This window comes from Brachybacterium nesterenkovii, from assembly GCF_900163655.1.
GTDB classification, from domain to species: domain Bacteria; phylum Actinomycetota; class Actinomycetes; order Actinomycetales; family Dermabacteraceae; genus Brachybacterium; species Brachybacterium nesterenkovii.
Map to the genome: position 1 here is coordinate 57,672 of NZ_FWFG01000068.1, position 112,337 is coordinate 170,008.

A 112,337-nucleotide genomic window follows, 5' to 3' on the forward strand; every position below is an offset into this window, starting at 1 on the left:
ATCCCCACTTCGAGGCGGTCGCGGCGATCGAGCCGAGGACGGCGGCGGCGGCGAGGGCGCCGGCGGTGGCCATCAGGCCGATCAGCAGCGAGGCGCGGGCACCGCGGAGGACGCGGGCCAGGATGTCGCGCCCGTTGGCGTCCGTGCCGAACGGGTGGTCCGCGCTCGGCGGGCCGACAGGGGTGCCGGTGGTGAACGCGTCGTGGGGCACGAGGAAGGGGCCGATGGCGGCGGCCAGCACGAGCAGGGCGAGGAAGGCGATCGCGATGCGCGAGGGCCAGGGGAGAGAGCGGAACCCTCCGAGGCGGCCGCCGCTGGTGGCGCGGAGCCGGGAGCCGAGTGCGGGGCGCATGTCAGATGCTCCTGATCCGGGGGTTGACGAGGACGTAGAGGAGGTCGACGACGATGTTGACGACGATGAAGGCGATCGCCACGGTGAGCGTCACGCCCTGCACGAGGGCGACGTCGTTGCGGGTCACGCCGTCGAGGATCAGCTGGCCCATCGCCTGGATGTTGAAGATGATCTCGATGATCACAGCGCCGCCCATGAGGTAGCCGACGCGCAGTCCGAGCACGGTGATCGGGGTGATCAGGGCGTTGCGCAGCACGTTGCGGGAGACGACGACCGGATAGGGGACGCCCGCTCCGACGGCCGTGCGCACGTAGTCGCGGTCGAGCTCCTCGACCATGGCGGTGCGCACCACGCGGGTGAGCGAGCCGGCGACGGGGACGCCGAGGGCCAGGGCCGGAAGGGCGATGTTGCGCAGGTATGTGCCGGGGTCCTCGAGGAACGGGACCCACGACGTCACGAGCGCGGGGAAGGCGTACCAGCCGCCGGGGACCTCGCCGAGCCACTGGATCAGCAGGATCGCCAGCCAGAACGACGGCGTCGCCAGCGCCGCGATGGACAGCACGCGGATGACCTGGTCGACCCAGCGATCGCGGAACAGGGCCGCGAGGACGCCGAGGACGGCGGCGAGCACGACGGCGATCGCCAGGCCGAGGAAGGTCAGCTGCAGCGTGATGGGGAACGCGCGTGCCACCACCTCCGTCACCGGGGTGTTCCCGCTGGTGGTTCCCAGATCGCCGTGGAGCATCCCGCCCAGGTAGGCGAGGAAACGCATCCAGATCGGGTCGTCGAGCCCGTGGGCGTCGCGGTAGTTCGCGAGGGCCTCGGCCGACGCGGACTCGCCGAGGGCGAGGCGCGCCGGGTCGGCCGGCGAGAACGACATGACGACGAACACGAGCAGGGTGACGCCGAGGATCATCAGCGGCAGCGCGACGAGACGCCGGCCGATGAGGCGGATCAGCTGGGACACGGGATGCTCCTGGGGGAGACGAAGGGGCGGCGCGGGGTCACTTCGTGGTGCCGACGTTCAGGAAGCTGAGGCCGGTCACGGAGATGGGCTTGAAGTCGACCAGCGAGGTCGAGTCGAAGGCCGTGGGCGACTTGCGATGGAACAGCGGGTACAGCGGCACGGTCTCGGAGGCGAGGTCGAACAGCTTCTTCCACGCGGCCTTCTGGTCGGCCTCCTCGACGGCGGACTGCGATGTCGCCAGCAGCTCCTGCATCTGGTCGTAGGAGTCCTGGCCCTTCCAGTGCATGCGCTTGTCCGTCCAGGTATCGGTCGCGTACCACCAGCGCAGCAGCAGGTCGGGGTCGTTGCCGAACACTGACGGATCGCCGGGCGCGATGACGACGTCGAAGGCCTCGGGCTTGCCGTCGATCGTGTTGTAGACGTCCGCGGACTTCTTCTGCTCGAAGGCGACCTCGATGCCTGCGGCCTGGAGGGACTCCTGGATCACCGGGGTGACCTTCTGGACCCAGTCGTGGTCGGTGCACAGCAGGCGGAAGGAGGTCAGCCCGGTCTCGCCGAACAGCGACGTGGCCTTCTCGACGTCGTGCGCGTACACGGTCGAGGCCTTCTGGTAGTCCGGGTGGTCCTTCTGGACGAAGCTCGTGGCGGCCTCGGCCTGGCCGAGCATGCCGGTCTCGATGACCTTGTCCATGTCGATCGCGTAGAGGAACGCCTGACGGTTGCGGACGTCGGAGAACGGGTTGCCGTCGGCGCAGTTGAACATCGAGAACAGCAGACCGAAGCCCTGGACGGACTCGACGGTGCCGCCGCTCTTGAGCTGGTCGATCGAGAGGTAGGGCACCGAGTCGATGGCCTGGACGGTCTTGGACTGCAGCGCGTTGGTGCGAGTCGAGGCGTCGGGGATGATCTGCCAGGTCATCGTCTTGGCCTTGGCGGGGATGGGGCCGGTGTAGTCGTCGAAGCGCTCGAAGACGATCTGCTTGGAGGCCGCGCCGGAGTCGGTCATCCTCCACGGGCCGGAGCCGATGGGGGCGGCGTCGAAGGCCTTGGCGTCTTTCTCGACGGCGGCCTTCGGGACGATCTTGACGGTGGCCAGGCGCTCGGCGAGCACGCCGGTGGGGGTCGAGAGCGTGAGGGTGACGGTGGTGTCGTCCTTCTTCGCGACCTCCGAGATGAACGGGATGAACGAGGCGTAGAGCGATGCGTTGGCCGGGTCCATGACGCGCTGGAAGGAGAAGACGACGTCGTCGGCGGTGACGGGGGAGCCGTCGTGGAAGACGGCGCCGTCGCGCAGGGCGACGTCGACGCTCGTGGAGTCTCCTGTCGGGAGCTCCTTCGCGAGCGCCGCGTACACCTGGCGGGTGGCCGGGTCGATCTCGGTCAGGCCCTCCATGGTGTGCCAGTTCGCGGCGACCGTGAGGGCGGCGCTCGTGGTCATGGGGTCGTAGCCGTTGGTGCCGAGCTCGTACGAGATGGCGGCGGTGATGGTGCCGTCCTTCTTGGCGTCGCCGCTCGGCGCGGGGGTGGAGCCGTCGGAGCCCGGGCTCTTGGGGGCGCAGGCGGAGACGGCGGTGATGATGCCGGCCGCGCTCGCGCTCAGCAGGAGGGTTCGACGGGAGAGGCGGGAAGCGTTGCTGGTCACCGGAGTGGTCCCTTCGTGGTCGCCGATCTGCGTTGATCGAGTGGACGAGCCGGGCCGGATCCACCGGCGCACGGCATCAGACGTCAGACGTCTGATGTCCTGTATGCTACACGAAGATCGAGGGTCGTCAAAAGGCACGGCTCGTCATCGGAGGGAGATCCGCATGAACGCGGAGCGCATCTCGGGCCCGCGCGGCGGCGCGGCCGCCCGATCCATCCAGGAGCTGATCCTGGCCGAGGACCTCCGGCCGGGCGATCCGCTCCCCACCGAGAGCGAGCTGTGCGAGCGCCTCGGGGTCTCGCGCTCCTCGGTGCGCGAGGCCGTGCGCACGCTGTCCTCCCTCGACATCGTCGAGGTGCGCCACGGGCACGGGACGTTCGTCGGTCGCCTGTCCCTCGCCCCGCTCGTCGACGGCCTGCTGTTCCGCGCCCGCCTCGGTGCGGCCGACGACACGCGGGTGCTGCGCGAGGTGGTGCAGATGCGCATCGGCCTGGACCTGTCGGTCGCCGAGGAGCTCGTCGCTGCCTACCGCGGCACCGACAACCCCGATCTGCGCAGCCTCGTCGAGGACATGCGCACCTGCGCGGCCCGCGGCGAGTCCTTCGCCGTCGCCGACCGCGCCTTCCACGAGTCCCTGCTCCGGCCGGTCGACAACGAGCTCATCCGCGAGCTCGTCTCCGCCTTCTGGGAGGTCCACACCGGGGCGCTGCCGCTGCTGGGCATCGCCCCCGATGCGGACATCCTCGACACCGTCGACGCGCACCAGGCGATGGTCGACGCCCTCGAGGCGGGGGACGTCGCCGGGTATCGCGAGGCCGTGATGGAGCACTATGCGCCGCTGCTGCGCGTGCTCGCGCGCGGGGCGGCCGCGGGCGCCGACGCAGGTGCTGGCACGGGCGTCGACGCCGACGCAGGCGCGGCGGAGCTGCGGGCCCGCTGACTCGTTGCGCTGACCCGCCGTCAGCGCAGATCCACCAGCAGCTTCCCGCGGGTGTGGCCCGTCTCGAGCTGCTCGTGGCCGCGGGCGACGTCGTCCAGCGGGAGGATCTCCCCGACCTCGAGCGGGAGGGTGCCGTCGGCCCAGGCCGCTGCGAGGCGGTCCAGGCGCTCCCGGCTCGGCGCCAGAGAGGGGATGCGCGCGTCGATGCCGCGCGCGGTCGCGGGGGAGAGGTCCGCCAGCGACGGCAGGACGACGATGCGCCCGCCCTCGGCCAGGTGGTCCAGGCTGGGCGCGAAGGTCGTGAAGTAGTGGGTGTCGAGGATGACGTCGACGCCGCGGCCCTCGGTCGCCTCATCGATCGCCGCCTCCCAGTCGGTCTCGTCGTAGGCGATCGGCGCACCGCCCAGCTCGGCGATGCGCCCCGCATTGGCGGCGCGGCCCGTCGCCCACACGCGCGAGGCCCCGGCCTGCAGGGCGAGCGGGATCAGCAGCTGGCCGACGCCGCCGGTGCCGCCGTGGATCAGCACCGTGTCGCCCTCGCCGATCCGGGCGTCCTCGATGGTCACGAGCGCCGTCACCCCGGCCAGGGCGAGGCCGCCGGCGGCCAGGGGATCGGCCGTCGAGCTCTCCGGGACGGGAGCGAGCGCCGCGGCCGGCATCGCGATCACCTCGGCGTACGTGCCGCGCGGGTCGTCGAGGCCGCGGACGCCGAACACCTGCGCCCCGATCGGCATGCCGAGGGCATCGAGGTCGACGTCCTCAGCCGCGCCCAGGACCGTCCCGGTCATCTCGCGGCCCAGCACGGCGGGCAGCGTCAGGAGCTTCGCCTTGCCGGACGATCCGTCGCGCATCTTGTAGTCCAGCGGGTTCAGGCCCGCGGCGAGCACGCGCACGAGCACCTCACCGGGTCCGGCCGTCGGCGCGGGGATCTCCTCGACGCGCAGCTCCTCGGGGCCGCCGAAGGCGTGGATGCGGGCAGCGCGGATGGTGGTGGGAACAGACATGGCAGGAACCTCCGTCGACGGGTGGTGCCAGCGTAACCAGGGGACAATGGACGGATGAACCGCTCCCACGACGACGCCGCGACGGCCGCTGTCGCGCCCGATCCCGACGTCGCGACCTGGCGCGAGCACGTCCGCTGCGTGGTCGCCGCCTGCGCGGACGTCGCGACCGAGACGCTCTCGCCCTCGCTCGCGCTCGGGCGCCGCCTCGCCGCCCCCGTCATCGCCGCCGAGGACCTCCCGCCCGGACCCGTGAGCGCGATGGACGGCTTCGCCCTGCGCCTCGCGGATCTGCCGGAGGATGCCGACTCCCCGCTTCCCGTCGTGACGGACCTTCCGGCGGCGCGCGGAGGCGTCCCGGAGCTCGCCGTCGGGACCGCCGCGCGCATCATGACCGGCGCGCCCGTCCCCGCGGGCGCGGACACCGTGATCGAGGTCGAACGCACCGACGCCGACCCCCACGCGCGGGCGCCCCGCTCGGTCCGCGTGCTCGACCGCGAGCGCCTCGCGGCAGGCCGCCACATCCGGCCCGCCGGGGACGAGGTTCCCCGTGGGAGCGTTCTCGCTGAGCCCGATGACGTGATCGGCCCCGGCCTGCTCGCCCTGCTGACCACCCTCGGGGTGCGCGCCGTCGACGTGCGCCGCCCCCTGCGCGCGGGCGTCCTGGTGACCGGGGACGAGCTCGTCGACCACGACGATGCGGAGGCCGCCGCCGAGGTCGGGGCCGTCCGCGAGTCCAACGGGACGATGCTCGCGGCCGCCCTCGCCGACCACGGCGCCGCGACCGAGGTGATCCGCTGCGGGGATGATCCCGCGGCCTTCTGCGCCCAGCTCGACGCCCTCGCCGCGCGCTGCGATCTGGTGCTCACCAGCGGCGGTATCGGCCACGGCGCCTACGACGTCGTCAAGGCGGCGCTCGGCCCGCGGGGCCGCGGCACCTCGGACTTCGCGCACGTGCATCTGCGCCCCGGCGGGCCCCAAGGGGTGGGGCTCGTCGACGTCGAGGGCCGCGGCGTCCCCGTCATCCACCTGCCCGGCACCCCGGTCGGCGCGCTCGTCGGCTTCCACCTGTTCGTGCGCCCGCTGCTGACGGGCGGGGACGCGACGGCCGCCGCGCCGGTGCGCGCGATGATCGTCGCCGCCCCCGCGGACTTGGTCGCGGGGACCGCGCGCTCCTCGGGGCGCGGGCACGGCGCCCTGCGCGTCGGCCCCGGGCGCCTGACGCGCACCGCCGACGGGGACCTCGCCGTGGAGATCGTGCCCGGGCACCGACTGGCGCCCTACGGCCGTGCCGACTGCCTCGTGCTCATGGAGGGGCCCCGCGCGGGCGTCGGAGATGCGGTGCGGGTCCTCCCGTTGTGAACGGGTCCTCCCGGTATGAACCGGTGCCGTGCGGGAATGCGGCCTCGGACCGGCCCGCGCCGGATAGCCTGGACCCATGCCCCGCAAAGACGATCCGGTCACGATGGCCACGCTGCGCTCGTTCAACGCCGCCATGAGCGCGCACCTGGGGATGCCCCAGGAGGTCGACGACGAGGTCACGGAGATGTACCTCGCGCTGACCGGGGCCGTCGCCAGCGAGATCGTCCGTCCCGCCGCACCGTTCGCGGGCCTCTTCGCCGGCTGGCTCGTGGGCAGCGGGAAGGCCGAGTCCCTCGAAGATGCCGCCGTGATGGTCGCCGAGGCCATGCGGAGCGTGGAGTTCGAGCGGCCTGCGGAGGGCGAAGGCCCAGCGGAGAATGAAGGGCCTGCGGAGGGCGAGGAGCGCTAGATGTACTGCCCGGAGACGTTGATCGAGCCGCCACGGCCCTGGCGGTCGTGTAGCGACACCACAGTGGTCGTCAGACAAGTGACTGTTTCTGGGCCGGGGCTTCCCTAGGGTGGGTGCATGCCCGTCTGGCAGCCAGCTATCCCGCAAGGGTTGCGCCCCCATCTCCTTTCCTGGGTGGGGTACGAATTCACCAGTACCGACACCGTCCACCACGGGGTTCCCTCGATGGGCGTCACGGTGGTGCTGTCGCTCGCAGAGCCCATCGACTGTGGCTGGCTTCATGGCGACGCGCGGCATCTCTGTGACCTACTAGTCTCCGGCCTGCACACCACTCCGGCTCTGATCCAGTCGAGGGGACGCCAGCAGGGCCTCGAATTGTCGCTCCACCCGCTCTCGACCCGTCGGCTTCTCGGGCTGCCGGCCGGGGAACTGGCCGGCTCGATGGTTGATGTGAATGATCTCTCGTGGCCCAGGCGCCTGCTCGACCAGCTGCGGCAGTCAACGTGGCCACGACGGTTCCACCTCTTGGCGGCATTCCTCACCAAGAGGCTGGAGCAGCATCCTCATGCACCGCGCGCAGACCTGGTCGAGGCACTCGCGCGGATCCATCGGACCCGAGGCACGATCCCCATCTCCGGCCTGGCTCAGGACGTTGGCCTGTCCAGACGGCGGCTCTCAAGCCTGTTCGACCTCGAGACCGGTCTCTCGCCCAAGCAGGTGGCGCGCATCGCTCGCTTCACCCACGCCAAAGACTTGGTCCAGCGTGGCGCCCAGCCCTCGGACGTCGCGGCGATGGCCGGCTACAGCGACCAACCGCACCTGTGCCGGGAATGGAAGTCGATGACTGGATGGACGCTGCGCCAGTCGAAGGGCGATTTCCCATTGCTTCAAGACACCGACATGCTTCCGGCGTGAGGCTAGAGCCATGACGACACCACAGCTGTTCCACTGCCTGCGCTATACAGACGCCGATCGAGGCATCGACTTTCTCCAAGCCATCGGCTTCACCACCGCCATGATCGTGCGGGATCCTGATGACGCGACCTTGGTGGCCCATGCGCAACTTGCCTGGCGCGACAACGGGGGCATCATGCTCGGCTCTGTTCGGGACGATGACCCGCATTACGGGCCGGGGATCTGCAACCTGGTGGTCGCCAGTGATGAGGACGTGGACAGCCTCTTCGCCGCAGCCCTGGCACACGGCGCGACCACCGTCACGGAGCCCAACGACGCCCCCCACGGAGGGCGCAACGCATGTGTCGCTGACTTCGATGGCCACTGGTGGAACCTCGACTCCTACCCGGGAGCCTGAGCCGGGGAACACCCCTCGACACCGTCGTGTGCCACGGCTCACGAGTTCGTGCACATCTCAATGAGCCCTGACCCACACAATCTCGCCGCCCGCGGCGGCAACTGGCCTTCCTGGGCGGCGCATGCCCACAGGAAGGCCTTGTCATGTCCCACGCGAACGCCGCTCTCACCCCTCGCCACCGCCTGATCGTCGGCCGCTTGGTCGTCGATGACGGCTGGCCGATCAGCGAGGTCGCCGCCAGGTTCCAGGTCTCCTGGCCCACGGTGAAGCGCTGGGCCGACCGCTACCGCACCGGCGAGCCAATGCAGGACAGGTCATCCAGGCCGCATCACTCACCGAACAAGACCAACCAGCAGACTGCCAGGCGCTGCGTCCGTCTTCGCCTGCGACTACGGGAGGGGCCGGTGCAGTTGGCCAGCCGACTTGGGATAGCCCCGTCCACGGTCCACCGCATCCTTACAGACGTGCACTTGAACCGGCTGTCGCACGTCGACCGCGCCACGGGAGAACCGGTGCGCCGTTACGAGCACGATCACCCAGGGTCGATGCTGCACGTCGACGTGAAGAAGCTCGGCAACATTCCCGACGGCGGAGGATGGCGCTACGTCGGGCGGCGACAGGGCGACAAGAACCGGGCCGCTACACCCGACAAGCCGAAGAACAAGCACTACGACCCGTTGATGGGCAAGGCTTACGTCCATACCGTCATCGACGACCACTCCCGCGTCGCCTATGCCGAGATCCACGACGACGAAACCGCCCGCACTGCCACCGCCGTGCTGGTCCGAGCCGTCGAGTGGTTCAACGCCCGCGGCGTCACCGTCGAGCGGGTCCTGTCCGACAACGGCGGCGCGTACCGCTCACACCTGTGGCGCGACACCTGCGCCGAACTCGGTATCCGGCACAAGCGCACCCGGCCCTACAGGCCGCAGACCAACGGGAAAATCGAGCGCTTCCACCGCACCCTGGCCGACGGATGGGCTTACGCCCGCTGCTACACCTCCGAAGCCGAACGACGGGGCGAGCTGGACGACTGGCTGCACTACTACAACCATCACCGGCCGCACACGGCCTGCGGGAACCTCCCGCCCTTCTCGCGATTGATCAACGTCTCCGGGCAGTACAGCTAGAGCCCCTCGCGGCCCTGCGCCGACTGCTCGAGCCGTCGCGTCTGCTCGCGGCGCGCTCGCGTCGCCTCGCGGTACGTCTGCCGAGTGCGCAGCAGATCCCGTGCGCGCTCGACGCCGAACAGCAGACAGGCCCCGATCGCCGTCCCCAGGGCGAAGGCCGACAGTGATGCGCTGTAGCTCCAGCCGCCCGCGATGACGAGGGCGAGCGCCGCCACGACGACGGGCCAGCGGCCGATGCCGCGATGCCCCAGGAGGTCTGACGCCGCGACGGCCGCGAGCACGCCGAGGGCCACGAGCGCCAGATGCAGGAAGGTCACGATTTGATGTTATCTGGGGCCCGCGGGCCCATGTGGCCGATCTCGCTCCCGACCGCGGGCTAGAGTTGCCGCAACGCGAGAGATCCTCGCCGCACACCTCAATGGCCTGCACGGATGCGCATCCGCCCAGGCACGAGCGCCCCACCGGGCGCCTACGATCCGCCCCGCGCGGCGGTCGGACGGAAGGATAAACGGAATGACGCGACGGGGCCGCCGTGCTTAGGTTCACCCTCCTCCGGATCCTGAACTACGTGCTCCTGGCCTTCGTCGCCACGAGCATCACGTATCTCCTGGCGGCCTCGCTGATGCACCCGCAGGAGGTGCTGTACCCGCCGATCGCGACCAAGCCCGTCCCGCCCGCGACGGCGCACGCGTACCTCGAGGCCCGCAACATCAACCCGGACACGCCGCTGTTCGCCCGCTACGCCCGCTGGCTCGGCGACCTGCTCCATGGGAACCTCGGCGTGACGTCGGGCACCGATCGTGCGATGACCCCGGTCCTCGACGTCCTCGCCGCCCGGGTCCCGCTCAGCCTCCGCCTCGTCGTCCTCGGGACGCTGCTGGGCGTCGTCCTCGGGATCGTCGTCGGCATGATCAGCGCCGTGCGCCGCAACTCCATCGGGGACGTGGCCGCGACCGGCTCCTCCTTCGTGCTGCTCTCCCTGCCCACCGTCGTCGTGGTCCTGCTGGTCCAGCAGATCAACCAGATCGTCATCAACACGACGGGGTTCGGCCTGCCGCCCACGGGGGCGACCAACCCTGCGCTCCCCGACGGGTCCACGGAGCAGCTCGTGTACCACCTGCAGGCGCTCGTGATGCCCACGATCGTGCTCGCGCTGTTCGGCATGGCGTCCTACTCGCGCTACATGAAGGTCACCACGCTGGACGTGCTGGGCAGCGACTACCTCCGCACCGCCCGCGCCAAGGGCCTCACCCGGCAGCTGGCGATGCGCCGCCACGGCCTGCGCATGGCGCTCATCCCGATGGGCCAGTACTTCGCCTTCGCCGTCGGCGCCGCGTTCACCGGCTCGCTGTTCGTCGAGCTGATGTTCAACTGGCACGGGATCGGCAAGTTCACGGTCCACGCGCTCAACAGCGCCGACGTCAACGGCACCGCCGGTGTCGTGCTCTACGCGGCCATCCTGACCCTGCTCTCGGCCACCTTCGCCGACATCCTGCAGGGCATCCTCGACCCCAGGATCCGGTGACCCCATGACCACCCCCGGAGATCTTCGCGGCGTCACCGAGGCCGCCGCCACCGCCGAGCCGCTCGTGGCCGACGATCCCGTCCCGGAGCTCGACGCGAGTACCGAGGCGGCGCTGCAGGCGGGCATCGACCCCGCCGAGCGCATCGCGTCCATGAGCCGGACGGAGCTGCTGCGGCGGCGCTTCCTGCGCAATCCCATGGCCTGGGCCGGTATGGTCATCTTCGGCATCCTCGTGGTCCTCGCGATCGTGATGCCGATGATCTACCCGCACGAGCCCTACTCGCTCGACCTGCGGGCGGATGTGAACACGCCGACGGCGGATCATTGGTTCGGCCTGACCAACAACGGCTGGGACACCTTCTCCCGGTGCATGCACGGTCTGCGCGTTTCCCTCGTGATCGGCATCGGCACCGCGGTCCTCACCTCGATCATCGCGATCCTGGTGGGCACGGTCGCGGGCTATGTCGGCGGCAAGGGGAAGCTCGGCGCCCTCGTCGACTCCGGCCTCGTGAACCTCATCAACCTGTTCCTGGTGATCCCGTCGCTGCTGCTGCTCATGCTGTTCGGACCGATCCTGCAGCAGGCCAGCTGGCTGTGGATGATCCCCCTGCTCGCGATCTTCTCGTGGATGCTGACCGCCCGCGTCCTGCGCGCGATGACCCAGCAGCTCGTGCGCACCGAGTACGTCGAGGCCGCGCGCTTCATGGGCGTGAACCCCGTCGTGATCGTGGTGCGGCATATCATCCCGAACATCGCCTCGTGGATCATCATCGACACCACCCTCGGCGTCTCCGCCGCGGTGCTCGGGGAGACAGGGCTGTCCTTCATCGGCTTCGGCATCGAGCGCCCGCAGGTCTCGCTGGGGACCGTGCTGAGCAACTACGAGCTCGCGAACCCGTGGACCTGGGTCCCGGCGGCCGTGATCCTCGCGGCGCTCGTCATCTCGATCAACCTGATGGGCGAAGCGCTGCGCGATGCCCTCGATCCGACCAGCGGCTCGAGCCGTGTCTGAGGTGCCACAGATGACGCAGAACCACCTGAGCGCGACGGCGTCGCCCGCACCCCTGCTGTCGGTCCGCGACCTCTCGGTCACGTTCCCGTCGGAGGCCGGCATCGTCCGCGCCGTCCAGAACCTCTCCTACGACGTCCACCCGGGCGAGGCGCTCGCCATCGTCGGCGAGTCCGGCTCGGGCAAGTCCGTCAGCTCGCTGGCCGTCATGGGCCTGCTGCCGCGCAGCGCGAGCATCTCGGGCGCCGTCACGTTCGCCGGGGAGGACATGCTGCACCGCTCGGACAGGGAGCTGTCGGCCCTGCGCGGGGAGCGGATCTCGATGATCTTCCAGGACCCGCTGTCGGCGCTGACCCCCGTGTTCACCGTGGGCGACCAGGTGGGCGAGGTGATCCGCATCCACCATCCCGAGATCCCGCAGGATAAGGTCCGCGCCCGCACCCTCGAGCTGCTCGAGGCCGTCGGGATCCCCGAGCCGCAGCGTCGCGCCAAGCAGTACCCGCACGAGTTCTCCGGCGGCATGCGCCAAAGGGCCGTGATCGCCATGGCGATCGCCAACGAGCCCGAGCTGATCATCGCCGACGAGCCCACCACGGCCCTCGACGTGACGATCCAGGCCCAGGTCATGGAGCTGCTGAAGGTGGCCCAGGACATGCTCTCGGCCGCGACGATCCTCATCACCCATGACCTCGGCGTGGTCGCGGGCTTCGCGGACCGCGTCCTCGTGATGCAGAACGCCCGCGAGGTCGAGTCCGGCCCGGTCGACGACGTCTTCTACCGCCCGCAGCAGGACTACACGAAGCGGCTCCTCGCGGCGATCCCGCGGATCGACGCCCCTGAGGTCCCGCCGGAGGACCTGCTCGATGAGGGCGTCGACATCCCGGCCCCGCCGGAGGACTCGGAGTTGGCCGCCGAGCCGATCACCGCGATCCCCGTCGACGAGCGGCCCGTCGTGCTCGAGGTCCGCGACCTCGAGCGCGTGTACCCGATCGTCAAGGGCGCCGTGGTGCGGCGCAAGGTGGGCGAGCAGCGCGCGGTCGACGGCCTGTCGATGACGATCCGCCAGGGGGAGTGCGTGGCGCTCGTCGGCGAGTCCGGGTGCGGCAAGACCACGACGCTCATGGAGATCATGCAGCTGCGGCGACCCCAGGGCGGCAGCATCGGCATCGGCGGCAAGGACACCTCGACGCTCACGCGCGCCGAGCGGGCCGCGATGCGCTCCGACGTGACCATGGTCTTCCAGGACCCGATGGCCTCCCTCGACCCGCGCATGCCGATCGGCGACATCCTGCGCGAGCCCATGCGCGTGCAGAAGTACACGGCGGACCGGATGGACGAGCGCGTCGACTGGCTGCTGCGGACCGTCGGTCTGCTGCCCGAGCACGCGATGCGCTACCCGACGGAGTTCTCCGGCGGGCAGCGCCAGCGCATCGGCGTGGCCCGCGCGCTGGCGTGCGACCCCAAGCTGATCGTCCTCGACGAGCCCACTTCGGCGCTCGACGTGACGATCCAGGCGGGCGTGCTGACCCTGTTGCAGGAGCTCAAGGAGACCCTCGGCGTCAGCTACCTGTTCGTGTCCCACGACCTCTCGGTGGTCCACCACATCTCCGACCGCATCAACGTGATGCACAAGGGGAGGATCGTCGAGTCCGGCCCCACGGCGGAGGTCTTCGCCGATCCGCAGCACGAGTACACCAGGCAGCTGCTCCAGGCCGTCCCCATCCCCGACCCCGAGGTGGAGCGCACGCGCCGCCGGGTGAAGCTCGAGGAGAGCTCGCTCGCGGCGCTGGCCGACTCCGCCTGACCGTTACCCCCTCCCCGCGGTCGGATGCCGCGCGGAGGCACACCCCCAGGTGCCGCCGAAGACGAGCTCGTCGGCACCACGATGAAGGAGAACACCATGAGGATCACTCGACGCACCGTCCTCGGCGCCTCGGCCGCCGGCGCCGTCTCGGCGCTGGCCCTGTCCGCCTGCTCGAAGCAGGGCACCGGAACCGGCGGTGCCGGTGGCTCCGGTGCCTCCGACGACGGCGGCGCGATCGACGCGAGCAAGAACCAGGTCAACGCCAAGGAGCGCTCCGAGCTCGGCGAGGGCGGCGTGCTGCGCCTCACGAACAATGCCTTCCCGGCCAACTGGAATGTCATGCACACCGATGGCAACGTGGAGAACACGATCAACATCATGGAGGCCGTGTCCCCCGGGATGTACTCGCTGAACCTCTACACGCCCGAGGGCGAGATCGTGCTCAACGAGTCGTTCGCCAAGCGCATCGAGCTGGTCTCCGAGGACCCGCAGGTCATGGAGATCGAGCTCAATGAGGGCATGAAGTGGTCCGACGGCACGCCGATCGACTACAAGTCGATCGCCAACACCTTCAACACCCTCAACGGCTCCAACGAGGAGTTCCAGGTCGCCTCCTCCGAGGGCTTCAACAAGGTCGAGAAGGTCGAGCCGGGAGCCAATGACCTCACCGCGAAGATCACCTTCAAGGAGAAGTACGCCGACTACAAGGGACTCGCTGCAGTCATGCCCGATGCTCTCGTGGCCTCGCCGGACGCGTTCAACACGAGCTTCGTCGACGGTCCGATGATCACCGCCGGCCCGTACAAGATCGAGAATATCGACGCGACCAACAAGACGGTCTCGATCGTCCCCGACGAGAACTGGTGGGGCGAGAAGGCCCTGTTCAAGCAGGTCATCTGGACCACCATCGAGGAGCCCGACGCCGTCGCCACCGCCTACCAGGCCGGCCAGCTGGACTCGGTCGAGGCCAACGTCCCGGCCATCTACGAGCCGCTGAAGGACTCCGTGGGCAACGGCACCTCGCTGCTCAAGGCCGCGGCCCCGAGCTGGACGCACATCACCCTCAACGGCGCCGAGGGCCGCCCGCTCGCGGACGTCAAGGTGCGCCAGGCCGTCGCGCTCGCGATCAGCCGCGAGGACTGCTTCCTCTCGGTCAACAAGGCGATGCCCTACCCCAAGGATCGCAAGGACCAGAACAACCACATCCTGATGACCACCCAGAAGGGGTACAAGGACAACGCGGGCAAGTTCGCCAAGCAGGATCCTGATGCGGCCAAGAAGCTGCTCGAGGAGGCCGGCTACACGATCGAGGGCGAGCAGGCCATGAAGGACGGCAAGCAGCTCGAGGTCACCTACGTCTACAACGACGGCTCCAAGATCAACGAGGCCGTCGTGGCCGTCGTCGAGGAGAACCTCAAGGCCGTGGGCATCAAGCTCAACGTGCAGAAGGTGCCGCCGACGGACCTGTTCTCCAAGTACGTCATCCCCGGTCAGTTCGACCTCACCCTGTTCGGCTGGAACGGCAACCCGTTCCTGTCCTCGGGCGACGCGATCTGGAAGAGCGACGGCGAGCAGAACTTCGGCAAGGTCGGCGACCCCGAGGTCGACAAGCTGGTCGACGCCGCGGCCGTCGAGCTCGACGAGGCCAAGCGCATCGACCTCATCAACCAGTACGACGCGAAGCTGTGGGAGCTCGCCGGGACCATCCCGCTGTGGCAGGCCTACGACTTCTACATCCAGACGGACGACCTCGCCAACCTCGGCGCCAACGGCATGGCGACCATCGCCGACTGGACCAAGATCGGCTACGTGAAGGGCTCCAAGAAGCTCGAGGGCTGATCCGTACCGGTCCGGCCAGGACCGAGTCCTAGAGTGGACGGGGCGGGAGGAGACTCCCGCCCCGTTCCGCGTCCGCGCGGCCGACGCGCAGGACCTCCGTCGTATCCCCAGCCAGGAGCCGCCCGATGTCCGATCGCTACGCCCGCCAGCTGCGCCTGCCCGGTTTCGGCCCCGAGCAGCAGCGGCGCCTCGGCGGCGCCCGCATCGCCGTGATCGGCGCCGGTGCCCTGGGCTCGCCCGCGCTCGAGTACCTCACGGCCGCGGGCGCCGGGCGCGCCGAGCTCGGCGGGTGCATCACGGTCATCGACCCCGACGTCGTGGACCGCACCAATCTGCAGCGCCAGGTGATCCACTCCGATGCCGCCGTGGGCACGCTGAAGGTGGAGTCGGCGGCCGCGCGGATGCGGGCCATCGACCCGGACGTCGAGGTGCGCCCCATCGCCGGGGCCCTCACGGTGGACACCGCGCTCGACCTGCTGACCGGCCACGACATCGTGCTCGACGGCACCGACAACTTCCCCGCCCGCTACCTCGCCTCCGACGCCTGCGAGATCCTCGGCCTGCCCGTCGTGTGGGGCTCGATCCTGTCGTACGCCGGGCAGGTGTCCCTGTTCGATGCCGACGGCGGGTATGGCGTCACCTACCGCGACGTGCATCCGGTGCCGCCGCGCCCCGGGGAGGTGCCCAACTGCGCCGAGGCCGGGGTGCTGGGCATGCTGCCCGGGATCATCGGCTCGACCATGGCGCTCGAGGCCGTCAAGCACCTCTGCGGCCTGGGCCGCACCCTGCAGGGGCGGGTGCTGCTGCTCGACGCGCTCGAGATGCGCTGGTCCGAGCTGCCCGTGGCCCGCGACCCGCGCCGCGCGCCCGTCACCGAGCTCGAGAACCTGACGATCACCTGCGGCCTGCCCGGGGTGGAGCTCGCCTCGGCGGGTGGCGCCGATGCCGAGAGCGCGGCCATGGACGGGGGAGCGGACGTGACCATCGACCAGCTCCCCGCGCTGCGCGAGCGCGGCGTGCGCCTCATCGACATCCGCGAGGACCAGGAGGTCGCCGACGGCATGCTCGCGGGCGCCGAGCACATCCCCACCGGCACCCTGCTGGCCGACCCGGACGCCGCCGGGGACCTCGAGGGCGCGGTGCTCTACTGCGCGGCCGGGCGGCGCTCCGACGCGGCGCGCACGGCGCTCGCGGCGCGCGGCATCAGCCGCCCGCGAAGGGCGGCAGCACGTCCAGGCGGTCGCCGTGGCCCAGCTCGCGCTCGCGGTCGGGGGTCGCGACCGAGTTCACCAGCACGCTCGAACGGGCCAGCACGCGCCGGCCCTCCTCGTCCGTGCGCTCGCCGAGCGCCGTGATCGCCTCGGCCACCGTGCGCGCGGGCACCGCGGTCTCCTCCTCGCCGATCGCCGCGGCCGCCGCGGCGAACAGCCGCACCGGGATCAGCGGGGCGCCGGCCTCGTCCTGCATCATCGTCATCCTCCGATCGCGCTCATGGGGCGCTCGGGCGGCGTGAAAACCGCCGTGTCCATGCCGTGCCCGGCGGGCTTGCCCCACTGGGCGGCCCGCCAGATATCGGCGATCTCCTCATCGCTCGCGCCGCCCCGCAGGGCGGTGCGCAGATCCGTCTCCTCATGGCTGAACAGGCACGTGCGCACGCGGCCCTCGGCGGTCAGGCGGGTGCGGCGGCAGTCCGCGCAGAACGGCTCGGTGACCGAGGCGATCGTGCCCACGCGCCCCCGGTGCTCGCCGCTGGCGCGATCGGCCACGTCGAACAGCTCGGCCGGGGCTCCGGCCCTCTCGACCGCAGCGGGCGTCAGCACGAAGCGCTCGGAGAGGATCTCCCGCATCCCGGCGGCCGTGACCATATGGTCGCGGTCCCAGATGCGGTCGGCGTCCAGCGGCATCTGCTCGATCACGCGCAGCTCGAGACCGCGGTCCAGGCACCAGGACAGGAGGTCCGGCAGCTCGTGGTCGTTGACGCCCGGCAGCAGCACCGCGTTGATCTTCACCGGGGAGAGCCCTGCCGCGAGGGCGCCGTCGATGCCCGCGAGCACGCGGTGCAGCAGCGGGCGGCGGGTCATGGTCTCGAAGGTCTCGGCCACCACGGTGTCGAGTGAGACGTTGATGCGGTCCAGGCCGGCCTCGGCCAGTGCGGCGGCGCGGGCGTCCAGGCCGATCGCGTTGGTGGTCAGGGCGATGTTCGGGCGCGGGTCCAGGGCCGCGACGCCCGCGATGATCTCCGCGAGGTCCGGGCGGGTCAGCGGCTCGCCGCCGGTGAAGCGCACCTGGTCCACGCCGAAGGACTCGACGCCGATGCGCACCAGGCGCACGATCTCCTCGCGGCTCAGCAGCTGCTCGCCCCGCAGGAACGTCATCCCCGAGGCCGGCATGCAGTAGGTGCAGCGGAGGTTGCAGAAGTCCGTGAGGGAGATGCGCAGGTCCGTGGCGCTGCGGCCGTAGCGGTCGATGAGGCCGGGTGCGTCGGGGCGGTCGGAGGTGTCCGGCAGCTGAGGAGCGGCCGGATCGGTGCGGCGGGGCACGGGCATGCCCAGCGACACGGAGCGCGGTGCCATGCGGTCCCCTTCAGGTCGGAGGCGGGGTCTCGCAGGGTCCCGGTGCCGCAGGCGGCGGTGCGGCCGTGAGCCCGGCGATGCCGACCCAGGATAGTCGGCGCGTCTGACAGCGGGAGCACCGCGACGACGGCCGCGTACTGGCGGCGGCGAGCGGGAGGCGCGGGATACTGGACGCTCAGCCCGCCCGCCCGTCGTCCTTCGGAGGAGCCCCGCATGGCCCACGATCACGCCTCCTCGCCGTCGACGCGCGTGCCGCTGGCCGATCACCAGGCCGACGTCGCCGCCCTGCTCACGCCCCTGCTGCGCAGCGAGCGACGGGCCCTGGGTCCCGAGCTCGTCGGGCGCATCGCCGCCGCCGAGCGCCGCGCCGTGATCGACGTGCCCAGCGCTGACAACTCGCAGATGGACGGCTTCGCCCTCGCGTGCGCGGATCTCGGCGCGGCAGGAGAGGAGCGGACCCTGCCCGTCGGCACCGCGATCCCCGCCGGGGCGGCGCCGTCGCCGCATGAGCCGGGCACGGCGCAGCCGATCATGACGGGCGCCCCGCTGCCGGACGGGGCCGACCTCGTCGTCCCCGTCGAGGAGGCCGTGACCGGCGGCTTCGACACGGCTGAGGTGACCTTGCGCCCCGTTGACGTCGCCGCCGGACGGTTCGTGCGCCCCCGCGGCTCCGACACCCGGGAGGGCGATACGGTCCTGCGAGCGGGGGACCGCCTCACCCCGGCCCGCATCGCCCACCTCGCCTCCGTCGGCGTCCGCGACGTCGAGGTGCTCGCGCCCGTCCGCACCGCCGTGCTGTCCACCGGCAGCGAGGTCGCCGGCTGTGACGAGACCCTTCCCGACGGCGGCGCCTTCGACGCCAACGGGCCCGGTCTGGCCGCCGCGCTCGCCGACGCCGGGGCCGACGTCGTGGCCGTCGGCCGCGTCCCCGACGACCCCGCCGCCCTCCATGCGCGCCTGGCGGAGCTGGCCGCGGACGGCATCGAGCTGCTCGTGACCAGCGGCGGCGTCAGCAAGGGCGCCTATGAGGTGGTCAAGCTCGCCGCCGAGCTCCCGGGCATCGAGCTCACGTTCCTGAGCGTCGCGATGCAGCCCGGCGGCCCCCAGGGCATCGGCACCGCGACCGTCGACGGGCACCGCATCGCCTGGGTCGCCCTGCCCGGCAACCCCGTATCGTCCCTGCTGTCGTGCGAGCTGCTGCTACGGCCCGCGCTCGGCGCCCCCGCCCGCACCCGTCTGCGCCTGCCCGTCCGCGTCGAGTCCGATGAGCCCTCGCCCGTCGCCCTCGAGCAGTTCCGGCGCGCGCGCCTGCTGCCCGGCGGCGAGGTGCGCCTCGCGGGCGGGCCCTCGTCCCACCTGCTCGGCGCGCTCGCCGTCGCCGACGCCCTCGTGATCGTCCCCGTCGGCGTCGACGCCGTCCGCGACGGCGACACGCTGACGACCATCGTCCTGAGCTGAGGAGCCCATGCCCGAGATGACCCCCGCCGAGAACGCGCCTGTCCCCGACACGCTCACCCACGTGCGCGCCGACGGCAGCGCCCACATGGTCGACGTGACCGACAAGCCCGTGACCTCCCGCAGCGCGAGCGCCCGCGCCGTGCTGCGCACCCGCGAGGACGTGATCGCGCGCCTCGTGGCCGATGACCTGCCCAAGGGCGAGGCCCTCGCCGTCTCCCGGCTCGCCGGGATCATGGGGGCCAAGCGCACGAGCGACCTCATCCCGCTGTGCCATCCGCTGCCGCTGACCGGGGTCGAGCTCGACCTCGACGCCCACGACGACGTCGTCGAGATCACCGCCCGGGTGCGGACCGCCGGCCTCACGGGCGTCGAGATGGAGGCCCTCACCGCTGCGACGGTGTGCGCGCTGACCGTGTTCGACATGATCAAGGCCGTGGACCACCTGGCCGTGATCGAGGACGTGCGCGTGCTCGCGAAGTCCGGCGGCAAGAGCGGCGACTGGGACCGCGACGTCGCCGCGGGCGCGAAGGGCGCCGCCAGCGCGAACGGCGCCGCGGGGGAGCCGTCCTGATGCTCACCGCCCGCATCCTCATCGCCTCCACCCGCGCCGCCCGCGGCGAGTACGCCGACCGCACGGGACCCGTCCTGCGCGACTGGCTCGCCTCCCGCGGCTTCGACGTGCCGGCCCCGATCGTCGTCGCCGACGGGCACGAGGTCGGGCGAGCGCTGCGCCGGGCGCTGGGGGAGGAGCCCGATGTGCTCATCACCTCCGGCGGCACCGGCATCACGCCCACGGACTCGACGCCCGAGCAGACCGCGCCCCACCTCACGTGCGAGCTGCCCGGGATCATCGACGCGATCCGCCGTCGCGGTGAGGCCGCCGCGCCCTCGGCGATCCTCTCGCGCGGTGTCGCCGGGATGGCCGGACGCACCTTCGTGGTGAACCTCCCCGGCTCGACGGGCGGCGTGCGCGACGGCATCGCCGTGCTCGACCCGGTCCTCGACCACGTCCTCGATCAGCGCGACGGCGGCGGCCACGCGGCCGACCCGCACCCGACACCCGACACCCCTCACGACCCGCAGGAGCCCACCGCATGACCCGGCCCGAACCCGCCGACCTCCGCGTCCCCGGCGACCCCGCGATGGGCGCGGCCGTCGACCGCGTCGCCTACGCCGCCGTCACCACCGATGAGGTGTCCGTGCAGCGCATGTCCTCCCTCGTGCAGGATCCCCGCTGCGGCGCCCTCGTCACCTTCGACGGCGTCGTGCGCGACCACGACGAGGGCAAGGGCGTGCTGCTGCTCGACTACTCCGCGCACCCCAGCGCCCAGGCCGTGATCGAGGAGGTCGCCGCCGAGATCGCCGAGCGCTACGCCGACGCGATCCTCGCGCTGGCCCACCGGTACGGCCCCCTCACGGTCGGCGAGAGCGCGCTCGTGTGCGCCGTCGCCGCCCCGCACCGCAAGCTCGCCTTCGCCGCCTGCGACGACCTCGTCGACACCGTCAAGAAGCGCCTGCCGATCTGGAAGCACCAGCGCTTCGACGACGGCACCGACGAATGGGTCGGGGCGCTCGGGTGACCGATGCCCTCCGCCTGGGCGGCGCCTGCCTGAGCCTGCTGGGTCTCGGGCTCGCGATGGGCACGAGCCCGTCGACCTACGCGATCGTCCTGCGCCTGCTCGAGTCCGCACGACGCCCCGCGGCCTCCGTGCGCCTTCTCCTGCTGGGCGTGGCGCTCGGCGCCGTCGCGCTCCTCCTCGTCTTCCGCGTCGTCGACCCGGCGACCATCACCGCGCCGATCGAGGATCGGGCCGTCGCCCTCCTCGTGCGCCGCGGTGTCGACCTGCTCGCCGGCCTCGTGCTCCTCGTCGCCGCCGCGGTCGAGCTGCGACGCTCCCGCGGGCCCCGCCGTCCGCCGCAGCCTCCGGCGGACGCCCACCGACGCTCCCCGCGGCGCCTCGTCGCCCTCGGCTTCGCCGATTCCGTGATCGGCGTGAGCGGCATGGCCATGATGTACGTGACGGGTCGGGTCATCGCCTCGACCAGCCGCGACCCGCTCGTCGACGCAGGGCTGCTCGCCGTCTTCCTCGCGGCCGTCGTCGGCCCCTACCTGCTGCTGTCCTGGGCCTGGGAGAGGTTCCCCGGATTCGCCCGCGCCATGACCCGGCTGCTCGACCGCCTCGCCGCGATCGATCTGCGCCCCGTGCTGGTGCTCGCCCTGGCGATCGCCGGGATCGTTTTTTTCGCCCTGGGGGTCTGGGGCCACGGCGCCCTCGGGGAGCTGCCGCGACGCTAGGTTGGATCGCATGCGGATCCTGCATCTGACCGACACGCACCTGTTCGCCGATCCCGCCGCCCGCCACTACGACCGCATCGACACCGCCGCCGCGCTCGAGCGCGTGCTGGAGCGCCTCGCCGACATCGCCGCCGATCGTCCCGTCGACCTCGTCCTGCACACCGGGGACGCCTCCGAGGACGCGAGCGAGGACAGCTACCGGCGCCTGCACGCGATGCTCGATCCCGTCGCCGCCGCGCTCGGCGCCGAGCTGCTCGTGGTGATGGGCAACCACGACTCCTCGGCCGCGTACGCCACGGTCGCGGGTCCGGGGGACCACGGCGGCCCGTGGCAGGACCGCGCCCGCATGCTGGCCAACGCCTGGCGCGCCGTCGTCCTCGACTCCTCCGTGCCCGGTGCCGGATACGGGCGCCTGGATGCCGCACAGCTCGCCTGGCTGCGCGAGGTGCTCGCCGAGCCCGCCGAGCACGGCACCGTCCTGGCGATCCATCATCCGCCGCTCACCGCCGCGACACCCCTGCTGCGGGCCCTCGACCTCCAGGACCGCGACGCGCTCGCCGACGCGATCGTGGGCACCGACGTCCGCCTGATCTGCTCCGGGCACTACCACCACCCGATGACCGGAGCGCTCGCGGGCGTGCCCGTGCACGTCGCCCCGGGCGTCACCAACGTCATGGACCCGCTGTGCGGCGGCGGCCGTGAGCAGGCGCGGGCGCTGTCGGGCGCGAGCGTCATCGACCTGAGCGATACCGGTGATGATGCCGATGCATCCGCGGTGCCCGTCATCACCACCGCCGTCTGGCCCAACGCCGGAGACGTGCTCGGCGACGGGGAGGTGCCCGTCTACGACTTCTCGCCGCAGCAGGTGGCCGCGATCATCGCCGCCAGCGTCCCCGACGGGGCCGTATGAGGCTCGGCCTCTTGGGACGGCGTGCGGGGTCGGAGGACGAGGACGGGGAGGAAGCGCTCTGGACCGCGTTCGTGGAGCAGAGCGACAGCGTCGTCGCGGGGCTCTCCTGGATCGAGGACCCGACGTTCGTCTGGGTGGCCGCCGGGCAGCTGCTGAACGCTCTCGGCGTGCTCCCCGAGACCATCCGGCCGCTCGGCCAGCTGCGACCGCTCCTGGACGAGGTGAGGGCCCTCGAGGGCGGAGAGGATCCGGACGGCGAGCTCATCCCGCTCGCACCGGAGCGCGTGCAGGACATGGTCGATCGGGCGGTGCCGATCGTCGTGCCGCTGCTCCGGGAGGTCCTCGAGAGCCTGCGCGCCCGGCGCATCCGCACGGAACTCGTGGGCCTGGATGCCGAGAAGCTCAGGCGGTCGCTCGATCGGCTCGAGGCGTTCTACCGCGACGGGGCCTGGCGCACGATGGACGCTGACGAGATCGCGGCCCAGCTCGAGCTGCTCCTGGCGGACCCCGCCGTCGAGCCCGCGGCGCCGAGCACCGGCGAGCTGAGGCGGATCGTCGGCGTGCTCCGGGACATGCCCCGCCCCACCCTCCAGCGGATCACGAAGGTCACGAGCGCCCCCGCGCTCATGGCCCTCGTGGGCGGGGGTCTCGCGATGCTGCGCGACGGCGAGGGGAGCTCGGACGGGAGCGGGTCGGAGGACCCGGACTCGGGAGAGGGGTCGACCGAGCCGCGGCCGACGGGATGGCGCTCGTGGAAGAAGTCCTGGGGGCACGGGCGCTTCCTCATCGAGCGGTCGGGCGGCCTCGGCCCGCTGCCCGTGATCCGCCTCGTGCCCGACGGCGTCGAGATCGATCTGATGGGGTTGAGCACGAGCGAGCGCGATCACCTGGCGCGCGAGGTGGAGCGCGACGCGGTGGGCGAGACGGCCCGTGCGGACGAACCCGTCGCCGGACCCCCGCGGCACGGGGCGACCGATGCCCCGGCGCGCCTCCAGGTCGACGACCTCGGGATCCTGGTATCCGCACTGCTCGTGCTCGGCGTCGTCGCCCGCCTGGTCGTCACCTTCGTCCCGTCGCTCGGCGGCCTCTCGGACGTGGTGCGCGACGCCCTTCCCGTCCCGGCGTCATGGATCTTCCCGTGGGCGCCGCCCGCGGCGCTGGCGGTGTCGATCGTGCGCGCCCGCTGCGCGGCGCTCCCGCGCCCCGAGGCCCGGCGCAGGCCGAGCCTCGCCATCCTCGCCCTGCTCCTGCTGGCCGGCGGGACGCTCGGTGCCCTGGCGACCGACCTCAGCCATGTGTGGTGGAGGACCTACCTGCCGTCCGAGTCCGCCCCGATCGCCCGCGCAGCCCTCGTCCTCGTCTGCCTGCTGCTCGCGGGCCTCGCCCATGCGATCGGCGTCGCGATCGGTCGCCGCGCGGATCGGCGCGCGGATCGCCGCGGCCAGCGGGGCGGGGAGCGCGGCAGGGGTCCGGATCAGCCCTCGGTGAACGGCGTGACGGTCGATTAGCACTCGCCTTGCACGAGTGCCAGAGACGGTCCTACAGTGGCCCGTGTTGGCAGTCGACGGCACAGAGTGCCAGATGCTGCCGCGCAGGACCCCACCGGTCGGCACCGCGACGACGATCGGCATCCGGTCCGCCCCACCGAACTCAATCGAGTCCACCGAACACGAAGGAGTGAGCCGCATGTCGGTCTCCATCAAGCCCCTCGAGGATCGCGTCGTCATCCAGGTCGTCGAGGCGGAGCAGACCACCGCCTCCGGCCTGGTCATCCCGGACACCGCCAAGGAGAAGCCCCAGGAGGGCGAGGTCGTCGCCGTCGGCGAGGGCCGCTTCGACGACAAGGGCCAGCGCATCCCCATGGACGTCAAGCTCGGCGACAAGGTCGTGTTCTCCAAGTATGGCGGCACCGAGCTGTCCTACGGCGGCCAGGACTACCTGATCCTCGGCTCGCGCGACATCCTCGCCGTCATCGAGAAGTGACGGACTGATACCTATGGCCAAAGAGATCATCTACGACGAGGACGCGCGCCGCGCCCTCGAGCGGGGCGTCGACCGCCTTGCGAACACCGTGAAGGTGACGCTCGGCCCCATGGGCCGCAACGTCGTCCTCGACAAGAAGTGGGGCGCCCCCACCATCACCAACGACGGCGTGACCATCGCGCGCGAGATCGAGCTCGAGGACTCCTACGAGAACCTCGGCGCCCAGCTCGCCAAGGAGGTCGCGACCAAGACCAACGACGTCGCGGGCGACGGCACCACCACCGCCACCGTCCTGGCCCAGGCCCTCGTCCACGAGGGGCTGCGCAACGTCGCCTCGGGCGCGGCCCCGGTCGGCCTCAAGCGCGGCATGGAGGCGGCCGTCGAGGCCGTGTCCGAGAAGCTCGGCGAGATCGCAATCGACATCGACACCAAGGAGCAGATCGCGGCCGTCGCCGCCGTCTCCTCCCAGGACCGCGAGATCGGCGAGCTGCTGGCCGAGGCCTTCGACAAGGTCGGCAAGGACGGCGTCATCACCGTCGAGGACTCCTCGACGGCCGACACCTCTCTCGACTTCACCGAGGGCATGCAGTTCGACAAGGGCTTCATCTCGCCCTACTTCGTGACCGACGCGGACCGCCAGGAGGCCGTCCTCGAGGACACGTACGTGCTGCTCAACCAGGGCAAGATCTCGTCCGTCCAGGACCTGCTGCCGATCCTCGAGAAGGTCATCGAGTCCGGCAAGCCGCTCATGATCATCGCCGAGGACATCGACGGCGAGGCCCTGTCGACCCTCGTGGTCAACAAGATCCGCGGCACCTTCAAGGGCGCGGCCGTCAAGGCTCCCGCCTTCGGCGACCGCCGCAAGGCCATGCTGCAGGACATCGCGGTGCTCACCGGCGCCCAGGTCGTCACCCCCGACCTCGGCCTGGACCTCAAGACCGTGGGCCTCGAGGTCCTCGGCACCGCGCACCGCATCGTCGTCACCAAGGACTCGACCACCATCGTGGGCGGCGCCGGCGACGACGAGGCCGTGTCCGACCGCGTCGCGCAGATCCGCTCCGAGATCGCGGCGACCGACTCCGACTGGGACCGCGAGAAGCTCCAGGAGCGCCTCGCGAAGCTGTCGGGCGGCGTCTCCGTGATCAAGGTCGGCGCGCACACCGAGGTCGAGGCCAAGGAGAAGAAGATGCGCATCGAGGACGCGGTCTCCGCGACCCGTGCAGCCATCGAGGAGGGCATCGTGGCCGGTGGCGGCTCCGCCATCGTCCAGGCGGCCTCCGTGCTCTCCGACGACCTCGGCAGGTCCGGCGACGAGGCCATCGGCGTGCGCGCCGTGGCCAAGGCCGTCGTCGAGCCGCTGCGCTGGATCGCCGAGAACGCGGGCTACGAGGGCTACGTCGTGGTCGAGAAGGTCAAGGAGGCACAGGTCGGCACCGGCCTGAACGCGGCCACCGGCGAGTACGTCGACATGGTCGACGCCGGGATCATCGACCCCGTCAAGGTCACCCGCAGCGCCCTGCGCAACGCGGCCTCGATCGCGGCCCTCGTGCTGACCACCGAGACCCTCGTGGTCGACAAGAAGGACGAGGAGGAGGACTGATCCTCCTCTGAGGCCGGGAGCGCCCGGCCTCCCTCGCACTGCCCGCGGCGCCCCCGCTCCGGCTTCGGCCAGGGCGGGGGCGCCGTCGTCGGTCCCCACCGGTGGATGAGCATCGAACGTCAGGTTCCGACTCATTCCAGCGCGCATCTGAGTCGCAGCATGGTGCTCGACGGGGATGTGGCTGCCCAGGGCGCATCTGAGTCGCAGCATGGCGCTCGACGGGGGCGTGGCTGCCCAGGGCGCAGACGAGGCTCGACCGTGCGGACGGACGGCCCCAGGGATGCCCTCCGCCCCCGCCTAGGATGGAGGAGCGCATCGCGGAGCACGCGGCGCAGGAGGAGGACGCGTTGCCCACGCCCGCGCACGGCCCCGACCGGGTGGATCCCGGCGAGCCCACGCGCGTGTACGGGCCGATGCGCTCCGCCGTGATCGCGGCCGTCATCGCCATGATCACCGGCGTGATCGTCCTGGAGTTTCTGGTGCTGACGACCTTCGCCGGCAAGCGCCTGTGGAGCGACCCCCGCATGTTCCACGACCTCTGGTTCACCGCGCCGATCGCGATCTGGCTGCTCCTCGCGGCCCTCGGCGTGCTCGTGCTGGTGCGGGTCGTGACCTCCTGGCTGCGGATCGACGAGGACGGCTTCTCCCTGAACGGCCTCGTGCGCCGGACGACCACCCTGCGCTGGAGCGACGTGGACTGCATCGTGGCCGTCCGCGACATCACCCGTCGTCCCACGGGCACCACCGACATCCGCGATCGCCAGGCTCTCGTCGAGGGGCTCTACGTGCTCGATGCGAGCGGCCGCAGCCGCGTCTCGCTCTCGGGTCGGCTGTTCGGGGCCGCCGCCCAGCACGCCCTGCTCGAACGGGCGCGTCTCGCCGGCGTCGGGGTCGAGGTCTACGACCAGCTGACGCCCCGTGACCTGCGCCGTCGCGTCCGTCGCGGGCTCGCGCTCACGGAGCTGCACCCGGGACTCGTGATCGCGGTCGTCGTGCTCGGCTACATCGCCCACAACGTGCTCGCGTTCCTCGCATGGGGGCTGTGAGCACGGCCCCGGCGGCGGGTGCGGGGGCGAGCGCGGCCCCGGCGATGGGCGCGGGGGCGAGCGCGGCCCCGGCGATGGGCGCAGGACGGGCCGCGCGCGCCTCGGCCCGGCGCCGCGCGATCGTGCCCCCGCTGCCGCAGCGCGAAGGGCTGGACCCCGTGCGCCTGCGCGTGGATGCCGCGCTGCTGCGCGAGGCGGGTGCGGTCCATGCGGACGCGGTTGATTCTGGTGCGGTCGATGCGAACGGGGATGCCGAGGTGTGCGTACCGACCGTCGCGAACGTCCTCCTGCACCGCTTCCCGCCGCTGGCCGATCCGGCCGCGACGGACCTCGGTGAGCGTCTGGCCCGGGGCGACATGCTCCGTGCGGACGGCACTGCCTGGAGCGCCGACGACCGGCCCCGCGCGGGCGAGGAGATCTGGTTCCACCGCGAGCTCGCCCCCGAGGACGTCGAGGATGTCGAGCTGCCGATCCTCCTGCACGACGAGCACCTGCTGGTGATCGACAAGCCCGCGGGGATGGCGACCACGCCGCGCGGGACGCATGTCCTCGCGAGCGCCTTGGTGCGCCTGCGCCGCGCCACCGGGATCGCGGGTCTCGTGCCCCTGCACCGCCTGGACCGCCGCACCGCCGGAGTGCTGGCCTTCGGCGTCCGCCCCGAGGAGCGCTCCGCCTACCAGCAGCTGTTCGCCCGTGGCGAGGTCGCCAAGGAGTACCGGGCCCGTGTGGCCGTCGGCGGCGTCGTTCCCAGCACACAGCGGCCCTGGCTGCCGCGGCCAGGGGAGCGGCGCACGCTCGCCACCCGCCTCGTGCGCGAGCGCGGGGACCTGCGCACCCGCACCGTCCCCGGCGAGCCCAACGCCGTCACGGACATCGAGGTGCTCGGCGTCTCCGGCGGTCAGGCGCTGCTCGCGCTGCATCCGCGCACCGGGCGCACCCACCAGCTGCGCGCCCAGCTCGCCGATCTCGGCACCCCGATCCTGGGCGACGACCTGTACCCGCGCGTCCGTCCCGAGGCCGAGAGCGGGGGAGACCTCCAGCTGCTCGCCCTCGCCCTCGCCTTCACCGACCCGGTGACCGGGCAGGAGCGCGCGCTCCGGTCCGGTCGGCGGATGGACCTCGGGACACCGACGGGGAGCGCGTCATGACCGACGATAAGCCCCAGCCACAGCCCGAGCCACAGCCCCCGTCTGCCTCCCCGCCCGCGCCGCAGCCGCGCCGCACCCGCCGCGGCGAGATCCTCGTCGGCCCCTCGGTCCTGTCCCGTTGGGGCCCGCTGGCCGGAATCGGCCTGCCGATCATCTCCCTCATCCTCGCCCCGCTGGGCACCGCCGGTCTGCAGCAGCTGCTCCTGATCGACGGCATCCGCACCCTCGCGCCGTCCTGGCTGCTCGCCTCCACCTGGGCCCAGGGCGTCCTCGCCTACCTCGCGCTGTGGGCGCTGCTGGCAGGGTGGGCGCTCGTCCCCATGGCGCTGACCCGACGCATCGTCCTGCTCGACCCGGCCGAGGGCACGGTGCGCCGGCGCCGCGGCCCCGGACGGCCCTCGCCCGCCCGCCCCGTCGCCGACGTCGTCTGGGCCGTCGGGGACGCGGACCGCGACGCGAGCGCCCTCATCGGCCTCTACCCCGGGGGACCGGATGCCGCCGCGGCCGCGCACGCCGACGCCGAGGACGTCGAGCAGTGGGGCGTCGGGCACATCGGCTGGGACGACGCCGCCTTCGACGGCCTGCGCGCCCTGCAGGACGCCGCGGGCCTCGCCCCCGCGCCCCCGCGGCCCGTCCTCGTGGCCCGTGAGCGGCGCGAACGCCACGCCGCGGCCAACCGCGAGCTGGCCCGCCGCGTCGGGATGCCCTGGCGCGAGGAGTACGCCGATGACCGCGCCGCCTTCCAGCGCGACTTCGACCGCGCCCGCCGCGTGCTCGGCGGCAGGGAGCCGGGGCGCTAGCCTCAGAGCATGCACCGCGAGCCGGACCCCGCCACCGCCACCAGCCCGATCGGCGTCCCCGACTCCCTCACGGTGCGCTCGGAGGCCGCCGCGGCCGTCGGCGCGGCGCTCCTCGCGGGCGGCATGGCCTCCTTCCGCGTGAAGACGGCCATGGCGATCGTCGCCAAGGCCCTGGGCCTGGACTCCTTCATCTCGATCGTCTCGTTCACCGACATCACGGCAACGGCCACGCTCAACGGCCGCTACCGCACCCGCATCACCCAGCCCGACCACGTCGGCGTCAACGTCGACCACATCGCCCGCATCCACCGCATGGTCGAGATGCTTCCCGAACGGGTCGACGCGACGGAGATCTTCGAGCGCCTCGTCATGATCGCCGCCCGGCCCCCGCTCTACGGCGCCGTCGTCAACGCGCTCGCGGCGGGTCTCGCCTGCGCCGCGTTCTCCTTCCTCAACCACGGCGGCCTCGTCGAGATGGCCTGCGTGCTCCTCGCGGCGACCATCGGCCAGGCCCTCCGCCGCGTCCTGCAGCACCGGCACTGGAACCACCTGCTGGTCACGGTCATCGCCGCGACCCTCACCAGCGCCGTGTACGCGCTCGCCGTCGGCATCCCCACCGCGCTCGGCGCCCTGGGGCCCGGCCACCAGGGCGGCTACCTCGCGGCCGTCCTGTTCCTCGTGCCCGGCTTCCCGATGATCACCGGCATCCTCGACATCGTCCGCTCCGACTTCAGCGCCGGCATCGCCCGCCTCACGTACTCGGCGATGATCGTGCTGGCCGCGGCGGCCTCCGTCTGGACCGTCGGCGTCGTCGCCGGGCTCGAGCCCGCCGCCTCGTCCGCGACCACCATGCCCTTCCCCCTCGAGCTCGCCCTGCGGGCGGTCGCGACCTTCGTCGGCGTGCTCGGCTTCGCGATCATCTTCAACTCGCCGCTGAAGATCGCCCTCGGCGCCGCCGGGGTCTCGCTCGTCGCCAACTCCCTGCGCTTCACGATGACCCACACCGGCGCCCCGGCGCAGCTCGCGACCCTCGGGGCCACCGTCCTCGTCGGCCTCCTCGCCTACCTGGTGGCGCGGCGCACCCACATCCCGCGCACCACCATCTCGGTGCCCGCGGTCGTCATCATGATCCCCGGCTTCACGCTGTACACGGCCTTCGCGCTCATGAACTCGGGCGATATGAACGGCGCGCTCATGCTCGCCCAGGAGGCCCTGCAGGTGATCCTCGCGGCGGGCTTCGGCCTCGCGCTCGCCCACCTCGCGACCTCCTCGACCTGGCGCCGGGTGGCCCAGCCCCGCTGACAGCCCGCGCCTCCCGCCGTGCGCGCACGCGGAGACGCCGTGCGCGATGCCTCACGGTCGCGGCTCCCTCCGGCCCCTCGCATCCGACTACCATCGACGCATGAGCGCGGATCCCTTCGGTTTTGTCGGCCTGACCTATGACGATGTCCTGCTCCTGCCGGGGGAGACGGACGTGATCCCCTCGGAGGTGGACACGACCGCGCGTCTGACCCGCGAGATCTCCCTGCGCATCCCCCTGGCCTCGGCCGCGATGGACACCGTCACCGAGTCCCGCATGGCCATCGCGATGGCCCGCCACGGCGGCATCGGGATCCTGCACCGCAACCTCTCGATCGAGGACCAGGCCCATCAGGTCGACCTCGTCAAACGCACCCAGACCGGTCGCATCACCAACCCCGTGACGATCACCGCCGACGCCACGCTCGAGGACTTCGACTCCCTGTGCGGCCAGTTCCGCGTCTCCGGCCTGCCCGTGGTCGATGCCGACAACCGTCTGCAGGGCATCTGCACCAACCGCGACCTGCGCTTCATCCCCGTGGCCGAATGGGCCACGACCCGCGTCGGCGACGTCATGACCACCGAGCTGTTCACCGCGCCGGAGGACGTCACCCCCGAGGAGGCGACCTCGCTGCTGCGCCGCAACAAGCGCGAGCGCCTGCCGCTAGTCGACGCCGAGGGCCGCCTCACCGGCCTCATCACCGTCAAGGACTTCGTGAAGTCCGAGCAGTTCCCGCACGCCTCGAAGGACGGCCAGGGCCGTCTGCTGGTGGGCGCGGGCGTCGGCTTCTTCGGCGACTCCCTCGAGCGCGCGGGCGCCCTGCGCGACGCGGGCGCGGACGTGCTCGTCGTCGACACCGCCAACGGCCACGCGCGCCTGGCGCTCGAGATGATCCGCACCCTCAAGAAGGACCCCGGGTTCCGCGAGGTCCAGATCATCGGCGGCAACGTCGCCACGCAGGCGGGCGCCCAGGCCCTCGTCGACGCGGGCGCGGACGCCGTGAAGGTGGGCGTGGGCCCCGGCTCGATCTGCACCACCCGCGTGGTCGCCGGCGTCGGCGTCCCGCAGGTCACCGCGATCCACGAGGCCTCCAAGGCCTGCGGCCCCGCGGGCGTCCCGCTGATCGGCGACGGCGGCCTGCAGTACTCGGGCGACATCGCCAAGGCCCTCGTCGCGGGCGCCGACACCGTCATGGTCGGCTCCTTGCTCGCGGGCACCGAGGAGTCGCCCGGCGAGGTCGTCCTCGTCAACGGCAAGCAGTACAAGTCCTACCGCGGCATGGGCTCGCTCGGCGCGATGGCCTCCCGCGGCAAGAAGTCCTTCTCGAAGGACCGCTACTTCCAGGCGGACGTCACCAGCGACGACAAGATCGTCCCCGAGGGCATCGAGGGGCGCGTCGCCTACCGCGGCCCGCTGGGCAGCGTGATCCACCAGCTCACCGGCGGCCTGCACCAGTCCATGTTCTACGTCGGCGCGCAGACCGTGCCGGAGCTCAAGGACAGGGGCCGCTTCGTGCGCATCACCGCGGCCGGTCTCAAGGAGTCCCACCCGCACGATCTCGCCGCGATCATGGAGGCGCCGAACTACTCGGCGCGGTGACCCGGGGCGGCTCCGACGGGTGGGCATCGTCACTAGCATGAGGGCATGACCGCCGCCGAGCACGTCCCCGATCGCCCCGACCTGCCCGGTGCCGAGCGCGCCGTCGCCGCCGCCGGAGCGCTGGCCCGGCACGGGCGCGAGCGCGCAGCGATGCTGTGCTCCCTCACGGACGAGCAGCTCGAGGCGCTGCTCGGCTCGGAGCAGCCAGACGGCTTGCGGACGCCCTGGCTCGATGACCCCGGTCGTCGCGTGCACGCTGGCCTGCTGCGCGCGAGCGCCGTCCGTGCACTCGTCGCCCAGGGGGCGCTGGCGCCCGAGGCCGTCGTCGCACGGATCGAGGAGCGCGACGTCGACGGCGATCCCCGGCGCGTCGTCCCGTCCATGCTCGTGCTCGGGGTGCTGGCGCGCCGCGCCCTGTCGCCCCGCACGATCACCGTGCACGAACCGACGGCGCCCCGCGGTGGTGCCGTGGTCGTCCACGTCGATGCCGACGGGACGCTCATGACGGAGCAGATCTCACCGGAGGGCATCCACCACTTCCAGATGTGTCCGCCCGACGCCGTCGCGGACCTCCTCCTGCTGGAGCTGTGCGCGCCTCGAGGCGTCGAGGAGCTCGTGGGGATCGACGGCACCTGCGCGACGGGGACAGGCGCTGTCGACGAGATCCTGGCGCGCCAGGATGTCGCGGCGCATATCGCCCCCGACACGCGTGAGCTGGCGATCGACCTGGCGGAGAAGGGCGTGGACGAGATCGAGCGCATCGGCATCAGGATCGGGCGCGATGCAGCCCTCGTGATGCGGCCGGAGGAGGGCGAGGGGAGCGATCCGGCACGCGTCGAAGCCGTCCTAACCGGCAGCGGAGGGCTGACCGCGCTCGTGCGAGAGATCGTCGGCGCGAGCTGAGGCACGACGGCCGCTGCGCTGAGGCCCTGTCCCGGGCCGCAGGGATCAGCCGGGCAGGATGGAGCGGATGACGTCGTTGACGCCCTTGGCCTTCTCCTCCAGCCCCGGCCACCAGTGCTCGGCGCCGTAGGACACGACGTCCTGGACGCCGTCGAGGGCGGGGTCGATCGGGAGGACGCTGCGGACGGCGCGGGTGCCTGCGCCGTAGATGTCCTCAGCGCCGTCGAGCACGCTCTGCGTGGTCTCGTGGATCGGCAGGTCGATGCCGGTCACGGCCTCGATCCCATGATCGATGCTCCAGGACGGCATCTCCAGCAGGAACCGGCTCGTGGAGCCGTTGCCGGGGCCTCCGTCGAGACCTGCCGTCTGGGCGAGCATCGTCAGACCGGACCAGCCGGCATCGAGAGCACCGGTGACGAGGCTGCCCACCGTGCCGACGGCCACCGCGGGGGGAACCCCGGAGTTCTGGAGCGCCGTGAAGGCGATATCCGCTCCGTTGACGCTGGCCGTGACGAGGCCATCGGCTGTGTTGTACAGCTCGCCGTCCTGGAAGGACTGGGCCGCGTCGTACAGACCGGTGGACAACGAGACGAAGTCCAATGCGGCATTGACGGCGTCGGGGGCCCCGATGCCGACGAGCCCGGCCACATCGGAGATGACGCTGACGCCGTTCCACGCCATCGAGCCGAGGTAGCCGGACTCGGGCCCGCCCAGGAGATCGCCCCAGAAGCCGTCGCTCGAGCGGTCGCGCTGCGGGGGGATCGGAGGCCTCGGCGGGACGGGCGGAGTCGGCAGCGGGGGAGTCCGATCGGGGCCGGTCGACCCCTCGCCATCGGTGTCCGAGGTCGTGTCCTGCTCCTCCGCCTCCTGCTGGAGCATCTGCGCCAGCTCGCTGATCCGCTGGACGGTCTGCGGTGCGCGGGAGTCGAGCACCCGATGCGCTCGCGCGCGGAACGCATCGGCATCGGGGCCGGTCCATGCGATGCCGTCGACCGCGCCGCGCAGAGCGGTGCGCAGCGCGTCGATCTCCTGCGCCCGCTGCGCCATGGTCGTCGCCGTCTCACGGAGCTGCTGCGTGTCTGCGCCCAAGAACGTCACGGTGGAAACCCCTGTCATGGTTCGTCGGAGATGGGAGGATCGTAGATCGGGTCCGGCCCGATCGCAGTGGGGAGAACTCCCCATGGCCGGACCAGCGGCCGAGGGCCGGATAGCATTCCGCTGGATCCGCCCTGTCGATCCCTGTCGTCATGAGGAGCGCTGCCCGCATGCTCGAGACGCCCGTCGTCCTGTACCGCGCTCCGCGGGTCACGCCCGCGCTGATCGGGATCGGTGCGGTCTCCCTGGTCCTGGGACCGGGCGTGCTGCTCCTGGGTCTCGTGCTGATCTCGGGCGAGCGAGGGATGCTCATCCCGCTCGTGCTGGCCGTGCTCCTGCTGGTCGGCTCCTGCGCTCTGCTGTGGGTCGTGGGGCGTCCGCTGCTGGAGGTGACGGCCTCGGGCGTCACCGTGCGCAACGGTGCCATCGCACGCCGCTGCGACTGGGGCGACGTCGCGCGGATCGATGTCGATCGCCGTCGCCGGACGTGCGGCCGCGTGATCGTCCGCCTCGTCGACGGGGAGTCGCTCCCCGTCCTCGCCTCTGATCCGCGCTGGTCGATCCTGCGCGGCGAGGGCGTGCCGAGCCTCGATCCCGAGCGCTCGATCCCGTACCTGCGGACCGTCGACGCGCATCGTCGCTGGCTCGCGACGCGCACTGCACCCGGCCGCGTCGACTGACAGGCGCCGGTGCCTTCCTCGCTCCCAGGGGCCGGGACTATGGTGAGAGGTGTCGTGTGAGGCCCCTCACGTCCACTGATCGGCCCCACGGACAGTGGATCCCGCGCGCTCGACGAGGAGGCGCGGCCGTGCAGAAGGAGCTGATCATGGGATACGCGACCACCAACCCGTACACCGGCGAGACCGTCAAGACCTTCGACACCGCGACCGAGGCGGAGATCGACGCCGCGATCGCCAAGGCCGATGAGGCCTTCCAGACCTGGCGGGACACGCCGCTGGCCGAGCGCCTGCCGGTGCTGGCCAAGGCCGCCGACCTGCTCGAGGCCGACGTCCGCGGCTACGCCGAGACCCTCACCCTCGAGATGGGCAAGCTCATCGGCGAGGCCGAGCTCGAGGTCAAGCTGTGCGTGGGCATCCTGCGCTACTACGTCGAGAACGCGGAGGCGCAGCTGGCCCCGCGCACGCTGTCCGTCCCCGGCTACGGCGAGGGCGATCTCCAGGTCGTCAAGGAGCCCCAGGGCGTCCTGTTCGCGGTCGAGCCGTGGAACTTCCCCTACTACCAGGTGATCCGCATCGGCGCCCCGCAGTTCGCGGCCGGCAACTCGATCGTCCTCAAGCACGCCTCGAACGTGCCGCAGTGGGCGCTGAAGATGGAGGCGCTGTTCCGCGAGGCGGGCGCCCCCGAGGGCCTGCTGGTCAACGTGTTCGCCTCCCATGACGCGGCCGAGCAGATCCTCGCCGACCCCCGCGTGCGCGGCGTCGCGCTCACGGGCTCCGAAGGCGCGGGCGCGGTGATCGCCTCGATCGCCGGGAAGAACCTCAAGAAGTCCACGCTCGAGCTGGGCGGCGCGGACGCGTTCATCGTCCTCGAGGATGCCGAGATCGACAAGACGGTCGACTGGGCGGTGTTCGGGCGCCACTGGAACGGCGGCCAGGTGTGCTGCTCGTCCAAGCGCATGATCATCGTCGATGCCGTGTACGACGAGTTCGTCGAGAAGTACAGGGCGAAGGTCAAGGACCTCAAGCCCGGCGACCCGATGGACCCGGCCACGACGCTGGCGCCGCTGTCCTCGCAGAGCGCGGCCGATCAGCTGCGCGAGCAGGTCGAGGCCGCCCGTGCCGCGGGCGTCACGGTCGAGGACGCGGGCGTCGAGGTGCCCTCGCAGGGCTCTTTCTTCCGGCCGACGATCATGTCCGACATCGAGGTGGGCTCCGAGACCGCGAACTCCGAGTTCTTCGGCCCCGTCTCGAGCCTGTTCCGCGCGAAGGACGAGGAGGACGCGATCCGCATCGCCAACTCCTCGCCGTACGGCCTCGGCGGCTCGGTGTTCACCTCCGACCACAAGCGCGGCAAGAGGATCGCCCGCCGCCTCGACACCGGCATGGTCTACATCAACCACCCCACGGCCGTGTACCCGGACGTCCCCTTCGGCGGCGTCAAGCGCTCCGGCTACGGACGCGAGCTGATCGACCTCGGCCTGCTCGAGTTCGTCAACGAGAAGGTCGTCGGCGTCTCCGACATCGACGGCCCGTTCTGATCCGCTGATCCGGGCGGCCGCCTCGCGCGGCGCCGTCTCCTGACGCGAGCGCCCGTCGTCCCTCCGGGGACGGCGGGCGCTCGTCGCAGCGGTGGGAGGCAGGCGGGTCGGGGCCGTCAAGCGGGCGCCGGGAATGTCGGGGGCCGGCCGTACCCTGTGGCCATGCCCGAAGCCGCCGCCCCCAGCGCACCCGCCGAGACGTCCGCGCCCGCCGCCGCGCTGCCCGATGCGCATGACGTGATCCGCGTGCGCGGAGCGCGCGTGAACAACCTCCGCTCCGTCGACGTCGACCTGCCCAAGCGCCGCCTGACCGTCGTCACCGGCGTCTCCGGCTCCGGCAAGTCCTCTCTCGTGTTCGGCACCGTCGCCGCCGAGTCCCAGCGCCTCATCAACGAGACCTACTCGACGTTCGTGCAGACGTTCATGCCGTCGGCCCCGCGCCCGGAGGTCGACGAGCTCGCGAACCTGACCACCGCGATCCTCGTGGACCAGAACCCGATGGGCGCGTCCGGACGCTCCACGGTGGGCACCGCGACTGACGCCTACACGCTGTTGCGCACCCTGTTCTCCCGCTGCTCGACCCCGTACGTCGGCTCCTCCCAGGCCTTCGCGTTCACGGTCGCCTCCGCACAGGGCGCGGGCGTCCTGCGCGCCGCGGGCGGGAAGGCGGAGAAGACGACGTTCGAGATCGTCGGCGGCATGTGCCCGCAGTGCGAGGGCACCGGACGCGCCTCGACCCTCGACATCGACGTCATGGTCGATGCCGACAAGTCCCTCAACGAGGGCGCGATCCTGCTGCCCGGCCACCCCATCGGGTCCTGGATGTGGCGCGCCTACGCCGACACCGGGCGCCTGGACCCCGACAAGAAGGTGCGCGACTACACGGCCCAGGAGCGGGCCTGGCTGATCGACCAGGAGCCCACGAAGATCAAGTTCTCCGGCATCAACTACACCTACCAGGGGCTCGCGAGCCGCATCCGCCGCTCCTACCTCGACCCGAACAACCCGCCCCAGCAGAAGCACATCCAGGAGTACGCGGCGCGCGGGGCCGCCCACGGGCAGTGCCCCGAGTGCCACGGCACCCGCCTGGCGGAGGCCGCCCGCACCGCGACCGTCGGCGGCAAGCGCATCTGGGAGCTCACGGCCATGCAGGTCACCGACCTGCTGGAGTGGGTCGAGGCGCTGGACGAGCCCGCCGCCGCACCGCTCATCGCGAACCTCGCCGCGATGCTGCGCTCGATCATCGACATCGGCCTGGGCTACCTCTCGCTCGACCGCGAGTCCGGGACCCTGTCGGGCGGCGAGGCGCAGCGCATCAAGATGATCCGCCACCTCGGCAGCCCGCTGACCGACGTCACCTACATCTTCGACGAGCCGACCGCGGGCCTGCACCCCCACGACATCACCCGCATGAACGACCTGCTCCTGCAGCTGCGGGACAAGGGCAACACCGTGCTGGTCGTCGAGCACAAGGCCGAGGTCATGGAGATCGCCGACCTGCTCGTCGACATGGGGCCCGGCGCGGGCAGCGAGGGCGGGACCGTGCTGTTCACCGGCGACCTCGCAGGCCTGCGGGAGGCGGGCACGCCCACGGCCCGCTCGCTCGAGCGCCGCGGAACCCTGCGAGAGGACGTCCGCACGCCGACGGGGGCGATCGAGGTCCGCGGCGCGAGCGCCCACAACCTCCGCGATGTCGACGTCGACATCCCCACGGGCGTCCTGACCGTTGTCACCGGCGTGGCGGGATCGGGCAAGAGCTCCCTGATCCAGGGCTCGCTCGAGGGCCGCGAGGGCGTGACCGTCGTCGACCAGGGCGCGATCTCCGGCTCCCGCCGCTCGAACCCCGCGACGTACACGGGCCTGCTCGACCCGATCCGCAGCGCCTTCGCCAAGGCCAACGGCGTCAAGCCCGCGATGTTCTCCTTCAACTCCGAGGGCGCCTGCCCCGAGTGCAAGGGCGCGGGCGTCATCTACACCGACCTCGGTCTCATGGCCGGCACCGCCATCCCCTGCGAGGTCTGCGGCGGGCGGCGCTTCCAGCCCGAGGTCCTCGAGCACACGCTCGACGGACGCACCATCGTCGACGTCCTCGAGATGTCCGTGGCCGAGGCCGCCGCCGTGTTCACGGGCGCCAAGGAGAAGAGGGTCCTGCGGCGCCTGCTCGACGTGGGGCTCGGCTACCTGCGGCTGGGCCAGCCGCTCACGACGCTCTCGGGCGGTGAGCGCCAGCGCCTCAAGCTCGCCGCGCGCATGGGCACGGGCGCGCAGACCTACGTGCTGGATGAGCCGACGACCGGCCTGCACCTGCAGGACATCGACACGCTCACCACGATGCTGCACACGCTCGTGGATGCGGGGTCGACCGTGATCGTCATCGAGCACTCGCTGGCGGTGATGACGCAGGCCGATCACCTCATCGACGTGGGTCCCGGGGCCGGGCACGAGGGGGGCCGGGTGGTGTTCGCGGGCACGCCGCGGCAGATGGTCGAGGACGAGTCGGTGGACACCCTCACCGCGCAGGCGCTGCGGGCCTGGGTCCGGGGGAGCTGAGCGCGGGGAGCTGGAGAGCCATGACCAGAGCGGCATGGGGGATACCCCCACCTGATGCGGCGGGCGATCCGCGTTCTGCGCGCGGACGGGGGTCCGTAGCGTCGAGGGCATGAGCATCCCCCTCGAGACTCCCCGCTTCGACTCCTCCGACACGATCCTGCTCTCGTCCGCGGATCCCCGCCCTGCTTCGCCGTCGGCATCGCCCGCGGCCGGTCGTCGCGCCCTGGGCCTCGCGCTCATCGCCGTGGCGGGCGCGCTGCTGGCCGTGACCGTGCTGGGCGTGTCCATCGGGCCGATGGAGGCCGAGCACGGCCGCACTCTCGCCGATACTCCCGGCTGGTACCAGGCGATCGCCGCGGGGCTCGGCGGCTCGCTGCTGCTGTGGTCGGCCCTCGGGGCGACGGGCCTCGCGCTCGGGATCCGCGCCGTCGCCCAGCACCGGGGGAGGGGAAGCGGCATCGCTGCGATCGTCGTGGCGGTGGCCGGCCCCGTCCTGGTGACCGTCGCGTTCATCGCGGCGCTGGTCGCGGGCGTCGGCGGGCTCTGAGACGCGCCCACAACCGCCTCGCCCGCTTCACTGCCCCGTGCCGGAGCGGGAGCGGCCGATGCTGCCGGAGACAAGCAGGGCGAGCGCGAGGAGACCCGACAGGATCCCGACGCCGATGCCGATCGCGGCCCCGACTTGTGCAGGCTCCTCCCGGATGTGCGCGAGGGCCAGGTCGCCTCCGGTGCACGTGATGGTCGCCCGGGCATCGGGCGACGTACTGGTGAGCTCCCCGGCGGCACCGTACCGGACGCCGTCCTTGGTGTAGCCGAATTCGAAGGATCCGGGCACCCAGGTGACGGCATCGGCAGGATCGCCGACGACCTCGCACGTCGCCATCCACTGCGGTGTCCCGGCGAAGTACACCCCGGTCGGGACGGGGGTGGGGACGCCCTGCTCGATCACGGTGATGTCGGCGGCATCGGGCTCGGTCATGCTCGTGAACTGCCCGATCCCGTATCCGAGCTTCGCGCCGACGAGGGCGAGGGGGACGGCGATGAGCAGACCGACGACCCCCAGGACGATCCGCACCATGCCTCGGCGCGGCATCGGACTCACTGCCCCTTGCCGGAGCGGACGCGGCCGATGATGCCGGAGATCAGCAGGATCAGGCCCAGGATCCCGATGAGGACCGGTATGCCCATGCCGATGAGCAGGCCGATGCCCAGGCCTCCGAGCGCGGAGTCCAGTCCCAGCTCGGCCACGGCGACCTCGCCGTTCCCGGTGCAGGTGACGGTGGCGGTCGACCCGTTGGTCGAGGTCACCTGTGCGAAAACGGTGTAGGTCTGGCCGTCCTTCTCGAAGGTGAACCCGCCGGACTGGCTGTCCGACTCGATGTCCGGCCCGCTGGCCGTGCAGGTCGCGGCAGGGTCGGTGGACCCCACGAGGGCGATGACGTCATTCGGGACCGACACGCTCTGGCCGCTGCTGATCGTCGTGATGTCCTCGGGCGGGATGTCGCTGATGTTGGCGACCATGCCGATCCCGGCTCCCAGGATGCCGCCCAGGAAGAGCCCGCCGATCGCACCGACGATGCCGCCCAGGATCGCGAGGATGCCCAGGACGATGCGCACCATGCCGCGACGCTTGACGGGTGGTGCGCCGTAGGCGCCGGGGCCGCCGTACGGGCCCGGGGCGCCGTAGCCCCCTCCCGCATATGCGCCCTGCCCCTGCGGAACGCCCTGCCCCCATGCGCCCTGCTGTCCACCGCCCTGCGGGGCCGGCTGGCCCCACGAGCCCCCGCCGCTGCGGCCGCTTCCGTACGGATCGGTCATCTCTCCCCCTCGGAGTCCCCACCGGGGTCAACGCCCGGTGGCATGGTCGTGGACGCCGCGTCCCGCGGCATCACGAACCATCATGCCAGCGGAGTTCCCCGACAGCCGTCCGTCGTTCGTCGGTGCTTCTCCGTAGGGTGGGGCCATGACCACCCCCGACGCCCCCGGCGCGCCCACCCGCTGGATCGACGGCCCCCTGCTGGGCTTCGACACCGAGACCACCGGCACCGACGTGACGCGCGATCGCATCGTCACGGCCGCGCTCGTGCTGTCCCGCGGGCCCGGTCGCGAGGCCGAGACCGTCGCGACCTGGCTGATCGACCCGGGGATCGAGATCCCCGAGGCGGCGGCCGCCGTCCACGGCATCACCACCGCGCACGCCCGCGAGCACGGCATGCAGCCCGCTGCGGCGCTTGAGGAGGTCGCCGCGATGCTCGCCGACGCGCTCGAGCGGTCGATCCCCGTCGTCGCCTTCAACGCGAGCTTCGACCTGCAGATCCTCGGGGCCGAGCTGGCCCGGCTGGGCCTGCCCACCCTCGCCGAGCGCCTGGGCCATGACATCGCCCCCGTGATCGACCCGCTCGTCCTGGACCGCGGACTCGACCGCTTCCGCAAGGGCAAGCGCACGCTCACCGACCTGTGCGGCGTGTACGACGTGACGCAGGACGGCCGCATGCACACCGCCGACGTGGACGTCTCGGCCACCCTCGACGTGCTGCGGGGGATCGTCGCGCGCCACCGCGAGCTGGGGGAGGCGCCGCTCGCGGAGGTGCACCAGCGCCAGATCGGCCTGCACCGCGACTGGGCGGAGAACTTCAACGACTTCCTGCGCCGCAAGGGGAAGAACCCGGACGTCTCCACCGTCTGGCCGCTCTGACGGGCCAGGGCGCGCGCTTCGGGCCGGGACCCGCGCTTCGGGGCGGGGCGCGCCCTCTCGTCGGTAGACTCGCCTGCGTGATGAGCGAGATCGAGATCGGACGCAACAAGCGTGGCCGCCGCGGCTACTCCCTGGACGACGTGGCGGTGGTGCCCTCGCGGCGCACCCGCGACCCCGAGGACGTCTCGACGGCCTGGCAGGTCGACGCCTACCACTTCGACATCCCGATCTGCGCGGCCCCCATGGACTCGCTCATGTCGCCCGAGACCGCGATCGCGCTGGGCCGCTACGGTGGGCTCGGCGTCCTCGACCTCGAGGGCGTGTGGACCCGCTACGAGGATCCCGAGCCCCAGCTCGCCCGCATCGCCGACGCCTCCGACACGGATGTCGTCGACGTGCTGCGCGACGTCTACAGCGCCCCCATCCAGCCCGAGCTCATCACCGCGCGCATCCGCCAGCTGCGTGAGGCCGGCGTCACCGCCGCCGCCTCCCTATCGCCCCAGCGCACGCAGGAGTTCTGGAAGACCGTCGTCGACGCGGGCGTGGACCTGTTCTTCATCCGCGGCACCACGGTCTCGGCCGAGCACGTCTCCGGCAACCGCGAGCCGCTGAACCTCAAGCGCTTCATCTACGAGCTCGACGTCCCCGTCATCGTCGGCGGCTGCGCCACCTACACCGCCGCCCTGCACCTCATGCGCACGGGCGCGGCGGGCGTGCTCGTCGGCTTCGGCGGCGGTGCCTCCTACACCACGCGCGAGACCCTCGGCATCTCCGTGCCGCTGGCGACCTCGATCGCCGACGTCGCCGCCGCCCGCCGCGACTACATGGACGAGTCCGGCGGCCGCTACGTGCACGTCATCGCCGACGGCGGCCTGGGCCGCAGCGGCGACCTCGTCAAGGCCATCGCCTGCGGGGCCGACGGCCTCATGGTCGGCGCGGCCCTCGCCCGCGCCACCGACGCGCCCGGGCGCGGCTACCACTGGGGCTCCGAGGCCCACCACCCGACGCTCCCGCGCGGACATCGCGTCGAGGTCGGCGCCGTGGCCCCGCTCGAGCAGATCCTCTTCGGCCCCGGCATCTCCGCCGACGGCACCACCAACCTCATCGGCGCCCTGCGCCACGCGATGGCCACCACCGGCTACACGGAGCTCAAGGAGTTCCAGCGCGTCGAGGTCGTCTCCACGTTCTGAGCGCCGTCCCGAGCACCCGACAGATGCACCACGACACCGTCCTGCAGCGCGGGGCCATCCGCCTGCGCCCGCTGGTGCCCGAGGACGCCCCGGCCCTGCGCGCGATCGTCGACGAGGAGTCCTGGGCGGGGATGAGCTCCCCGCTGCCGGACACCGACGAGGCCATGCACGCCCACCTCGCCGAGCTGATCGAGCATCCCGCCCTGCTGGCCTTCGCCGTCGAGCGCGACGGGCGCCTCGTCGGCCGCACCACGCTGTACGACCTCGTGCCCTCCCTCAAGGTCGAGATCGGCAACACCATCTACGCCCGCGACCAGTGGGGCAGCGACCTCAACCCGACGTGCAAGCTCCTGCTGCTCGGCCACGCGTTCGAGGACCTCGACGTCGGCCGCGTCGCCCTGCGCTGCGACGCCCGCAACGCGCGCTCGCACCGGGCGATCCTCCGCCTCGGGGCGACGTTCGAGGGAACGCTGCGCCGCTTCCGACCCGCCGCCGACGGCACGATCGCTGACGTCGACTACTTCTCGATCCTCGCCGACGAGTGGCCCGCGGTGCGTGCAGGCCTCGCCCAGCGCCTGTCCGCCTGAGGCGCTCCTCAGCGCCCGCGGCCGCTGCGCACGCGCCCGATGATCCCGGAGATCAGCAGGAGCACGAGCAGCACGAGGATCGAGCCCAGGAGCCCGAGGATCCCCAGGACGATGCGGATCATCCCGCGCCGCGGGGGCGGGGGAGCGTACCCGTATCCGTAGACGCCCTGCGGAGAGCCGGGCTGCGGGTAGCCGGAAAACTGCGGCGGCGGTGCGTACGACATCGTGGTGATCCCCTTGGACACAGTGCCGGCGGCCGTCGGCACCCCCGCGGCGTGTCCGATCGCCCCGGGCCCCTCGTACCGGTCGGCGCTTCCAGCCTAGACGCGGACGACCCGGCCGCCCAAGGGCGACCGGGTCGTCTCGTCCTGCTGCGGTCAGCGACCGCCCCGGCGCGGTAGCCGGGGGACAGCCGCGTCAGGCCTGATGCGAGGCCTGGCCGAGCGCGAAAGCCTGCTGAGCGATCGCGAGCTCCTCGTTGGTGGGGTACACGACGACGGTGACGGCGGAGTCGTCGGCCGAGATGATCTTCGGCTCCTTGGAGCGGCCCGCGTTCTTGGCCGGGTCGAGCTTGATGCCGAAGCCCTCGAGGCCCTCGAGCACCTTGGCGCGCGCGAAGTCCGCGTTCTCCCCGATGCCCGCGGTGAAGGTGATGACGTCGACGCCGCCGAGGACGAAGGCGTAGGAGCCGACGTACTTGCGCACGCGGTGGGCCCAGACCTCGAGCGCGATGCGGACCTCCTCGTCGCCGGCCTCGACGGCCGCCTGGATGTCGCGGAAGTCGCTCATCCCGCACAGGCCCTGCATGCCGGACTGCTTGTTGAGCAGGGTGTCGATCTGATCGATGTCCATGCCCGCGCTGCGGGAGAGATGGGCGTACACCGACGGGTCGATGTCCCCGGTGCGGGTGCCCATGACCAGGCCCTCGAGCGGGGTGAGGCCCATCGAGGTGTCCACCGGCACCCCGCCGCGCACCGCCGAGGCAGAGGCGCCGTTGCCGAGGTGCAGCACGATCTGGCGCAGCCCGGAGGTGTCCTTCCCCTGGGCCGCGAAGCGGGCGGTGACCCGCTCGGAGACGTAGCGGTGGCTCGTGCCGTGGGCGCCGTAGCGACGGATCCGGTACTCGTCGGCGACCTGCTTGTTCAGCGCGTACGTGTACGCCGCCGGGGGCAGCTGCGTGAAGAAGGCGGTGTCGAAGACCGCCACGTGCGGGATGCCCGGGAACAGCCGCCGCGCGGCGTCGATCCCGTCGACCGCGGCGGGGTTGTGCAGCGGGGCGAGTGATCCGAGGTCCGCGATCTGGTCCCGCACCCAGGAGTCGATGAGGGTGGGGGAGGAGAAGCGGGCGCCACCCTGGACGACCCGGTGCCCGACGGCGACCACATTCGCCTCCTCGAGGGAGAGCCCGGCCTCCTCGAACAGCTGCATGACCACCTGCATGCCGACCACATGGTCGGGCACCTCGCCCTGGAACGGCTGGGTGACCGAGCCGGTCTCGAGCCGGGCGCTGCCGTAGTCCTGGCCGATCCGCTCGACGATGCCGGAGGCGAAGACCTCCTCCGCGACGGGATCCAGCAGCTGGAACTTCAGCGAGGAGGAGCCCGAGTTCAGCACCAGGACGGTCGCGGCGGCGGGGACGCGGGGGGCGCTCTCCGCGCTGTCGGAGGAGGTGCTGGCGGGCGGGGTGGGGCTCATGCCTGGTCCTTCTGCTCGGTGGGGGCGGCCGCGGACTCCGCATCGGCCGCCTGGGCCTGGATCGCGGTGATCACCACGGTGTTGATGATGTCGTCGACCAGGGCACCGCGGGACAGGTCGTTGACGGGCTTGTTCAGGCCCTGCAGGACCGGGCCGATGGCGACGGCGCCGGCCGAGCGCTGCACGGCCTTGTAGGTGTTGTTGCCGGTGTTGAGGTCCGGGAACACGAACACGGTGGCGCGGCCGGCGACGGCCGAGTCGGGCAGCTTGGTCTTGGCCACGGAGGCGTCGATGGCCGCGTCGTACTGGATGGGGCCCTCGACCGACAGCTCCGGGTGCTCGCTGCGCACGAGCTCGGTCGCGGCGCGCACCTTGTCGACGTCCGCGCCGGTGCCCGAGTCGCCCGTGGAGTACGACAGCATCGCCACGCGCGGGTCCACGCCGAACTGGGCGGCGGTCGCCGCGGACTGGGCCGCGATGTCGGCGAGCTGCTCGGACGTCGGATCCGGGTTCACGGCGCAGTCGCCGTAGACCAGCACGCGGTCCTCGAGGCACATGAGGAACACCGAGGAAACGATCTTGGCGCCCGGCTTGGTCTTGATGATCTCGAAGCTCGGGCGGATCGTGTGGGCGGTCGAGTGGACGGCGCCGGAGACCATGCCGTCGGCCTCGCCCATCTGGACCATCATCGTGCCGAAGTACGAGACGTCCTGGACCTTCTCGCGGGCCTGCTCGAGCGTGACGCCCTTCTTGGCGCGCAGGCGCGCGTACTCCTCGGCGTACTTCTCGACGAGCTCGGGGTCCTGCGGGGAGACGATGCGCGCCTCGGTGATGTCGTGGCCCAGCTGGGAGGCGCGGGCGCGGATCGCGGTCTCGTCGCCCAGCAGGATCAGATCGGCGACGCCGCGGGCCAGGAGCACCTCGGCGGCGGCGATGATGCGCGGCTCGTCGCCCTCGGGCAGGACGATCCGCTTCTTGGCGCCGCGGGCGCGGGCCAGCAGCTCGAACTCGAACATCATCGGCGTCACGACGTCGGAGCGCGCCACGTCGATGGTCGACAGCAGGTCCTCCATCGGCAGGTTCTCGGCGACCGCGCGGCGCGCGGCGTCGATCTTCTGCGGGGAGTCGGCGGTGAGACGGCCGGTGGCGGTGCCCACGGCCTGGGCGGCGTCGAACGTCGACTGCTCGGTCACGATGACGGGCAGGTCCTGCTGCACGCCCGCCAGGAGGCTGTTGACGGACTCCGGGGGCTCGTAGCCGCCGGTCAGGATGATCGACGCGAGCGTCGGGAAGGTGCCGGACTGCTGGGCCAGGTACAGGGCGGGCAGCAGGTCGTAGCGGTCGCCGGGGGCGATCACGGTGGCGCCCTCGTCGATGCGGGACAGCACGTTGGGCAGCGTCATGGCGGCCACGACGTTGCCGAGCGAGACGCGGCCCAGCCAGTCGGGGCTGCCCTGGACCTGGCGGCCCTGGACGGCGGCCATGAGGTCGGCGACGGTCGGGGCCTGGATCACCGGGTTCTCGGGGATCACGGAGACGGGGGTGAGGTCGCCGAGGCGCTCGGAGACCGCGCTGCGGACGCCCTCGACGGACTCGCCGTCGTAGCGGTTGACGACGATCGCGATCGGCGTGGCGTGGTGGGCCTCGAACTCGGAGCGCGAGACCGAGGCGACGGTCGCGACCTGGTCGGGCGTGCGGCCCAGGCCGGAGACGACGAGCACGACGGGGGCGCCGAGGTTCGCGGCGACCTCCGCGTTGAAGGCGAGCTCGGCGGGGTTGGAGACGTCGACGTAGTCTGAGCCGAGGATCACCAGGACGCTGTAGCGCTCCTGGAGCTCCTGGTAGCGGCGCAGGATCTCGGCATGCGCGGCCTCGGGGTCGCGGTGCATGACGGAGTACTCGACGCCCATGGCGTCGTCGTAGGCCTGGTCGACGGCCGGATGCGAGACGAGGAGCTCGACCGCGTTGTCGCGCGGCTCCGGCTTGAAGACCGGGCGGAAGACTCCGACCCGGTCCGATCGGGCTGCGAGGGCTTCGAGGATGCCGAGAGCCACGGTGGACTTCCCGGTCCTCCCTTCAGGAGAGGCGATATATACGCTGGGAGACACGCCCTCCACTGTAGGCCGGTGTACTCGCTGCGTCAGTACGGAGGTCCCGTGATCTCCGCACGCCGGGACCAAGGTCCTGCCCTGCTCGTCCCGAGGCGGGCCCCGTACGATGCGGTCATGCTGCGCGTCGCCCTCCGTCCCCGCTTCCTGGGGCTGCTCGCGCTGATGATCGCCGCGACGCTCGTCTGCGGCCTCCTGGCGACCTGGCAGTGGGACCGCGCGCACCGCGCGATCACCGCCGACCCCGCCGAGAAGCCCCCGGTCGCGCTGGGGGAGGTGCTCGCGGTCGACGAGCCCGTCACGAACGAGGACGCCGGGCGTCCGGTGACCGCCGTCGGCGTCTTCGAGCCGTCCGAGCAGGTCCTCGTCCCGGGCCGCCGGATCGAGGATCGCGACGCCGTGATCATCGTCACCGCGCTCCATGTCACGTCCGCGGACGGCACGGCCGCGCGCCTGCCCGTCGCCCGCGGCTGGATGCCCGCCGAGGAGCTGACGGGCGCCGACGGCGCGCTCGACGCCTCGCGCGTCCCGGCACCGCCGCCCGGCGAGGTCGAGGTCGCCGGGCGCCTCGAGGCCAGCGAGCAGGCGCAGTCCGGGATCGCCGCCGACGGCACGGCCGCCGAGATCTCCACGGCTCTGCTGGTCAACGCGTGGGGCTCCCCGATGTACTCCGGCTACGTGGCCCAGACCGAGACGAGCGACGGCCTGGAGCCCATGCCCGCGGCCGAGTCGGACTTCTCCCGCGGCCTGAACCTGCAGAACCTCGGCTACGCGGCCCAGTGGATCGTCTTCGGCCTGTTCTTCCTGTACCTGTGGTGGCGCTCGGTGCGCACCCGCTTCCTCGACGAGGAGGCCGACCGCGCCGACGTGCTCGCGGCGCGCCTGGGCGCCGCGGAGGTGCACACTGGGGGATCGACGCCCGCCGCGACGGCCCCGGCCGCCGCGGTGCCCGACGACGTCACGCCCGGCACCACCGACACGAACGATGCATCAGCGCCCCGCGGCGCGGAGGAGGACGGCCCGAGATGAGCACCAGGCCGCTCGATGAGGTCCAGGCCCGCACGAGCTTCGCGCGCTTCCGCGTCGCGTCGATCGTCGAGGGCATCGCGCTGCTGATCCTCGTGGTGATCATGATCCTGCGCTACCTGGTGTTCCCCGACGGGCCGGGCCACGAGACCTGGAGCACCGTCTCCGAGCGCTGGTCGCCGATCCACGGGCTCATCTACATGATCTACGTGGTCCTCGGCTTCGACCTGTGGACCAAGATGCGCTGGAAGCTGCCCCGCATGCTCCTGCTCATGCTCTTCGGCGTGGTCCCCGTGCTCTCCTTCTTCGGCGAGCGCTGGACCCACGGCCAGGTCGAGCGCGATCTCGCCTCCCGCCCCACCCTCCAGGACGAGGAGCGCGGCGAGCGGGAGCACCCGCACGCGTGACCGGTGCCGAGGGCGCCCGCGCCCCGTGGGCGGGCGCGGCGTGCGCCCCGTAGACTCCCGGTCGTGACCGACACCGACCAGCGTCCCGTCCTCGTCGTCGACTTCGGCGCGCAGTACGCGCAGCTCATCGCGCGCCGCGTCCGCGAGGCCGACGTCTACTCCGAGATCGTCCCCCATTCGATGCCCGCCGCGGACATGCTCGCCAAGCGGCCCCGGGCGATCATCCTGTCCGGCGGCCCCTCCTCCGTGTACGCCGATGGCGCCCCGCGCCTGGACCCGGCGATCCTGAGCGCGGGCGTGCCCGTGCTGGGCCTGTGCTACGGCTTCCAGGCCATGGCCGCGGCCCTCGACGGGACCGTCGCCCCGACGGGCGTGCGCGAGTACGGCGCCACGCGCCTGGAGTCCGTGGACGCGTCCTCGACGCTGCTGGCCGGCCAGGACCTCGAGCAGAACGTGTGGATGAGCCACGGGGACTCCGTGACCGCCGCGCCCGCCGGCTTCGACGTCGTCGCCACCAGCCAGGGCAGCCCCGTCGCCGCCTTCGAGGACCGCGAGCGGCGCCTGTTCGGCGTCCAGTGGCACCCCGAGGTGGGCCACTCCGATCGCGGCCAGGAGGTGCTCGAGAACTTCCTGCACCGCGGGGCCGGTCTCGAGCGCACGTGGACCACGGGCTCGGTGATCGAGGAGCAGGTCGAGCGCGTGCGCGCCCAGATCGGCGAGGGCAGCGCGATCTGCGCCCTCTCCGGCGGCGTCGACTCCGCCGTCGCGGCCGCCCTCGTGCAGCGCGCCATCGGCGACCGCCTCACCTGCGTGTACGTGAACCACGGCCTCATGCGCGAGAACGAGAGCGCCGAGATCGAGAAGGCCTTCGGGGAGTCCACGGGCGGTGCCAAGCTCATCGTCGTCGACGCCGAGAAGCAGTTCCTGGACGCGCTGGCGGGGGTCACCGACCCCGAGACCAAGCGCAAGATCATCGGCACGGAGTTCATCCGCGTGTTCGAGCAGGCCCAGGCCGACATCCTGCGCGAGCAGGGCGTCATCGAGGGCGAGGGCTCCGACGCCCACGCCGAGGCCAAGGCGTTCCTCGTGCAGGGGACCCTGTACCCCGATGTCGTCGAGTCCGGCGGCGGCGAGGGTGCGGCCAACATCAAGAGCCACCACAACGTGGGCGGGCTCCCCGAGGACCTCTCGTTCGAGCTGGTCGAGCCGCTGCGCACCCTGTTCAAGGACGAGGTCCGCGCCGTCGGCTCCGAGCTGGGGCTGCCCGACGAGATCGTCTGGCGCCAGCCGTTCCCCGGCCCGGGCCTGGGGATCCGCATCATCGGCGAGGTCACGAAGGAGCGCCTGGACATCCTGCGCCGGGCCGACGCGATCGCCCGCGCCGAGCTCACCGCCGCCGGGCTCGACCGCGACATCTGGCAGTGCCCCGTCGTGCTCCTGGCCGACGTCCGCTCCGTGGGCGTCCAGGGGGACGGCCGCACCTACGGCCACCCTGTGGTGCTGCGCCCCGTGACGAGCGGCGACGCGATGACCGCCGACTGGGCCAAGGTGCCCTACGACGTGCTGAGCCGCATCTCGACCCGCATCACCAACGAGGTCTCCGAGATCAACCGCGTGACCCTCGACATCACCTCGAAGCCCCCGTCTATCGGAACGTCGCACGCATGGCGGGCTGCCGGGAGTGTCAGCGCCGTGGCGCGGCGAGGGCGGTGTCCTCCGCCTCCGCGCGATCCTCCGTGCCCGTCGTCTCCCCGTCGCCCGCGATCACGGGCAGCGAGCCCGTCGAGGTGGCCGGCTCGCGGCGCTCGAGGGTGGAGCGCAGCGGCATCTGCTTGATGAGCAGGGACAGCAGCAGCGCGGCGACGACGAACGGCACGGCGGTCACGAACACCGAGTGCATCGCGTCGCCCATGCCCATACGGATCGCCTCGGCGACCGGGGCGGGCAGCTTCTCGAGCTGGCTGGGGTCCAGGACGCTGGACTCGAGCGAGCCGCCGGCGGCGCCGCCCTGCTGGGCCATGGCCTGCAGCAGAGCCGGGTCGAGGGCCTTCATCCGGGCCGCGATGTCATCGCTCATGTGCGCGGTCATCACGGTGCCCAGCACGGCGATGCCCACCGTCGAGCCGACGTTGCGGAAGAACTGCACGGCGGCGGTCGCGATGCCCAGCTCGGACTGCGCGACGGCGTTCTGCACCACCAGGGTGTAGACCTGCATCGACAGGCCCAGACCGGTGCCGATCACGATCATGGCGAGCGTGAGGTGCCACGGGCTGTCGCCGTAGGAGACGCGCGTGAGCAGCCAGTACCCGGCGACGAGGACCACCAGGCCCAGCAGCAGGATCTCCTTGTAGCGGCCGATGCGGCTGATGACCAGGCCCGCGATGATCGACAGGACGATCATCGACAGCGACTGGGGGATGAGGATCGCGCCGGAGTTCGTGGCGTCCACGCCCATGACGCCCTGCGCGTACACCGGGATGTAGATGATCGCGCCGAACATGGCGACGGCCACCGCGAAGGACGCGAGGATCGACAGGCCGATCACGGGGCGCACGAGCAGGCCGATGGGCAGCAGCGGGTCCTCGGCGCGCAGCTCGACGACGACGAACAGGGCCAGCAGCACCGCGGCGGCGGCGAACATGCCGATGATCGTCGAGGAGCCCCACGCGTAGGTGGTGCCGCCCCAGGAGGTCGCGAGCAGCGCCAGCACGAGCCCCGGGGTGAGCGTGGCCATGCCCAGCCAGTCGATCTTCACGGCGCGGTCGGTGTGCGGCAGGTGGAGGAAGCGCAGGATCACGGCGAAGGCGACGACGCCGATCGGCAGCGTCAGGTAGAACAGCCAGCGCCAGCCGAAGTGGTCGGTGACGATGCCGCCGAGCAGCGGCCCGGCGATCGAGGTGACGCCGAAGACGGCGCCCATGATCCCCTGGTACTTGCCGCGCTGTCGCGGCGGGATGATGTCGCCGATGATCGTCTGGGACAGCGGCATCAGGGTGCCCATGCCCAGGCCCTGCACGGCGCGGGCGAAGACGAGGAACCAGAAGTTCGTGGCCATGCCCGCGAGGATCGAGCCGAGCATGAACACGGCCAGGCCTGCGAGGTAGAAGAAGCGGCGGCCGAAGATGTCGGACAGCTTGCCGACGATCGGCACGGCCACGGCGGACACCAGCATCGCGGCGGTGGCGATCCACGAGTAGTGGTCCATCCCGCCGAGCTCGGCGACGATGCGCGGCATCGCGGGGCCGACGATGGTCTGGGACAGCGAGGCGACGAACATGCCGAGCATGAGGCCGATGAAGACCTGGCGGCCCGCGCGGTCGAGTCCGGTGAACTCGACGTGCTCGGTGGGGGCGGGGGTGGTCACGGAAGCGGCTCCTGAGGGTCGTGGGGTCCGGTGGGCTCGTCGCGGGAGCTGGCGCATGGCGGCGCGCCGGCGAGCTCCGGTCGTCGTCGATCCTACGTTTCCTGCAGTCACTGCACCATTGCAGAGAGTGCAGAAATCCTGTGATGGTCGATACGATGCCGTCGTGACCCCCGAGGCAGACGAGAATCCCGAGCCCGCGGCTGCCCCCGAGCCGTGCGGACTGCGCGAGACGAAGAAGCGGCGCACCCGCGAGGCGATGCACCGCGCCGCGGTCGACCTCGTGGCCGAGCACGGCTCGACCCGGGTGACCGCGGAGATGATCGCCGAGCGCGCGGGCGTCTCCCCGCGCACGTTCTTCAATTACTGGGCGTCCAAGGACGAGGCCGTGCTGGGGCTCTCCCACGAGCGTGACGCGCGCGCCGTGGAGCTCCTGGACCAGCGCCCGGCGGGGGAGGATCCCGTCGCCTCGCTCCGGGCCGTCATGCTGCAGATGACGGCGGCGATCCCCGACGACCCCGACCTGCGGGCCGCCAAGAGGGCCGTGATCGAGCGCGAGCCGCACCTCAAGCAGCTCTCCGGCAGGGCGATGGCGGCCTTGCACGCGGATCTCACCCGCACCCTGGTGGGCCGTCTCGAGGCCCAGGGGGAGGAGGGTGCCGAGTTCCGGGCGCAGGTGCTCGTGCAGCTCGCGGTCGCCGCCGCCCGCAGCGCCTTCGCGCTCTCGATGGCCAGCGGTCGGCCGGTCGCCGCGGAGCTGGAGCGGGTGTACGCCGCCGTCGATGCGGGAGCCGTCGGGGTCTGAGACCGGTCGGGACGGGACGGTCGCTGGGGTCGGATGGACGCGGACGCCTGACGGCCCGCAGCCTCGGGGCCGCCCGCTCGGACGTCTCCGGGGACGTCACCGCTCGAGGCGGCCCAGCGCCCCGCGCCAGGGGCGGTGCGTCCGCAGGTGCTCCACCACTGCGGTCTCGAGCGAGGTCCGGGTGGGGAGATCCTGCCAGGCGACCGGGGGCCGGCGGCGGAAGACGAAGTAGACGGCCTCCTCGGTCGCGTCGTACACCTCCTCCTCCGACCACAGCGAGGCGAACGCCGCCAGATTGGACTCCGGAGCGGTCGCCTCCCGGATCGAGGGGCCGAGCAGCCACGATCGGCAGCGGAAGCGGTGGCCGAAGCCGTCGCCGAGGTCGCCGAAGGTCCGCCCGAGCAGCTCGACGGCAGCACGGAGAGACGCCTCGACCTCGGCGAGCACCAAGGGGCCGATCTCCGGGATGTGGATGCCCGCTGTCCAGCCCGGTGCAGGAAGGGACTCATCGCGCATGATCTCCACGTGCAGGCGACCGACGGCCAGGATCGCGCCGGCCCAGATCCGGGACGTGTAGGTCGGGGTGTGCAGCCCGAGCCCGCCGGTCACCTCGCGGTGGACCCGCATCTGCTGGCCGAGGTCTGCGAGCGAGCGCCGGGTGATCCTCGGATCGATCCCTCGAGCGTCGTGGAAGGCTCGCACGGTATCGGTCGAGACGAGGTGGGCGAGGATCGCGACGAGCCCCTGCCCGGGCACGACGGCCTGCTGCAGGGCATCATCGTGCTCGCGACGAGGACGGAGGTCAGGCGGCTCGGCCCCGGGCCCGGCGGCGGCGCGCAGAAGAGCGACCACCTCGGTGACGGCCTCGAGGAGGGCAGGGTCGCCGACGGCCCGCGGGATCGCCCCGAGCAGCTCGGAGCGGTCCGACTCGCTCACTCCCAGGAGGTCGAGCGTCGCCAGGAGCGAGGGCGCGATGAGCATGTCGCGGATCGCCTCGGCGGGCAGCTCGGCGGCCGCGCGGACCAGTCGGACCGGATCGCCCTCGAGCAGCAGATGATCGTCCAGGGGGACGTGCGGTGCGGGGCATCCGGTCGGGAGGGGGCCCGGACTCGGGGCAGCGGGCGATCCGACCGCGCATGGATCGGGGTGGAGGGGCGGCGGAGGTGGACCCGGCATGTCCCTCAGTGTTGCGCATGTCCCTGCTCGAGGCCCGCGCACGCGGCGCCTCGGCCCCCGCGGTACTGTCGGTCCGTGCCCGTCCCACCCGAATCCCGGGCCGACTCAGGAGCTGAGATGACCGAGACCCCCGAGCCCGTCGAGACCGCCCCCGCGCCCGCTCCCGAGGGAGCCGCCGCAGCCTCCGACGCGCCCGCTGCCGCGCCCGCCGTCGAGCTGTCGCCCGCTGCCGAGGCCGTCCGCGACGCCTACGCCTTCGAGGGCGCTCGCATCCACCTCGGCGCGCTGATGGAGGGCGAGGAGCCGAACCCGGCTGCCCCCGTGAACCTCTCGCTCGCGATGCTCAACCGCCACGGCCTCATCGCCGGCGCGACCGGCACCGGCAAGACCAAGACCCTGCAGGTGATCGCGGAGCAGGTGGCCGCGGCGGGCACGCCCGTCTTCGTCGCCGACATGAAGGGCGACCTCTCGGGCATCGCCGTCCCCGGGGCGGACTCCCCGAAGATCCGCGAGCGCGCCGCGGCGCGCGGCCAGCAGTGGCAGCCCCGCGCGGGCGCGACCGAGTTCTACAGCCTCGGCGGTCAGGGGACGGGCGTGCCGATCCGCACCACGGTCTCCGACTTCGGCCCCCTGCTGCTGTCCAAGGTGCTCCAGCTCAACGAGACCCAGGAGTCCTCCCTCGCCCTGATCTTCCACTACGCCGACACCCACGGCCTGGGCCTGCTGGACCTCAAGGACCTCCGCGCCCTGATCCAGTTCCTCACCTCCGACGACGAGGGCAAGAAGGAGCTGAAGTCCATCGGCGGGATCTCCAGCGCCACCGCCGGCGTGATCCTGCGCGAGCTCACCGCCTTCGAGGCCTCGGGGGCCGACGCCTTCTTCGGCGAGCCCGCCTTCGACACCAAGCACCTGCTGCGCCGCACGCCCGACGGCGCCGGCATCATCTCGTGCCTCGAGCTCCCGGCCGTGGCCGAGCGGCCGGCCCTGTTCTCGACGTTCATGATGTGGCTGCTCGCGGACCTCTACCAGGACCTCCCCGAGGTCGGCGACGCCGAGAAGCCCGAGCTCGTCTTCTTCTTCGACGAGGCGCACCTGCTGTTCGCCGACGCCTCCAAGGACTTCCTGCAGCAGGTGGTCCAGACGGTCCGGCTCATCCGCTCCAAGGGAGTGGGCGTCTTCTTCATCACCCAGATGCCCAAGGACGTCCCCGCCGACGTCCTCGCGCAGCTGGGCAACCGCGTCCAGCACGCCCTGCGCGCCTACACCCCGGATGATGCCAAGGCCCTCAAGGCGACCGCGAGCACGTTCCCGACCAGCGACTACGACCTCGAGAAGGTCCTGACGACCCTGCCCACGGGCGCGGCCGTCGTCACCGTCATGAGCGAGGACGGCGCGCCCACGCCCGTGGCCGTCACCGCCGTCCGCGCCCCCGAGTCGTCGATGGAGCCGTGCCCCGCCCCGACGATGGACGCCGTCGTCGCCGCGAGCGCCCTGAACGCCGAGTACGCCCAGGTGATCGACCGCGAGAGCGCCTACGAGATCCTCGCGAAGCGCGACGCCGAGGCGGACGCCGCGGGGGCCGAGGGCGGGAAGGACGGCGCGAACCCGTACGACGCGCCCGCTCCCGCCGGGGGCGAGACCGATCGCCCCGCCGCCCGCGAGAAGGCGGCACCGCGCGCCAAGGAGGAGCCCGGCTTCTTGGACAACCCGGCCGTGAAGTCGTTCCTGCGCTCGGCCGGCACGGTGCTGGGCCGCGAGGTCACCCGCTCGATCTTCGGCACGCGCCGCCGACGCCGCTGACGATGCGCTCCTGACCGCGTCGACGGAGGGCGCTCACCGGACCGCGAGGTTCGGCGAGCGCCCTCCATGCTTCGAGAAGCGATGCGGCTGCGTGTCCGGGCGCGCGACGGCAGCCGATCAGGTCCGAGCGGCGATCACCAGAAGTAGCCGCGTCCGGCGCAGTAGTTCGCGACCGACTGCGCAGGCAGCCAGTAGCGGTGGGGGAGCGAGGACGAGAGGGTGGACCCCGCGGGATCGGAGATCCGCAGCGTGCGGTACCGCGTGTCGTAGCCGTCGATCGTCACGTAGTGGTAGATCGTGCCGCGGTTCCCTCCCCACTTCGGGTACTGGCCGGGAAGCACGATCCAGTTGCACACGGTCGCGTAGCCGTCGTCGACATTCTTGGTCGCCCGGTCCCACAGCAGGTTCCCCTGCGCAGTCGTCGCAGTCATACTGCCCATCCACTCCGCCCGGTACACCGCGTTCGGGACGAATCGCGACAGCACCGGGGCCATCGAACCGAAGTTCGTGCCGTTGGTCGTGGTGCCGAGCGCGCTCGCGAGAGTTCCCTGCGACGGGGGCGTCGAGTCACGGGCGCTCACGGCGATGCGCGCGGCGGCAGGGCCGCAGTAGTACTGGGTGACCTGCTGCTGCCAGGTGGTGGGCTCGATCTTCTCGCCCCGGGTCCGGGGCGTGTAGGCGGAGGCGGGTGCGACGAGCGCGCCGGTGCCGACGAGGGCCGTGCCTGCGCCGAGGGTGCGCAGAAGGGTGCGACGGGTGAGCATGGGCTTGTCTCCTGGGGGTCGGAGCACCGAGAGGCGCTCAGCGAGCGGGCACGTGTGTGCTCGGCGTCACAGTAGGACCGCGGTGGCGCCCGGGACATGGACTGAACTGCCCATCGACAGTCGAGGACGGATAGGGATGCAATGAGGGGTTGAGCCCCCTTTGTCCGCTCTTCGGCAGCGCGATCCCGCTGTCCCTCGCTCCGGAGGCCTGCCGTGGATTTCGTACCGGTGCGGGGGCGTCCCCGGACAAGACCCTGGTCCGGTGCCGGGAACGGCGGAGCCCCCGGATCCGCGGGAGGCGGATCCGGGGGCTCCGGGTGAGCGCGAGCTCAGAGCGCTCTCAGCGCGTCACTTCTTGCCCTGGTTCGCGACGGCCTCGGCGGCGGCCTTCGCGGCGACCGGGTCGAGGTAGCGGCCGCCCTTCTCCACGGGCTTGAAGTCGTCGTCGAGCTCGTACACGAGCGGCTGGCCGGTGGGGATGTTCAGGCCCGCGATCTCCTCGTCGGAGATGTCGTCGAGGAACTTCACCAGCGCGCGCAGCGAGTTGCCGTGGGCGGCCACCAGCACGGTCTTGCCGCTGGCGAGATCGGGCTTGATGCCCTCCTCCCAGTACGGCAGGAAGCGCTTGACGACGTCCTTGAGGCACTCGGTGCGGGGCATCTGCTCGCCCAGGTCCGCGTAGCGGGGGTCCTGATCCTGGGAGAACTCGGTGCCGAACTCGATCGCGGGCGGCGGCACGTCGTAGGAGCGGCGCCACTGCATGAACTGCTCGTCGCCGTACTTGTCGCGGATCTCGGTCTTGTTCAGGCCCTGCAGGGCGCCGTAGTGGCGCTCGTTGAGGCGCCAGTCGCGGCGCACCGGGATCCAGTGGCGGTCCGCGGCGTCGAGCGCGAGGTTCGCGGTCTTGATGGCGCGGCGCAGGAGGGAGGTGTGGAGGACGTCGGGCAGGACGCCCTGGGCCTTCATGAGCTCACCGGCGGCGACGGCCTCGGCCTCGCCCTTCTCGGACAGGGGCACGTCGACCCAGCCGGTGAAGAGGTTCTTGGCGTTCCATTCGCTCTCGCCGTGGCGGAGCAGCACGAGTGTGTAGGTCATGCTCCAACCCTACGACGCCCGCGGAGGCCGTTCCCAGGACGTCCGGACGGGCGGCGGCCTCACGCGCGCCGCAGCGCGTCACGCCTCGACGATCACCGTGAACGGACCGTCGTTCGTCAGCGACACCCGCATCTGCGCGCCGAAGCGGCCCGTGGCGACCTCGACGCCTCGGCCGCGGACCGCATCGACGACGGCGTCCACGAGGGGCTCGGCGACGGGTCCCGGGGCGGCGGCGCTCCACGAGGGGCGGCGCCCCTTGCGGGTGTCCCCGTAGAGCGTGAACTGGGAGACGATCAGCACCCCGGCGCCCGCGTCGAGCACCGAGCGCTCGCCGTCGAGGAGCCGCAGCTCGCAGATCTTGCGGGAGATGCGCTCGACCTGCTCGGCGCCGTCGTCGTGCGTGACGCCGAGGAGGACCAGCAGCCCCTCGCCGTCGACCGCGCCGACCGTCTCCCCATCGACCTCGACGGCCGCCGAGTCGACCCGCTGGATCACCGCGCGCATCTCAGGCCCCCGTCCGGATGTCGGGGCCGGGCGCGGAGGGTGCGGGCGTGGCCCGGGGTTGCGTCCGCACGGACCGTGCGGGGCGCTCCTGCGTCGGCGCATCGCGGTCCCCGGGGGACTCGGGCGCCGCCGCGTGCACCGGCGGGCGCGCCGCGATCCGCGAGGACGGGCCGTGGGAGATCGGGGCGAAGGTCGCATCCGGATGCGGCGCCGGGCGCGGCGGGATGCGGCGGACGCGGCCGCCGGACGCGGCGATCGACCGCGCGCGCTCCATCCAGGCCTCCGCGACGCGCACGATCGCCTCGGTCGCCCGCTCCCAGGCGGGCTCCTGCTGCCGGTGCGGGCCGGTCGCGAGCGACAGGACGACACCCGCGGCCCGCAGCGCGAGCTCCTGGGGGTCGACGCGCGCGGCGAACACGCTGGTCCACTGCGTCGTGGCCTCGTCGACGCGCCGATGGATCTCGGGCGGGATCCGGCCCGTCGTCCCGTAGTCGGCCAGCACGCTCAGGTGCGCGACCAGGCAGGCGAGATCGTCGGCGCGGCGCCCGGGCCCCACGGTGTCGATGTCGAGCAGGCCCACCACCCGTCCGTCGTCGACGAACACCTGGGCCTCGTAGAAGTCCCCGTGGACCACATCGTGCGGGTGCAGTCCGATGCGCTGATCGACTTCCGCCAGGCCCGTGCGGATCCCCGCGACCAGAGCGTCGAGGCGCGGTGCGAGCGCGGGCATCGAGGCGCCGACGATGCCCGCGTAGAAGGCCGCCGAGTCCGTCCACGGGGCGCGCAGCGGCGCCGGGTACAGGGAGGCGGGCAGGCGGTCGAGGAGCGCGACGAGATCCTCGCCGCGGCAGGCGTCCGGCCCCTCCTCGAGGACGGCACGGGCCAGCGGGCGGCCCGGGAGCTCCGCGAGGACGACGAGGCCCTCGTGGTGGGCGAGGACGACGGGGACCGGCACGCCCGCCGACAGCAGGTGCCGGTGGCGCTCGACGATCTCGCCGCTGCGGTGGGGCTGCATGACCTTGAGGAACACGGCGCGGTCGGCGAGCTGCGCACGCAGCACGGCGCGGCGCCCGGGCCGGTAGGAGATGACCTCGAGGGGCACGCTGGCCTGCGGGCCGATCCCGGTGGGGACGCCCAGCTCCTCGAGCGTCGCGGCGACCACGTCGGGGTAGCAGACGCGCGCGAGCATCGGCAGCCAGGGGTCGTGCGGGTAGCGCCAGACCCGCACGGAGATCTCCCCGTCGGTCATGACCAGGGACTGCTCGGCGCTGCGGAGGTCCTTCTCCGGCTCGCCGATGTGGGCGCTGGCTCCGAACAGCTCCTCGCGCGGGGGCGCGGCGGGGCCGTCGAGCTCGGGCCAGGAGACCTGGGTGCGGTAGAGGGCCTTGGTGGAGCGCCCGGGCCGGTGGTCCACGTGGTCGAGCTCCCACGAGCGCAGGGATCCCCCCGCGTTGTCCACCGCCGAGCGCAGCAGGCCCCCGGCCTCCGGCCCTGTGAGCAGCTCCGAGCCGTCGAGCGATTGCGCCATGGCACGTTTCTACCAGGTGCGGCCCCTCCCATGCCCGCCCTCTACCATGGAGCGCATGGCTGAGAACGATCCCGCACGTCCCGCCCCCGAGCCCGCCGTGCTCCCCGGACAGAACCTGCTCGGGATCCCGCCGACGCTGCTGCCGGAGGACCACCCTGACGTGGAGGTCGCGGAGGCGGTGCGCGAGGGTGCCGACCCGCGCGAGCTCGCCGCCGGCCGACCCGATTCGAGCCTCGCCTGGGCGCTGCTGGCCCAGGAGGCCCTCTCCGACGGGGATGACGTCGCCGCCTACGCGTACGCCCGCACCGGCTACCACCGCGGTCTCGACGCGCTGCGCCGTGCCGGCTGGCGCGGCCAGGGGCCGATCCCGGCATCCCACGCGCCCAACCGCGGCTTCCTGCACGCGCTGGCGCTGCTCGGCGAGGCCGCCTCCCGGATCGGCGAGCGCGACGAGGCCGAGCGGATCATCGCCTTCCTCCGCGAGGCGGATCCCACGCTCGTCCCCTGAGGTGCGGCCCCGCACCCGGACGCCCGGAGCGCGGGGCCGGTAGACTCGGCGCGTCCTCGCGACGCCGTGGGCGCCCGCCCCCGTCGCGGGTGCCGTCTCTGGCGCGAGGACATCCACCGCCGTCGTCGAATGGAGTCGCCATGCCCGCCGTCGTGATCGTCGGAGCCCAGTGGGGCGACGAGGGCAAGGGGAAGGCCACCGACCTGCTCGGCGAGCGCGTCGACTGGGTGGTCAAGCCCAACGGCGGCAACAACGCCGGGCACACCGTCGTGGTCCACGGCAGCAAGTTCGAGCTCAAGCTCCTGCCCGCCGGCATCCTGTCCCCGCGGGTGACCCCGGTGATCGGCAACGGCGTGGTGGTTAACCTCGAGGCCCTGTTCGAGGAGATCGGCGTGCTCGAGGCCCGCGGCGTCGACACCTCCCGCCTGCGCATCAGCGCGAACGCCCACATCGTTGCGCCCTACCACCAGACGCTCGACAAGGTCACCGAGCGCTTCCTGGGCAAGCGCGCGATCGGCACCACCGGCCGCGGCATCGGCCCCGCCTACATGGATAAGGCAGGGCGCCTGGGCATCCGCGTCCAGGACCTCTTCGACGCCTCGATCCTGCGCCAGAAGGTCGAGGCCTCCCTGCGCCAGAAGAACGAGCTGCTGGTCAAGGTCTACAACCGGCGCACCGTGGACGCCGAGGAGATCACGCAGAAGCTGCTGTCGTACGCCGAGCGCCTGCGCCCGATGGTCGTCGACACCACCGAGCTGCTGAACACCGCGCTCGACCGCGGTGAGGTGGTCCTCATGGAGGGCGGCCAGGCCACCTACCTCGACGTCGACCACGGCACATACCCGTTCGTCACCAGCTCCAACCCGACCGCCGGCGGCGCCTGCACGGGCTCGGGCATCGGGCCCACCCGCATCGACCGGGTGATCGGCATCGTCAAGGCGTACACGACGCGCGTGGGCGCCGGCCCGTTCCCCACCGAGCTCGACGACAAATGGGGCGAGTTCCTCCAGCGCGTGGGCCACGAGGTGGGCGTGAACACCGGGCGGCCCCGCCGCTGCGGCTGGTACGACGCGCTCATGATCCGCCACGCCCAGCGCATCAACGGCTTCACCGACATCGTGCTGACCAAGCTCGACGTCCTGACGGGGATCGACGAGATCCCCCTGTGCATCGGCTACGACATCGACGGCGTGCTCCACCGCGACATGCCGATGACCCAGACCGAGTTCCACCACGCGGTCCCGGTGTACGAGACGATGCCCGGCTGGACCGAGGACATCACCGCCTGCCGCACGCTCGAGGACCTCCCCGCCAACGCCCGCGCCTATGTGGAGCGCCTCGAGGAGCTGGCTGGATGCCGCATCTCCGCGATCGGCGTCGGCCCCGACCGCGACGACACGATCGCGGTCCACGACCTCCTGCCGACCGGCGCCCGCGAGGCCCGCTGACGTGACGCCCCGCCGGACCGATCCCGCCGAGGGCGACGCCGCGCTCGCGGCCTGGGCCACGGACCCCGACGCCGCTCGCCGGGGCGTGCTCGCGCCCGCGGTGCGCCGCACCCTCGAGCTGTTCGCCGAGGAGTTCCCCGGCGGCGCCGTCGAGCTGCGCGTCCCGCCGTTCGCTGCCGTGCAGGCGATCGCGGGGACCCGCCACACCCGCGGCACGCCCCCGGCGGTGGTCGAGACCGATGCGCGGACCTGGTTGGAGCTCGTCACCGGGGCCCTGAGCTGGGCCGATGCCTGCGCCGCCGGCCGGGTGAGCGCGAGCGGAGAGCGAAGCGACCTGAGCGAGCAGCTTCCGCTGCCCGGGCCCCGCCGCATCGCGCGCCGCGCCGCCGACGCGGCCGGGGACGGCGCGATGGACGGTGCTGCGAGCGGGGGAGGGGCATGAGCGTCGCCGTCGAGATCGCCGTCCAGGACGAGGCCGGACTGGTCGTCGCCGCGCACGCCGGGGCGGACCGCGTCGAGCTGTGCATCGACCTCGAGCACGGCGGGTCCACGCCGCCCCTCGCGCTCGTCGAGGCCTGCGTGTCCCGCACCCGCGAGCTGCTGGCCGCGCACGACGCGAAGCCGCAGTTCGGCGTCCACGTGCTCATCCGCCCGCCCTCTCACGCCCGCGACTTCCTGGGCCGCCCCGAGCTGTTCGCGTTCTCCGACGACCAGGTGGAGGCCATGGCCGCGGACGCCGCCGCGGCGGTCGCGGCCGGCGCCGACGGCGTCGTGATCGGGGCCCTCGCCCAGGATCCCGACGGGACCTGGCACCTCGACGAGGGCGCGACCGAGCGCATCCGCGACGCCGCCCTCGAGGCCGCGGCGCGCGCGCTGCGCGGGATCACCGTCGCCTGCCACCGCTGCGTGGACGCCCTGCCGGATGCCGCGGCACGGGCCGAGGCCGTGCGCACCGCCCTGCGCCTGGGCCTGGGACGCGTCCTGACCAGCGGGGGAGCCGAGCGCGCCCTCGACGGCGCCGCCGACATCGCCGCGATGGTCGAGGCCTCCGAGGGGATCGTCGACATCTGCGCGGGCGGCGGGGTGCGCCCCGCGGACATCGCGCCGCTCGTCCGCGCGAGCGGTGCCACGGACATCCACCTCTCGGGCCGTCTGCCGTCGGGGCCCGCCCCCGACGCCCAGGAGACCCTCACCGACCCCGCGGTCTGCACGGCCGCGGTCGACGCCGCAGGAGCACTGTGAACACCGCCGACGACACCACCCCCGCCGCCACGGACGCCGCCGCCGACACCGACGAGGACGGCGCGCAGGTGCTGCTCGTGCGGCGCCGCCGCACCCCCGCGCTCGGGTTCTGGGTGCTGCTCGCCCTCGCCGTCGCGTTCCTCGGCGGCACCGTCGTGGCCTGGCTCGCCGAGGTCCGCGCACCGGCGGGGATGCTCTACTTCGGGGTGACCGCGGCGGTGATGGTCGGCCTGCCGCTGGCCGCGCTGGCCGCCCTCGTCGATGCGATCGCCGACCGGCGCCGTCGACGCCGCGCGACCGGGATCGGCACCGCGGGGCGCGGCGCAGGTCACGATCCCGCACCGGGCTCCGAGTCCTGACCTGCGCTGTGGCATGATGCACGAGTGGTACGAGGCGACGGACTCCTGACCCACGACCTCCTCCCCGGCGAGAAGGGCCCGCAGGACGCCTGCGGCGTCTTCGGCGTGTTCGCCCCCGGTGAAGAGGTCGCCAAACTGACCTATTACGGTCTCTACGCGCTGCAGCACCGCGGACAGGAGTCCGCGGGCATCGCCGCGTCCAACGGCTCCCAGATCCTGGTGTACAAGGACATGGGGCTCGTCTCGCAGGTCTTCGACGAGGCGGCGCTCGGCGCGCTGACCGGGCACATCGCCATCGGGCACGCCCGCTACTCGACCACCGGCGGCTCGACCTGGTCGAACGCGCAGCCCACGTTGGGCCCGCGCCACGAGGGCACGGTCGCGCTCGCGCACAACGGCAACCTCGTCAACACCCACGAGCTCGTCGAGCTGCTCGCCGAGCGCACCGGCCCCGCGGGCCGGCGCACCGGGGAGATCGCCCAGGGCAACACGACCGACACCGCGCTGGTGACCGCGCTCCTGGACACCCCCGGCACCCTCGAGGACTCCCTGCGCGACCTCCTGCCGCACCTGCGGGGCGCCTACTGCTTCGTCGTCATGGACGAGGACGCCCTGTACGCCGCCCGCGACCCGCAGGGGATCCGGCCGCTGGTCCTCGGACGCCTCGAGCGCGGCTGGGTGGTCGCCTCGGAGACCGCCGCCCTGGACATCTGCGGCGCGAGCTTCGTGCGCGAGGTCGCCCCCGGCGAGATGATCGTCATCGACGAGCAGGGCCTGCGCTCCGAGCAGGTCCAGGAGCCCGCCCCCAAGGGCTGCGTCTTCGAGTACGTGTACCTCGCCCGCCCCGACACCCGCATCTCCGGGCGCAGCGTCAACGAGTCCCGCATCGAGATGGGGCGCCGCCTCGCACGCGAGCACCCGGTCGAGGCCGACCTCGTGATCCCCACCCCGGAGTCGGGCACGCCGGCCGCGATCGGCTACGCCCAGGAGTCCGGCATCCCCTACGGCCAGGGCATGGTCAAGAACGCCTACGTGGGGCGCACGTTCATCCAGCCCAGCCAGACGATCCGCCAGCTGGGCATCCGCCTGAAGCTCAACCCGCTCAAGGAGATGATCGCGGGCAAGCGCCTGGTGGTCATCGACGACTCGATCGTGCGCGGCAACACCCAGCGCGCCGTCGTCCGCATGCTGCGGGAGGCCGGGGCGGCGGAGGTCCACGTGCGGATCTCCTCGCCGCCCGTCCGCTGGCCCTGCTACTACGGCATCGACTTCGCGACCCGCGCCGAGCTCATCGCCAACGGCCTGGACCCCGAGGAGATCGCCCGCTCGATCGGCGCGGACTCCCTGGGCTTCATCTCCCAGCAGGGCATGGTCGAGGCGACCGCCCAGAGCGCCGAGAACCTGTGCGTCGCGTGCTTCACGGGCGAGTACCCGGTGAGCCTGCCGGACCCGACGCTGCTGGGCAAGAGCGTCCTCGAGGTCAAGCGCGAGGAGGCCGAGCAGGCCGCGCTCGCCGTCGCGGCCCCCACCCCGACCACGGACCCGACCGAGGAGACCCCCCGATGATCCTGCCCATGACGGGCGCCGGAGCCCGGCCCGAGCGGACCGGCGCCGGCATCACGTATGCCGCCGCCGGTGTCGACACCCATGCCGGCGACCGCGCCGTCGAGCTCATGAAGGAGGCCGTCGCCGCGACGCACGGCCCCGAGGTGCTCGGGGGCGTGGGCGCCTTCGCGGGCCTCCTCGACGTCTCCGCCCTCAAGGACTACCGGCGCCCGCTGCTCGCCTCCAGCACCGACGGCGTGGGCACCAAGATCGCGATCGCCCAGGCGATGGACGTGCACGACACGATCGGCCAGGACCTCGTGGGCATGGTCGTCGACGACATCGTCGTGGTGGGCGCCCGCCCCCTCGCGATGACCGACTACATCGCGTGCGGCCGCGTGGTCCCCGAGCGGATCGCGGACATCGTCCGCGGTATCGCCCAGGGCTGCTCGCTGGCGGGCTGCGCGCTGGTGGGCGGGGAGACCGCCGAGCACCCCGGGCTGATGGGCCCCGACGACTACGACGTCGCGGGCGCCGCGGTCGGGGCGGTCGAGGCCGACGCCCTGCTCGGACCCGATCGCGTGCGAGCCGGCGACGTCGTGATCGGCATGGACTCCTCGGGCCTGCACTCCAACGGCTACTCGCTCGTGCGCGCGATCGTCTCCGCCCGCTCCCTCGCCTGGGACCTCCACGTCGACGAGCTCGGCCGCACCCTCGGCGAGGAGGCCCTCGAGCCGACCCGCATCTACACCGGCGACCTGCTGGCGCTCCTGGCGACCGATGCGGGGGCGGGCGTGCACGCGCTCAGCCACGTGACCGGCGGCGGGCTCGCCGCGAACCTCGCGCGCGTGATCCCGCAGGGGCTCGGCGCGCGCATCGACCGCGGCGCGTGGACGCCCGGCGCGGTGTTCTCGCTGCTGGCGGGCTGGGGCTCGGTGCCGCTCGCGGATCTCGAGGCGACGCTCAACATGGGCATCGGCATGGTGGCGGTCACCGCCCCCGAGCAGGCCGATGCGGTCACCGCCGAGCTGAGCGGACGGGGGCTGTCCGCGCGGGCGATCGGCGAGGTCGTGGCGCGCGACGCGCTCGGCACGGCCGGCAGCGGCGAGGTGCTCGTCGAGGGCGCCAAGGGCGTCGACGGCGGAGGCGTGCTCATGACAGGTGCGCACCCCGGCTGGTCCTGACCTGCTCCCGTGCGCGCCGGACCGGTGGCCCGACCGGTGCCGGATGCGCGAGAGGGGCGGTCCCAGCGGGACCGCCCCTCTCGCGGGAGCAGGTGAGCCTCAGCGGCGGCGAGCGGAGCGCGGGGCCGCGCTGGGGGACCAGGTGTCGTCGTCGACGTCCTCGGCACCTTCCGCGTCGTACTCCGCGTCGTCGTAGCGATCGTTCGCGGAGGACTGCAGCTCGCGCTGGAGGGCGGTGAGGTCCGTGGGCGGGCTGTAGTACTTCAGGTCCCGCGCGACCTTGGTCTGCTTGGCTTTCTGTCGGCCACGACCCATGGATCTGACCCCCTGTGCGTCGTAAAGTCCTGGCGCGCGAGAGCGCGGCGATGGCGTAGTTCGAGACCCAAGGGTACATCGTGGGCGACGGCGAACGGTAACGGGGCGCGCGTGAGGTGCGCTTCCTCGCGGGCGGGGTCATGCGGTCCGGGCCGTGCGATCCGGGCGGCGGGACTCCGGCCGCGTGAACCGGATCCGACTCCCGACCCGCCCGATCAGTCGGGATGGCGATGCTCGGCCTGCCGTGACGTAATGTGGAGGGTCGCCCGGGAGTGTCCGCCGCACTGGGCGCTGACCTATTCGACCGCGGCACCGCCGCCCGATGCACTGGAGCGATCCATGACCCGCGAGGTCCCCCTGCCCGAGACGTCCGAGGACGCACCCGAGACACTTCTGACGCCGGCCGAGGTGGCGCAGCTGTTCCGCGTGGACCCCAAGACCGTCACGCGCTGGGCCCAGTCCGGCAAGCTCTCCTCGATCCGCACCCTCGGTGGACACCGTCGCTATCCCCAAAGCGAGGTCATGCGCCTCCTCGACGCCGGGAAGGCGCAGCGCGAGGACTCCTGACCCGCTCTCCGACGCCCTACGATGGACGACGAACGCCGTCCATCGAGCGGAAGGCACGGCCCGAGCCCCATGGGATCCCCGCGGACCCGCGCGCTGCGCACCCTCGCGCAGGAGCACCGGCGCGCCGCGGACCGGCTCGTGCTGCTGCGTCTGCGCATGGCGCGCGCCTTCGCCGAGGTCGGCGGTGCGCAACCCGACACGGCTCTCGACGATCTCCACCGGGTATGGACCGCGCGCCACTACGCCGACATCGGCGCCCTCGCGACGCGCCTGCGGTCGACCTCGACGCAGCTGGGCGACGCGGCGCAGCGCCTCGAGCGCGCCGAGGGGTCCCGCATGGGCGGATACGCGGGGGCCGGGTACCTGGGTGCCGGTGATCTCGCCGCCGCGCGGGCACGGGAGCGCGCGCGGACCTTCGCCGCGCGGTCGAGCGCCGATCTCGGCGGGGCGCTCGGGGGAGGGCTGCACGTGGATGCCAGCGTCACCGGGACGGTCCTGCGGCCGATCGCGCTGCCCGGACGCAGCGCCTCCCATGCGATCGGCGCCTCGCTGCGGACGCCCCCTGATCCCTTCGGCGACTGACGTGTCCGTGCGCGTCAGCGACGACGCAGGACGGCAGGGGCCGCGAGGACGCCCAGGACCACCGGGACCAACAGCGTCATGACGGAGACCAGCACGGAGGCCGCACCGCTGGCCGCGCGCTCCGCGCCGAGGGCGACGAGCAGGGCCGCCGAGCCCGCCTCCGCGAGCCCCGCCCCGCCGGGAGTGATCGGCACGAGCGCGAGAAGACGCCCCAGGACCAGCACCCCTACGGCCTGAGCCGACGGCACGACGACGCCGACGGCATGCAGCGCGACCAGCAGCGCGCCCAGCTGCAGGAGGCGGATCGCGAGCGGGGCCCCGAGCACGATGGCGCCGTGCGTGCGCAGCCGGGACGCGACCCGCTCGCGGACGTCGAGCACGTCATCGATATCGACCCGTCCCTCCACCACGCGCCCCAGGCCGAGACCCTCGAGCCCCTCGCGCGCTCCCTCGAGCAGGCGGCGCAGGGGCGCCGGACGCAGCACGAGCGCACCCGCTGCGAGCACCGCCGGGCAGAGCAGGCCGAGGGCGATCAGCGCCGCCGCGGCACCGGGGCCCAGCAGCCCGGGTGCGCTGAGCAGCAGGCACAGGGCGCCGACGGGCACCAGGAGGAGGCCGACGGCGGCCTCCGCGACGGTCACCGCGACGAGCCCGGCGATCGTGTCCGCCCGGGAGACGCCGGCCCGGCGCGAGACGGCGTACAGGAGGCCCGCGGCGATCGTCGCACCCCCGGGGACGGCGACCGAGACGGCCGTCGCCGCCGCCGACGCCGGGAGGGCGCGACGCAGGCCCAGCCCGCGGATCGCGCCCGCCGTCCCGGTCGCCGACGCGCCGAGCGCGCCGAGGGCCAGGAGCACCAGGAGCGCGAGCGAGAGCGGCGGGGCCGCGCGGAGCGCAGCGAGCACCGCATCCCAGCCGACGCCCGTGGCGCGCGGCATCAGGACGGCGAGCAGGGCGAGCGCGAGGACGCAGGACGCAGCCGTCAGGGCGAGCCGGCTCCGGGTCAGTCGCGGTGCGGGCTCGGTCATGGCCGACAGTCTTCCATGCGCTCCCTCGTGCTTCCCCGTGCCGCCCTGGCTCCCTCATGCGGCGCCTCCGTGGGCGGCACCACCTCGCGCGGTCCAGGTCGCAGGCAGGTGCCGTCCCTAGGATCAGGGCATGCACACCCTCCTCGGCATCCTCGTCGTCCTCCACATCATCTGCTGGGCCATCGCGCTCGGCGCCTGGGCCGCGGCCGCCCGCACGAAGCAGCCCGTCAAGGGCATGGCGCACGCCGCGAGCGGCGCCGTCGTCCTGGGACTGGCCGCCATGATGATCGGCATGTCCTCCGGCGGCGGCCACCTGTTCTACACGCTCAAGCTCGTCTTCGCCGTCATCGCGATGGTCTGCGCATGGATGTCCATCCGCGAGGACCGCCGCCCGAACGCCGTCGTCTGGTACCTCATCCCGATCAGCATCGTCGCCAACATCGTCATCGGCGTCTTCCACATCGGCGCCTGACCCGTCTCACCGGAGGCGTGCGCGACGGGCGCGTCCGTCAGGCGCTCCGCCTATCCTGGGCGGGCCATGAGCTCACTCTTCGACGACCTCTCCCTGCCCGACGCCTTCCGCCGCCTCGACGGCGTGGACGTTGGCCCCGCCTCGCCCGCGCAGCCCCCTGCCGCGCCGTCGGGGCCGGCGGCCGCGCCCTGGGACGCCGAGGAGCCGCCGCCGGAGGACGAGCCCCCGTTCGAGGAGGAGCCGCCGCGCGAGGAGGACCCCTTCGCCCGCGACGTGCCCGTCGTCCCGGCCGCGCGCCCGGCCCCGCCGTCGTGGGGCGCGGCCGACCCGTCGGCCCTTGCGGAGCTCACCGACGGCCTCAACACACCCCAGCGCGAGGCCGTCGAGCACCGCGGATCGCCCCTGCTCATCGTCGCGGGCGCCGGTTCCGGCAAGACCCGCGTGCTCACGCGGCGCATCGCCCACCTGCTGCGCTCCGGCGAGTCGCTGCCCGGGGAGATCCTCGCGATCACCTTCACCAACAAGGCCGCCGCCGAGATGAAGGAGCGCGTCGAGGAGCTCGTGGGCCCCGTCGCCCGCTCCATGTGGGTCTCGACGTTCCACTCCGCGTGCGTGCGGATCCTGCGCCGCGAGCACGACGCCGCGGGCCTGCGCTCCTCGTTCTCCATCTACGACTCCGCGGACTCCCTGCGCCTGATCACGAACATCGCCAAGGACCACGGCCTCGATGTGAAGAAGAACCCGCCGCGGGGCATCGCCTCGAGGATCTCGAGCCTCAAGAACGAGCTGACCGACCCGATCGACTTCGCCGACCAGGCCGAGAGCGCGAAGAATCCGTGGGAGAAGTCCATCGCGCAGGTCTACACCGCCTACACCGAGCGCCTGCGCCAGGCCAACGCCGTCGACTTCGACGACCTCATCGGGCTGACCGTGACGATGCTGCGGAACAACCCGGCGATCCGCGAGACGTACCGGCGGCGCTTCCGCCACGTGCTCGTCGACGAGTACCAGGACACCAACCCGGCCCAGTACGCGCTCGTGCGCGAGCTCGTGGGCGATGACCCGCGCGCGGACCTCACCGTCGTCGGCGACTCCGACCAGTCGATCTACGCGTTCCGCGGCGCGACCATCCGCAACATCGTCGAGTTCGAGCAGGATTTCCCCTCGGCCCGCACCATCGTGCTCGAGCAGAACTACCGCTCGACCCAGAACATCCTGACCGCGGCCAACGCCGTGATCGAGGAGAACGAGGGGCGCCGCAAGAAGAACCTGTGGACCGACGAGGGCGCGGGCGAGAAGATCACGCTGTACGTCGCCGACGACGAGCGCGGGGAGGCCCAGTACATCGGCCGCCAGATCGACGCCCTCGTCGACGCCGGGCGCAGCGCCGGGGATATCGCGATCTTCTACCGCGCCAATGCGCAGTCGCGGGCGCTCGAGGACCAGCTGATCCGCGTGGGCCTGCCCTATCGCGTGGTCGGCGGCACCCGCTTCTACGAGCGCCGCGAGATCAAGGACGCGATGGCCTACTTGCGTCTGCTCGCCAACCCGGACGACGAGATCAACCTGCGGCGCATCCTCAACGTGCCCAAGCGCGGCATCGGCGACCGGGCCGAGGCCGCGGTCGCGCTGCTGGCCGAGCAGGAGCGGATCGGCTTCGCGCAGGCGCTGCGCCGCGCCGAGGAGGCCCCGGGCATCGCGACCCGATCCCTCGGGGCGATCGCGAAGTTCACGACCATGCTCGACGAGCTGGGCGAGCTGGTCGCCGAGGGGACGGGCCCGGCGGACGTGCTCGAGGCGATCCTCACCACGTCCGGGTACTACGCCGAGCTGCAGAGCAGCGATGACCCGCAGGACGAGTCGCGCCTGGAGAACCTCGCCGAGCTGATCTCCGTGGCCGCCGAGTTCGAGGCCTCCGTCGAGGCCGGCGCGGCCGCCGCCAGCGAGTTCGAGGACGATGACGCCGCCGAGGGCGACGCCGCGACCGCCCCGGCGACGGTGCCCGCTGCGGTGGGGGAGGACCTCGACACGGAGGCCGCGCTCGTGGCGCCCGACGACCCGGAGGCCTCCGTGATCGACCAGTTCCTCGAGAAGGTGGCGCTGGTCGCGGACGCCGACCAGCTGCCCGGCAGCGAGGACCAGTTCGTCACCCTGATGACGCTGCACACCGCCAAGGGCCTCGAGTTCCCGGTCGTGTTCCTCACCGGGCTGGAGGACGGCACGTTCCCCCACCAGCGGTCGATGTCCGACCCCGAGCAGCTCGAGGAGGAGCGGCGCCTGGCGTACGTGGGCATCACCCGCGCCCGCGAGAAGCTGTACCTCACGCGCGCCCAGATGCGGGCCGCCTGGGGAGCTCCGCAGTACTTCCCCGCGAGCCGCTTCCTCGACGAGGTCCCCGAGAAGGTCCTCGACGTGGCGCGCGCCGGGTCGAGCCTCGCGGGCGGCGGCTTCGGCGGCGGGTACGGGGGCTACGGCTCGAGCGGATCGGGCTACGGCGGGTCGGGCTCGAGCGGCTACTCCCGCGGGCCCTCCGTCACCGGGGTGGGCGTGGGAGGCGCCAACCGCCGCGACATCTCCCGCCCGTCCTTCGCGCCGAGCCGCAAGCCCAAGGCCGCCGCCGACCTGCCCTCGCTCGCCGTCGGCGACTACGTCACCCACGACTCCTTCGGCATGGGCACGGTCGCCTCCGTGAGCGGCGAGGGCGAGAAGACGCAGGTCGAGGTCGTGTTCAAGGAGCCCCACGGCCGCAAGCGACTGCTGCTGCGCTACGCGCCGATCACGAAGCTGTAGGCCACGCAGATCGCCGTGCGCCTTCCCGATGACGTCGTGCGCTTCCTCGATCGAGCCGTCGACCGGGGCGTCGCGTCGAGCCGCGCCGCCCTCGTCGCCCAGGCGGTGGAGCGGGAGATGCGCCAGCAGGCCGCCGAGGACGATGCCGAGATCCTGCGGACCGCCGGCGCCGCGGACGACCTCGACTCCCTCGTGGCCTGGACCGCGGCCGGCAGTCGGCTCGAGGACTGACGGATGCGGGAGATCCGCCTGGCGAAGCTCGACACGACCCGACCGGTGCTGATCCTGACCCGCGACACGGCCCGATCCGCGATGACGAAGGTGACGGTCGCCCCCATCACCTCCACGGTCAAGGGGCTGTCGAGCGAAGTGCGGCTCGGTAAACGCAACGGGCTCGAGCATGACTGCGCGGCCGCGCTCGACAACACGGTCACGATCCCCGCCGCGCTGCTGGGACGCACGATCGGCTTCCTCCGTCCCGAGCAGGAGAGGGACCTCGCGGCGGCCGTTGTCCTCGCCTTCGACCTCGATCTTCCCCTCATGGACGGCTGAGGGCCGATTCCTCAGCAGGCGGGTCAGGACTCTGCACCCCGGCGCCGGCGCCGGACGTGCGGAGCATGTAGCCCGGCGAGGCCTCGAGCAGATGCTGGACCGCATCGACGTCGGCGGGAGAGAGCGGACGGAGCGAGAACGGCATGCGGTGAGCCTATGAGGTGACAGAACCGGTAGCCCTGCGTGCAGACGCCCCGCTCAGGCGCATCGTCTGCACGTATAGCTGCCAGTTCTGTCAGGAGCGCCGGGCGGTGTGCAGGCTGAGCAGGGCTCAGGCCGTGACCTCGATGATCCCGCGCGCCCCGCGCTCCATCTCCACGAAGGAGTGGTTGACGAAGGTGTAGTGCCCCGGCTCCTCGAACACCATCTCCACGAAGCCGCCCTGGGCGGAGGCCAGGTCGAGGGCCTGCGCGCCGCCGCCGGTCTCCTGCTCCGGCCGCAGCAGGAACGCGCCCTCCTTGAACACGGTGTCGAACTGGGCGCCCACCACGTGGAAGCTGATGCCCCGGCTCGGTCCGGCGGCCAGTACCCAGATGCGCACGCGCTCGCCGACCTTCGCCTGCAGCGGCGCATGCACGTACTGGTTGGCATGGCCGTTGAACATCGTGAGGTCCGGCTTCTCCTCGGCGATCTTGCCGGCGTCCACCTCGCCGCCGTCCGGGCCCAGGTAGGCCTCCGACTGGACCAGCACCCACTCCTTATCCACGACCGCGGCGGTCGCGGGCGTCACGATCACGGCGCCGAACATGCCCGCGGCGATGTGCATGCTCATCGGCATGGTCGAGCAGTGGTAGAGCCAGATGCCCGAGCGGTGGAGCTGGAAGACGTAGTCGAGGGCCTCGCCCGGCGGGATCGTGCGCATGTTCGCGTCGGGGGAGACCGTGCCGGCGTGGAAGTCGACCGAGTGGCCCATCGAGCCGTTGTTCACCAGATGCACGGCCATCGTGTCGCCGATCGAGGCGCGCAGTACCGGCCCCATGGGGCGCCCGCCGAAGGTCATCACCGTCTGCGGCACGCCCGGGGCGAGCTCCTGCACGTCCTCCGTCACGACCAGCTCGATCTCCTGGCGGCCCGGGGCGGGCAGCGGGGGCAGAGCGGCATCGCGCGTGACGAAGCCGTCGCCCGGGGGCACCGTGAGGTCCACCGTGCGGCGCTCGCCCGCGGCACCCGAGCCCATCGAGGCCATGTCGTGGCCCTCGTGGCCGCCGCCGTCGGAAGCCGCCGAGCCGGCCGCGCCGACGGCCCTGACGGTCAGGACCATGCCCATCGCCCGGTGCCCGGCGATCGAGCACCAGCCGTCGATATCGCCGGTGACGACGCCCGTCGTGATCGTGCCGCTTGCTCCGGGGGCGAGGCGCCCCGTGGTCTCGCCGGTCGCGAGCACGAGATCGTGCACCTGCTCCGGATCCTCGTTGCGGACGGTGATCTCGAGCGTGTCTCCGGCCGGGACGTCGATCACGGCGGGGGTGAAGCGCATGCCGGCGGCGACCACGGCGACCTTCGTGGTGTGCCCGGTGGGGGCGACGTCGCCGGAGCCGCCGGAGGACCCGGCATCGTCACCCCTGCCGCTGCCGCCGCCGATCGCGCTGCCGAGCGCGACGGCGCCGAGCACCCCGCCCAGCCCCACGACGGCCTCGGCGAAGTGGCGGCGGTCGGTGCCGGGGGCGGCGGGACGAGCCTGTGCCCTCGCCGCCGACGCTCCCGCGGGAGCGTCGTCCGACGGGGGCTCCGCCGCCTCGGCCGCCGTGCGCTTGCGCTCGCGCACCGAGACGATGACCATGCGGATCATCAGCGGCAGCACCGCCGCGAACGCGCCGAACACCACCAGGGACACCAGCACCCGGGTCCAGGAGTCCTGGGACAGCAGGAAGACGATCAGGCCCGCATTGACGATCGCGACCCGGCCCGCGCCGAAGCGATCCATCTCCGCCAGGGCCGCCCGCACCGCACGGGGCCCGCCGCCCATCACGGTGGGCATGAGGTGGCTCATCGCGCCCAGCAGCAGCTGCAGCAGGAACCCGGCGACGAAGGGGACCGTCAGCTGCTGGACGTCCCCGGCCAGCAGCTCATGGCCGCCGGGCGGGCCCGTCCGACCGGCGATCACGGCGAGCGCGATGACGGAGCCGATCAGCCAGAGCACGCCCGCGGCCACCGACAGCGCCGCGAACGTCGTCGGCGCGCTCGCCCGGGCGCAGGCCACGAGATGACGGCCGATGATCCCCAGGCCCACCAGGTAGAGCACGGTACCCGCCGCCACCGCGAGCCCGACGCCCCCGAGCGCCCCGCCGATCATCACGGCCAGGGCCCCCAGCATCACGATCAGCGCGCGGCTGCCCGCGCGGTCCTGCCCCTCCTGCATGCGGGTGCGCAGGATCGTCGGCCACAGCGTCACGAGCGTCCCGGCCGCCGTGATCCCGACGAAGCCCAGCACATTGGTGATCTGGTGGGCCAGGAGCACGCGCCCCTGCCACGGCTCACCGAGGCCGAAGGCCAGGAAGGACCCCAGCAGGGCGCCGACGGGCAGCAGCAGAGCGGCGCCGACGTAGAAGCGGACGGTCGCGGTGAAGCGCGCCGGGAGCGCCCGGCGCAGCTGCCCCAGCAGCGAGAGCGCGTACCAGGTCATCGCGCCCGCGACGATCAGGGCGCCGGCGCTCGTGACGATCGGCTGCTCGGCCACCATGCCCGTGCAGGTCACGGCGACGCCGAGGGTGAGCGCGTAGATGCGCCGGACCTGGACGCGGCGGTCGGCCTCGTCCAGCCGCACCTTCAGCAGGGACTCCGCGAAGTGCTGGCCCCAGATCATGATTGACGTGGTCACGAGGCCGAGGGTGACCATGTGCACGAGCAGCCAGCGCGACTGCGGGATCCAGCGGTGGACGACCACGAGGACGATCAGCGCGGCCATCCACCACAGGATCGGCCGGGAGGCCTTGCGATGCCAGGCGCCGCGACCGGTCGGCGAGGCAGGACGGGCGGGGGAGGGCAGGGTCAACGGAGGGCCTTTCGACGACGGCGCCGCCGCACCTGGGATGCGGACAGCGCGGCGAACAGGAGGAGGGAGACGATGCCGAGGACCCCGCCGCTCCGGACAGCGGCGGGGAGATCGAGCGCATCGCCGATCCCCAGGCGGATCAGCAGGGACAGGTGCAGCAGCGCGGACGGGACGTGCATCCACGGGGTGTACGGCAGGTCCACGCGGAGCACGGCGGGCAGGATGATGGGCGCATGGGCCATGATCATCGCGATCACGAAGCCCAGGAAGAAGGCGTGGACGAGGGCGTCGTAGGAGCGGGTCCCGGAGACGACCGGCCCGATGACGAGCCACAGCCCGGCGGGCACCAGCAGCCACAGGTAGCCCAGCGACAGCTGGATACCGACGAAGCCGGGCAGACCGCCCGCGCGGGCGGTGCGCAGCGCGGGATCGTGCACGAGCAGCCACGCGACGGCGGCGATGAGCAGCACCGCGAGCAGGCGGACGCCGATGCCCGGGGCGACGAGGGAGACCGGCAGGGAGCCCAGGACGGCGATGCCGATCACGAGCAGACCCACCGGGCGACGCAGCACGATCCGGGACAGCTCGAGGCGCTCGCCGAGGATCGTCAGCAGCACGAAGGCCATCAGGCACGGCAGCACGTGGGAGACGGGCGAGCCGGCCAGCAGCCCGATCGCCCCGATGGTCGCGGCGATCGCCCCGGCCGCCTGCAGCGCGACGGCGTCGTCCCGGCTGCGCCGCCACAGCGGCACGTACAGGGCTACCATCGCCGCGGCACCCAGTACCGTCAGGGTGCGTCCGACCGCGAGGGGCAGCGGCGCGAGGATCAGGGCGATGCCGCCGAGCCCCAGCAGCAGGGGCGAGACGAAGCCCCACGTCCGGGCGAGGGCCGCGGCGCGCTCGAGGGCGATGACGGTCGCGACGAAGCCCAGCACCATCAGCGGGCCGTGCTGGTCGGCGAGCCGCGCGAGGTCGACGGGGGCATGGACGCCCAGCAGGATCGCGGCGCCGTCGAGCCCGGCGAGCAGCGCGGCGCCGGCCGGGAGGAGCAGGACCAGGCGTGCGGCGGGGTGCGTTGAAAGCCCCTCGTTCATCGCAGGGGGGTGCAGTCGTCGGCGAGGAGGATCATCGGTGCCGACACTACTCGCGAGGGATGCGGCGATGACTGTTGAGCGGCTCCTGGAGCGGGAGCGGCCGGAACTGGGCGGGTTGACGCCGTTCCGGCGATCTGTCCAGAGTGGGGCATGAGCGTCGACCCCCGAGCCGCAGCCGATGCGGGCAGACCTGAAGCGTCTGCGCAGAGCACGGGAGCGAGGATCGTCTCGATCATGAAGCTCCGACGAGCTCTTGCGTCGAGCAGTGCGTATGACGCGCGATGGTTCCTCGAAGACTTCGGTCTGCTCGACCCGGCGGATGACACCGATATCAGTTCGATGAGCGACGTGACGGATCGACTCCGCCGTGGGACCATCGACGAGCTCAGTGCCTTGCTCGCGTTCTTCGAGTCTGACGCGGTGGGAGTGCTGAGGACTGAGGCTCAGTTGCGCGCGCGCCTGGATTCGCAGGACCCGGACCGTCCCCTGCACCTCTTCGCGAGTCATGTCTCAGAGCACCAGGAGTTCGTCGAGGATGTGCGGGACCAGCTGGCCCGCTTCGGGGTCGATCTCTTCGTGGCCTCTCATTCGATCGACCCTGAGACGGAATGGGCGGAGAAGATCGAGATAGGGCTCGATGCCGCTCATGCAGGTGTTGCCTTCCTGCATCCGGGGTTCTCCTCACGGCCGTACTGCCAGCAGGAGGTCGGCTGGCTCCTCGGGCGCAGAGTTCCTGTCTACCGCTTCCGTTTCGGGGAGGATCCACCAGCCATGCTCGACTCGAGACAGGGAGCGGACGCCGCAGGCTGGACGGCCGAACGGATCGCAGACGAAGTGCTCCAGCGAGTGCTCGAGGACTCGAATCTCGGGTCGCATCTGCGCACATCACTCTGCGGCGCCCTGAGGGATTCGACGTCCTTCCGCCTGACCGACCGCCTGTGGGATGTGCTCCCGAAGGACGCCCCCTTCACGCCTGACCAACTGGCGGACCTGGTGGACGCCGCCGAGAGCAACAGCCAGGTGTTCCGGGCGGAGCGGGCGAGCAGCGGCGACACCTACCGTCGCCTAATCCTCGACCTTCTCGGCAGCCAGTCGATTCCCGAGAGTCTGCGAGAGCGTGTGGACGAGCTGGCGACTCGGGACTGAACGTCACAGGCCGAGTACGGCCATCCAGCGGGAAGGCAGGCGCGTCAACCGCCCAGGGTCCTCGACAGGCCCAGGACTGCAAGGGTGGCGATGTCCCCTGGACGGTGGCTGCGATGGAGCAGATCACGCTCGGTGCGGTCGAGACCGTCCGGAACGGCAGAGTCCCTGATCCCTCGGAGAGCCGTGGTGATAGCACCCTGCTCGTCGAGGAGATCGGGGCCGGTCTCGGAGCCGATCGCATTGGCGATCAGCTGGGCCGCACCACCGTACCCGCCAGCGGCGTAGAGCGGACTCCCGTCCGCCACGGTCCGGCTCGCCTCGTCGATCACGCCGGGAAGATCGCCGCTGTAACCCTCCGTCTTCCCTCCGACGACGACCCGGGCTTTGCACCTGGTGGTGAGAGCGCTCCGGAGATCCCGCAGGTCATCGAATGCGTCGACCTTCACGCTCTGCCACGAGAGGAACTCATCCTCGCTGAACTCGGTGAGAGGGATCGTGCGTCCGCACTCGTGTGCGAGATGGACTGTGCTCGCCTCACCGGCGTGATGGCGGAAATCGATCAGGTCTGACCACGAGGCGGATCGCAGTGCCCGGCGCGAGAGCACGAATTCGGCGACCGGCGTTCCGCCGAACCGCCTCTTGGCTTCGTCGGCGATGATGTGGGTGAACCCACCGCTTCGGAGATCTCCGCCGTAGATGACAGTGCCTCCGGCGTTGAAGATCGCATGTGCCAACTCAGCGACGATGAGGTCGAGGTGTCTCGGGCTGAGACCGAGACGGGGGAGATCGGTGCTCTCGGAGACGGAGAGGCCCACCGTGGTGCCGGCGAGTGCACGGGCGCTGACGCTGGGCGGGTTCCACTGCTCGACGCCTACTCGACCACCGCGGGCAGTGAACGTGCGCGGAGTGAGGAACTCGATCCTCCCGGGAGTTCCGGTGAGCCGTCCCAAGGCTGTCATCGTGGAGAGTTCGGCGGGTCCCAGAGGCGGGTCCGGGTGGAGCACCCACAGCTCCTCGCGCGCCTTGGCGGAGCGCGGATCGTTCTCCTCGGCTCTGGGCACCTCGTCCGTGAGGGGCCCGTGCTCGCTCGGGTCAGATACCCCCGTCGTGGCGAAGGGGTGGAATCGGTGGATCATGGTGACCGGCTCCGGGGCGCGGGACGGGAGCCAGTCGAAGCCGCCGGATTCTCGGTAGACCTGCTGGCGATTCCACAGGGCGTTCTTCAGCGCTTCGTCCACGAGTCGGCCGAGCGCCCGACGGATCGAGGACTCCTTCCGCTCGCGATCGAGCGCGATGGTCGGGACATGGTCCATCAGGAACGAGCCGCGGCGCTCCTCGGCCGACAGTGCCGACAGGCACACGATCGGGCAGTCGTGCTGCTTGGCCGAGAGGACCTCCTGCTGGGTCCATTCACGGCTGGAGTACTGGTCGGTGCGCACCATGAGCAACGCGCTGGAGGCGGCCTCCTTCAACATGCGAAGGCTGGAGTCCTCGGTCGTCTGGATGTCATGGGCGTCGAAGAACTCGGCGAGGCGCGTGCTGCGCACTTCGGTCCTCACGCACTCGATGAGCTGCTGGAGCTCTTCCGCTCTCGCCCCGTCAGGGCCCGTGAGTCCTCCACGGTCTTCCCAGGGAACAGATTCTCCCTGGTCGATCGGGATCGGCTCTGCGCGCTTGGTGTGGCTGATGAACACCGTCAGACGTTTTCCCTTCCCCTCCGGGTCCAGGAGCCATTGCACGATGCTCTGGGCGACCTGAGGACCGGCGTCGGTGCATGAGCTGTCCAGGTCGCGGATGGCCTGGGGTGCCCCGGTCTGCCTCGTGAGCCAGGACCTCGAGTCGGGCGCATATCCCGGGAGGTGGACGGGAATGAGCTGTGCCTGACCTGCGGAGCGTGCCGCCGCGAGCCGCTCCCAGATGTCGATGACGTAATCTCGCCACGGCCTTGGACTCGACGTGGCTTGCGAGAGGCTGGTGCCCTGGCACAGCACGACCACGGTGTACTGGGCGACGGAGTCCGTCGGTGCGGCGTCCGCGGGGAGCGCGATGCTCCTTGGAGCGCCTCCATAGCTTCCGGATGAGCTCGTGCTGCGGGAGTAGACCTCGACCGCTCCGCCGGCGAGTCCGGAGTACGTCGCCGAGTGGAAGTGGTCGTGGAGCGCGTCGAAGGCGGTGCCGCCCTCACGATCCCCTGGGTGCCAGACGACGATGATGTCCAGCAGAGCCTGTGCAGGGTCCCCGGAGCGAAGATCGTTCGTCGTCGTTGTGGTCTCGTCCTCCAAGTCCGACCTCCCAGAGCCAGAGCCCGAGGTGCCCGGTGTGGAGCACCCGGATGATGAGTGAGCCGCGGTGGCGGATCGCATCAGCCGACGCGTCGCTGCTGAATCAGCGCCTGTTCCCATGTCCCTGATGCCGGTCGTCCGATCCCATGAGGTTGTCGTCCTCGACCGTCGTGTCAATCCGGGCGAACAGGGCGTAGCCGAAGCGGACCAGCATGAGCACGGCGATGACGGCCAGCAGCGCCGTGATCGGGATCTGCACGCCCGTGCGGGTCACCACGAACCAGATCACCAGGATCGACAGCCCCATCAGCAGGGCGTCGCGCACCGCGTTCTTCAGGCGTTGCCCCAGGCGGGCGCGGCGGGCCCGCTTCGAGGCGACCGCGGCGTAGGCGGCGGCGGTGCGGCGGGTCTCGGCCCGGGAGCGGTCGAGGGCCTCGCGGACCTCGGGCGCCTGCTTCCGGGCGGTCTCTCGGGCGGCCTGCGTGTACACGGAGGCGCTGCGGCGGGCATCGGCGCCCTGGCGCTGCGCGGTGCGCTGCGCCGCCTTCGCGTAGGTCTTCCAATCGGCCATCGGATCCCCTCCTGGTCCTGTCTGCCGGCCTCAGCGCTCGTCGTCGCGCCAGCGGATATCGGCGTCCCGTGCTCGCGGCGCCTGCCGCGGGCGCTGGGCCGTGCGGCGGGAGCGGGCCTCGCCCCAGGCGGCCAGCCCCACGTTCAGCGCGAGCGTCAGCAGGATCGACAGGGCGATGCCCGCGACCGAGGAGCGCACGCCGAACACGCGCAGGACGAGGAACAGGACGAGGACCGCGCCGACGCTGAAGGCCAGCTGGTCGCGGATGCGCCCGGTCAGGGAGCGCGGTCGGGAAGCCACGCGCCCATCGTAGACGGCGCCCCTTCGACCGCCCTGTGCGCGCAGGCGGCGGGACGGAGGTCCCGGAACGTGGCCGCCGTCTCATGATTCGGATATAGGCTTTCCCCGCTTGTCCTTCCCGGGCGGTGACGGTGCCGCGCATGCGGCGCTCCCCGCCCCTGTCGAGATCGAGAGGATCGAGAAACCCGTGGACCTGTTCGAATACCAGGCCCGCGACCTCTTCGAGAAGCACGGCGTCCCCGTGCTCGGAGGAGTCGTCGCAGAGGAGCCGAGTGCCGCCAAGGCCGCCGCCGAGCAGTTCGGCACGCCCGTCGTCGTCGTGAAGGCCCAGGTCAAGACCGGCGGCCGCGGCAAGGCCGGCGGCGTCAAGGTCGCGAAGTCCCCGGAGGAGGCCGAGCAGCGCGCCGCCGAGATCCTCGGCATGGACATCAAGGGCCACACCGTCCACCGGGTCATGATCGCCGCGGGCGCGGACATCGCCGAGGAGTACTACTTCTCGCTGCTGCTGGACCGCGCCGAGCGCCGCTACCTCGCCATGTGCTCCAAGGAGGGCGGCATGGAGATCGAGCAGCTCGCCGTCGAGCGCCCCGAGGCCCTGGCCCGTATCGCCGTGGACCCCAACGTCGGCATCGACGAGCCCAAGGCCCGCGAGATCGTCGAGGCCGCCGGCTTCGACGCCGAGACCGGCGAGAAGATCGTCCCCGTGCTGCAGCGCCTGTGGGACGTCTACCGCGAGGAGGACGCGACCCTCGTGGAGGTGAACCCGCTGGTCAAGACGGGCGACGGGGAGATCGTCGCCCTCGACGGCAAGGTCACCCTCGACGACAACGCCGAGTTCCGCCACGAGGACCACGCCGCCCTCGTGGACTCCCGCACCGAGGACCCGCTCGAGGCCAAGGCCAAGGCGCTCGACCTCAACTACGTCAAGCTCGACGGCGAGGTCGGCATCATCGGCAACGGCGCGGGCCTGGTCATGTCGACCCTCGACGTCGTCGCCTACGCGGGCGAGGAGCACGGCGTCAAGCCCGCCAACTTCCTCGACATCGGCGGCGGCGCCTCCGCCGAGGTGATGGCCAACGGCCTCGACGTGATCCTGGGCGATGACCAGGTGCGCGCCGTGTTCGTCAACGTCTTCGGCGGCATCACCGCCTGCGACGCCGTCGCCGACGGCATCGTGGGCGCGCTCGCCAAGCTGGGCGACGCCGCCACCAAGCCGCTCGTCGTCCGCCTCGACGGCAACAAGGTCGAGGAGGGTCGCCAGATCCTCGCCGACGCCGACCATCCCCTCGTCACGCTCGCGGAGACCATGGACGGCGGAGCCGCCACGGTCGCCGAGCTGGCCGCGAACGGAAAGTGAGCTGCTGAACCCATGTCGATCTTCCTCGACTCCGACTCCAAGGTCATCGTCCAGGGCATGACCGGCTCGGAGGGCATGAAGCACTCCCAGCGCATGCTCGACGCCGGCACGAACATCGTCGGCGGCGTCAACCCCAAGAAGGCCGGCCAGAGCGTCGACTTCGAGGGCGGGCGCTCCGTGCCCGTCTTCGGCTCCGTCGCCGAGGCCATGGAGGCCACGGGCGCGAACGTGTCCGTCGTCTTCGTCCCCCCGAAGTTCGCCAAGGGCGCCGCGATGGAGGCCATCGAGGCCGGTATCGGCCTCCTGGTGGTCATCACCGAGGGCATCCCGGTCAAGGACTCCGCGGAGTTCGTCAACGCGGCCCTCGCCACGGGCACCACGCGGATCATCGGCCCCAACTGCCCGGGCATCATCACCCCGGGCGTCTCCAACGCGGGCATCATCCCGGCGAACATCGCCGGGGCCGGAAAGATCGGGCTGGTCTCGAAGTCCGGCACGCTGACCTACCAGATGATGTACGAGCTGGCCGACCTCGGCTTCACCACGTGCATCGGCATCGGCGGCGATCCCGTCATCGGCACCACGCACATCGACGCCCTCGAGGCGTTCGAGGCCGATGACGACACCGAGGCCGTCGTGATGATCGGCGAGATCGGCGGCGACGCCGAGGAGCGCGCCGCGGCCTACATCTCCGAGCACATGACCAAGCCGGTCGTGGGCTACGTCGCGGGCTTCACCGCCCCCGAGGGCAAGACGATGGGCCACGCCGGCGCGATCGTCTCCGGCTCCGCGGGCACCGCCCAGGCGAAGAAGGAGGCCCTCGAGGCCGCCGGCGTGAAGGTGGGCAAGACCCCCACCGAGACCGCCGAGCTGATGCGCCAGATCATGGCCGCCAAGGCCTGATACCTCCGCACGGACGCCGCGAGCGCCCCGTCCCCGAGCAGTCCTCGGGGGCGGGGCGCTCAGCCGTCGGATCCGGCACCTGAGGAGGAGGCAGACGCATCCGAGGTGCGCGATGCTCGAGGCATGAGCTCGCCGAACCCGACGCCCGCGACCACCGACCCTGCGGAGGCGGCATCCGCATCGCGCGGGGACCGCGGCCGGGGCCTCGCCCTCGCCGCCGTATTCGTCGCGGCCCTCCTCACCGCCTGGGCGCTGCACCCCGAGGGCGTCGTCGTCTCCCGCGATCCCGGGTACGTGCCGCGCCCCGTGCCGCTGCTCGTCGTGCCGGCGCTGCTCGCGGCCGCGGCGGCGCTCGCCCTCCCCGGACCGTCACGTCCCGCCAGCGCGATCACCGTGCGGCGCCCCCGTCGCGCGGTCGCGGAGACCGCGGGCCTGATCGGCCTCTTCGCCCTGTTCGTCGTCCTCGCGCCGCGCCTGCCCCTGCCCGAGGACGCCATCGTGCTCAAGGCGGCGCTGTTCATGCTCGTCCCGGCCCTCGCTCTGGGCCTGCTCGCGCGGCGCGGGGCGAGCATCGAGATCGAGCGCCCCGCGGGGTCGACGCTGCCGGCCCTGCTCCCGGTGGCCCTGCTCGGCGTCCTGCCCACGCTCGGCCACCTCGCGACCCCGGCGCCGAGCACGGGGCCGCCCGTCGGTCTCCTCATCGTCTCCGCGGTCGCGACGGCGATCACCGCGGGGCTCGGTGAGGAGCTGCTGTTCCGGCGCTTCCTGCAGACCCGGCTCGAGGCCCTCGCCGGGCCCTGGACAGGGATCCTGGCCACCTCCCTGCTCTTCGGCCTCTCCCATGTCCTGTCCCACCAAGGCGGTCTCACGCTCGACGGCGTCGCGCAGGTGATCGCGATGCAGGGGAGCACGGGCATCGCGCTCGGGCTGATCTGGGCGCGGTGGCGCCGCCTGCGCTGGTGCGTCCTCGCGCACGTGCTGCTCAACGGCCTGGGCGTCCTCGTGCATCTGGTCTCGCTCGCCCTCTGACCTGGGGGTGATGGCACCCGGGGCGCAGGCCGCCGCTCGGAGCGCCGGTGCCCCCACTACAGTGGGGTCGAGCACGCAGACGACCGGACCGGGAGGGCACCATGAGCGGCGATCTCATCGACACCACGGAGATGTACCTCAAGACGGTCTTCGAGCTGCGCGAGGCGGGCATCGCCCCCATGCGCGCGCGGATCGCCGAGCGTCTCGACCATTCCGGCCCGACCGTCTCCCAGACGGTCGCCCGCATGGAGCGCGACGGGCTGCTCCACCTCGATGAGGAGCGGCGCATCCGCCTGACTCCCGAGGGCGTGGACATCGCGACCGCGGTCATGCGCAAGCACCGCCTGGCCGAGCGCCACCTGCTGGACACGATCGGGCTGGAGTACGCGCTCGTCCACGAGGAGGCGTGCCGCTGGGAGCACGTCATGAGCCTCGAGGTCGAGAAGCGCATCGCCGCCCTCATCGAGCCCCCCTACCTCGACCCGTACGGCAACCCGATCCCGGGGCTCGCGGAGCTGGGCATCGAGGGCGAGGCGATCGCGGGCGACGCCGTCCCGGGCTCGGCGCTCACCGCCTGCAGCGACCTCGACCTCACGGGCGGCCCGGTGCGGGCGCGCCTCGTGCGGATCGGCGAGCGGGCCCAGTCCGACCCCGAGATCCTCCGCGACCTCGAGCGCCACGGCCTCGTCGCGGGGGCGCAGATCACCGTCGACCGCATCGGGACCGAGACCCGGCTGGCGGCCGAGGGCCACGAGCCCCTGATCGTCGGGCGCGACATCGTCGCCCAGCTCGTGCTCGAGGTCGCCCCGTCCGCGTGACGGGACGGTCGGGCCGCGCCCGTACCCTGGAGCGATGAACGCGATGCGCGACCTCGTGGCCGTCCTCCTCGCCCTGTGCGCGGCCGTGGCGCTGGCCCTGTGGGCCCCGGCGACGTGGACGCGCGACCACCTGGTCGATCGCGACGGCTTCCTCGAGATCGCCCGCCCGCTCGGTGCGAACCCGCAGTTCCAGCAGGACGTCTCCGACGCCGCCGTCGAGGGCGTCCTCGAGCAGGCGAAGGTGCCGCGCCCCCTGGCCGCGCTCATCGAGCCGACAATCCAGGACCAGGCGGCCAAGCTGACGCAGTCCGCGTCGTTCGCGACCATCTGGTCCGACTCCATGGGCGATCTCCACACGACACTGATGGACCCCGCGGGCGGCACCGTCACCGCTGACCTGAACCCCTACGTCGACGAGCTCGTCACGCCCGTCGGCGATCTGATCGGCCAGGACATCGACATCCCCGACGCCGACCTCCTCACCCTCGACATCGTCACCATCCCGGCGTCCCCGTGGCCCTCTCGCGTGACCGCGCTGGCGTCGACCGCGCCGTGGATCGGATGGGCCGGGATCGCCGCGGCCGTCGCGTCGCTGGTCCTGGCGCGGCGGCGCGGCGTGATCGGGGCCGTGCTCGGTGCGGCGCTGCTCGTGGCCGGGGGAGCGCTGCTGCTCGGATCGCAGGGCATCGGCATGGCGATCCCGGGCTCCATCGACGACGCCCGGATCGTGGGCACGCTCGTCCAAGCCTTCGAGGCGCGACTGGGCCGCGACATGGTCGTGCCCTCGGTGACGCTGCTGGGATCCGGCGCGCTCGCGCTGGTCGCGGCGCTGGGGGCGATGGGGGTGCGCTCAGCGCGGCGGCGCGAGGGTGCAGAGGCCTGATCGACTGCGATCAGCTGACCTGCTGCTGCCTGCTCAGTGCCCCCGGCGCGATTCGAACGCGCGACACCTTCTTTAGGAGAGAAGTGCTCTATCCCCTGAGCTACGGGGGCCCGGGCCCTGCCGGATCGGCGGGCCCGGGCCATCCTACGGCAGGGCGGCGCGGGCGTCCGCGGGCCCGTGCGAGCATGGCGCCATGAGGATCGCCTGCGCCCAGATCATCGTCCCCGACGACCCGGCCGACGCGACCGAGCGGTGCCTGCGCGCCGTCGACGAGGCGGCGGGGTCCGGGGCGCGCCTCATCGTCCTGCCCGAGGCCGCGCTCGCACCGTTCGGGACCGATCTGCGGGCCGCGGCCCGCGAGAATGCCGCGGAGTTCGACGCCCGCCTCACGGCCCGCGCCGAGGAGCTCGACGTGGTGGTCGTCGCCGGCTCCTTCGTCCCCGCGGACGGCGACGCCTCCGAGGACCGGGTGCTCAACCGGGTGATCGTGCGGGGCCGCGGCACGCGCGTCGACTACGACAAGATCCACCTGTTCGACGCCTTCGGCACCCGGGAGTCCGCGACGATCGCGCCCGGCCGCGCGCTGCGCACCGTCGACGTCGACGGCCTCCGCATCGGCCTGGCCACCTGCTACGACGTGCGCTTCCCCGAGCAGTTCCAGGCGCTCGCGGACCGCGGGGCGCAGGCCGTGGTGCTGCCGGCCGCCTGGGCCGATGGGCCCGGCAAGGCGGAGCAGTGGCGCCTGCTGGTGCGGGCCCGCGCCCTGGACACCACCGTGCACCTGATCGCCTGCGACCAGGCGCCGCCTCCCGTCGATCCCGCGCCGGAGCGGGGCTGCGGCGGCTCCCTCGTCGTCTCGCCGCTGGGGGAGGTGCGCGCCGAGCTGGGGCGAGAGGAGGGGATCCTCCTGGCCGATATCGACGCCGAGGAGGTCGCGGCCGTGCGGCGCCGACTTCCCGTGCTCGCGCATCGGGCGGATCTCCGGGGCTGAGACCGCCTGCGCCGACCGGGGCCCGGCTAGGGTGGCTGACGTGCCTGAGACCCCTGTGATCCCGTCCCTCATCCGTCGTGCCCTGGGTGCCCTCGCGGCAGTGCTGGGCGTGCTCGCGATCGTGCTCGCCGTGTCGACCGCGGCCTCCGCGCACGATCAGCTGGTCTCCTCCGACCCCGCTGACGGCGCCTCCCTCGAGGCGCCCCCTGAGGCGATCACGCTCACCTTCTCCGACACCCCGCTCGACGTGTCACCGCAGATCCGCGTGACCGGCCCCGACGGCGCGGTGGTCGCCGACGGCGCCCCGACCATCGAGGGCACCGCCGCGGTGCTCGCCCTGCCCGACGGGCTCCCCACGGGCCGCTCGACCGTGCAGTGGCGCGTGGTCTCGGCCGACGGCCACCCGATCGAGGGCAGCTTCTCCTTCGACGTCGCCCAGGGGACGATGACCGCCGCCCCGTCGGAGCAGGCATCGACGGAGCAGACGTCGTCGGCACCTGCCGCCGCGTCGGGATCGGCCTCGCCGAGCACCCAGGCGAACGATGACGCCTCGGACACCGGGATCAGCCCCCTCGCCATCCTCCTGGCCGTCGTCCCGCTGGTGGCGGTGGTGGGCATCGCCCTGGCCCTGCTGGCCCGGCGCCGCACGAAGCCCTGAACCTCTGCCCTGAGTCCTGGCCGACCTGCCCCGCGCATGACGAAGGCCCCGTCCCGCAGTGATCGCGGAACGGGGCCTTCGCGCATGCTCAGCGGGGCGTCAGATCACGCGCCCGGCTGGCCCTGCTCATCGGCGCCGAGGCCGAGATGCTCGCGGGCCTGGTCGGCACCCTGGCCGACGGCACCGTCGAACTGGTCCGGCGCGAGGTCGGTGGCCTTCTGCTCGGCGCCGTCGAGGGCCTGGTTGGCCTGATCCTCGTGCTGGCCGGCGAAGTCCTTGGCCTTGTTCAGTGCATCGTTCAGTGCATCATCGAAACCCATGGCGATCTCCTTTCATCGGTGATCCCTCCGGTCCGGAGCGATGGGCGTCACGCTACGCACGGGATGTCCGGAATCGCCACCCGCGGCCGCGAACGCTCGTTCGCGTGCGCGCGCAGTGACCGGATGGGCGTCGACCCGCCATGAACGCGCATACTGTCTGCGTGAACACGCAGCCGAAGATCCGCGACAAGTCCGGTCGCTGGGACCACATCCTGTCCCTCCTGGCGCGCGACCGGCGTCTGCTGGTCTCCGACGTCGCCGCCGAGATGGGCATCAGCGAGTCGACGGTGCGGCGCGACTTCGTCGAGATGGAGAAGGCGCAGCTGGCGCGCCGCACCCACGGCGGGATCGTCGCGGTCGACGTCGCCTACTCCCTCGCCGCCGGCCCCCGCTCCGCCGACGCCGAGGGCGGCGCCCGCGAGGCCGTCGCCGCCGCGGCCGCGGCGCTCGTGCGCCCGGGCCAGACCGTCGGCTTCAACGGCGGACGCACCACCACCTCGACCGCGCGGCGCATCGTGGCCCGTCCCGACCTCGCGGGCCGCGAGGGCGAGCCCGGCCTCACCGTCGTCTGCGCCGCCCTGAACATCGCGCTCGAGGCCGTCCTGCGTCCCTCGGTGCGCACCGTCGTCCTCGGCGGCGTCGCCGAGCCGCACTCCTTCGAGCTCACCGGTCCCATGGCGACCGCCACCATGCGCGACCTCTGGCTGGACGTCATGTTCGTCGGCACGATCGGCCTCGACGTCGAGGCGGGACTGACATGCCACTCCGATGCGGAGGCGGTCGTGACCCGCACGATGATCGGGCACTCGCGCCGCGTCGTCGGCGTCACAAGCGCCGACAAGATCGGCGTCCGCGCGATGGCCGCGATCTGCCAGCTCGCGGCCCTCACGGACCTCGTCGTCGCCGGGGAGGTCCCCGCGCGCGTCCGCGAGCATCTGCGCGAGCACGAGGTCGTCCTGCACGAGGTCTGACCGGCACGCCTGGCGGCGCCCCCGCCCGCGGGCCGGTAGCCTCGGGGCGTGATGTGGAAGTTCACCCGAAGCCGGCGCCGAGACGATGAGAGCGCGCAGCCCGAGGCGGTCGACGCCCCGGGCGCCAAGCGCGCTCCCGAGCCGACGGGATCGCAGGCCGCCCCCGCCGCGCCCGCCGCCAGCGGGGAGGCCACCGCGCCGACCGGCGGCATCGAGGTCGCCGTGCACAGCGCCTCGACCTCGGCGAACGCGGGCGAGGCCCCGGAGCTCGACGAGTTCTCACTGCCCGAGCGCCGTCTCGACGACCGTCCGCTGTCCCGCGCCGATCGCGTCGGCGAGGCCCTCGACCGCTGGGCCGGCGTCGTCGCCGGCACCGGGGACGGCCCCTCCTTCCTCACGCAGATGCGTTCGGGCGACCACGTCCTGGACCTCACGCACTCCCACCCGTCGGGCCTGGCCCAGCTGCTCGCGGGCCGCGGCGCCACGCGCCTGTCCTCCCTCGTGCGCGAGGTCGGGGCGCTCGCCGACGCCCGCGCCCATGCCCGCGCGATCCGGGAGACCGCGCAGCGCCAGGCGGAGGAGGTGGGCCTGACCACCTGCCACCTCGGGATCGGCGAGGCCACCTGGCTGCCGCCCGACGGCGGCGAGCCCTTCCACGCCCCCGTGCTGGTGCGCCCCATCACCCTGCGGCTCCGGGGCAACGCCCGCGAGGACGTCGACCTCGAGATCGACGCGACCGTCGACGTCAACCCTGTCCTGCTGCGCGCGCTGCGCGACGCGGGCGTCGCGGTCGACGCCCGTGCCCTCCTGGGCACGACCGACGGCCCCTACGGCTTCGACCCCAACCCGGTGCTCGACGCCTTCCGCGCCCTCGGCGAGCCGCTGCCCGGCTTCCGCGTGGTCCACGCGCTGGTCGTCGGCAACCTCATGGACACGGCCGGTCCCCTCGTCGAGGACCTCACGACCGACCGTCCCGACTGGGTGTCCCAGGACCTCGTGGCGGCGCTCGCCGGCGACGAGGACGCTCGCGCCGCGATGGCGGCCGCGGTCCCCGCCCAGGAGGAGGGCATCGACCCCCTCCAGCTCGTCGCGGCCGTCGAGCCCGATCACGAGGCCGCGCTCGCGCGGGTCCTCGACGGCGGGCACGTGGCCCTGACCACTCCGCCCGGCACGGACTCCATCCCCCTGGTCATCGACCTCGCCGAGGAGCTCAACGCCCGCGGCCGCAGCGTCCTGGTCGTCTCCCAGCGCCGCCGCAGCCTCGCCCGCATCGCCGAGCTCGCCGAGGAGCGCGGGCTCGCCGACCTCCTGTTCGACCTCTCCCCGGACCCCGCGCTGCAGCGCAACGCGTCCGAGGCGCTGCTGATGTCCCTGCGCGGCGCCGGCTCGTTCCGCACCCCGTTCCCGCTGGACGAGCCCGAGGAGCTCGCCCAGGCCCGGCAGACGCTCGCCGGGCACGTCGAGGCGATGCACCGCATCCAGGAGCCGTGGGGCGTCTCCGCCCATCACGCGATCACCGCGCTCGCCGGCCTCACCCGTCTGCGCCCGGCGCCGCGCACCTCGGTGCGCCTGCCCGCCGAGGTCGCCGCCCGCATGGTGGGGGAGGAGCGGGAGCGCTTCGCCGACGCCCTGCGGGAGGCCGCCGACTGCGGCGCCCTGTCGACCGCCGCCTCCGACTCCGCCTGGTTCGGCGCGACGATCTCGACGGACACGCAGGCCTCGCGCGCCCTCGAGCTCGTCGAGGAGATGCGCGACCTCCTCGTGCCGCGCCTGCGGGACCGCTCCCGCGCCCTGTCCGCGGGGCTGGGCCTCGCCGAGGTGCGCTCGCTCGCGGACTTCCATCGCCGCCTCGCCCTCATCGAGCGGGTCCGCCAGGTCCTCCAGATGTTCCACCCCGACGTGTTCGCCGCCCCGCTCGACGCGATGATCGCGGCGAGCGCCGACAAGGCCTGGCGCGCCGAGCACGGCATCGAGCAGGGCTGGGGAGAGCGGCGCCGCCTGCATCGCGACGCCATGGCGCTGCTGCGCTCGCCCGATGCCGCGGCCGACCTCCACTCCGGGCTGGTCGACGCCCGCCGCGTGCGCGACGCCTGGGCCGAGCAGGCCGTGACCACCGCGGGGCGCGCGAGCCTGCCGCGCCTGCCCGAGCAGCTCGACCAGGCGAGCACCCTGGCCCGCCGGGCGCAGACCGCCTGCGACGAGCTGGCCGTCCTCCTGTCCGGCACGCCGGCCGGCGGCGACCTCGTCACGACCGACTACGACGCGCTCGCTGGGCGTCTCGACGCCCTCGGCCGCGACGCCGCGACGCTGGAGACCCTGCCCCGGCACACGACGGTGCTGCGGCGCCTCGAGTTCGACGGCCTGGGCGCGCTCGTGGACGACCTGCGCCGCCGCGACGTCGGCGTCGACCAGGTGGGTCCCGAGCTCGAGCTGTCCTGGTGGTCGAGCGTCCTCGAGCTCATCGCGGGCGCCGAGCCGACCATCTCCCGCTACGACGGGACGGGGCTGTCGAAGGTGGCCGAGCGCTTCCGCCGCCTCGATGCGGAGCACCTCTCGCGCGCCTCGCACCGGGTGCGCGCCGCGAGCGACGACGTGCTCGTGTCCACCATGAAGCGCTTCCCGGACACCTCCCGGGCCGCGATCGCCGAGCTCTCCCGCTCGTCGACCACCTCGGTGCGCGATCTCGCCGGCAAGTACGAGGACATCCTGTTCCGCGCCCGCCCCACGTGGCTCGCGTCCCCCTACCTGGTGCCGCAGATCATCCCGCGGGGCCGCCACTTCGACGTCGTGATCATGGCCGACGGCGGGCGCCTGCCCACCTGGGCGGCGCTGCCGTCGATCGCCCGCGCCGCGCAGACCGTCGTCGTCGGCGATCCGCTCGAGTTCCCGGGCGGCGACGAGCCGACGTTCCTCGACGACATGCTCGAGGTGGCGCCGTCCTTCGCCCTCCACCGCGACGCGCACCCGGCGACCGGCGGCCTGCGGGCCTTCGCGCTGCGGCGCGCGGAGGACGCGGACATCGTGGCCGTGCCGAGCCCGACCGTGGCCGAGCCCGACCGGCTGGTCCTCGTCGACGGGGCCCGCGCCGCCGTCATGCCCGGGGTCGACGTGGTCGAGAGCACCGAGGTGGAGCTGCGCCGCGTGACCGACCTCGTCATCGAGCACGCGCGCACCCGCCCCGAGCGCTCGCTCGCGGTCATCGCCTTCACGCCCACGCATGCGAGCGCCGTGCTGGACCGCGTGATCCAGACCGTCGGCGTGATCCCCATGCTGCGCGACTTCTTCGACCCGGAGAAGCCGGAGGCCTTCACCGTGGTCCCGGTCGAGCACGCCGCGGGCATCACCCGGGACGACGTGATCGTGTCCGTCGGCTTCGGCAAGTCGCCCCACGGCCGCCTGATCCACCGCTTCGGCCCGCTCTCGGGCCCCCACGGCCGCAAGGCGCTGGTCACGGCGCTCACGAGGTCGCGCGGACGCACCACCGTGGTCTCGGGCCTGCGGGCCGAGGAGCTCGACCTCGCGCGGCTGAAGACCGACGGCGCGCGCGATCTGCACGCGATGCTCGCCTACCTCTACACGGGGGAGGATCCGCTCGAGGCTGACGAGACCGTCGGGACGGCCGAGCCGACGGCCGATGCCGCGACGGAGGCGCCGGAGAGCGCTGAGCCGGAGGACGCCTCCGCCCCGGTCGACGACGAGCAGCCCGCGACGGAGACGGAGACAGCAGAGGCCGAGCCCGACGGCGCGGCCGATGGTGAGGCCGTTACGGACGATGAGTCGCGGGACGACGAGGCGGCCGCTGAGCCCGCCGAGGATCGCCCCGCCGATGCGCCGGAGGCAGACACCTCCGCGTCGGACGATGACCCGTCGGACGATGACGATGACGCGACGGATGACGACGGCCCGGCGGACACCGCACCCGCCGAGCGCCGCACCGAGTCCTCCGCAGGGGCGCTCGTCGCCGATCTCGCGGATCGTCTGTGGCGCCTGGGCCTGGTCGTCGACGCGGACTACGGCCTCACCGCCGACCGCATCGAGCTCGCCCTCGGCCACCCCGATCTGCCCGGCCGCTACCTGGTGGCCGTCGACACCGACGGCGACCGCTACGTCGCGACCGCCAGCCAGCGCGAGCGCGACCGCCTGCGGGCCGAGCGCCTCGAGCGGGCCGGCTGGTCCACCGAGCGCGTGTGGTCCTGGGCGCTGTTCATCGACCCCGAGGGCGAGGCCGACAGGATCCGCCGCGCCGTCGAGCGGGCCTATGAGGCCGCCGTCCACGAGGCCCCGACGAGCACCGCCCCCGGCATCGGCACCGCGCAGCACCAGCTGCCGCACCCGCAGATCCCGGCCGGCCAGCCGCTGTCGTTCTACGCGACCGAGGACTTCGACGCGGTCGTCGAGTACATCTGCTCCGACGGCCGCGCGCGCCTCGAGGACCAGCTCGCAGCCGAGGTCCGCGCGTTCCTCGGCTTCGAGAAGCGCTCGGTGCTGCTGGACGTCTCGATCGCCTCGGCGATCCGCCGCTACCAGGAGCGACTGTGACCGCCGAGCAGGACCGGGAGCGCGAGAAGGAGCGCGAGCGGGCCCGGGCGGCCCACCCGAGCGCGGGGCGGATCGTCGTCTCCTCGCTGACCGGTGCGCCGATGGCCTGGGGAGAGCCCGCCCCGTCCCGGCGCCGCTCTGCCGAGCGCGAGGACAGGCCCGTCCTGCCCGATCGCATGGTCGACGAGCAGCCGGAGGCCGGGGTCGACGAGTCCAACGACGAGCGCCTGGGCCGGGACGTCCCGCCGCACTGGGGCACCGGGGCCTGACGAGGGCTCCCGGGCTGTCGGGATCACGGGCGGCAGGGACGGACGGTCAGCGACGCACGAATACGCTCCGATAGGCCGAATACGGGCCTGTCCGCGCGCATGCGTGCAGTGCTTCCCATCGGCTCGCCCGGCCACGAGAACTCCCGGCCACGGGCACCCGTGGCCCGTGCGGCGACCCCGTGGCCCGCGGGGCGTCACGCCTGGGCGAGCAGCTCGCGCACCATCGCCGCCTGGGAGCGCCGCATGCGCGCGAGGGCTGCGTCGAGGTCCAGCAGGTCCGCGCCGGTGATCTCCCAGGACTGCAGCGCGCTCGGTGCGACCTCGATGTCGATCGTCCCGGTGCACCAGATCTCGACCCGGTGCGGCGACTGGGGGAGCACGCTCACCACGCGCAGGTCACGGGGGACGACGCCGCACTCCTCGCGGCATTCGCGCACGGCCGTCTGCTCCGGGGACTCTCCGCGGCGCATGTAGCCCGCGGGGCAGCCCCAGCGGCCGCCGCGCCAGAAGCGGTTCTCCAGCAGGAGGATCCGGCCGTCGGGGGTGCGCAGCAGCGCCACCACGCTCACCAGGAACGAGGGCTGGGTGAGGCGCACCGTCCACCACGGGATCTTCCGTGCCAGGTAGCCGCGCAGAGCCGAGAGCATGGAGGCCACTGTAGGGGAGCGCCCCTACAGTGGGCCCATGAGCACCCACGAGAGCACGAGCACCCGCGAGAGCACGAGCAGCCAGCAGACCACGCCCGAAGATGCGCTCGCAGACCTGTCCTCGACCACGGTCGTCGTCGTCGGGGCCGGGAACATGGGCGGCGCTTTCGTCACCGCGGCGCTCGCCGCAGGGATCGCGCCCGAGAACCTGCGCATCGTCAACTCGTCCGAGGAGTCCTCCCGCCGCGCCGCCGAGGACCTCGACGCGACGCCCGGGACGCTCGCGGACGTCGACGACGCCGACGCCGTCGTGATCGGCGTCAAGCCCTATCAGCTCGACGCGGTCGTGCCGAGCCTGCGCGAGCACCTGCGCGAGGACGCGCTCGTGCTGTGCGTCGCGGCCGGCACCACGCTCGCCGCGCTCGGCGAGCTCCTCGGCGGGCACCGCGAGCTCGTCCGCGCCATGCCCAATACGCCGATGTCGGTGGGGGAGGGCGTCACCCAGCTCATGCCGTCGCCGGAGGCGGGCGAGGCGTCGGTGGGCCTCGCGCGGGCGCTGCTGTCCGCGTCGGGCCTGGTCGTCGACCTGCCCGAGGACAAGGGCCACGCCCTCATCGGCGCGGCGGGCAGCGCTCCCGCCTTCGTGTTCACGATGATCGACGCGATGATCGACGAGGCCGTGCGCCAGGGGATCCCGCGGCCCGAGGCGACGCGGATCGTGCTGCAGACCGTCAAGGGCTCCGCCGTCCTGCTGCAGGAGACGGGCGAACACCCCGCGGTCGCGCGCTCGCAGGTGATGAGCCCCGGCGGCACGACCGCCGAGGGCGTCGCCGCGCTCGAGCGCGGCGGGATCCGGGCCGCGCTCGCCGGCGCGATGGATGCGGCCGCGTCGCGGTCGCGCACGATGTCGGGGGAGTGACGTCGCTCGGGGGATGACGTCGCCGAGGGCCGCGCGCAGAGGAGCGCGGGGAGGGGGCTGACGACAGCAGCGCCCCGAGGGAGTCCGCGCTGGCGACCGTCGTCGATGGCGCCGGGCGTGATCGACGGTGTCGGTCGGCGTTCGAACGGTGCGCGACGACGTTCCCGCGGGAACGTCTTGTCCTATTGTCTGCAACGCGGGTGCGTGAGCTCCGTCAGTCGTGGAGCCGCGACGCGGTCGCGCCAGATCCCCGCTCGCCAATCGTCCACATGCTCACCCGTCAGCGAACCCGCCTGTCCACATTCGACTCGAACGGGTGTTCGATCGTCACACCTGTCTGGTGTGCTCGTCCCATGGCTCACGAGGGCTGTCAGTGCAGGGACGACGAGGGAAGCGGGTGGGTGGGATGACGATCCTGGCGGAGGACGCGCTCAGGCGAGAGAGCGCGCGGGCGAAAGGGCTCGAGGCGCTCGATGGTCTGGAAGTAGCCGAGGACACGGAAGCAGCCGAGGACACGGGGAAGGCCGAGGACACGCGAGCAAGCGACGAGGCGGGCGCGGAGAGGGCGCACGAGGCGGTCGGCAGACGCGACGCCGAGCTCCTGGGCACGCGAATCCAGGCCTTCGCGGCGCATATCGCGGAATCGACCTGCGAGCTGCTGCTGCTCGTCGCCGAGTTCGACCGACGCGAGGCCCTGCGCTGGTACGTCGGGCTGAAATCGGTGGCGCACTGGCTCGCCTGGGCCTGCTCGATGTCCCTGCCGACGGCGCGCGAGCACGTGCGCGTCGCCCGCTCCCTCGAGCGGATGCCCCGCGCGACGGAGGAGTTCCGGGCGGGACGGCTCTCGTACTCGAAGATCCGCGAGATGAGCCGCGTGGCGGACCTGGTCGACGAGGACGCGCTGCTGGAGATGGCTCGGGCGATGACCGCCTCGCAGCTCGCGCGGACCGTCGCCGGCTTCCGCGCCGCCGACGGCACCCGTGTGCAGCAGGAGGCGGTCCGCGACGCCCGGTGGGGCGTACGCGAGGACGGCATGGTGGAGATCCGTGCGCTCCTGGCCCCCGAGGCCGGCGCCGAAGTGGTCGCGGCGCTCGAGCTGGCTCTCGAGCACGACGGCCACGCCCCGGGGCAGGATGATGGCGCACCGCCGCGAGCGGAGGCGGAAGGACCTCCCGCACTCGGTCAGCGCCGCGCCGACGCCCTGCTCGACGTCGCCCGCGCCTACAGCGATACCGCTCCACGGGACAGGTCCGGCGATGACCGGCACCTTGTGGTGGTGCACGTGGACGCGGCGGCCCTCGCACGGGGCGCGTCTGCGGTGAGGCACGAGAGCGCCGGGGCCCGGCAGAGGGCGGGCATCGAGGGACTCGGTCCGATCGAAGCCGCCACGGCTGATCGTCTCGCCTGCACCGGGCGCATCGCCCTGGCCCTCACCGGCGACGAGGGTGAGGTGCTGCAGCTGGGGCGCGCCCGCCGGCTCGCGTCCCCGGCGCAGCGGCGGGCGCTGCGGATCCGCTGGTCCGCCTGCTGCTTCCCGGGCTGCGACCAGACGCGCCACCTCGATGCCCATCACGTCGTGCCGTGGAGCGAGGGCGGCCGCACCGACCTCGACGGTCTCGCGCTGCTGTGCCGCCGTCATCACGTGCTGGTCCACGAGGGCGGTCTGCACCTGGTGCCGACGCGGGATCGGAGGGGTGCCCACGCCGATGTTCACAGTGCTGTCGCGATCGGTGGAGTGCCGGTGCGCGCACCGTTCGCGGTGGTCGATGCCGAGGGGCGGGATGCGGCTGCGAGGTGGCCGCGCGGGTTGGAGGGCCGTGGGCTGGAGGGCCGTGGGCCCGCTCCGCTCGCGGCGCCCGTCCGCGAGTCGGTGGGATGCGATGCGGACGACGTCGACGCCGCCAGGATCTTCCCCACGACCGGCGGCTGGGGCTTCCGCCTCGCCGATGCCGTGACGGCCATGCTCACGCATCGTTCGGGGCAGCGGCAGGACAGCAACGGCGGGGAAGGCCACAGCGGGGCGGGTGGCGGACAACGTGAGGGCGGGGAGGGCTCAGGTCGCCTCTGCGGCACGCGCCCGATGTCCCGGGCGGCCTGAGACGAGGCGTCGAAAAGGGTGTGGGACTGGGGGTGGGAATGGGCGTGAGACGGCCGAGTGATGGGACGTTCCCGCGGGAACGTCGGGTGGCGATCCTGCTCCCGCGCGGTTCCCCGCGCGCGACGCCAGGGTCAGGGACGGTTGGCGAAGCGCTCGATGAGGTCGGTGTGGCCCGCGACGATCAGGAGGTCGTGCTGGGACACGCGAGTCTCCGGCGTCGCGTAGGTGAAGTCGCGGCCGGGAGACTTCACGCCCACCACCGTCACCCCGTACTTGGCGCGGATGTCGGACTCGGTCAGGGAGAGCCCGACGATCTCCTGCGGCGGGCGCATCTTGACGATCGCGAAGCCGTCGTCGAACTCGATGAAGTCGATGAGGCGGCCGTTGACCAGGTGGGCGACGCGCTGGCCGGCGTCCTTCTCCGGGAACACGACGTGGTGGGCGCCGATGCGCTCGAGGATCTTGCCGTGGGACTGCGAGATCGCCTTGGCCCAGATGACCGGGCGCCCGAGGTCCACGAGGTTCGCGGTGATCAGCACGCTGGCCTCGATCGACGTGCCGACGCCCACGACGGCCGCGGAGAAGTCCCCGGCCCCGACCTGCTGCAGTGCGTCCATGTTGGTCGCATCGGCCTGCACCACGTGGGTGAGGTGGCCCGAGTAGTCCTGGACCAGCTCGGCGCTCGTGTCCATCGCCAGCACGTCGGTGCCCAGCTCCTCGAGGGTCAGGGCGAGCGATGCCCCGAAGCGTCCGAGCCCGATGACGAGCACGCCGCCGCTGCCACGCTGCCTGTCTCCCACGGGACCTCCTGGATGGTGCGACCTGCCGGCGCGGTGCCGCGCGGCACCGGTCAGCGTATACGCCGGTCGGCCCCGACCGAGGCGCCGCCGCCGCGCCCGAGGCCGCGTCAGCCGACGATCGGGCGCTCCTCGGGGAGGCGGACCACGCGCGTGCGCTGGCGCAGGGCCAGGGCCGCGCCGAGGGTCATCGGGCCGATGCGCCCCATGTACATGCAGGCGATGAGCACGTACTTCGCCGGCGTCGGGAGATCGGGCGTGATGCCCGTGGACAGGCCCACCGTCCCGTACGCGGAGAGCACCTCGAACATCGTGCGATCGAGGTCGAGCCCGGTGATCACGAGCATCACCAGCGTCGCGGTCATCACCACGGCCACGCTCACGACGAGCACGGCGATGGCCTGGCGGATCGTGTCCTGGGGGATGCGCCGGTTGAACACCTCGACGTCGCGGTCGCCGCGGGCCTCCGCGACGATCGACAGCACCAGCAGGGCGAAGGTGGTGACCTTGATGCCGCCGCCGGTGGACCCGGAGCCGCCGCCGATGAACATGAGCAGGTCGATGAACAGGCGCGTCGCCGGCGTGAAGGCGCCCATGTCCAGCGTCGAGAGGCCGCCCGAGCGCGGCATGACCGCGGCGAAGGCGCTCGCGAGCACCTTGGTGCCCAGGTCGTGGCGCCCCAGCGTGCCGGGGTTGGCCCACTCGCCCAGCAGGATCCCGACGAAGCCGATGCCGAACAGCAGACCCGAGGTCGCCAGCGTCAGCTTGGCGTGGAGCGTCCAGCGCCGGGGCGTGCGCCAGCGGCGCACGAGCACGAGGATCACCGGGAAGCCGAGGGAGCCCACGAACACCGCCAGGGCGATCGGGATCGAGAACCAGGGGTCGGCGACGTAGACGGCGGTCCCGGACGCCTCGGGCACGAAGCCAGCGTTGTTGAACGCGCTGATTGCGTAGAACGCTCCGTTGAACAGGGACTCCCCGAAGCTGTACCGGTTGGCGATCATGTGCGGCGTCAGGGCCAGGAACGTCAGGACCTCGAACGACGTGGAGGTGATGACGATGGTCTTGAGCACCCCGCCGACCTCGGAGAGGCGCTCGCTGCGGGTCTCCGAGGCGGTGATGATCTTCTGCGCGAGCCCCATGTGCCGCATCACCGACAGGCCCAGCAGCGAGGCGAGCGTGAGGACGCCCAGGCCGCCGACCTTCATCGCGACCATGATCACGGTGAGCCCGAAGGTGGACCAGTGCGTGGCGGTGTCCACCGTGGTCAGGCCCGTGACGCACACGGCCGAGACCGCGGTGAAGAGCGCGTCGACCAGGGGGGTGCGCTCGTGCTCGACGGTCGCGATCGGCAGCGACAGCAGGCCCGTGACCGCGAGGATCATCGCCGTGAAGACGGCCAGCGCCAACCGTGCGGGGGAAGACTTCGCGGCGTCGCCGACGATCCCCGAGAGGGCCGTGCGGGTGCGGGAGAGCCGGCTGCGGGAGTCGTCCACGTCCTGCCCCTTCCGCGCCGTGCCGGTCCGCCGCCGTCCGGGCGACGGCTGAGGGGAGTCTACGTGCGCGGGTGATCCCCGTTAGTCTGCGCGCCATGACCGACGCCGGGATGACCGCTGCCGAGGGCGCCGCCGCCCTGCGCACCGCCGTGGTCTGGGAGGAGGGCCTGGCCGCCTACGACTTCGGCCCCGGGCACCCCATGTCCCCCGTGCGCCTCGAGCTCACCGCCCACCTGTGCCGCCTGACGGGCCTGTTCGACCGCCCGGGCACCGTCCTGATCGGCGCCCCGACCGCCGCCGACGCGGACCTCGAGCGCGTCCACGACCGCGAGTTTATCGCCGCCGTGCGCGCCGCCTCGGCCCCCGGCGCTCCCTCGAGCGACCCCCGCTGGACGCCGTACGGGCTCGGCGGGCAGGACACTCCCGTCTTCCGCGGCATCCATGACGCGAGCGCGCGTCTGGTCGGCGGCACCGTCCAGGCCGTCGAGGCGCTCGCCGCCGGGCGCGCGGGCCGCGCGGTGAACTTCGCGGGCGGCATGCACCATGCCCGCGCCGCGCAGGCCGCGGGCTTCTGCGTCTACAACGACGCGGCGATCGGGATCCAGCGCGCCCTCGAGCTGGGGGAGCGGCAGATCGTGTACGTCGACCTCGACGTCCACCACGGCGACGGCGTCGAGCGGGCGCTGTGGGACGAGCCGCGCGCCGTCACGATCTCCGTGCACCAGAGCGGCGAGACCCTGTTCCCCGGCACCGGCTACGCCCAGGACACGGGAGGGCCGGGCGCTCCCGGCAGCGCCGTGAACGTACCCTTGCCCGCGCGCACCGGGCCCGCGGACTGGCTGCGGGCGTTCGAGGCGGTGGTCGCCCCCGTCGTCCGGGCGGTGCGCCCGAGCCTGCTCGTGACCCAGCACGGTGCCGACACCCATCGTGACGACCCCCTCGCCGACCTCGACGTGACGGTGGAGGCGCAGGTCGCGGCGATGGAGATGATGCGCGAGCTGGCCGAGGAGGTGTGCGGCGGCCGCTGGCTCGCCCTCGGGGGCGGCGGATACTCGGTCACGGACGTCGTCCCGCGCTCGTGGACCCAGCTGGTCGCGGTCGCGACCGGCGAACCCCTCGATCACAGTGCCCCGCTGCCGACCGCGTACGTCGAGCGCGCCGCGGAGCTCGCCCGCGCCCAGGGCCTCCCGCTGCCGCGCCCGGGCGCGCGCTTCGGGGACACGGGGGAGAGGGCCCCGGCGCCGCGGCCGTGGTCGACGGGCTACGACCCCGACTCCGCGCTCGACCGCAGCATCCAGGCGGTGCGCCGCACGATCTTCCCGGAGTGGGGCCTCGATCCGTTCTACGACTGAGGTCGCGCCTACGATGTCGCCATGAGCACACCGGTCCCCGCCGCTGCCCCCGCCGCTCCCCACGCGCTGGACGGGCTCGCCGCGCACCTGCGCGACGTCCGCCTCCCGCTGCCGCTCGAGGGCGCGGAGCAGGGCCGACGCGACGTCTCCGCCGCCCTCACGCAGCTGGCTGATCACATCGCGCCGCGACTGGCCTCGCTCGACGCGCCGCTACTGGTGGTCGTCGGCGGCTCCACGGGTGCGGGCAAGTCGACGATCGTCAACGCGCTCGTGGGCCGTCCCGTGACGCGCGCCGGCGCGATCCGCCCGACCACCCGGCAGCCGATCCTCCTGCACCACCCCGACGACGCCGCGTGGTTCGCGGGCAGCCGCATCCTGCCGGGCATGGCCCGCGTGCAGGCGCAGGTGGTCGCCGATCCGGAGGGCGCCGTGCGGGAGCGGGATCGGAAACGCGCTGGCGCGGACCCGATGCGCAGCCCGGACCCGATGCCCGCCGAGGGCGACGTCGCCGCGACCTCCCTCGTGCTGCTGGCCGATCCCGCGATCCCGCGCGGCCTCGCTCTGCTGGACGCCCCGGACATCGACTCCGTCTCCTCCGGCAACCGCGAGCTCGCCCGCCAGCTGCTGCGCGCGGCCGACCTGTGGCTGTTCGTGACCACCGCCAACCGCTATGCCGACGCGGTCCCGTGGGAGGTGCTCCGCAGTGCCGCCGCCCGCGATGTGACCGTCGCCGTGGTCATGAACCGCATCCCCCCGCGCGCCGGTGTGGCCGAGGAGCTCGCCGCCGACCTGCGCAAGCTGCTGGACCGCGATCACCTCGACGCCGCGCGCCTGTTCCTCATCGAGGAGTCCGAGATCGACGAGGCGGGCATGCTCGCCCCCGAGAAGGTCGCCGAGATCGCCGCGTTCTACCGGGAGCTGGCCGAGGACGCCCAGGGCCGCGGCTCGATCGCCCGCCGCACCCTCGCCGGCGCGGTCGGCTCGCTGGCCGTGTCCGCGCGCGCGATCGCCGGGCACGTGGACGACCAGGAGGACGAGATCGCGCGGCTGCAGTCCGAGGCCGACGCCGCCTTCGCCGACGCCCGCCAGCGCATCGACGCGGTCCTCGGCGACGGCTCGCTGCTGCGCGGCGAGGTCCTCGCCCGCTGGCAGGACGTCGTGGGCACCGGCGATTTCTTCCGCGGCGTCGAGACCGCCTTCGGGCGCGTCCGCGACCGCGTCGCGAGCGCCCTGAAGGGGGAGCCCGCCCCTGCGATCGCCGCGGAGACCGCGCTCGAGAGCGGCCTCGTGCACGTGGTCATCGACGAGACCGCCCGGGCCGCCGAGCGCACCGACACCGCGTGGCGCGGCACGGCGTCCGGGCGCATGCTCCTGGACGGCACCGACCTGTCGCGCGTGCCCGAGGAGTACCGCGAGGAGGTCGCGTCTGCCGTGCGCGCCTGGCAGGGCGATGTCCTGGACCTCGTGCGCAAGGAGGGCGCGGACCGCCGCACCAAGGCGCGCGTCATGTCGCTCGGCGTCAACGCCGTGGGCGTGGCCGTGATGGTGGTGGTGTTCGCCTCGACCGCGTTCATCCCCACCGGCCTCGAGGTCGGCGCCGGGGCCACCACGGCGGTGGTCGGCCAGAAGCTGCTCGAGACGATCTTCGGGGACGAGGCCGTGCGGCGCCTGGCCCGCACCGCCCGGGTGGCGCTGTCCGACCGCCTGGATCGTCTCGTGGCCCAGCGCGCCGAGCCGTTCCGCTCGCGCCTGGACGTCCTGGCGTCCTCGACCACCTCCGCCGAGCTCGAGGAGGACGCCGCCGGGCTCGACGCGCTCGCCGCGAGCATCCGCGCGGGCGAGGCCCTCGAGGTCCCGGCCGTCGCGAGTGAGGCTGCGGTGGATGAGGCAGATGCTCCCGCCGACGTCGTCGCCGACGCCGATGAGCCCGCACCGCGTCCCGTCGACCCGTGGTCGATCGATGCCCGGCCCGCGGACCGTGAGGATACGAGCTCGGAGCGGGGGGAGCTCGCATGAGCCGCGCCGACCGCACCGCCCTGCCGCTCGCCGAGCGCACCGCGGCCCTCGGGCGCGCCGCGGACCTCCTCGAGGGCATCGCCTCGGACGAGTCCCTCGGCCGCGCCCGCGAGGTCGTCGAGCGCGTCGGCGGCCGCAGCGCCCTGTCCGCCGAGCACACGGTCGTCGGGTTCTTCGGGGCGACCGGCTCCGGGAAGTCCTCCCTGGTCAACGCCGTCGTCGGCCGGGACGTGACCCGCGCGGCCGTCCGCCGCCCCACCACCTCGAAGCCCGTCGCCGCGATCGTCGGCGAGATCGGCAGCGAGGGGCTGCTCGACTGGCTCGAGGTGCCCGAGCGCCATGTCCTCGACGGCACCGGCGCGCCGCTCGAGCAGGCCGTGATCGCCGCCGCGAGCCCCAAGCGCGGGATCCTGCGCCGCCAGGCCGCGCCCGAGGGCACGTTGCCCGGCATGATCCTGCTGGACCTGCCGGACATGGACTCCGTCGAGTTCGCCAACCGCGAGGTCGTCGAGCGGATGACCGGCCTGGTCGACGTGATCGTCTGGGTCACCGACCCGCAGAAGTACGCCGACGACGTCCTCCACCGCCAGTTCGTCACGCCCTTCGCGGCGCATGACGCGACCACCGTCGTCGTGCTCAACCAGTTGGACCGGATCCGCGAGGCCGACCGCGCGGGCGTGCTCGCCTCCCTCGAGCGCCTGGTGCGCCTCGACGGCCTCGACAGCGCCCCCGTGCTGGCCGTCTCCGCGGAGACGAAGGAGGGTGTGGATGTCCTGCGTGATCGCCTCGCCGCGATCGTCGCCGGCCGCGAGGCCTCCGTGCAGCGTCTGCGCGCCGACGTCACGGCCGCGGCCGTCGCGGTCCGCGACTCGGCGCCCGTCGGAGACCTGCCCCCCGAGGTGCGGGCTGGAGATGTGAAGCGCCTGACCGAGGAGCTGTCGGCCGCCGCGCGCGTCGACGCCGTCGCCGACGCCGTCGGGAAGTCCTACCGCCACCGGGCGGCCGGTCAGGTGGGCTGGCCGCCGCTGCGCTGGATCCGCTCCCTGCGGCCCGATCCGCTGCGCCGCCTGGGCATCGGCCAGGACGACCAGGACTCGACGCTCACGCACACCTCGATGCCCGCCCCGGACGCCGCGACCGCCGCGCGCGCCTCGGGCGGCGTGCGCCAGTTCGCCGACGCCACGAGCGCCGGCGCGGGCGACGTGTGGCGCGGCGCGGTGCGCCGGGCCGCCCGCGTCCACGAGGAGGAGCTGCCCGATGCCCTCGACCAGGCGATCGCCGGCGCCGATCTCCGCGCCCGCAAGCGCGCCTGGTGGTGGCGGATCCTCGACGTCCTGCAGTGGCTCGCCCTGCTCACGGCGATCGTCGGCCTCGGCTGGCTCACGCTGTACGCGGTCGCGGGCTACTTCCAGCTCCCGCTGCCCGAGATGATGATGGTCGACGGCGTCGGCTTCCCGCTGCCGCTGCCGACGGCGCTGATCATCCTGGGGCTGGGCGTCGGCCTGCTGCTGACGCTCGCGGGCGGGACGATCGCGGCGCTCGCCTCGATGGCCGAGCGCCGCCGTGCCCGTTCGCTCCTGCGCGAGCGCGTGCGCGAGGTGGGCCAGAAGCTGGTGGTCGAGCCGGTGGAGGACGTCCTGGATCTGGCCCGGGACACTGCGACCGATCTCTCCTCGGCGGCGGGGGAGAAGCGCTGACGGCGCCGTGTACCATGGATCGTTGTCTGCCGCGCGCCGGGGCGTGCGGCCACTGACTTGCCGTCCGTCGTCCCGAGCGAAGAACTGAGGCACCTATGGGTTCCGTCATCAAGAAGCGTCGCAAGCGCATGGCCAAGAAGAAGCACCGCAAGCTGCTTCGCAAGACCCGCCACCAGCGTCGCAACAAGAAGTGAGCTCAGTCCTCTGAGCATGCACGAGGGCCGCCCCGGGAGAGATCCCAGGGGCGGCCCTCGTGCATGCGGGGCGGTCCGGGCGGGCTCCTGCGCCGGCTCCCATGCCGAGAGGTGGCGCTGGAGCGGGGACTGCGGAAATATCGTCGCGGTCCCCGCCATACCGCCAGTGCTCGACAGCGGTCAGCCGCCCGGCAGCAGGCGTCGCCAGCGCGGGCCGGGCTTCAGGGCCTTGCGCAGCGTGGCGGCATCGACCCGGTAGCGGGCGTGGACGCGGCCGTCCACGACGATCACCGGCACCTGCTCTCCCCAGGCCTCCCGCAGTGCGACGTCGGCGTCGACGTCCACGAGCTCGACGGCGCTGCCGGCGCGGTCGGCCTCGGCGCGCACGACGGGCAACACCTCATCGCACAGGTGGCAGCCGGTGCGGGTCAGCACCTGCACCCGGGCGAGGGGATCGGTCGGAGCAGGTGGTGCGGGATCAGAGGGCATAGAGCCAATCTAGGCCCGGGCGGGCTCCTGCGGGGCGAGCACGCCGAGGGCGATCAGCACGAGGAGCAGCTGCAGCAGACCGAGCCCGCCCCACAGGGCATGCGGCCAGATGAACATCGCCAGGACCAGGCACTCGCCGCCGATGAAGCAGCACATCGTCGCGCCCGCCACGGCATGCGCCAGCAGCGCCCAGCGCGAGCGCCGCAGCCCGAGGAGGGCCGCAGCCCACTGCGTGCCGCCGGTGATGACGCCCAGCAGGAGGGCGGCCAGTGCCGCGCGTCCCGCGAAGGGCGTCCCGTCCATCATGGGTGCGTACCACTGCGGCACGAGCAGCAGCTGCACGGCTCCGACCAGTGTCGAGAGGCCTTGGAGGATCGCGAGCGTGACGAGGGCGCGGTGGTTCGCGGTCATGACGCGGCCCCTTCGGCGGCGATGTGGAGTCCTCGGAAGTGCTCGAGATGGTTGCGCAGCAGTCTGCGGGCCTCTGCCTCGCCGTCGCCCTGCTCGGCGATGCCCATGATCGCGAGCATCGGGCCCCAGAACGAGAGCGCGACGGCCGCTGGGTCTGCGGGGATGAAGGCGCCGCTGGCGATGAGGCGGCCGAACAGATCCGTCTGGAAGCGCAGCGGGCGATGGATCGTGAGGTCGCGCAGGCGTGCGCCGAGGGCAGGGGAGCGGTACTGCTCGAGGGTGAGGATGCGCCGCGCGGCGAGGAGGTCGGCATCGTGCAGCCAGGCGTCGAGGAACCCGCGGGCGAGCCGCTCGAGCTCGTCGAGCCCGATTCCCTCGTAGAGCGCGGCGGCCTGCTGCCCGTCGGCGATCGGGGCGCTCAGAGCGGCGGCGATCTCCTCGATGCGCGCGTCAGCGCGGTCGAGCACGGCGTCCAGGAGCGCCTGCTTCGAGGGGACATGGTTGTAGACGGAGCTCTCGCGGATCCCTGTCGCGGTGGCGATAGCGCGGATCGAGGTTCCCACATAGCCGTCGCGGGCGAAGAGGTCGCGGGCCTCGTCGAGCAGGCGTTCGCGGGTTCCGCCAGCAGACGTCTGCTGTTGAAACGAACGATCGTTAGCCATGTGACCATCGTGCATCGCCCGCGGTGCCGATGTCAGTGCCGAAGGTCCCGTGCATGCCGACGGGCCGCCCACCCGGAGGTGGACGGCCCGCTCGGCCGGCGACGCGGGGCTGCGGCCGCTGCTCTGTCGAGCGGAGGTCGATCAGGCGGCGGTCGGCGCCACGAACTCGGCCTCGATGGCGATCTTGACGGTGTCGGAGACGAGCACTCCGCCGGCCTCGAGCGCGGCGTTCCAGGTCAGGCCGAACTCCTTGCGGGAGATCTGGGTCTCACCGGAGAAGCCCGCGCGGTAGGTGCCGAAGGGATCGGTCGCGGTGCCCTCGAACTCGAGCTCCAGCTCGACCGGCTTGGTCACGCCGTGCAGCGTGAGGTCGCCCTTGAGGGTGTCGCCGGAGACCTCGGTGGTGCGGAAGGTCATGGTCGGGAACTGGGCGACGTCGAAGAAGTCGGCGGAGCGCAGGTGGCCGTCGCGGTCGGCGTTGCCGGTGTCGATGGACTCGACGTCGATGTCCGCGGAGAAGCGGAGGTCCTCGAGGCTCTCGCCGACCTCGAGCGCGCCGGTGACGCCCTCGAAGGTGCCGCGGGTCTTGGAGATGCCAGCGTGGCGGACGGTGAAGCCCACGGTGGAGTGGCTGGCGTCGAGCGTCCAGGTACCCTGGGTCAGGCCCTCGGGAAGTGCGGTCATGATGTGCCTCCTCGGCGGTGGTCGGTGCGGCGGTCCGCGGGGGCGGGCCGTCCTCGGTGCGTCTCCGGAGGGGCTCCGGATCGGCGTTGCTTGAAACCTAAATCATTTTGGGGGAGAATGCAACAGAGCGATCCGCGCGGCGTGCATCACACGGGGTGCGCATGACGCCCAGCACCCTTCCCGGGCATGCTGAGGGCGCGGTGAGAGGAACCAGGAGGACGCATGGGCACGACAGGCGCAGGCACCACAGACGCAGGCACGACAGACGCAGGCGCGGTGGGCGGAGCGGGTGAGGACGAGCTCGCCGAGGCGCGGACGGCAGAGCCCCGCTGGCTCGAGCATGATGAGCAGTACGCCTGGCGCTCGTTCATCTTCGCGGCGACCTCGATCCTCGAGGAGCTCTCGAACGTGCTGGAGACCGACCCTGCGATCGACCTGACGCTGCACGAGTACGAGATCCTCGTGCGCCTGTCCGAGCAGGACGAGCAGCGCATCCGCATGTCCGACCTCGCCGATCAGGTGGTGCACTCGCGCTCGCGCCTGACCCACACCGTCGCCCGGCTCGAGCGGCGCGGGCTCGTCGAGCGCGTGCGCTGCGCGGCCGACGGACGCGGACGCGAGGCCGTGCTCACCGCGGAGGGGATGGCGCTGCTGGTCCGCGCCGCCCCCGTGCACGTCGAGTCCGTGCGCACCGTGCTGCTGGACCGCGTCGGCCATGCCGACTTCCTCGAGCTGGGGCGGATCCTGCGCCAGGCCGTCCCGCAGGAGGAGCCCGGCTCTCGCGCCTCGGCCTGACCCGTTCCGGCGCCGCCCTCGCCCTCGCGCGCGCCCCCGCGCGCACAGGTCTCCCTGCTAGCGTGAGCCGGTCCGTCCTGCCGCCCCTCGCGGGGTGCGGCGCCAGCGTGAGGATTCCATGAGCACCAGCACCACCGTCCACCTCGTCCGCCACGGCGAGGTGCACAATCCCGGGAAGATCCTCTACGGTCTCCTCCCGGGCTTCCGCCTGTCCGATCGCGGGCAGCAGATGGCGGCGCTCGTCGCCGAGCACCTGGCCGATGCCGACATCGTGGACGTCGTCGCCTCCCCGCTGCTGAGGGCCCAGCAGACCGCGGCCCCGATCGCCGCCGCGCACGGCCTTCCCGTCGGCGCCGAGCAGCGCGTGATCGAGTCCTCCAACCATTTCGAGGGGCTGCGCGTCGGCCACGGCGAGGGGCGCCTCACGAACCCCCGCCACTGGCCGTTCTTCGTCAACCCCCTGCGCCCCTCGTGGGGGGAGCCCTACCGCGTCCAGGAGGCGCGGATGATCGCGGCGATCCGCGACGCCCGTGCGCGCGGTGCCGGGCACGAGGCCGTGATCGTCTCCCATCAGCTCCCGATCTGGGTGGCCCGCCGCTCCGCCGAGCGCCGCCCCCTGGTCCACGATCCGCGCCGCCGCCAGTGCGGACTGTGCTCCGTCACCAGCCTGCGCTTCGCGGGCGACGAGCTCCTCGGCGTCGACTACGCCGAGCCCGCCGCGGCCCTCTACCCGGGCGCCGTCGACGCCACCGGAGGCAAGCTCACGTGAACCCCCTGCACCGACCGCGCCCCACCCGTCGCCGCCTGCTCGGCGGGGCCGCGGGCGCCGCGCTCATGAGCGTGCTGGCCGCCTGCGGCACCGACACCTCCGAGCGCTACGACACCGGCTACGTCGCCGGCGACGGCGTGAGCACCGAGATCGCCCCGGCCGACCGCGGCGAGCCCGTCGCGTTCACGGGCACCAGCTTCGCGGGGGAGGCCGTCGACATCGCCGCGATGCGCGGGTCCGTCGTCGTCCTCAACGTCTGGTACGCCTCCTGCGCGCCCTGCCGCCAGGAGGCCCCGGACCTCAAGGCCATCGCCGAGGAGTACGCCCCGCAGGGCGTCTCCTTCCTGGGCATCAACGTGCGCGACGCCGCCGGACCCGCCCAGGCCTTCGAGCAAAACTTCGCCATCCCCTACCCGTCCGTGCCGGACACCGACGCCTCAATCATGTACGCCCTGCGCGGGCAGGTCGCGCCCAACGCCGTCCCCTCCACCCTCGTGCTCGATGCGCAGGGACGCGTGGCCGCACGCATCTCCGGGGCGATCGACCCCTCCACGCTGCGCTCGATGCTCGACACGGTGATCGCCGAATGACCCCCGCGGACATCGGCGAGCAGTTCTCCACCGCGGTCCTCTCCGGATCGCTGTGGGTCGCCCTCGCGGTCGCGGCCGCGGCCGGCGTCGTCGCCTTCGTCTCCCCGTGCGTGCTGCCCGTCGTCCCCGGCTACCTCGGCTACGTCTCCGGGCTCGCCGGTCAGGACACCGATGCGCCGCGCCGTCGCCGGCGGATGCTGCTGGGCTCCCTCCTGTTCGTCGCGGGCTTCACCGTCGTGTTCATGGTGCTCGGCGGCTTCGTCGGGGCGCTGGGGCACTTGCTGCAGGCCCACCTCGTGTGGGTCAACCGCATCGCCGGCGCCATCGTGATCTTCATGGGCCTGATCTTCCTGGGCGTGTTCCCGTCGCTGTCGGGGGAGAAGGGCATCGCCTCGCGCCCCGACGCCGGGCTGTGGGGCGCCCCGCTGCTGGGAATCGTCTTCGGGCTCTCCTGGACCCCGTGCATCGGACCCACCTACGCGGCCGTCGTGGCCCTCAGCCTCCAGGGCGCCTCGCCCGGACGCGGCGCGGCCCTCGCGCTCGCCTACTCCCTGGGCCTGGGCATCCCGTTCGTGCTGTTCGCGCTCGGGTTCGAGCGCGCCCTCGGCGCCAGCCGCGCCCTGTCGCGCCACCGCCGCACCATCGCCCTGCTGTCGGGCGCGCTGCTGATCGCGATCGGCGTGCTGCTCATGACCGGGCAGTGGAGCGCCTGGATGGCCCAGCTGCAGACCGCCGTCGCCGGATTCGAGCCGGTGGTCTGATGGCCCGCGACCGCTCCCGCACGACCCTCCCGCGGCTCGGACCGCGCGGCACGCTGCTGTTCCTGTGGCGCCAGCTCACGAGCATGCAGACCGCCCTCGTGCTGCTGCTCCTGCTCGCCGTCGCCGCCGTCCCCGGATCGCTGTACCCGCAGCGCAGCGTCAACCCGGCCCTGACCGACCAGTTCCTCGCCGAGAACGGGCGCTACGGGGAGATCCTCGATGCCCTCGGCTTCTTCGACGTCTTCGCCTCGCCCTGGTTCTCGGCGATCTACCTGCTGCTGTTCGTCTCCCTCATCGGCTGCGTGATCCCGCGCCTCATCACGCTGGTGCGCCAGCTGCGCTCCCGGCCGCCGCGGACCCCGCGCCGCCTCGACCGCTTCACGGGGCACCGCCGCATCGAGCTCGCGAGCGCCGACGAGAACGACCCGATCGATCGCGCCGCGGCCCTCCTGCGCCGCCGCCGCTACCGGGTCGACGTGATCGAGGAGGACGGCGGCGCCCGCTCCGTCACCGCCGAGCGCGGCTACCTGCGCGAGGTCGGCAACCTGCTGTTCCACGTGGCCCTGCTGGGCGTGCTCATCGGTGTCGCCGGCGGCCACCTGACCCAGTACCGCGGCCAGATCACCGTGGTCGAGGGGGAGGGGTTCTCCAACTCCCTGGCCTCCTACGACTCCTTCCGCTCGGGCCCCTGGTTCGACCGCTCCCGGCTGCAGGACTTCCAGTTCACCCTGGACGACTTCCGCGCCGAGTACGACACGACGCCCAGCGAGCACGAGTTCGGCAAGCCGACGATGTTCGAGGCCGACGTGACCGTCGACGAGCCCGGGAAGAAGACCCATGCCCAGACCGTCCGCGTGAACCAGCCCCTCCAGGTCGACGACGCGAACGTGTACCTCCTGGGCAACGGGTACGCGCCTGAGGTCACCATCCGCGACCCCCAGGGCGCCGTCGTCGCCGAGGGCCCGGTGATCACCCTCCCGCGGGACTCGATGATGACGTCGATGATGGTGCTCAAGGCCCCCGACGCCCGTCCCCAGCAGATCGCCGCCGTCGGCATCTTCATGCCCACCGCCGAGATCGACGAGAACGGCCCGCACTCGCAGTTCCCCGACCTCATCGACCCGCAGCTGGCGATGTCCGTGTACACGGGCGACCTCGGGATGGACGCGGGCGTGCCGCAGAACGCCTACGAGATCGACGTCTCGACCCTCACGCCGATGACCGACGCGAACGGCCAGCAGCTCCTGCTGCGCATGGCGCCCGGGGAGACCGCGACGCTGCCCGACGGCTCTTCGATCTCCTTCGACGGGGTCAAGCGCTACGCCGCCTTCGACATCAAGCACGATCCCTTCCAGGGCGTCACCCTCGTGATGGCGCTGCTCGCGTCCCTGGGCCTCACGCTCTCCCTGTTCGTCCCGCGCCGCCGCCTGTGGGCGCGCGTGAGCGAGCGCGAGGACGGCGCGCGGGTGCTGGAGGTGGCGGGATTGGCCCGCAGCGAGGATCATCGACTCAGCGAGGCCGTCGGGGACCTCGCCCTCCGGATCGCAGGAGACGCCGACCATGAATGACGATCTGCTCGCCCAGCTCTCGAACCTCGCGTTCGTCGTGGCGATCGCCGTGTACGTGCTCGCCCTGCTCGGCTTCGCCGCGGACCTGGCGGGCAGCGCCCAGCGCCGCTCCGACGCGCGCCTGGCCGCCCGCGAGCGCACCGCGGTCGGGGCCACCGGGGCCGGGGACAAGGCCGGCTCCGTCGCCGTGCTCGACCGGGAACCGGTCCCCGCGCCGGGGGCATCGGGAAGCGGCGGGATGAGCGCCGGGGCCTTCGCGATGATCATGGCGAGCGCCGCCGCGACCCTGCACCTCGCCGGCGTCGTGCTGCGCGGCCTGGCCACCGCGCGCGTCCCGTGGTCGAACATGTACGAGTTCGCGATGACCGGCACCGCCGTCGTGATGGCCGTGTTCCTGCTGGTCACCGTGCGGCGCCGCGATATGCGGGTGCTCGGCACGTTCATCGTCGGCCCGCTGCTGATCATCATGCTGATCGCCCAGCGCATGTGGTACCTCCCGGCCGCGCACCTGCCGCCGAGCCTGCAGAACTCCCACTGGCTCGTGATCCACGTGCTCGTCGCGATCCTCGCCTCGGCCCTGTTCGCGCTCGGCGCCGTCGTCTCCGTCATGCAGCTGGTCCAGGCCCGGCGCGAGCGCCGCGGCCGTGCCGGAGCCCCCGCCTCCACGAAGGCCGGACGCCTCGGGGCCGCGATCATGGACCGCCTGCCGACCTCGACCGACCTCGAGGCCTTCGCCTTCCGCCTGCACGCGATCGGCTTCGTGCTGTGGACCTTCACGCTCATCTTCGGCTCCATCTGGGCCTCGACCGCGTGGGGCCGCTACTGGGGCTGGGACCCCAAGGAGGTGTGGACCTTCGTGATCTGGGTGGTCTACGCCGCCTACCTCCACGCCCGCGCCACCGTCGGCTTCCGCGGGGATCGCGCCGCCTGGTTCGCCCTCGTCGGCTTCGCGAGCGTCGTCTTCAACTTCACGATCGTCAACACGGTCATCAACGGGCTGCACTCGTACTCGGGGCTGACCTGACGCGGGTGGGGACCTCTGCCCATTCCGCCTGATTCCTCCGCGCTCTACGCTCTGTCCATCGGGCGCCGTGACGACGCGGGGCCGGCGAGATCGCGGCAGGGGGTGCCGCACGCGGACAGCGGGGAGCGATGTTCTGGGGGG

General features: G+C 72.5%; 106 protein-coding genes, 1 tRNA gene and 2 pseudogenes (1 of these 109 only partly in view). 74 read left to right on the forward strand and 35 right to left on the reverse strand.

What is annotated here, in order from left to right; all coding sequences use genetic code 11:
* The 3 genes in view from FM110_RS07915 to FM110_RS07925 are tightly spaced (at most 37 nt apart) and all read right to left on the reverse strand, a layout consistent with a single transcriptional unit that may run on beyond the window.
* On the reverse strand, positions 1-352 hold the 5' portion of the coding sequence (locus FM110_RS07915; protein WP_087104224.1) for a dipeptide/oligopeptide/nickel ABC transporter permease/ATP-binding protein. It extends 1,646 nt beyond the left edge of the window; the window shows 352 of its 1,998 coding nt (coding positions 1-352); its start codon is at positions 350-352; its stop codon lies beyond the left edge, outside the window.
* A gap of 1 nt (position 353) precedes the next feature.
* A complete protein-coding gene (locus FM110_RS07920) occupies positions 354-1,319 on the reverse strand; it encodes an ABC transporter permease (RefSeq protein ID WP_087104225.1) in 966 nt (321 codons plus the stop codon).
* 37 nt (positions 1,320-1,356) lie between these two features.
* A complete protein-coding gene (locus FM110_RS07925; RefSeq protein ID WP_087104226.1) occupies positions 1,357-2,961 on the reverse strand; it encodes an ABC transporter substrate-binding protein in 1,605 nt (534 codons plus the stop codon).
* Between the two features lie 163 nt (positions 2,962-3,124).
* Here FM110_RS07925 and FM110_RS07930 point away from each other — a divergent pair, with 163 nt between their 5' ends.
* Positions 3,125-3,901 (forward strand): FadR/GntR family transcriptional regulator, encoded by a 777-nt coding sequence (locus FM110_RS07930; RefSeq protein ID WP_087104227.1) that lies wholly within the window; start codon positions 3,125-3,127, stop codon positions 3,899-3,901.
* A gap of 20 nt (positions 3,902-3,921) precedes the next feature.
* Here the strand turns inward: FM110_RS07930 and FM110_RS07935 are convergent, their stop codons facing one another.
* The gene (locus FM110_RS07935; RefSeq protein WP_087104228.1) at positions 3,922-4,905 is read right to left on the reverse strand and encodes a quinone oxidoreductase family protein; all 984 of its coding nucleotides are present in this window, start codon (positions 4,903-4,905) and stop codon (positions 3,922-3,924) included.
* 54 nt (positions 4,906-4,959) lie between these two features.
* On the opposite strand from FM110_RS07935, the gene FM110_RS07940 reads away from it, so the two are divergent.
* The 5 genes from FM110_RS07940 (at position 4,960) to FM110_RS07960 (ending at position 9,115) form a co-directional block, all read left to right on the forward strand.
* A complete protein-coding gene (locus FM110_RS07940) occupies positions 4,960-6,264 on the forward strand; it encodes a molybdopterin molybdotransferase MoeA (protein WP_087104229.1) in 1,305 nt (434 codons plus the stop codon).
* 76 nt (positions 6,265-6,340) lie between these two features.
* Complete coding sequence (locus FM110_RS07945) at positions 6,341-6,673, forward strand: DUF6457 domain-containing protein (protein WP_087104230.1); 333 nt, start codon at positions 6,341-6,343, stop codon at positions 6,671-6,673.
* 117 nt (positions 6,674-6,790) lie between these two features.
* A complete protein-coding gene (locus tag FM110_RS07950; RefSeq protein WP_087104231.1) occupies positions 6,791-7,588 on the forward strand; it encodes a helix-turn-helix domain-containing protein in 798 nt (265 codons plus the stop codon).
* Between the two features lie 10 nt (positions 7,589-7,598).
* Entirely contained in the window at positions 7,599-7,985 is a 387-nt protein-coding gene (locus FM110_RS07955; protein WP_010534680.1) for a VOC family protein, read from the forward strand.
* A gap of 143 nt (positions 7,986-8,128) precedes the next feature.
* Positions 8,129-9,115 carry an IS481 family transposase gene (locus FM110_RS07960; protein WP_087104232.1) on the forward strand — a complete coding sequence of 329 codons (987 nt, stop codon included), beginning with the start codon at positions 8,129-8,131 and terminating at the stop codon, positions 9,113-9,115.
* Here the strand turns inward: FM110_RS07960 and FM110_RS07965 are convergent.
* The gene (locus tag FM110_RS07965; protein ID WP_087104233.1) at positions 9,112-9,432 is read right to left on the reverse strand and encodes a hypothetical protein; all 321 of its coding nucleotides are present in this window, start codon (positions 9,430-9,432) and stop codon (positions 9,112-9,114) included. The two genes, FM110_RS07960 and FM110_RS07965, sit on opposite strands and share 4 nt — an antisense overlap.
* Before the next feature lie 215 nt (positions 9,433-9,647).
* On the opposite strand from FM110_RS07965, the gene FM110_RS07970 reads away from it, so the two are divergent.
* From FM110_RS07970 to FM110_RS07990, 5 genes are all read left to right on the forward strand, one after another.
* A complete protein-coding gene (locus tag FM110_RS07970) occupies positions 9,648-10,640 on the forward strand; it encodes an ABC transporter permease (RefSeq protein ID WP_200810197.1) in 993 nt (330 codons plus the stop codon).
* A 4-nt stretch (positions 10,641-10,644) separates the two neighbouring features.
* Complete coding sequence (locus FM110_RS07975; RefSeq protein ID WP_087104234.1) at positions 10,645-11,652, forward strand: ABC transporter permease; 1,008 nt, start codon at positions 10,645-10,647, stop codon at positions 11,650-11,652.
* A gap of 10 nt (positions 11,653-11,662) precedes the next feature.
* A complete protein-coding gene (locus FM110_RS07980) occupies positions 11,663-13,453 on the forward strand; it encodes an ABC transporter ATP-binding protein (RefSeq protein ID WP_087104235.1) in 1,791 nt (596 codons plus the stop codon).
* Between the two features lie 96 nt (positions 13,454-13,549).
* Entirely contained in the window at positions 13,550-15,292 is a 1,743-nt protein-coding gene (locus tag FM110_RS07985) for an ABC transporter family substrate-binding protein (protein WP_087104327.1), read from the forward strand.
* Between the two features lie 125 nt (positions 15,293-15,417).
* Positions 15,418-16,647: a ThiF family adenylyltransferase gene (locus FM110_RS07990; RefSeq protein ID WP_143276327.1), complete on the forward strand. Its 1,230-nt coding sequence runs from the start codon at positions 15,418-15,420 to the stop codon at positions 16,645-16,647.
* Here the strand turns inward: FM110_RS07990 and FM110_RS14285 are convergent.
* Positions 16,559-16,768 (reverse strand): annotated as a pseudogene (locus FM110_RS14285) (hypothetical protein); the annotation flags it as partial. The gene FM110_RS07990 and the pseudogene FM110_RS14285 overlap by 89 nt on opposite strands.
* On the reverse strand, positions 16,765-17,865 hold the full coding sequence (gene moaA, locus FM110_RS08000) for a GTP 3',8-cyclase MoaA (protein WP_087104237.1): 1,101 nt from the start codon (positions 17,863-17,865) through the stop codon (positions 16,765-16,767). The gene moaA and the pseudogene FM110_RS14285, both read right to left, overlap by 4 nt.
* A 213-nt stretch (positions 17,866-18,078) precedes the next feature.
* On the opposite strand from moaA, the gene FM110_RS08005 reads away from it, so the two are divergent.
* The 15 genes from FM110_RS08005 to FM110_RS08075 all read left to right on the forward strand — a co-directional run bounded on the left by FM110_RS08005 (position 18,079) and on the right by FM110_RS08075 (position 32,908).
* Complete coding sequence (locus tag FM110_RS08005; RefSeq protein ID WP_087104238.1) at positions 18,079-19,323, forward strand: molybdopterin molybdotransferase MoeA; 1,245 nt, start codon at positions 18,079-18,081, stop codon at positions 19,321-19,323.
* 7 nt (positions 19,324-19,330) lie between these two features.
* Positions 19,331-19,894 carry a cyclic pyranopterin monophosphate synthase MoaC gene (gene moaC, locus FM110_RS08010; RefSeq protein ID WP_087104239.1) on the forward strand — a complete coding sequence of 188 codons (564 nt, stop codon included), beginning with the start codon at positions 19,331-19,333 and terminating at the stop codon, positions 19,892-19,894.
* A complete protein-coding gene (locus FM110_RS08015; protein WP_087104240.1) occupies positions 19,894-20,421 on the forward strand; it encodes a MogA/MoaB family molybdenum cofactor biosynthesis protein in 528 nt (175 codons plus the stop codon). Before moaC ends, FM110_RS08015 begins: the two co-directional genes overlap by 1 nt.
* Positions 20,418-20,903, forward strand: a complete 486-nt coding sequence (locus FM110_RS08020) for a molybdenum cofactor biosynthesis protein MoaE (protein ID WP_087104241.1) — start codon at positions 20,418-20,420, stop codon at positions 20,901-20,903. Before FM110_RS08015 ends, FM110_RS08020 begins: the two co-directional genes overlap by 4 nt.
* On the forward strand, positions 20,900-21,619 hold the full coding sequence (locus FM110_RS08025; RefSeq protein WP_087104242.1) for a GAP family protein: 720 nt from the start codon (positions 20,900-20,902) through the stop codon (positions 21,617-21,619). Before FM110_RS08020 ends, FM110_RS08025 begins: the two co-directional genes overlap by 4 nt.
* 10 nt (positions 21,620-21,629) lie before the next feature.
* Complete coding sequence (locus FM110_RS08030; RefSeq protein ID WP_087104243.1) at positions 21,630-22,529, forward strand: metallophosphoesterase family protein; 900 nt, start codon at positions 21,630-21,632, stop codon at positions 22,527-22,529.
* A gap of 71 nt (positions 22,530-22,600) precedes the next feature.
* Complete coding sequence (locus FM110_RS08035) at positions 22,601-24,037, forward strand: hypothetical protein (protein WP_143276331.1); 1,437 nt, start codon at positions 22,601-22,603, stop codon at positions 24,035-24,037.
* A 178-nt stretch (positions 24,038-24,215) separates the two neighbouring features.
* Positions 24,216-24,512, forward strand: coding sequence for a co-chaperone GroES (gene groES / locus FM110_RS08040; RefSeq protein ID WP_087104245.1), 297 nt, complete (start codon positions 24,216-24,218; stop codon positions 24,510-24,512).
* A gap of 13 nt (positions 24,513-24,525) precedes the next feature.
* Positions 24,526-26,112 carry a chaperonin GroEL gene (groL, locus tag FM110_RS08045; RefSeq protein ID WP_087104246.1) on the forward strand — a complete coding sequence of 529 codons (1,587 nt, stop codon included), beginning with the start codon at positions 24,526-24,528 and terminating at the stop codon, positions 26,110-26,112.
* A 347-nt stretch (positions 26,113-26,459) separates the two neighbouring features.
* A complete protein-coding gene (locus FM110_RS08050) occupies positions 26,460-27,158 on the forward strand; it encodes a hypothetical protein (RefSeq protein ID WP_143276332.1) in 699 nt (232 codons plus the stop codon).
* Positions 27,155-28,306, forward strand: coding sequence for a pseudouridine synthase (locus FM110_RS08055; RefSeq protein WP_234992060.1), 1,152 nt, complete (start codon positions 27,155-27,157; stop codon positions 28,304-28,306). The genes FM110_RS08050 and FM110_RS08055 overlap by 4 nt, the downstream gene beginning before the upstream one ends.
* Positions 28,303-29,106, forward strand: a complete 804-nt coding sequence (locus FM110_RS08060) for a hypothetical protein (RefSeq protein WP_087104248.1) — start codon at positions 28,303-28,305, stop codon at positions 29,104-29,106. Before FM110_RS08055 ends, FM110_RS08060 begins: the two co-directional genes overlap by 4 nt.
* Positions 29,107-29,115: 9 nt before the next feature.
* The gene (locus FM110_RS08065; protein WP_087104249.1) at positions 29,116-30,408 is read left to right on the forward strand and encodes a threonine/serine exporter family protein; all 1,293 of its coding nucleotides are present in this window, start codon (positions 29,116-29,118) and stop codon (positions 30,406-30,408) included.
* Between the two features lie 100 nt (positions 30,409-30,508).
* Complete coding sequence (gene guaB / locus FM110_RS08070) at positions 30,509-32,005, forward strand: IMP dehydrogenase (protein WP_087104329.1); 1,497 nt, start codon at positions 30,509-30,511, stop codon at positions 32,003-32,005.
* 45 nt (positions 32,006-32,050) lie between these two features.
* Positions 32,051-32,908 carry a hypothetical protein gene (locus FM110_RS08075; protein WP_087104250.1) on the forward strand — a complete coding sequence of 286 codons (858 nt, stop codon included), beginning with the start codon at positions 32,051-32,053 and terminating at the stop codon, positions 32,906-32,908.
* Between the two features lie 45 nt (positions 32,909-32,953).
* Here the strand turns inward: FM110_RS08075 and FM110_RS08080 are convergent, their stop codons facing one another.
* Positions 32,954-33,997: a WXG100 family type VII secretion target gene (locus FM110_RS08080; protein WP_143276333.1), complete on the reverse strand. Its 1,044-nt coding sequence runs from the start codon at positions 33,995-33,997 to the stop codon at positions 32,954-32,956.
* 176 nt (positions 33,998-34,173) lie between these two features.
* Between FM110_RS08080 and FM110_RS08085 the strand changes: the two genes are divergently transcribed.
* The 4 genes from FM110_RS08085 to FM110_RS08100 all read left to right on the forward strand — a co-directional run bounded on the left by FM110_RS08085 (position 34,174) and on the right by FM110_RS08100 (position 39,318).
* Positions 34,174-34,683: a PH domain-containing protein gene (locus tag FM110_RS08085; RefSeq protein WP_159458016.1), complete on the forward strand. Its 510-nt coding sequence runs from the start codon at positions 34,174-34,176 to the stop codon at positions 34,681-34,683.
* 128 nt (positions 34,684-34,811) lie between these two features.
* The gene (locus tag FM110_RS08090; RefSeq protein ID WP_200810198.1) at positions 34,812-36,221 is read left to right on the forward strand and encodes an NAD-dependent succinate-semialdehyde dehydrogenase; all 1,410 of its coding nucleotides are present in this window, start codon (positions 34,812-34,814) and stop codon (positions 36,219-36,221) included.
* 162 nt (positions 36,222-36,383) lie between these two features.
* Complete coding sequence (locus FM110_RS08095) at positions 36,384-38,771, forward strand: ATP-binding cassette domain-containing protein (RefSeq protein WP_087104253.1); 2,388 nt, start codon at positions 36,384-36,386, stop codon at positions 38,769-38,771.
* Positions 38,772-38,880: 109 nt separating this feature from the next.
* Positions 38,881-39,318, forward strand: coding sequence for a hypothetical protein (locus FM110_RS08100; protein WP_087104254.1), 438 nt, complete (start codon positions 38,881-38,883; stop codon positions 39,316-39,318).
* 27 nt (positions 39,319-39,345) lie between these two features.
* Here the strand turns inward: FM110_RS08100 and FM110_RS08105 are convergent, their stop codons facing one another.
* Both FM110_RS08105 and FM110_RS08110 read right to left on the reverse strand, forming a co-directional pair.
* Complete coding sequence (locus tag FM110_RS08105) at positions 39,346-39,849, reverse strand: hypothetical protein (RefSeq protein ID WP_087104255.1); 504 nt, start codon at positions 39,847-39,849, stop codon at positions 39,346-39,348.
* Between the two features lie 20 nt (positions 39,850-39,869).
* A complete protein-coding gene (locus FM110_RS08110) occupies positions 39,870-40,589 on the reverse strand; it encodes a hypothetical protein (RefSeq protein ID WP_143276334.1) in 720 nt (239 codons plus the stop codon).
* Positions 40,590-40,734: 145 nt separating this feature from the next.
* Between FM110_RS08110 and FM110_RS08115 the strand changes: the two genes are divergently transcribed.
* The 3 genes from FM110_RS08115 to FM110_RS08125 all read left to right on the forward strand — a co-directional run bounded on the left by FM110_RS08115 (position 40,735) and on the right by FM110_RS08125 (position 43,243).
* Positions 40,735-41,466: an exonuclease domain-containing protein gene (locus FM110_RS08115; protein WP_087104257.1), complete on the forward strand. Its 732-nt coding sequence runs from the start codon at positions 40,735-40,737 to the stop codon at positions 41,464-41,466.
* Positions 41,467-41,546: 80 nt separating this feature from the next.
* Positions 41,547-42,656, forward strand: coding sequence for a GuaB3 family IMP dehydrogenase-related protein (locus FM110_RS08120; protein ID WP_087104258.1), 1,110 nt, complete (start codon positions 41,547-41,549; stop codon positions 42,654-42,656).
* 23 nt (positions 42,657-42,679) lie between these two features.
* A complete protein-coding gene (locus FM110_RS08125; protein WP_087104259.1) occupies positions 42,680-43,243 on the forward strand; it encodes a GNAT family N-acetyltransferase in 564 nt (187 codons plus the stop codon).
* A gap of 8 nt (positions 43,244-43,251) precedes the next feature.
* Here FM110_RS08125 and FM110_RS08130 read toward each other — a convergent pair whose 3' ends face one another.
* The 3 genes from FM110_RS08130 to pta all read right to left on the reverse strand — a co-directional run bounded on the left by FM110_RS08130 (position 43,252) and on the right by pta (position 47,046).
* Complete coding sequence (locus FM110_RS08130) at positions 43,252-43,467, reverse strand: hypothetical protein (RefSeq protein WP_143276336.1); 216 nt, start codon at positions 43,465-43,467, stop codon at positions 43,252-43,254.
* Between the two features lie 193 nt (positions 43,468-43,660).
* Positions 43,661-44,938 (reverse strand): acetate kinase, encoded by a 1,278-nt coding sequence (locus tag FM110_RS08135; RefSeq protein ID WP_087104261.1) that lies wholly within the window; start codon positions 44,936-44,938, stop codon positions 43,661-43,663.
* Positions 44,935-47,046, reverse strand: a complete 2,112-nt coding sequence (pta, locus tag FM110_RS08140; RefSeq protein ID WP_087104262.1) for a phosphate acetyltransferase — start codon at positions 47,044-47,046, stop codon at positions 44,935-44,937. Before pta ends, FM110_RS08135 begins: the two co-directional genes overlap by 4 nt.
* Positions 47,047-47,163: 117 nt before the next feature.
* Between pta and FM110_RS08145 the strand changes: the two genes are divergently transcribed.
* The 3 genes from FM110_RS08145 (at position 47,164) to guaA (ending at position 50,315) form a co-directional block, all read left to right on the forward strand.
* Complete coding sequence (locus FM110_RS08145) at positions 47,164-48,075, forward strand: SURF1 family protein (RefSeq protein WP_087104263.1); 912 nt, start codon at positions 47,164-47,166, stop codon at positions 48,073-48,075.
* A complete protein-coding gene (locus FM110_RS08150; RefSeq protein ID WP_087104264.1) occupies positions 48,072-48,479 on the forward strand; it encodes a DUF3817 domain-containing protein in 408 nt (135 codons plus the stop codon). The genes FM110_RS08145 and FM110_RS08150 overlap by 4 nt, the downstream gene beginning before the upstream one ends.
* 63 nt (positions 48,480-48,542) lie before the next feature.
* Positions 48,543-50,315, forward strand: a complete 1,773-nt coding sequence (gene guaA / locus FM110_RS08155) for a glutamine-hydrolyzing GMP synthase (protein ID WP_327230618.1) — start codon at positions 48,543-48,545, stop codon at positions 50,313-50,315.
* A 67-nt stretch (positions 50,316-50,382) separates the two neighbouring features.
* On the opposite strand, the pseudogene FM110_RS08160 reads toward guaA, so the two are convergent.
* Positions 50,383-51,900 (reverse strand): annotated as a pseudogene (locus FM110_RS08160) (MDR family MFS transporter); the annotation flags it as partial.
* Positions 51,901-52,006: 106 nt separating this feature from the next.
* Between FM110_RS08160 and FM110_RS08165 the strand changes: the two are divergent.
* Positions 52,007-52,645, forward strand: coding sequence for a TetR/AcrR family transcriptional regulator (locus FM110_RS08165; RefSeq protein WP_159458018.1), 639 nt, complete (start codon positions 52,007-52,009; stop codon positions 52,643-52,645).
* A gap of 96 nt (positions 52,646-52,741) precedes the next feature.
* Here FM110_RS08165 and FM110_RS08170 read toward each other — a convergent pair whose 3' ends face one another.
* Complete coding sequence (locus tag FM110_RS08170) at positions 52,742-53,821, reverse strand: acyltransferase domain-containing protein (protein WP_087104267.1); 1,080 nt, start codon at positions 53,819-53,821, stop codon at positions 52,742-52,744.
* A gap of 117 nt (positions 53,822-53,938) precedes the next feature.
* On the opposite strand from FM110_RS08170, the gene FM110_RS08175 reads away from it, so the two are divergent.
* Positions 53,939-55,621, forward strand: a complete 1,683-nt coding sequence (locus FM110_RS08175; protein WP_087104268.1) for a helicase HerA-like domain-containing protein — start codon at positions 53,939-53,941, stop codon at positions 55,619-55,621.
* 134 nt (positions 55,622-55,755) lie between these two features.
* Here FM110_RS08175 and FM110_RS08180 read toward each other — a convergent pair whose 3' ends face one another.
* From FM110_RS08180 to FM110_RS08195, 4 genes are all read right to left on the reverse strand, one after another.
* On the reverse strand, positions 55,756-56,385 hold the full coding sequence (locus tag FM110_RS08180) for a C39 family peptidase (protein WP_087104269.1): 630 nt from the start codon (positions 56,383-56,385) through the stop codon (positions 55,756-55,758).
* A gap of 348 nt (positions 56,386-56,733) precedes the next feature.
* Positions 56,734-57,480 (reverse strand): phosphoglyceromutase, encoded by a 747-nt coding sequence (locus tag FM110_RS08185; protein ID WP_087104270.1) that lies wholly within the window; start codon positions 57,478-57,480, stop codon positions 56,734-56,736.
* 78 nt (positions 57,481-57,558) lie between these two features.
* Entirely contained in the window at positions 57,559-57,984 is a 426-nt protein-coding gene (gene dtd, locus FM110_RS08190) for a D-aminoacyl-tRNA deacylase (protein WP_087104271.1), read from the reverse strand.
* Between the two features lies 1 nt (position 57,985).
* The gene (locus FM110_RS08195) at positions 57,986-59,512 is read right to left on the reverse strand and encodes a phosphotransferase (RefSeq protein ID WP_087104272.1); all 1,527 of its coding nucleotides are present in this window, start codon (positions 59,510-59,512) and stop codon (positions 57,986-57,988) included.
* 55 nt (positions 59,513-59,567) lie between these two features.
* Between FM110_RS08195 and FM110_RS08200 the strand changes: the two genes are divergently transcribed.
* The 7 genes from FM110_RS08200 to purM all read left to right on the forward strand — a co-directional run bounded on the left by FM110_RS08200 (position 59,568) and on the right by purM (position 65,798).
* Entirely contained in the window at positions 59,568-60,020 is a 453-nt protein-coding gene (locus FM110_RS08200) for a DUF3151 domain-containing protein (RefSeq protein ID WP_087104273.1), read from the forward strand.
* Between the two features lie 140 nt (positions 60,021-60,160).
* On the forward strand, positions 60,161-61,468 hold the full coding sequence (locus FM110_RS08205) for an adenylosuccinate synthase (RefSeq protein ID WP_087104274.1): 1,308 nt from the start codon (positions 60,161-60,163) through the stop codon (positions 61,466-61,468).
* 1 nt (position 61,469) lies between these two features.
* Positions 61,470-61,910, forward strand: coding sequence for a sterol carrier family protein (locus FM110_RS08210; protein ID WP_087104275.1), 441 nt, complete (start codon positions 61,470-61,472; stop codon positions 61,908-61,910).
* Positions 61,907-62,710 carry a copper homeostasis protein CutC gene (locus FM110_RS08215; RefSeq protein ID WP_087104276.1) on the forward strand — a complete coding sequence of 268 codons (804 nt, stop codon included), beginning with the start codon at positions 61,907-61,909 and terminating at the stop codon, positions 62,708-62,710. The genes FM110_RS08210 and FM110_RS08215 overlap by 4 nt, the downstream gene beginning before the upstream one ends.
* A complete protein-coding gene (locus FM110_RS08220) occupies positions 62,707-63,069 on the forward strand; it encodes a hypothetical protein (RefSeq protein WP_087104277.1) in 363 nt (120 codons plus the stop codon). Before FM110_RS08215 ends, FM110_RS08220 begins: the two co-directional genes overlap by 4 nt.
* A gap of 24 nt (positions 63,070-63,093) precedes the next feature.
* A complete protein-coding gene (gene purF / locus FM110_RS08225; RefSeq protein WP_087104278.1) occupies positions 63,094-64,635 on the forward strand; it encodes an amidophosphoribosyltransferase in 1,542 nt (513 codons plus the stop codon).
* Positions 64,636-64,643: 8 nt separating this feature from the next.
* Positions 64,644-65,798: a phosphoribosylformylglycinamidine cyclo-ligase gene (gene purM, locus FM110_RS08230; RefSeq protein WP_087104331.1), complete on the forward strand. Its 1,155-nt coding sequence runs from the start codon at positions 64,644-64,646 to the stop codon at positions 65,796-65,798.
* A 99-nt stretch (positions 65,799-65,897) separates the two neighbouring features.
* Here purM and FM110_RS08235 read toward each other — a convergent pair whose 3' ends face one another.
* The gene (locus tag FM110_RS08235; protein WP_087104279.1) at positions 65,898-66,113 is read right to left on the reverse strand and encodes a DUF3073 domain-containing protein; all 216 of its coding nucleotides are present in this window, start codon (positions 66,111-66,113) and stop codon (positions 65,898-65,900) included.
* A 339-nt stretch (positions 66,114-66,452) separates the two neighbouring features.
* On the opposite strand from FM110_RS08235, the gene FM110_RS08240 reads away from it, so the two are divergent.
* Together FM110_RS08240 and FM110_RS08245 are read left to right on the forward strand one after the other, a co-directional pair.
* Positions 66,453-66,680 (forward strand): BldC family transcriptional regulator, encoded by a 228-nt coding sequence (locus FM110_RS08240; protein WP_087104280.1) that lies wholly within the window; start codon positions 66,453-66,455, stop codon positions 66,678-66,680.
* Between the two features lie 69 nt (positions 66,681-66,749).
* Positions 66,750-67,262 (forward strand): hypothetical protein, encoded by a 513-nt coding sequence (locus FM110_RS08245; protein ID WP_087104281.1) that lies wholly within the window; start codon positions 66,750-66,752, stop codon positions 67,260-67,262.
* A 14-nt stretch (positions 67,263-67,276) separates the two neighbouring features.
* Here the strand turns inward: FM110_RS08245 and FM110_RS08250 are convergent, their stop codons facing one another.
* A complete protein-coding gene (locus FM110_RS08250) occupies positions 67,277-68,290 on the reverse strand; it encodes a lysylphosphatidylglycerol synthase domain-containing protein (RefSeq protein ID WP_087104282.1) in 1,014 nt (337 codons plus the stop codon).
* A gap of 130 nt (positions 68,291-68,420) precedes the next feature.
* Between FM110_RS08250 and FM110_RS08255 the strand changes: the two genes are divergently transcribed.
* The 4 genes from FM110_RS08255 (at position 68,421) to FM110_RS08270 (ending at position 72,104) form a co-directional block, all read left to right on the forward strand.
* The gene (locus FM110_RS08255) at positions 68,421-68,762 is read left to right on the forward strand and encodes a hypothetical protein (protein ID WP_087104283.1); all 342 of its coding nucleotides are present in this window, start codon (positions 68,421-68,423) and stop codon (positions 68,760-68,762) included.
* A 66-nt stretch (positions 68,763-68,828) separates the two neighbouring features.
* Positions 68,829-71,552, forward strand: coding sequence for a UvrD-helicase domain-containing protein (locus FM110_RS08260; protein WP_087104284.1), 2,724 nt, complete (start codon positions 68,829-68,831; stop codon positions 71,550-71,552).
* Positions 71,553-71,561: 9 nt separating this feature from the next.
* Positions 71,562-71,783 carry a ribbon-helix-helix domain-containing protein gene (locus FM110_RS08265; protein ID WP_087104285.1) on the forward strand — a complete coding sequence of 74 codons (222 nt, stop codon included), beginning with the start codon at positions 71,562-71,564 and terminating at the stop codon, positions 71,781-71,783.
* 3 nt (positions 71,784-71,786) lie between these two features.
* The gene (locus FM110_RS08270; RefSeq protein ID WP_087104286.1) at positions 71,787-72,104 is read left to right on the forward strand and encodes a type II toxin-antitoxin system PemK/MazF family toxin; all 318 of its coding nucleotides are present in this window, start codon (positions 71,787-71,789) and stop codon (positions 72,102-72,104) included.
* 271 nt (positions 72,105-72,375) lie between these two features.
* Here FM110_RS08270 and FM110_RS08275 read toward each other — a convergent pair whose 3' ends face one another.
* Both FM110_RS08275 and FM110_RS08280 read right to left on the reverse strand, forming a co-directional pair.
* On the reverse strand, positions 72,376-75,096 hold the full coding sequence (locus FM110_RS08275) for a multicopper oxidase domain-containing protein (protein WP_327230625.1): 2,721 nt from the start codon (positions 75,094-75,096) through the stop codon (positions 72,376-72,378).
* Positions 75,093-76,190 carry a hypothetical protein gene (locus FM110_RS08280; RefSeq protein WP_087104288.1) on the reverse strand — a complete coding sequence of 366 codons (1,098 nt, stop codon included), beginning with the start codon at positions 76,188-76,190 and terminating at the stop codon, positions 75,093-75,095. Before FM110_RS08280 ends, FM110_RS08275 begins: the two co-directional genes overlap by 4 nt.
* 150 nt (positions 76,191-76,340) lie before the next feature.
* Here FM110_RS08280 and FM110_RS08285 point away from each other — a divergent pair, with 150 nt between their 5' ends.
* Positions 76,341-77,336, forward strand: a complete 996-nt coding sequence (locus tag FM110_RS08285) for a toll/interleukin-1 receptor domain-containing protein (RefSeq protein ID WP_087104289.1) — start codon at positions 76,341-76,343, stop codon at positions 77,334-77,336.
* Between the two features lie 44 nt (positions 77,337-77,380).
* Here FM110_RS08285 and FM110_RS08290 read toward each other — a convergent pair whose 3' ends face one another.
* The 3 genes from FM110_RS08290 to FM110_RS08300 all read right to left on the reverse strand — a co-directional run bounded on the left by FM110_RS08290 (position 77,381) and on the right by FM110_RS08300 (position 80,489).
* The gene (locus tag FM110_RS08290) at positions 77,381-79,618 is read right to left on the reverse strand and encodes a hypothetical protein (protein ID WP_087104290.1); all 2,238 of its coding nucleotides are present in this window, start codon (positions 79,616-79,618) and stop codon (positions 77,381-77,383) included.
* 103 nt (positions 79,619-79,721) lie between these two features.
* The gene (locus FM110_RS08295) at positions 79,722-80,189 is read right to left on the reverse strand and encodes a hypothetical protein (protein ID WP_087104291.1); all 468 of its coding nucleotides are present in this window, start codon (positions 80,187-80,189) and stop codon (positions 79,722-79,724) included.
* A gap of 30 nt (positions 80,190-80,219) precedes the next feature.
* The gene (locus tag FM110_RS08300; protein ID WP_087104292.1) at positions 80,220-80,489 is read right to left on the reverse strand and encodes a hypothetical protein; all 270 of its coding nucleotides are present in this window, start codon (positions 80,487-80,489) and stop codon (positions 80,220-80,222) included.
* Between the two features lie 187 nt (positions 80,490-80,676).
* Between FM110_RS08300 and sucC the strand changes: the two genes are divergently transcribed.
* From sucC to FM110_RS08325, 5 genes are all read left to right on the forward strand, one after another.
* On the forward strand, positions 80,677-81,846 hold the full coding sequence (gene sucC / locus FM110_RS08305) for an ADP-forming succinate--CoA ligase subunit beta (protein WP_087104293.1): 1,170 nt from the start codon (positions 80,677-80,679) through the stop codon (positions 81,844-81,846).
* Between the two features lie 12 nt (positions 81,847-81,858).
* Positions 81,859-82,749, forward strand: a complete 891-nt coding sequence (gene sucD / locus FM110_RS08310; RefSeq protein ID WP_087104294.1) for a succinate--CoA ligase subunit alpha — start codon at positions 81,859-81,861, stop codon at positions 82,747-82,749.
* Between the two features lie 123 nt (positions 82,750-82,872).
* On the forward strand, positions 82,873-83,778 hold the full coding sequence (locus tag FM110_RS08315) for a CPBP family intramembrane glutamic endopeptidase (protein ID WP_087104295.1): 906 nt from the start codon (positions 82,873-82,875) through the stop codon (positions 83,776-83,778).
* Positions 83,779-83,879: 101 nt separating this feature from the next.
* On the forward strand, positions 83,880-84,596 hold the full coding sequence (locus FM110_RS08320) for a metal-dependent transcriptional regulator (protein WP_087104296.1): 717 nt from the start codon (positions 83,880-83,882) through the stop codon (positions 84,594-84,596).
* Positions 84,597-84,630: 34 nt separating this feature from the next.
* Positions 84,631-85,479, forward strand: a complete 849-nt coding sequence (locus FM110_RS08325; protein ID WP_087104297.1) for a hypothetical protein — start codon at positions 84,631-84,633, stop codon at positions 85,477-85,479.
* A 37-nt stretch (positions 85,480-85,516) separates the two neighbouring features.
* On the opposite strand, the gene FM110_RS08330 is transcribed toward FM110_RS08325, so the two are convergent.
* Positions 85,517-85,589: transfer RNA gene (locus FM110_RS08330), tRNA-Arg, on the reverse strand.
* 83 nt (positions 85,590-85,672) lie between these two features.
* Here FM110_RS08330 and FM110_RS08335 point away from each other — a divergent pair.
* Both FM110_RS08335 and FM110_RS08340 read left to right on the forward strand, forming a co-directional pair.
* Positions 85,673-86,470, forward strand: coding sequence for a nitrilase-related carbon-nitrogen hydrolase (locus FM110_RS08335; RefSeq protein WP_087104298.1), 798 nt, complete (start codon positions 85,673-85,675; stop codon positions 86,468-86,470).
* A gap of 40 nt (positions 86,471-86,510) precedes the next feature.
* Complete coding sequence (locus FM110_RS08340; RefSeq protein ID WP_087104332.1) at positions 86,511-87,128, forward strand: copper resistance CopC family protein; 618 nt, start codon at positions 86,511-86,513, stop codon at positions 87,126-87,128.
* A 104-nt stretch (positions 87,129-87,232) separates the two neighbouring features.
* On the opposite strand, the gene FM110_RS08345 is transcribed toward FM110_RS08340, so the two are convergent.
* Positions 87,233-87,448, reverse strand: a complete 216-nt coding sequence (locus FM110_RS08345; protein WP_087104299.1) for an antitoxin — start codon at positions 87,446-87,448, stop codon at positions 87,233-87,235.
* A 161-nt stretch (positions 87,449-87,609) separates the two neighbouring features.
* On the opposite strand from FM110_RS08345, the gene FM110_RS08350 reads away from it, so the two are divergent.
* Genes FM110_RS08350 through FM110_RS08360 form a run of 3 tightly spaced genes read left to right on the forward strand, consistent with a single transcriptional unit; the run spans position 87,610 to position 93,227 of the window.
* Positions 87,610-88,419 carry a DeoR/GlpR family DNA-binding transcription regulator gene (locus FM110_RS08350; RefSeq protein WP_234992068.1) on the forward strand — a complete coding sequence of 270 codons (810 nt, stop codon included), beginning with the start codon at positions 87,610-87,612 and terminating at the stop codon, positions 88,417-88,419.
* A gap of 51 nt (positions 88,420-88,470) precedes the next feature.
* A complete protein-coding gene (locus FM110_RS08355; RefSeq protein ID WP_087104301.1) occupies positions 88,471-92,958 on the forward strand; it encodes a DUF4011 domain-containing protein in 4,488 nt (1,495 codons plus the stop codon).
* On the forward strand, positions 92,955-93,227 hold the full coding sequence (locus FM110_RS08360) for a hypothetical protein (protein ID WP_087104302.1): 273 nt from the start codon (positions 92,955-92,957) through the stop codon (positions 93,225-93,227). The genes FM110_RS08355 and FM110_RS08360 overlap by 4 nt, the downstream gene beginning before the upstream one ends.
* Before the next feature lie 194 nt (positions 93,228-93,421).
* Here the strand turns inward: FM110_RS08360 and FM110_RS08365 are convergent, their stop codons facing one another.
* Positions 93,422-93,874: an NUDIX hydrolase gene (locus FM110_RS08365; RefSeq protein ID WP_087104333.1), complete on the reverse strand. Its 453-nt coding sequence runs from the start codon at positions 93,872-93,874 to the stop codon at positions 93,422-93,424.
* Positions 93,875-93,911: 37 nt separating this feature from the next.
* Between FM110_RS08365 and proC the strand changes: the two genes are divergently transcribed.
* Together proC and FM110_RS08375 are read left to right on the forward strand one after the other, a co-directional pair.
* Positions 93,912-94,793, forward strand: coding sequence for a pyrroline-5-carboxylate reductase (proC, locus tag FM110_RS08370; protein WP_087104303.1), 882 nt, complete (start codon positions 93,912-93,914; stop codon positions 94,791-94,793).
* Between the two features lie 406 nt (positions 94,794-95,199).
* Positions 95,200-96,891, forward strand: coding sequence for an HNH endonuclease signature motif containing protein (locus FM110_RS08375; protein ID WP_087104334.1), 1,692 nt, complete (start codon positions 95,200-95,202; stop codon positions 96,889-96,891).
* A gap of 131 nt (positions 96,892-97,022) precedes the next feature.
* Here FM110_RS08375 and FM110_RS08380 read toward each other — a convergent pair whose 3' ends face one another.
* Positions 97,023-97,691, reverse strand: coding sequence for a potassium channel family protein (locus tag FM110_RS08380; protein WP_087104304.1), 669 nt, complete (start codon positions 97,689-97,691; stop codon positions 97,023-97,025).
* A 107-nt stretch (positions 97,692-97,798) separates the two neighbouring features.
* Positions 97,799-99,184 carry a TrkH family potassium uptake protein gene (locus tag FM110_RS08385; RefSeq protein ID WP_407641036.1) on the reverse strand — a complete coding sequence of 462 codons (1,386 nt, stop codon included), beginning with the start codon at positions 99,182-99,184 and terminating at the stop codon, positions 97,799-97,801.
* Between the two features lie 95 nt (positions 99,185-99,279).
* On the opposite strand from FM110_RS08385, the gene FM110_RS08390 reads away from it, so the two are divergent.
* From FM110_RS08390 to FM110_RS08405, 4 genes are all read left to right on the forward strand, one after another.
* The gene (locus FM110_RS08390) at positions 99,280-100,536 is read left to right on the forward strand and encodes an acetoin utilization protein AcuC (RefSeq protein ID WP_087104305.1); all 1,257 of its coding nucleotides are present in this window, start codon (positions 99,280-99,282) and stop codon (positions 100,534-100,536) included.
* A 21-nt stretch (positions 100,537-100,557) separates the two neighbouring features.
* Complete coding sequence (locus FM110_RS08395; RefSeq protein WP_087104306.1) at positions 100,558-102,552, forward strand: dynamin family protein; 1,995 nt, start codon at positions 100,558-100,560, stop codon at positions 102,550-102,552.
* A complete protein-coding gene (locus FM110_RS08400) occupies positions 102,549-104,249 on the forward strand; it encodes a GTPase (RefSeq protein ID WP_087104307.1) in 1,701 nt (566 codons plus the stop codon). Before FM110_RS08395 ends, FM110_RS08400 begins: the two co-directional genes overlap by 4 nt.
* Before the next feature lie 95 nt (positions 104,250-104,344).
* Positions 104,345-104,443 (forward strand): 30S ribosomal protein bS22, encoded by a 99-nt coding sequence (locus FM110_RS08405; protein ID WP_003792170.1) that lies wholly within the window; start codon positions 104,345-104,347, stop codon positions 104,441-104,443.
* Positions 104,444-104,623: 180 nt separating this feature from the next.
* On the opposite strand, the gene FM110_RS08410 is transcribed toward FM110_RS08405, so the two are convergent.
* The 4 genes from FM110_RS08410 to FM110_RS08425 form a co-directional block, all read right to left on the reverse strand.
* Positions 104,624-104,932, reverse strand: coding sequence for a glutaredoxin family protein (locus FM110_RS08410; protein WP_087104308.1), 309 nt, complete (start codon positions 104,930-104,932; stop codon positions 104,624-104,626).
* Positions 104,933-104,941: 9 nt separating this feature from the next.
* Complete coding sequence (locus FM110_RS08415) at positions 104,942-105,343, reverse strand: hypothetical protein (RefSeq protein ID WP_087104309.1); 402 nt, start codon at positions 105,341-105,343, stop codon at positions 104,942-104,944.
* The gene (locus FM110_RS08420) at positions 105,340-106,005 is read right to left on the reverse strand and encodes a TetR/AcrR family transcriptional regulator (RefSeq protein WP_087104310.1); all 666 of its coding nucleotides are present in this window, start codon (positions 106,003-106,005) and stop codon (positions 105,340-105,342) included. Before FM110_RS08420 ends, FM110_RS08415 begins: the two co-directional genes overlap by 4 nt.
* A gap of 141 nt (positions 106,006-106,146) precedes the next feature.
* Positions 106,147-106,689 (reverse strand): YceI family protein, encoded by a 543-nt coding sequence (locus tag FM110_RS08425; protein ID WP_087104311.1) that lies wholly within the window; start codon positions 106,687-106,689, stop codon positions 106,147-106,149.
* A gap of 222 nt (positions 106,690-106,911) precedes the next feature.
* Between FM110_RS08425 and FM110_RS08430 the strand changes: the two genes are divergently transcribed.
* The 6 genes from FM110_RS08430 (at position 106,912) to ccsB (ending at position 112,196) form a co-directional block, all read left to right on the forward strand.
* Complete coding sequence (locus FM110_RS08430) at positions 106,912-107,484, forward strand: MarR family winged helix-turn-helix transcriptional regulator (RefSeq protein ID WP_087104312.1); 573 nt, start codon at positions 106,912-106,914, stop codon at positions 107,482-107,484.
* A 118-nt stretch (positions 107,485-107,602) separates the two neighbouring features.
* Positions 107,603-108,253, forward strand: a complete 651-nt coding sequence (locus FM110_RS08435; protein ID WP_087104313.1) for a histidine phosphatase family protein — start codon at positions 107,603-107,605, stop codon at positions 108,251-108,253.
* A 65-nt stretch (positions 108,254-108,318) separates the two neighbouring features.
* Positions 108,319-108,843 carry a TlpA family protein disulfide reductase gene (locus FM110_RS08440; RefSeq protein WP_087104336.1) on the forward strand — a complete coding sequence of 175 codons (525 nt, stop codon included), beginning with the start codon at positions 108,319-108,321 and terminating at the stop codon, positions 108,841-108,843.
* Positions 108,840-109,604, forward strand: coding sequence for a cytochrome c biogenesis CcdA family protein (locus FM110_RS08445; protein WP_087104314.1), 765 nt, complete (start codon positions 108,840-108,842; stop codon positions 109,602-109,604). Before FM110_RS08440 ends, FM110_RS08445 begins: the two co-directional genes overlap by 4 nt.
* On the forward strand, positions 109,604-111,172 hold the full coding sequence (gene resB, locus FM110_RS08450) for a cytochrome c biogenesis protein ResB (protein ID WP_087104315.1): 1,569 nt from the start codon (positions 109,604-109,606) through the stop codon (positions 111,170-111,172). The genes FM110_RS08445 and resB overlap by 1 nt, the downstream gene beginning before the upstream one ends.
* Entirely contained in the window at positions 111,165-112,196 is a 1,032-nt protein-coding gene (ccsB, locus tag FM110_RS08455) for a c-type cytochrome biogenesis protein CcsB (RefSeq protein WP_087104316.1), read from the forward strand. The genes resB and ccsB overlap by 8 nt, the downstream gene beginning before the upstream one ends.
* The last annotated feature ends 141 nt before the right edge of the window (positions 112,197-112,337 follow it).

Bases quoted from the DNA above. Each gene is read 5' to 3' on its own strand.
- FM110_RS07930 (WP_087104227.1), top strand. From the start codon at position 3,125: ATGAACGCGGAGCGCATCTCGGGCCCGCGCGGCGGCGCGGCCGCCCGA.
- FM110_RS07935 (WP_087104228.1), bottom strand. From the start codon at position 4,905: ATGTCTGTTCCCACCACCATCCGCGCTGCCCGCATCCACGCCTTCGGC.
- FM110_RS07940 (WP_087104229.1), top strand. From the start codon at position 4,960: ATGAACCGCTCCCACGACGACGCCGCGACGGCCGCTGTCGCGCCCGAT.
- FM110_RS07945 (WP_087104230.1), top strand. From the start codon at position 6,341: ATGCCCCGCAAAGACGATCCGGTCACGATGGCCACGCTGCGCTCGTTC.
- FM110_RS07950 (WP_087104231.1), top strand. From the start codon at position 6,791: ATGCCCGTCTGGCAGCCAGCTATCCCGCAAGGGTTGCGCCCCCATCTC.
- FM110_RS07955 (WP_010534680.1), top strand. From the start codon at position 7,599: ATGACGACACCACAGCTGTTCCACTGCCTGCGCTATACAGACGCCGAT.
- FM110_RS07960 (WP_087104232.1), top strand. From the start codon at position 8,129: ATGTCCCACGCGAACGCCGCTCTCACCCCTCGCCACCGCCTGATCGTC.
- FM110_RS07975 (WP_087104234.1), top strand. From the start codon at position 10,645: ATGACCACCCCCGGAGATCTTCGCGGCGTCACCGAGGCCGCCGCCACC.
- FM110_RS07980 (WP_087104235.1), top strand. From the start codon at position 11,663: ATGACGCAGAACCACCTGAGCGCGACGGCGTCGCCCGCACCCCTGCTG.
- FM110_RS07985 (WP_087104327.1), top strand. From the start codon at position 13,550: ATGAGGATCACTCGACGCACCGTCCTCGGCGCCTCGGCCGCCGGCGCC.
- FM110_RS07990 (WP_143276327.1), top strand. From the start codon at position 15,418: ATGTCCGATCGCTACGCCCGCCAGCTGCGCCTGCCCGGTTTCGGCCCC.
- moaA (WP_087104237.1), bottom strand. From the start codon at position 17,865: ATGGCACCGCGCTCCGTGTCGCTGGGCATGCCCGTGCCCCGCCGCACC.
- FM110_RS08005 (WP_087104238.1), top strand. From the start codon at position 18,079: ATGGCCCACGATCACGCCTCCTCGCCGTCGACGCGCGTGCCGCTGGCC.
- moaC (WP_087104239.1), top strand. From the start codon at position 19,331: ATGCCCGAGATGACCCCCGCCGAGAACGCGCCTGTCCCCGACACGCTC.
- FM110_RS08015 (WP_087104240.1), top strand. From the start codon at position 19,894: ATGCTCACCGCCCGCATCCTCATCGCCTCCACCCGCGCCGCCCGCGGC.
- FM110_RS08020 (WP_087104241.1), top strand. From the start codon at position 20,418: ATGACCCGGCCCGAACCCGCCGACCTCCGCGTCCCCGGCGACCCCGCG.
- FM110_RS08030 (WP_087104243.1), top strand. From the start codon at position 21,630: ATGCGGATCCTGCATCTGACCGACACGCACCTGTTCGCCGATCCCGCC.
- groES (WP_087104245.1), top strand. From the start codon at position 24,216: ATGTCGGTCTCCATCAAGCCCCTCGAGGATCGCGTCGTCATCCAGGTC.
- groL (WP_087104246.1), top strand. From the start codon at position 24,526: ATGGCCAAAGAGATCATCTACGACGAGGACGCGCGCCGCGCCCTCGAG.
- FM110_RS08060 (WP_087104248.1), top strand. From the start codon at position 28,303: ATGACCGACGATAAGCCCCAGCCACAGCCCGAGCCACAGCCCCCGTCT.
- FM110_RS08065 (WP_087104249.1), top strand. From the start codon at position 29,116: ATGCACCGCGAGCCGGACCCCGCCACCGCCACCAGCCCGATCGGCGTC.
- guaB (WP_087104329.1), top strand. From the start codon at position 30,509: ATGAGCGCGGATCCCTTCGGTTTTGTCGGCCTGACCTATGACGATGTC.
- FM110_RS08075 (WP_087104250.1), top strand. From the start codon at position 32,051: ATGACCGCCGCCGAGCACGTCCCCGATCGCCCCGACCTGCCCGGTGCC.
- FM110_RS08085 (WP_159458016.1), top strand. From the start codon at position 34,174: ATGCTCGAGACGCCCGTCGTCCTGTACCGCGCTCCGCGGGTCACGCCC.
- FM110_RS08095 (WP_087104253.1), top strand. From the start codon at position 36,384: ATGCCCGAAGCCGCCGCCCCCAGCGCACCCGCCGAGACGTCCGCGCCC.
- FM110_RS08100 (WP_087104254.1), top strand. From the start codon at position 38,881: ATGAGCATCCCCCTCGAGACTCCCCGCTTCGACTCCTCCGACACGATC.
- FM110_RS08105 (WP_087104255.1), bottom strand. From the start codon at position 39,849: ATGGTGCGGATCGTCCTGGGGGTCGTCGGTCTGCTCATCGCCGTCCCC.
- FM110_RS08110 (WP_143276334.1), bottom strand. From the start codon at position 40,589: ATGACCGATCCGTACGGAAGCGGCCGCAGCGGCGGGGGCTCGTGGGGC.
- FM110_RS08115 (WP_087104257.1), top strand. From the start codon at position 40,735: ATGACCACCCCCGACGCCCCCGGCGCGCCCACCCGCTGGATCGACGGC.
- FM110_RS08120 (WP_087104258.1), top strand. From the start codon at position 41,547: ATGAGCGAGATCGAGATCGGACGCAACAAGCGTGGCCGCCGCGGCTAC.
- FM110_RS08125 (WP_087104259.1), top strand. From the start codon at position 42,680: ATGCACCACGACACCGTCCTGCAGCGCGGGGCCATCCGCCTGCGCCCG.
- FM110_RS08130 (WP_143276336.1), bottom strand. From the start codon at position 43,467: ATGTCGTACGCACCGCCGCCGCAGTTTTCCGGCTACCCGCAGCCCGGC.
- FM110_RS08135 (WP_087104261.1), bottom strand. From the start codon at position 44,938: ATGAGCCCCACCCCGCCCGCCAGCACCTCCTCCGACAGCGCGGAGAGC.
- FM110_RS08145 (WP_087104263.1), top strand. From the start codon at position 47,164: ATGCTGCGCGTCGCCCTCCGTCCCCGCTTCCTGGGGCTGCTCGCGCTG.
- FM110_RS08150 (WP_087104264.1), top strand. From the start codon at position 48,072: ATGAGCACCAGGCCGCTCGATGAGGTCCAGGCCCGCACGAGCTTCGCG.
- FM110_RS08170 (WP_087104267.1), bottom strand. From the start codon at position 53,821: ATGCCGGGTCCACCTCCGCCGCCCCTCCACCCCGATCCATGCGCGGTC.
- FM110_RS08175 (WP_087104268.1), top strand. From the start codon at position 53,939: ATGACCGAGACCCCCGAGCCCGTCGAGACCGCCCCCGCGCCCGCTCCC.
- FM110_RS08180 (WP_087104269.1), bottom strand. From the start codon at position 56,385: ATGCTCACCCGTCGCACCCTTCTGCGCACCCTCGGCGCAGGCACGGCC.
- FM110_RS08185 (WP_087104270.1), bottom strand. From the start codon at position 57,480: ATGACCTACACACTCGTGCTGCTCCGCCACGGCGAGAGCGAATGGAAC.
- dtd (WP_087104271.1), bottom strand. From the start codon at position 57,984: ATGCGCGCGGTGATCCAGCGGGTCGACTCGGCGGCCGTCGAGGTCGAT.
- FM110_RS08195 (WP_087104272.1), bottom strand. From the start codon at position 59,512: ATGGCGCAATCGCTCGACGGCTCGGAGCTGCTCACAGGGCCGGAGGCC.
- FM110_RS08200 (WP_087104273.1), top strand. From the start codon at position 59,568: ATGGCTGAGAACGATCCCGCACGTCCCGCCCCCGAGCCCGCCGTGCTC.
- FM110_RS08205 (WP_087104274.1), top strand. From the start codon at position 60,161: ATGCCCGCCGTCGTGATCGTCGGAGCCCAGTGGGGCGACGAGGGCAAG.
- FM110_RS08215 (WP_087104276.1), top strand. From the start codon at position 61,907: ATGAGCGTCGCCGTCGAGATCGCCGTCCAGGACGAGGCCGGACTGGTC.
- purM (WP_087104331.1), top strand. From the start codon at position 64,644: ATGACGGGCGCCGGAGCCCGGCCCGAGCGGACCGGCGCCGGCATCACG.
- FM110_RS08235 (WP_087104279.1), bottom strand. From the start codon at position 66,113: ATGGGTCGTGGCCGACAGAAAGCCAAGCAGACCAAGGTCGCGCGGGAC.
- FM110_RS08240 (WP_087104280.1), top strand. From the start codon at position 66,453: ATGACCCGCGAGGTCCCCCTGCCCGAGACGTCCGAGGACGCACCCGAG.
- FM110_RS08245 (WP_087104281.1), top strand. From the start codon at position 66,750: ATGGGATCCCCGCGGACCCGCGCGCTGCGCACCCTCGCGCAGGAGCAC.
- FM110_RS08250 (WP_087104282.1), bottom strand. From the start codon at position 68,290: ATGACCGAGCCCGCACCGCGACTGACCCGGAGCCGGCTCGCCCTGACG.
- FM110_RS08255 (WP_087104283.1), top strand. From the start codon at position 68,421: ATGCACACCCTCCTCGGCATCCTCGTCGTCCTCCACATCATCTGCTGG.
- FM110_RS08260 (WP_087104284.1), top strand. From the start codon at position 68,829: ATGAGCTCACTCTTCGACGACCTCTCCCTGCCCGACGCCTTCCGCCGC.
- FM110_RS08270 (WP_087104286.1), top strand. From the start codon at position 71,787: ATGCGGGAGATCCGCCTGGCGAAGCTCGACACGACCCGACCGGTGCTG.
- FM110_RS08280 (WP_087104288.1), bottom strand. From the start codon at position 76,190: ATGAACGAGGGGCTTTCAACGCACCCCGCCGCACGCCTGGTCCTGCTC.
- FM110_RS08285 (WP_087104289.1), top strand. From the start codon at position 76,341: ATGAGCGTCGACCCCCGAGCCGCAGCCGATGCGGGCAGACCTGAAGCG.
- FM110_RS08295 (WP_087104291.1), bottom strand. From the start codon at position 80,189: ATGGCCGATTGGAAGACCTACGCGAAGGCGGCGCAGCGCACCGCGCAG.
- sucD (WP_087104294.1), top strand. From the start codon at position 81,859: ATGTCGATCTTCCTCGACTCCGACTCCAAGGTCATCGTCCAGGGCATG.
- FM110_RS08315 (WP_087104295.1), top strand. From the start codon at position 82,873: ATGAGCTCGCCGAACCCGACGCCCGCGACCACCGACCCTGCGGAGGCG.
- FM110_RS08320 (WP_087104296.1), top strand. From the start codon at position 83,880: ATGAGCGGCGATCTCATCGACACCACGGAGATGTACCTCAAGACGGTC.
- FM110_RS08325 (WP_087104297.1), top strand. From the start codon at position 84,631: ATGAACGCGATGCGCGACCTCGTGGCCGTCCTCCTCGCCCTGTGCGCG.
- FM110_RS08335 (WP_087104298.1), top strand. From the start codon at position 85,673: ATGAGGATCGCCTGCGCCCAGATCATCGTCCCCGACGACCCGGCCGAC.
- FM110_RS08345 (WP_087104299.1), bottom strand. From the start codon at position 87,448: ATGGGTTTCGATGATGCACTGAACGATGCACTGAACAAGGCCAAGGAC.
- FM110_RS08355 (WP_087104301.1), top strand. From the start codon at position 88,471: ATGTGGAAGTTCACCCGAAGCCGGCGCCGAGACGATGAGAGCGCGCAG.
- FM110_RS08365 (WP_087104333.1), bottom strand. From the start codon at position 93,874: ATGCTCTCGGCTCTGCGCGGCTACCTGGCACGGAAGATCCCGTGGTGG.
- proC (WP_087104303.1), top strand. From the start codon at position 93,912: ATGAGCACCCACGAGAGCACGAGCACCCGCGAGAGCACGAGCAGCCAG.
- FM110_RS08375 (WP_087104334.1), top strand. From the start codon at position 95,200: ATGACGATCCTGGCGGAGGACGCGCTCAGGCGAGAGAGCGCGCGGGCG.
- FM110_RS08390 (WP_087104305.1), top strand. From the start codon at position 99,280: ATGACCGACGCCGGGATGACCGCTGCCGAGGGCGCCGCCGCCCTGCGC.
- FM110_RS08395 (WP_087104306.1), top strand. From the start codon at position 100,558: ATGAGCACACCGGTCCCCGCCGCTGCCCCCGCCGCTCCCCACGCGCTG.
- FM110_RS08400 (WP_087104307.1), top strand. From the start codon at position 102,549: ATGAGCCGCGCCGACCGCACCGCCCTGCCGCTCGCCGAGCGCACCGCG.
- FM110_RS08405 (WP_003792170.1), top strand. From the start codon at position 104,345: ATGGGTTCCGTCATCAAGAAGCGTCGCAAGCGCATGGCCAAGAAGAAG.
- FM110_RS08410 (WP_087104308.1), bottom strand. From the start codon at position 104,932: ATGCCCTCTGATCCCGCACCACCTGCTCCGACCGATCCCCTCGCCCGG.
- FM110_RS08415 (WP_087104309.1), bottom strand. From the start codon at position 105,343: ATGACCGCGAACCACCGCGCCCTCGTCACGCTCGCGATCCTCCAAGGC.
- FM110_RS08420 (WP_087104310.1), bottom strand. From the start codon at position 106,005: ATGGCTAACGATCGTTCGTTTCAACAGCAGACGTCTGCTGGCGGAACC.
- FM110_RS08425 (WP_087104311.1), bottom strand. From the start codon at position 106,689: ATGACCGCACTTCCCGAGGGCCTGACCCAGGGTACCTGGACGCTCGAC.
- FM110_RS08430 (WP_087104312.1), top strand. From the start codon at position 106,912: ATGGGCACGACAGGCGCAGGCACCACAGACGCAGGCACGACAGACGCA.
- FM110_RS08435 (WP_087104313.1), top strand. From the start codon at position 107,603: ATGAGCACCAGCACCACCGTCCACCTCGTCCGCCACGGCGAGGTGCAC.
- FM110_RS08440 (WP_087104336.1), top strand. From the start codon at position 108,319: ATGAGCGTGCTGGCCGCCTGCGGCACCGACACCTCCGAGCGCTACGAC.
- FM110_RS08445 (WP_087104314.1), top strand. From the start codon at position 108,840: ATGACCCCCGCGGACATCGGCGAGCAGTTCTCCACCGCGGTCCTCTCC.
- resB (WP_087104315.1), top strand. From the start codon at position 109,604: ATGGCCCGCGACCGCTCCCGCACGACCCTCCCGCGGCTCGGACCGCGC.
- ccsB (WP_087104316.1), top strand. From the start codon at position 111,165: ATGAATGACGATCTGCTCGCCCAGCTCTCGAACCTCGCGTTCGTCGTG.